The sequence below is a fragment of the Bifidobacterium hominis genome (assembly GCF_040095915.1).
GTDB classification, from domain to species: Bacteria; Actinomycetota; Actinomycetes; order Actinomycetales; family Bifidobacteriaceae; genus Bifidobacterium; species Bifidobacterium hominis.
The window spans coordinates 115,343-230,685 of sequence record NZ_JBBMFR010000003.1 but is presented as its reverse complement, the minus strand read 5'-3'; the positions used below and the strand labels follow the sequence as shown (position 1 = coordinate 230,685).

At 56.6% G+C, this 115,343-nt stretch carries 85 protein-coding genes and 1 tRNA gene (2 of these 86 running past the window's edge); 26 read left to right on the top strand and 60 right to left on the bottom strand.

Features of this window, described 5'->3' with window-relative positions; all coding sequences use genetic code 11:
- On the bottom strand, nucleotides 1-594 hold the 5' portion of the coding sequence (locus WMO36_RS03745) for a DUF5701 family protein (protein ID WP_039196760.1). The gene continues 27 nt to the left of window position 1, outside the view; the window shows 594 of its 621 coding nt (coding positions 1-594); its start codon is at nucleotides 592-594; its stop codon lies beyond the left edge, outside the window.
- Nucleotides 595-998: 404 nt separating this feature from the next.
- Here WMO36_RS03745 and asd point away from each other — a divergent pair, with 404 nt between their 5' ends.
- Entirely contained in the window at nucleotides 999-2,093 is a 1,095-nt protein-coding gene (gene asd / locus WMO36_RS03740; protein WP_349076849.1) for an aspartate-semialdehyde dehydrogenase, read from the top strand.
- Nucleotides 2,094-2,338: 245 nt separating this feature from the next.
- On the opposite strand, the gene WMO36_RS03735 is transcribed toward asd, so the two are convergent.
- The 4 genes from WMO36_RS03735 to dnaX all read right to left on the bottom strand — a co-directional run bounded on the left by WMO36_RS03735 (nucleotide 2,339) and on the right by dnaX (nucleotide 7,318).
- A complete protein-coding gene (locus WMO36_RS03735) occupies nucleotides 2,339-2,905 on the bottom strand; it encodes an ACT domain-containing protein (RefSeq protein WP_099571094.1) in 567 nt (188 codons plus the stop codon).
- 84 nt (nucleotides 2,906-2,989) lie between these two features.
- Nucleotides 2,990-3,751, bottom strand: a complete 762-nt coding sequence (locus tag WMO36_RS03730) for an aspartate kinase (RefSeq protein WP_099571095.1) — start codon at nucleotides 3,749-3,751, stop codon at nucleotides 2,990-2,992.
- Between the two features lie 302 nt (nucleotides 3,752-4,053).
- The gene (recR, locus tag WMO36_RS03725) at nucleotides 4,054-4,656 is read right to left on the bottom strand and encodes a recombination mediator RecR (protein ID WP_099571096.1); all 603 of its coding nucleotides are present in this window, start codon (nucleotides 4,654-4,656) and stop codon (nucleotides 4,054-4,056) included.
- A 64-nt stretch (nucleotides 4,657-4,720) separates the two neighbouring features.
- Nucleotides 4,721-7,318, bottom strand: coding sequence for a DNA polymerase III subunit gamma/tau (gene dnaX, locus WMO36_RS03720; RefSeq protein WP_349076846.1), 2,598 nt, complete (start codon nucleotides 7,316-7,318; stop codon nucleotides 4,721-4,723).
- 271 nt (nucleotides 7,319-7,589) lie between these two features.
- Here dnaX and WMO36_RS03715 point away from each other — a divergent pair, with 271 nt between their 5' ends.
- Together WMO36_RS03715 and WMO36_RS03710 are read left to right on the top strand one after the other, a co-directional pair.
- Complete coding sequence (locus WMO36_RS03715) at nucleotides 7,590-8,186, top strand: TetR/AcrR family transcriptional regulator (protein ID WP_099571098.1); 597 nt, start codon at nucleotides 7,590-7,592, stop codon at nucleotides 8,184-8,186.
- A gap of 49 nt (nucleotides 8,187-8,235) precedes the next feature.
- Nucleotides 8,236-9,219, top strand: a complete 984-nt coding sequence (locus tag WMO36_RS03710; protein WP_099571099.1) for a DUF5692 family protein — start codon at nucleotides 8,236-8,238, stop codon at nucleotides 9,217-9,219.
- A gap of 200 nt (nucleotides 9,220-9,419) precedes the next feature.
- Here the strand turns inward: WMO36_RS03710 and WMO36_RS03705 are convergent, their stop codons facing one another.
- The 8 genes from WMO36_RS03705 to WMO36_RS03670 form a co-directional block, all read right to left on the bottom strand.
- Nucleotides 9,420-10,550 (bottom strand): diacylglycerol/lipid kinase family protein, encoded by a 1,131-nt coding sequence (locus WMO36_RS03705; RefSeq protein WP_144165622.1) that lies wholly within the window; start codon nucleotides 10,548-10,550, stop codon nucleotides 9,420-9,422.
- A 115-nt stretch (nucleotides 10,551-10,665) separates the two neighbouring features.
- Nucleotides 10,666-11,055, bottom strand: a complete 390-nt coding sequence (locus tag WMO36_RS03700; RefSeq protein ID WP_349076884.1) for an Rv3654c family TadE-like protein — start codon at nucleotides 11,053-11,055, stop codon at nucleotides 10,666-10,668.
- Nucleotides 11,056-11,201: 146 nt separating this feature from the next.
- Nucleotides 11,202-11,570 carry a TadE family type IV pilus minor pilin gene (locus WMO36_RS03695; protein ID WP_316102929.1) on the bottom strand — a complete coding sequence of 123 codons (369 nt, stop codon included), beginning with the start codon at nucleotides 11,568-11,570 and terminating at the stop codon, nucleotides 11,202-11,204.
- A 3-nt stretch (nucleotides 11,571-11,573) separates the two neighbouring features.
- Complete coding sequence (locus WMO36_RS03690; protein WP_294685996.1) at nucleotides 11,574-11,861, bottom strand: DUF4244 domain-containing protein; 288 nt, start codon at nucleotides 11,859-11,861, stop codon at nucleotides 11,574-11,576.
- Between the two features lie 212 nt (nucleotides 11,862-12,073).
- Nucleotides 12,074-12,598, bottom strand: coding sequence for a type II secretion system F family protein (locus WMO36_RS03685; protein ID WP_144090861.1), 525 nt, complete (start codon nucleotides 12,596-12,598; stop codon nucleotides 12,074-12,076).
- A complete protein-coding gene (locus WMO36_RS03680; RefSeq protein WP_435374541.1) occupies nucleotides 12,598-13,347 on the bottom strand; it encodes a type II secretion system F family protein in 750 nt (249 codons plus the stop codon). The genes WMO36_RS03685 and WMO36_RS03680 overlap by 1 nt, the downstream gene beginning before the upstream one ends.
- A gap of 14 nt (nucleotides 13,348-13,361) precedes the next feature.
- On the bottom strand, nucleotides 13,362-14,351 hold the full coding sequence (locus tag WMO36_RS03675) for a TadA family conjugal transfer-associated ATPase (protein ID WP_300760664.1): 990 nt from the start codon (nucleotides 14,349-14,351) through the stop codon (nucleotides 13,362-13,364).
- Entirely contained in the window at nucleotides 14,332-15,162 is an 831-nt protein-coding gene (locus tag WMO36_RS03670) for a P-loop NTPase (RefSeq protein ID WP_349076882.1), read from the bottom strand. The genes WMO36_RS03675 and WMO36_RS03670 overlap by 20 nt, the downstream gene beginning before the upstream one ends.
- 825 nt (nucleotides 15,163-15,987) lie before the next feature.
- On the opposite strand from WMO36_RS03670, the gene WMO36_RS03665 reads away from it, so the two are divergent.
- The 4 genes from WMO36_RS03665 to upp all read left to right on the top strand — a co-directional run bounded on the left by WMO36_RS03665 (nucleotide 15,988) and on the right by upp (nucleotide 21,115).
- Entirely contained in the window at nucleotides 15,988-18,222 is a 2,235-nt protein-coding gene (locus WMO36_RS03665; RefSeq protein ID WP_250779504.1) for an RNA degradosome polyphosphate kinase, read from the top strand.
- Between the two features lie 87 nt (nucleotides 18,223-18,309).
- Complete coding sequence (locus WMO36_RS03660) at nucleotides 18,310-19,407, top strand: NUDIX hydrolase (RefSeq protein ID WP_349076838.1); 1,098 nt, start codon at nucleotides 18,310-18,312, stop codon at nucleotides 19,405-19,407.
- Nucleotide 19,408: 1 nt separating this feature from the next.
- The gene (locus WMO36_RS03655) at nucleotides 19,409-20,152 is read left to right on the top strand and encodes a hypothetical protein (RefSeq protein WP_291788799.1); all 744 of its coding nucleotides are present in this window, start codon (nucleotides 19,409-19,411) and stop codon (nucleotides 20,150-20,152) included.
- 321 nt (nucleotides 20,153-20,473) lie between these two features.
- Complete coding sequence (gene upp / locus WMO36_RS03650; protein ID WP_039196723.1) at nucleotides 20,474-21,115, top strand: uracil phosphoribosyltransferase; 642 nt, start codon at nucleotides 20,474-20,476, stop codon at nucleotides 21,113-21,115.
- A 114-nt stretch (nucleotides 21,116-21,229) separates the two neighbouring features.
- Here upp and WMO36_RS03645 read toward each other — a convergent pair whose 3' ends face one another.
- The 11 genes from WMO36_RS03645 to WMO36_RS03595 all read right to left on the bottom strand — a co-directional run bounded on the left by WMO36_RS03645 (nucleotide 21,230) and on the right by WMO36_RS03595 (nucleotide 35,224).
- Nucleotides 21,230-22,294: a glycerophosphodiester phosphodiesterase family protein gene (locus tag WMO36_RS03645; RefSeq protein WP_099595803.1), complete on the bottom strand. Its 1,065-nt coding sequence runs from the start codon at nucleotides 22,292-22,294 to the stop codon at nucleotides 21,230-21,232.
- Between the two features lie 331 nt (nucleotides 22,295-22,625).
- Nucleotides 22,626-24,479: an ABC1 kinase family protein gene (locus WMO36_RS03640; protein WP_260847209.1), complete on the bottom strand. Its 1,854-nt coding sequence runs from the start codon at nucleotides 24,477-24,479 to the stop codon at nucleotides 22,626-22,628.
- Between the two features lie 182 nt (nucleotides 24,480-24,661).
- On the bottom strand, nucleotides 24,662-24,910 hold the full coding sequence (locus WMO36_RS03635; protein WP_099571111.1) for a phasin family protein: 249 nt from the start codon (nucleotides 24,908-24,910) through the stop codon (nucleotides 24,662-24,664).
- A 197-nt stretch (nucleotides 24,911-25,107) separates the two neighbouring features.
- Nucleotides 25,108-25,866: a type 1 glutamine amidotransferase gene (locus tag WMO36_RS03630; protein ID WP_099595804.1), complete on the bottom strand. Its 759-nt coding sequence runs from the start codon at nucleotides 25,864-25,866 to the stop codon at nucleotides 25,108-25,110.
- A gap of 113 nt (nucleotides 25,867-25,979) precedes the next feature.
- Nucleotides 25,980-27,506, bottom strand: a complete 1,527-nt coding sequence (locus tag WMO36_RS03625) for a Mur ligase family protein (RefSeq protein WP_349076833.1) — start codon at nucleotides 27,504-27,506, stop codon at nucleotides 25,980-25,982.
- Nucleotides 27,507-27,508: 2 nt separating this feature from the next.
- A complete protein-coding gene (gene dnaB / locus WMO36_RS03620) occupies nucleotides 27,509-28,957 on the bottom strand; it encodes a replicative DNA helicase (RefSeq protein WP_250779498.1) in 1,449 nt (482 codons plus the stop codon).
- A gap of 419 nt (nucleotides 28,958-29,376) precedes the next feature.
- Entirely contained in the window at nucleotides 29,377-31,203 is a 1,827-nt protein-coding gene (locus WMO36_RS03615; RefSeq protein WP_349076830.1) for a nucleotidyltransferase domain-containing protein, read from the bottom strand.
- 193 nt (nucleotides 31,204-31,396) lie between these two features.
- Nucleotides 31,397-31,735 carry a P-II family nitrogen regulator gene (locus tag WMO36_RS03610; RefSeq protein WP_003807443.1) on the bottom strand — a complete coding sequence of 113 codons (339 nt, stop codon included), beginning with the start codon at nucleotides 31,733-31,735 and terminating at the stop codon, nucleotides 31,397-31,399.
- 1 nt (nucleotide 31,736) lies between these two features.
- A complete protein-coding gene (locus WMO36_RS03605) occupies nucleotides 31,737-33,032 on the bottom strand; it encodes an ammonium transporter (protein ID WP_033500658.1) in 1,296 nt (431 codons plus the stop codon).
- Between the two features lie 321 nt (nucleotides 33,033-33,353).
- Nucleotides 33,354-34,616, bottom strand: coding sequence for a signal recognition particle-docking protein FtsY (gene ftsY / locus WMO36_RS03600; RefSeq protein ID WP_349076828.1), 1,263 nt, complete (start codon nucleotides 34,614-34,616; stop codon nucleotides 33,354-33,356).
- Between the two features lie 314 nt (nucleotides 34,617-34,930).
- Complete coding sequence (locus WMO36_RS03595) at nucleotides 34,931-35,224, bottom strand: DUF2089 family protein (RefSeq protein WP_003833742.1); 294 nt, start codon at nucleotides 35,222-35,224, stop codon at nucleotides 34,931-34,933.
- 157 nt (nucleotides 35,225-35,381) lie between these two features.
- Between WMO36_RS03595 and WMO36_RS03590 the strand changes: the two genes are divergently transcribed.
- Both WMO36_RS03590 and WMO36_RS03585 read left to right on the top strand, forming a co-directional pair.
- Complete coding sequence (locus WMO36_RS03590) at nucleotides 35,382-36,191, top strand: TetR/AcrR family transcriptional regulator (RefSeq protein WP_349076825.1); 810 nt, start codon at nucleotides 35,382-35,384, stop codon at nucleotides 36,189-36,191.
- A 302-nt stretch (nucleotides 36,192-36,493) separates the two neighbouring features.
- Complete coding sequence (locus WMO36_RS03585; RefSeq protein ID WP_349076822.1) at nucleotides 36,494-37,525, top strand: glycosyltransferase family 2 protein; 1,032 nt, start codon at nucleotides 36,494-36,496, stop codon at nucleotides 37,523-37,525.
- A 357-nt stretch (nucleotides 37,526-37,882) separates the two neighbouring features.
- Here WMO36_RS03585 and WMO36_RS03580 read toward each other — a convergent pair whose 3' ends face one another.
- Nucleotides 37,883-39,538 carry a C69 family dipeptidase gene (locus WMO36_RS03580; RefSeq protein WP_349076820.1) on the bottom strand — a complete coding sequence of 552 codons (1,656 nt, stop codon included), beginning with the start codon at nucleotides 39,536-39,538 and terminating at the stop codon, nucleotides 37,883-37,885.
- 147 nt (nucleotides 39,539-39,685) lie between these two features.
- On the opposite strand from WMO36_RS03580, the gene WMO36_RS03575 reads away from it, so the two are divergent.
- Together WMO36_RS03575 and WMO36_RS03570 are read left to right on the top strand one after the other, a co-directional pair.
- A tRNA-Lys gene (locus tag WMO36_RS03575) sits at nucleotides 39,686-39,758 on the top strand.
- A 433-nt stretch (nucleotides 39,759-40,191) separates the two neighbouring features.
- The gene (locus tag WMO36_RS03570) at nucleotides 40,192-40,428 is read left to right on the top strand and encodes a glutaredoxin family protein (RefSeq protein WP_003833732.1); all 237 of its coding nucleotides are present in this window, start codon (nucleotides 40,192-40,194) and stop codon (nucleotides 40,426-40,428) included.
- Nucleotides 40,429-40,588: 160 nt separating this feature from the next.
- Here the strand turns inward: WMO36_RS03570 and WMO36_RS03565 are convergent, their stop codons facing one another.
- Nucleotides 40,589-41,860 carry a putative ABC transporter permease gene (locus tag WMO36_RS03565; RefSeq protein ID WP_144090846.1) on the bottom strand — a complete coding sequence of 424 codons (1,272 nt, stop codon included), beginning with the start codon at nucleotides 41,858-41,860 and terminating at the stop codon, nucleotides 40,589-40,591.
- Nucleotides 41,861-42,232: 372 nt separating this feature from the next.
- Here WMO36_RS03565 and WMO36_RS03560 point away from each other — a divergent pair, with 372 nt between their 5' ends.
- The 3 genes from WMO36_RS03560 to WMO36_RS03550 are packed head-to-tail and all read left to right on the top strand — an operon-like array spanning nucleotide 42,233 to nucleotide 47,819.
- On the top strand, nucleotides 42,233-44,980 hold the full coding sequence (locus WMO36_RS03560; protein ID WP_349076817.1) for a YhgE/Pip family protein: 2,748 nt from the start codon (nucleotides 42,233-42,235) through the stop codon (nucleotides 44,978-44,980).
- Nucleotides 44,977-47,169: a YhgE/Pip family protein gene (locus tag WMO36_RS03555; RefSeq protein ID WP_349076815.1), complete on the top strand. Its 2,193-nt coding sequence runs from the start codon at nucleotides 44,977-44,979 to the stop codon at nucleotides 47,167-47,169. The genes WMO36_RS03560 and WMO36_RS03555 overlap by 4 nt, the downstream gene beginning before the upstream one ends.
- Entirely contained in the window at nucleotides 47,166-47,819 is a 654-nt protein-coding gene (locus WMO36_RS03550; RefSeq protein ID WP_294448369.1) for a TetR/AcrR family transcriptional regulator, read from the top strand. Before WMO36_RS03555 ends, WMO36_RS03550 begins: the two co-directional genes overlap by 4 nt.
- Before the next feature lie 138 nt (nucleotides 47,820-47,957).
- On the opposite strand, the gene WMO36_RS03545 is transcribed toward WMO36_RS03550, so the two are convergent.
- The 8 genes from WMO36_RS03545 to WMO36_RS03510 form a co-directional block, all read right to left on the bottom strand.
- The gene (locus WMO36_RS03545; RefSeq protein ID WP_099571123.1) at nucleotides 47,958-48,515 is read right to left on the bottom strand and encodes an FMN-binding protein; all 558 of its coding nucleotides are present in this window, start codon (nucleotides 48,513-48,515) and stop codon (nucleotides 47,958-47,960) included.
- Between the two features lie 88 nt (nucleotides 48,516-48,603).
- The gene (locus WMO36_RS03540) at nucleotides 48,604-49,425 is read right to left on the bottom strand and encodes an ABC transporter ATP-binding protein (protein WP_099571124.1); all 822 of its coding nucleotides are present in this window, start codon (nucleotides 49,423-49,425) and stop codon (nucleotides 48,604-48,606) included.
- Between the two features lie 2 nt (nucleotides 49,426-49,427).
- The gene (locus WMO36_RS03535) at nucleotides 49,428-50,648 is read right to left on the bottom strand and encodes an ABC transporter permease (RefSeq protein WP_349076812.1); all 1,221 of its coding nucleotides are present in this window, start codon (nucleotides 50,646-50,648) and stop codon (nucleotides 49,428-49,430) included.
- A gap of 125 nt (nucleotides 50,649-50,773) precedes the next feature.
- The gene (locus WMO36_RS03530; protein ID WP_174767614.1) at nucleotides 50,774-52,129 is read right to left on the bottom strand and encodes an ABC transporter permease; all 1,356 of its coding nucleotides are present in this window, start codon (nucleotides 52,127-52,129) and stop codon (nucleotides 50,774-50,776) included.
- A gap of 16 nt (nucleotides 52,130-52,145) precedes the next feature.
- A complete protein-coding gene (locus WMO36_RS03525) occupies nucleotides 52,146-53,417 on the bottom strand; it encodes a Fe-S-containing protein (protein ID WP_349076810.1) in 1,272 nt (423 codons plus the stop codon).
- Nucleotides 53,418-53,761: 344 nt separating this feature from the next.
- Nucleotides 53,762-54,424 carry an iron transporter gene (locus WMO36_RS03520; protein WP_022244781.1) on the bottom strand — a complete coding sequence of 221 codons (663 nt, stop codon included), beginning with the start codon at nucleotides 54,422-54,424 and terminating at the stop codon, nucleotides 53,762-53,764.
- Between the two features lie 91 nt (nucleotides 54,425-54,515).
- Nucleotides 54,516-56,279 (bottom strand): FTR1 family iron permease, encoded by a 1,764-nt coding sequence (locus tag WMO36_RS03515; RefSeq protein ID WP_349076808.1) that lies wholly within the window; start codon nucleotides 56,277-56,279, stop codon nucleotides 54,516-54,518.
- Nucleotides 56,280-56,671: 392 nt separating this feature from the next.
- A complete protein-coding gene (locus WMO36_RS03510; protein WP_435374525.1) occupies nucleotides 56,672-58,096 on the bottom strand; it encodes an MFS transporter in 1,425 nt (474 codons plus the stop codon).
- 217 nt (nucleotides 58,097-58,313) lie between these two features.
- Between WMO36_RS03510 and WMO36_RS03505 the strand changes: the two genes are divergently transcribed.
- The gene (locus WMO36_RS03505) at nucleotides 58,314-59,282 is read left to right on the top strand and encodes an FAD:protein FMN transferase (RefSeq protein WP_349076805.1); all 969 of its coding nucleotides are present in this window, start codon (nucleotides 58,314-58,316) and stop codon (nucleotides 59,280-59,282) included.
- An 85-nt stretch (nucleotides 59,283-59,367) separates the two neighbouring features.
- Here the strand turns inward: WMO36_RS03505 and WMO36_RS03500 are convergent, their stop codons facing one another.
- The 4 genes from WMO36_RS03500 to WMO36_RS03485 form a co-directional block, all read right to left on the bottom strand.
- Nucleotides 59,368-61,200, bottom strand: a complete 1,833-nt coding sequence (locus WMO36_RS03500) for an ABC transporter ATP-binding protein (RefSeq protein WP_349076803.1) — start codon at nucleotides 61,198-61,200, stop codon at nucleotides 59,368-59,370.
- Between the two features lies 1 nt (nucleotide 61,201).
- Complete coding sequence (locus tag WMO36_RS03495; RefSeq protein WP_435374522.1) at nucleotides 61,202-63,151, bottom strand: ABC transporter ATP-binding protein; 1,950 nt, start codon at nucleotides 63,149-63,151, stop codon at nucleotides 61,202-61,204.
- Nucleotides 63,152-63,456: 305 nt separating this feature from the next.
- On the bottom strand, nucleotides 63,457-63,951 hold the full coding sequence (locus WMO36_RS03490) for a MarR family winged helix-turn-helix transcriptional regulator (RefSeq protein WP_118269203.1): 495 nt from the start codon (nucleotides 63,949-63,951) through the stop codon (nucleotides 63,457-63,459).
- A gap of 118 nt (nucleotides 63,952-64,069) precedes the next feature.
- Nucleotides 64,070-65,035 carry an aldo/keto reductase gene (locus WMO36_RS03485; RefSeq protein ID WP_349076802.1) on the bottom strand — a complete coding sequence of 322 codons (966 nt, stop codon included), beginning with the start codon at nucleotides 65,033-65,035 and terminating at the stop codon, nucleotides 64,070-64,072.
- A 555-nt stretch (nucleotides 65,036-65,590) separates the two neighbouring features.
- On the opposite strand from WMO36_RS03485, the gene thiS reads away from it, so the two are divergent.
- The 3 genes from thiS (at nucleotide 65,591) to WMO36_RS03470 (ending at nucleotide 67,644) form a co-directional block, all read left to right on the top strand.
- Nucleotides 65,591-65,785, top strand: coding sequence for a sulfur carrier protein ThiS (gene thiS, locus WMO36_RS03480; protein ID WP_003833700.1), 195 nt, complete (start codon nucleotides 65,591-65,593; stop codon nucleotides 65,783-65,785).
- Nucleotides 65,786-65,920: 135 nt separating this feature from the next.
- Nucleotides 65,921-66,634, top strand: a complete 714-nt coding sequence (gene thiF, locus WMO36_RS03475) for a sulfur carrier protein ThiS adenylyltransferase ThiF (protein WP_065439069.1) — start codon at nucleotides 65,921-65,923, stop codon at nucleotides 66,632-66,634.
- A 95-nt stretch (nucleotides 66,635-66,729) separates the two neighbouring features.
- A complete protein-coding gene (locus WMO36_RS03470; RefSeq protein WP_003833695.1) occupies nucleotides 66,730-67,644 on the top strand; it encodes a thiazole synthase in 915 nt (304 codons plus the stop codon).
- Between the two features lie 126 nt (nucleotides 67,645-67,770).
- Here WMO36_RS03470 and WMO36_RS03465 read toward each other — a convergent pair whose 3' ends face one another.
- The 6 genes from WMO36_RS03465 to WMO36_RS03440 form a co-directional block, all read right to left on the bottom strand.
- Nucleotides 67,771-69,285, bottom strand: coding sequence for an amino acid permease (locus tag WMO36_RS03465; RefSeq protein ID WP_051662131.1), 1,515 nt, complete (start codon nucleotides 69,283-69,285; stop codon nucleotides 67,771-67,773).
- Between the two features lie 586 nt (nucleotides 69,286-69,871).
- Nucleotides 69,872-70,378 (bottom strand): hypothetical protein, encoded by a 507-nt coding sequence (locus WMO36_RS03460; RefSeq protein WP_129901986.1) that lies wholly within the window; start codon nucleotides 70,376-70,378, stop codon nucleotides 69,872-69,874.
- A gap of 333 nt (nucleotides 70,379-70,711) precedes the next feature.
- Nucleotides 70,712-72,226, bottom strand: a complete 1,515-nt coding sequence (locus WMO36_RS03455) for an isopeptide-forming domain-containing fimbrial protein (protein WP_349076798.1) — start codon at nucleotides 72,224-72,226, stop codon at nucleotides 70,712-70,714.
- 154 nt (nucleotides 72,227-72,380) lie between these two features.
- Nucleotides 72,381-76,022: a DUF7604 domain-containing protein gene (locus tag WMO36_RS03450; RefSeq protein WP_349076795.1), complete on the bottom strand. Its 3,642-nt coding sequence runs from the start codon at nucleotides 76,020-76,022 to the stop codon at nucleotides 72,381-72,383.
- A gap of 389 nt (nucleotides 76,023-76,411) precedes the next feature.
- Nucleotides 76,412-77,458: a class C sortase gene (locus tag WMO36_RS03445; protein ID WP_349076876.1), complete on the bottom strand. Its 1,047-nt coding sequence runs from the start codon at nucleotides 77,456-77,458 to the stop codon at nucleotides 76,412-76,414.
- A gap of 143 nt (nucleotides 77,459-77,601) precedes the next feature.
- On the bottom strand, nucleotides 77,602-78,063 hold the full coding sequence (locus WMO36_RS03440) for a hypothetical protein (RefSeq protein ID WP_099571141.1): 462 nt from the start codon (nucleotides 78,061-78,063) through the stop codon (nucleotides 77,602-77,604).
- A gap of 298 nt (nucleotides 78,064-78,361) precedes the next feature.
- Here WMO36_RS03440 and WMO36_RS03435 point away from each other — a divergent pair, with 298 nt between their 5' ends.
- Nucleotides 78,362-79,855, top strand: a complete 1,494-nt coding sequence (locus WMO36_RS03435) for a cation:proton antiporter (protein ID WP_349076793.1) — start codon at nucleotides 78,362-78,364, stop codon at nucleotides 79,853-79,855.
- A 120-nt stretch (nucleotides 79,856-79,975) separates the two neighbouring features.
- On the opposite strand, the gene WMO36_RS03430 is transcribed toward WMO36_RS03435, so the two are convergent.
- Nucleotides 79,976-83,143, bottom strand: a complete 3,168-nt coding sequence (locus WMO36_RS03430) for an FtsX-like permease family protein (RefSeq protein ID WP_250779476.1) — start codon at nucleotides 83,141-83,143, stop codon at nucleotides 79,976-79,978.
- A 263-nt stretch (nucleotides 83,144-83,406) separates the two neighbouring features.
- Between WMO36_RS03430 and WMO36_RS03425 the strand changes: the two genes are divergently transcribed.
- On the top strand, nucleotides 83,407-84,876 hold the full coding sequence (locus WMO36_RS03425) for an amino acid permease (protein ID WP_349076790.1): 1,470 nt from the start codon (nucleotides 83,407-83,409) through the stop codon (nucleotides 84,874-84,876).
- Between the two features lie 273 nt (nucleotides 84,877-85,149).
- On the top strand, nucleotides 85,150-85,899 hold the full coding sequence (locus WMO36_RS03420; protein ID WP_250779474.1) for a hypothetical protein: 750 nt from the start codon (nucleotides 85,150-85,152) through the stop codon (nucleotides 85,897-85,899).
- Between the two features lie 196 nt (nucleotides 85,900-86,095).
- Here the strand turns inward: WMO36_RS03420 and WMO36_RS03415 are convergent, their stop codons facing one another.
- Nucleotides 86,096-88,297, bottom strand: coding sequence for an alpha-galactosidase (locus tag WMO36_RS03415; RefSeq protein WP_126015832.1), 2,202 nt, complete (start codon nucleotides 88,295-88,297; stop codon nucleotides 86,096-86,098).
- A 171-nt stretch (nucleotides 88,298-88,468) separates the two neighbouring features.
- Between WMO36_RS03415 and WMO36_RS03410 the strand changes: the two genes are divergently transcribed.
- Nucleotides 88,469-88,798 carry a DUF624 domain-containing protein gene (locus WMO36_RS03410; RefSeq protein ID WP_349076786.1) on the top strand — a complete coding sequence of 110 codons (330 nt, stop codon included), beginning with the start codon at nucleotides 88,469-88,471 and terminating at the stop codon, nucleotides 88,796-88,798.
- A complete protein-coding gene (locus WMO36_RS03405) occupies nucleotides 88,747-89,088 on the top strand; it encodes a hypothetical protein (RefSeq protein WP_349076784.1) in 342 nt (113 codons plus the stop codon). The genes WMO36_RS03410 and WMO36_RS03405 overlap by 52 nt, the downstream gene beginning before the upstream one ends.
- A gap of 48 nt (nucleotides 89,089-89,136) precedes the next feature.
- On the opposite strand, the gene WMO36_RS03400 is transcribed toward WMO36_RS03405, so the two are convergent.
- The 7 genes from WMO36_RS03400 to WMO36_RS03370 form a co-directional block, all read right to left on the bottom strand.
- Complete coding sequence (locus WMO36_RS03400) at nucleotides 89,137-90,180, bottom strand: LacI family DNA-binding transcriptional regulator (protein ID WP_144165889.1); 1,044 nt, start codon at nucleotides 90,178-90,180, stop codon at nucleotides 89,137-89,139.
- Between the two features lie 228 nt (nucleotides 90,181-90,408).
- On the bottom strand, nucleotides 90,409-93,141 hold the full coding sequence (locus WMO36_RS03395) for a glycoside hydrolase family 2 protein (RefSeq protein WP_126015826.1): 2,733 nt from the start codon (nucleotides 93,139-93,141) through the stop codon (nucleotides 90,409-90,411).
- A gap of 115 nt (nucleotides 93,142-93,256) precedes the next feature.
- Nucleotides 93,257-94,153, bottom strand: a complete 897-nt coding sequence (locus WMO36_RS03390; RefSeq protein ID WP_226670914.1) for a carbohydrate ABC transporter permease — start codon at nucleotides 94,151-94,153, stop codon at nucleotides 93,257-93,259.
- Nucleotides 94,150-95,199, bottom strand: a complete 1,050-nt coding sequence (locus tag WMO36_RS03385; protein ID WP_349076780.1) for a carbohydrate ABC transporter permease — start codon at nucleotides 95,197-95,199, stop codon at nucleotides 94,150-94,152. Before WMO36_RS03385 ends, WMO36_RS03390 begins: the two co-directional genes overlap by 4 nt.
- A 131-nt stretch (nucleotides 95,200-95,330) precedes the next feature.
- Nucleotides 95,331-96,704 carry an ABC transporter substrate-binding protein gene (locus WMO36_RS03380; RefSeq protein WP_144165895.1) on the bottom strand — a complete coding sequence of 458 codons (1,374 nt, stop codon included), beginning with the start codon at nucleotides 96,702-96,704 and terminating at the stop codon, nucleotides 95,331-95,333.
- A 486-nt stretch (nucleotides 96,705-97,190) separates the two neighbouring features.
- Entirely contained in the window at nucleotides 97,191-98,558 is a 1,368-nt protein-coding gene (locus tag WMO36_RS03375; protein ID WP_226852107.1) for a GH1 family beta-glucosidase, read from the bottom strand.
- Between the two features lie 115 nt (nucleotides 98,559-98,673).
- Nucleotides 98,674-100,041, bottom strand: coding sequence for an ATP-binding protein (locus WMO36_RS03370; RefSeq protein WP_144165899.1), 1,368 nt, complete (start codon nucleotides 100,039-100,041; stop codon nucleotides 98,674-98,676).
- 458 nt (nucleotides 100,042-100,499) lie between these two features.
- On the opposite strand from WMO36_RS03370, the gene WMO36_RS03365 reads away from it, so the two are divergent.
- Complete coding sequence (locus tag WMO36_RS03365) at nucleotides 100,500-101,684, top strand: SGNH/GDSL hydrolase family protein (RefSeq protein WP_250779469.1); 1,185 nt, start codon at nucleotides 100,500-100,502, stop codon at nucleotides 101,682-101,684.
- A gap of 233 nt (nucleotides 101,685-101,917) precedes the next feature.
- Here WMO36_RS03365 and WMO36_RS03360 read toward each other — a convergent pair whose 3' ends face one another.
- Nucleotides 101,918-103,735 (bottom strand): sialate O-acetylesterase, encoded by a 1,818-nt coding sequence (locus tag WMO36_RS03360; RefSeq protein ID WP_250779468.1) that lies wholly within the window; start codon nucleotides 103,733-103,735, stop codon nucleotides 101,918-101,920.
- 274 nt (nucleotides 103,736-104,009) lie between these two features.
- On the opposite strand from WMO36_RS03360, the gene ilvC (WMO36_RS03355) reads away from it, so the two are divergent.
- Complete coding sequence (ilvC, locus tag WMO36_RS03355; RefSeq protein WP_144165905.1) at nucleotides 104,010-105,050, top strand: ketol-acid reductoisomerase; 1,041 nt, start codon at nucleotides 104,010-104,012, stop codon at nucleotides 105,048-105,050.
- 458 nt (nucleotides 105,051-105,508) lie between these two features.
- On the opposite strand, the gene ilvC (WMO36_RS03350) is transcribed toward ilvC (WMO36_RS03355), so the two are convergent.
- The 6 genes from ilvC (WMO36_RS03350) to WMO36_RS03325 form a co-directional block, all read right to left on the bottom strand.
- The gene (ilvC, locus tag WMO36_RS03350; RefSeq protein WP_349076775.1) at nucleotides 105,509-106,561 is read right to left on the bottom strand and encodes a ketol-acid reductoisomerase; all 1,053 of its coding nucleotides are present in this window, start codon (nucleotides 106,559-106,561) and stop codon (nucleotides 105,509-105,511) included.
- Nucleotides 106,562-106,850: 289 nt separating this feature from the next.
- Nucleotides 106,851-108,200, bottom strand: coding sequence for an MFS transporter (locus tag WMO36_RS03345; protein ID WP_349076774.1), 1,350 nt, complete (start codon nucleotides 108,198-108,200; stop codon nucleotides 106,851-106,853).
- 449 nt (nucleotides 108,201-108,649) lie between these two features.
- Nucleotides 108,650-110,257 carry an MFS transporter gene (locus tag WMO36_RS03340; RefSeq protein ID WP_316103047.1) on the bottom strand — a complete coding sequence of 536 codons (1,608 nt, stop codon included), beginning with the start codon at nucleotides 110,255-110,257 and terminating at the stop codon, nucleotides 108,650-108,652.
- 331 nt (nucleotides 110,258-110,588) lie between these two features.
- Nucleotides 110,589-111,446: a carbohydrate ABC transporter permease gene (locus WMO36_RS03335; RefSeq protein WP_237919520.1), complete on the bottom strand. Its 858-nt coding sequence runs from the start codon at nucleotides 111,444-111,446 to the stop codon at nucleotides 110,589-110,591.
- Nucleotides 111,446-112,324, bottom strand: a complete 879-nt coding sequence (locus tag WMO36_RS03330) for a carbohydrate ABC transporter permease (protein ID WP_226559581.1) — start codon at nucleotides 112,322-112,324, stop codon at nucleotides 111,446-111,448. The genes WMO36_RS03335 and WMO36_RS03330 overlap by 1 nt, the downstream gene beginning before the upstream one ends.
- Nucleotides 112,325-112,409: 85 nt before the next feature.
- Entirely contained in the window at nucleotides 112,410-113,696 is a 1,287-nt protein-coding gene (locus WMO36_RS03325; protein WP_250779463.1) for an ABC transporter substrate-binding protein, read from the bottom strand.
- Between the two features lie 338 nt (nucleotides 113,697-114,034).
- Between WMO36_RS03325 and WMO36_RS03320 the strand changes: the two genes are divergently transcribed.
- A protein-coding gene (locus WMO36_RS03320) for an alpha-amylase family glycosyl hydrolase (RefSeq protein WP_237919522.1) crosses the window boundary here: on the top strand, nucleotides 114,035-115,343 show its 5' portion. Its footprint extends 593 nt past the window's final position; 1,309 of the gene's 1,902 nt are visible here — the first part of the coding sequence; it begins with the start codon at nucleotides 114,035-114,037; its stop codon lies beyond the right edge, outside the window.

Here is a 115,343-nt window from a genome sequence, read left to right as displayed (position 1 = left end):
AGACGCACAAAACGCGTTGCCAAGCCAAGTATGACGGGAATTCGGCCATACCGCACCCAATCGAGGCGCATTCTGACTCATCCAAATACTCGGCACACGACCATCCGCGGAACGCGATCCCAACAAATTAAACCCGTTCTCCTCCAACAACCATTCCGGATGCTGCGTGGCAATCGCAAGCCCCTCTTCCAACGTGAGAGGCAAACGCTCGTCGGAATCGATCAGCTTGCGCGCAACATCGGGCTCGCGATTGATGTAACAGGTTCCCGTATGCGGCTCGATCACCAAGTAAAACGGGCCTTCCGGCGGTTCGAAACCATCCTGCGGAAGAAAACTGGCAATATCGCGCGGAGGCATCGTGGTGAAACCAGCCATGCGATTGATCGACGTACGCGCGATCAACGATTCCGGGGAAACCAACTCGCGCGTAGGCACCAACAGAATCTGCGTGCCCAAATCGGAATCCTCCAACGCACGGATGAGCGGGCGCGCCAAAGCACGGAACGCGGCGGCCGACATATCGGCCACATCCGGGTAGCCCAACGCCACGATACGATCCAACTGCTTTTGCGCTTCTTCTGATGCCTTCGACATGGCTTCCAGTGTACGCGAGCGATACGTCCAAAGCACGAAAAGCCTCGCAGACCGCGCACCGAAATTTGTGCAGACAGACGCATCAGCACGGACAATCAGTCAACCGCATCACACCAATCTGACAAACATACTGCCCGAACCGGGAACGTCACGGAAGCAAAAATGCTGAATCACTGCAAGAGAGCTCTTCACGGCATCCTGGCTCGCCCCTATGTTCCGCGAGCTGAGCACAAGAACGTATAGAACGCGAAACAGACCAGCATACGGATAGGAGAACCTGCTTGTTCCGCGGATTTCGTAAGATTAAACAACGCGTGTGGCCGCCCACGGAGTCGTTTGGGCCGGCTGGTCGACCTCAAGCGTGAAATCATACGAAACCGTTCCAGCATAAGCGAGAGGTTGTTATGTCCGAAAAGATTAAGGTCGGCATTCTCGGAGCTACGGGCATGGTCGGACAGCGCTTCGTCACGCTGCTCGAAAACCATCCGTGGTTCGAATTGGTCACCCTTGCCGCGTCCGCGCACAGCGCCGGCAAGACCTACGAAGAGGCCATCGGCGGTCGCTGGAAGATGGAAACGCCGATGCCGGAATTCGTGAAGAACATGGTCGTCAAGAACGTGGCTGACGTGGAAGACGTGGTCAAGAACGTCGATTTCGTGTTCTCCGCAGTGAACATGCCGAAGGCCGAGATCCGCGCCATCGAAGAGGAATACGCGAAAACCGAAACGCCGGTCGTATCGAACAACAGCGCCCACCGCTGGACTCCGGACGTGCCGATGGTCGTGCCAGAAATCAACCCGGAGCATTATGAGGTGATCGAGCACCAGCGCAAGCGTCTCGGCACCACGCACGGCTTCATCGCCGTCAAGCCAAACTGCTCCATCCAGGCCTACACTCCGGCGCTCGCCGCTTGGAAGGAATTCGAGCCGCGCGAGGTTATCGTGAGCACCTATCAGGCCATCTCCGGCGCTGGCAAGACGTTCAACGACTGGCCTGAAATGCTGGGCAACATCATTCCGTTCATCTCTGGCGAAGAGGAGAAGTCCGAGAAGGAACCGCTGAAGGTGTTCGGTCACGTCGATGAGGAAAAGGGCGGAATCGTGCCGTTCGACGGTCCGTTGAAGATCACGTCGCAGTGCATTCGCGTGCCTGTGCTCAACGGTCACACCGCCACCGTGTTCATCAACTTCGGCAAGAACCCGACCAAGGAAGAGCTCATCGATCGCCTGGTCAACTACACGAGCAAGGCTTCCGAGCTTGGCTTGCCACATGCACCAAAGCAGTTCATCCAGTACCTGACCGACGATGATCGCCCGCAGGTCAAGAAGGACGTGGATTACGAAGGCGGCATGGGTGTTTCCATCGGCCGTCTGCGTGAGGATTCCATTTTCGATTGGAAGTTCGTTGGCTTGGCTCACAACACCCTGCGCGGTGCCGCCGGCGGTGCGCTGGAAAGCGCCGAAATGCTGAAGGCACTCGGCTACATCACCAAGAAGTGATGGCAATCTGCATATGTTCTGCAGTTACGCATGATCGTGCATGATTGCACATTGTGATATCTGATTTCTGCAGAACATAATATTGCGGAGGATTGTTGATTATTCAGCGATCCTCCGCTTTTTATTTGCAGATTATCTGCAAAAAATATCTGCAAAACAGATATGGGAATACAAAAAGACTTGACTGAGATGCCTAAGGCAATCCAGTCAAGTCTTTCTTGCGATTGATATTACGTGCTATTGCGTCAGCGACCGGTGCCGCCGTACACCACGGCTTCCACCTGATCGGCGTCCAAGCCGTAGGCGGTGTGCAGCGCGCGGACGGCGTCCTGCAACTGCTCGAGCGGAACCAGCGCAGCGATGCGGATTTCGGACGTGGAGATCATCAGCACATTCACGCCCTTGTCGCTCAGCGCATTGAAGAACTTGGCAGCCAAGCCGGAGTGGGTCTTCATACCCACGCCCACCACGGCCACCTTGCCCACGTTGGCGTCAATGTCGAAGGACTGGTAGCCCAGTTCGTCCTGCTTCTCCTGCAACACTTCCTGCACCTTGGCCGCGGCGGAACCGGGCACAGTGAAGGAAATGTCGGCGGTGCCGGTGGAAGCGGAGGCCTGCACGATCATGTCGACGTTCACGCCGGCCTCAGCCAGCATCGTGAACACCTTGGCGGCCATGCCCGGCTCGTTCGGCACACGGCGCACGGTGGCCAGCGATTCGGTGTTGTCGTGCGCAACGCCGGAAATGATCGGGACTTCCGGTCCAAGATCGGGGAACAGGTCACCCAAGGACTGGCTGTTGTTTTCGCTCATGTTCTTACCTTTGTTCGTAAAGTCTTGATTTTCTTGCGATTGCCTGCGATGTCTCGCGATTGCCGAATGCGAATCTCAGATATCTCAGATGTTCGGCAATGTGCGCGGATCGACACCTTCCGGCACGATCAGCGTGCCGCTACGGTGGGAGAAGGAGCTGCGCACATGCAACGGCATGTTGAATCGCTGCGCGTATTCCACGCAACGCAGGGCAAGCACCTTGGAACCGCAGGACGACATTTCCAGCATCGACTCATAGTCGATGACGGGAATACGGCGTGCGGTCGGTACAATGCGCGGATCGGCGGTGAACACGCCATCGACGTCGGTGTAGATCTCACATACGTCGGCGTCCAGCGCCACAGCCAAAGCCACTGCGGAGGTATCGGACCCACCTCGGCCGAGCGTGGTGGCGTCGCCGCCCTCGTTCACGCCTTGGAAGCCAGCCACAATGGCCACGGAGCCCTTGTTGAGAGCACGACGCACGCGGTCAGGCTTCACGGCCTTGATATGTGCGGTACCGAACTGGGCGTCGGTCATGAAACCAGCCTGGGAACCGGTGAAGGAGTAGGCGTGAGAGCCGGCCGCATGAATTGCCATTGCGAGCAAACTCATCGAAATACGCTCGCCTGCGGTCATCAGCATGTCCATCTCGCGTGCCGGCGGGTTGGAGTCGATACTGAGCGCCTGATCGATCAGGTCGTCGGTGGTGTCTCCCATTGCGGAGACCACCACGGCCACGTCATTGCCGGCGTTCTTCGTTTCGATGATGCGTCGGGCCACGCGCTTGATCGACTCTGGGTCGGCTACGGAAGAGCCGCCAAATTTCTGCACGATGAGAGCCACAACTTATCCAATCTTCTTCAATGTGTTGTCTGCCAACCATTCTAGGCAGGCTGGTCGATTATAGGAAAAATCCGATTTGTCAAGCCCCTGCACGCCCAACATGCGAAACAATACATGCTCAACATGCGGAACAATACATGAAATCCACGCAATATTCCGGCGTGAGTTTCGTACGATTCTTCAGCGTAAGTTTCGCACGAAATCTTTGGCGAATCGCCTGCGCAACGCCTACGCAATCGCCAGCAATCGCCAATAGCCGCCAGCATATGCCGGCATATGTAACGCATGTGGCGAATGTGATGTCAGACCGCACGACGCCCGGCCAACGCACGTCCGAGCGTGATTTCGTCGGCATATTCGAGGTCGCCGCCGACCGGCAGACCGCTCGCCAAGCGCGTGACCTTGATGTCGGTTTGCGACAGCAGCTGCGAAAGGAAACTGGTGGTCGCCTCGCCTTCCACGTTCGGATTGAGCGCGAGAATCACTTCGGTGACTTCGCTGTCTTTGAGCCGTTCGATGAGTTTGGCGATGTTGAGGTCGCTTGGCTGCACGTTGGCCATCGGATTGATGACGCCGCCGAGCACGTGGTATAGGCCGCGATATTCGCGTGTGCGTTCGATGCTCATCACGTCTTTCGGTTCTTCGACCACGCAAATCACGCTATGGTCGCGGCGCGGATCGACGCAGATCGGGCATGGACTGGTTTCGCACACGTTGCCGCAAACATCGCAGAATCGTATTTTTTCCTTGACTTCGGTGATGGCGTCGATCAGGGTCTGCGATTCCTCGTCGGATGCGTTGAGCAGGTAGAAGGCGATGCGTTGCGCGCCTTTCGGCCCGATGCCGGGCAGGTGCGCGAATGCGTCGATCAGTCGTTGGATGGCGCCGTCATAGGCCAGTGCCATGGTTCACCTTTCCTTGGTTGCCGTAAGATTCGCGGTCATTCCCGTAGGATTCGCGATTGTGCCGCTAATCGTCGAGATTCTTCTTCTGCTGCATGTTGCGCGGGTTTTTGGCGTCGTCGGGGCCGAAATCCTCGACTTTTTTCACTTCGAATAGTCGTGTCAAATCGTCAACGCTTAACGCGTTGGATGCTCCGATCGATTCGTCGCTCATGGAATATTCGTCATCTTCCGCGGCGACCTGCGGTGTTGGCTGCGCAGGCGTGGAGAACTGTTGGCTCCATGGGTCGGCGTTCGGCTGGTTTTGCTGAGACGCCGCTTCCTGCCGAGGTGCGCGATGCTGATGATTGGCATGCTTGGAGGCCGTTTCAGATTCCGTTGACACGGACATAGCGTCCGCCGGCCCTGCCTGAACTGGCATGGGGGCACCCCAAGGATCGTCGTCCACCGGCGGCTGCTGCGGTACCGGCGCTGGCACGGCCCACGGATCGACGTTATCACTGGTATCGGGAACGGCCACATGTTTCACGTGTTGCTCCGGCGCTTTCACGTCGTTGACGCCGCTTGCGATCACCGATTGCGGTTGCACCTGTTGCGCTGGCACGGCCCACGGATCGTCATCCAGTTGCGATGGGACTACTGCGGTCTGCTGTGAGACCGCCCATGGATCGTTTTCGGCGGTTGCGTCCGCAACGGCTCGGTGACCCTCCTCATCGTTAGAATCCTCTGCATTACCGCCATTCTCGGTTTTCTGCGCGCCCTCGTCTGCCGGTTCTTTGCCGGAGGATTCAAGACTTGCGGCGGTGCCAAGATTCGCCGTCAGCAGTGTTGCGGATTTGAGTCGCTCCTGCGCCAGCTGCACGTTGATCTTGCTTTGCTCTTCCGGACTAAGCTTGCTCCACGGCACCGATTCGGAACCGTCCGCCAGCTTTTTGGCGGGGGCAAGCGTGACATTCGGGCCAAACACCTTATGCACTTCGGCACGGACGATTTTCACCACTTCGGTGGTTCCTTCCACCGACTCCTTCGCCACGCCCTTGGCGAACGCGTATTTGCTGAGCGCCTTGTCGAATTTGATCCACAAGCTGTCACCACGCAACAGCACACGAGGCACTTTTTCTCGGTTCACATAACCGCGCACATCCTCAGGAAGTGCGGCCACCAAAGCATCCCACTTCTGGTCGGGGGTGCGGTCGTCATGTACTGGAGCAGGTATGGAAGTTGCCGCAGGCGCCGGAGCCGCGGCAGGCGCAGCGGCCGCGACGGAAGACGTCGCATTCATCGCCTGCTGAACATCCGCAAGCATGGAAGCCACACCGGAAGCGACGGCGTCGGCGGGATTCATCGGCGCCGCAGACGGCTGCACAGCCGGTTTCACAGGCGCGGAAGAAGCATCAATTGCCGATGCGGAATCCTGTGGCTGAACGCCGGCGGTACGTCTCGCCGCACGGCGACGCGAGCCGGTCATGGATCCACGCAGCGATTCTGCAGCGGCAGAAGCCTCGGAATCGCCAGCAAAATCAGGCATACCGGAAGATGACGCAACGGCAGCCACCCCTTCCTCACGCCCGGCCAGCAAGCGCGCGGCAAGCAATTCCAGTCGCATGCGCGGCGAAATCGCACCGGTCATATTGGCAAGCGTCGCATTGATCGTGTCAGCCATCTGCGTCAACGCGGATAATCCCAAAGCGGAAGCCTGACGACGCAAATCATCCACGTTCTCGGCGGCCGCATCGTCGGAAAGCACGCTTTCCGCGCGCGCTCCACCCAACGTGAGCACCAGCAAATCGCGCACCCGGGCAAGCAAATCCTCAACGAATCGACGGGGATCGAAACCGCCGACCACAACCTTCTGAATCACGCCATACAGTGCTTCGCCGTTTTTGTCGGCAACGGCGTCGACGGCCTCGCCAATCAGGGCGTCGGGCGTGAAACCGAGCAACGCAACCGCGGAATCGTATGCGATGCTGCCGTCAACCGCACCAACCATGAGCTGGTCAAGCACGGAAAGTGTGTCTCGCACGGAACCGCCGCCGGCACGCATGGCAAGACGTAGAACGCCCGGCTCGGCCTCGATATGCTCGTCTTCGCAGATCTGCTCGAGGTACGGTCCCATGACCTCCTTCGGCACCAGGCGGAACGGGTAATGGTGGGTGCGCGAGCGGATGGTGCCGATCACCTTGTCTGGTTCGGTGGTGGCGAAGATGAACATCACATGCTCCGGCGGCTCCTCCACGATTTTCAGCAGCGCGTTGAAACCTTGCGGCGTGACCATGTGGGCCTCGTCGAGAATGAAGATCTTGTAGCGGTCGCGGGCCGGAGCGAAACCAGCGCGCTCACGCAGTTCGCGGGCATCGTCCACGCCGTTATGCGAAGCCGCGTCGATTTCCACCACATCGATGGAACCGGGACCGCCCGTAGCGAGATCCTTACAGCTTTCACATTCACCGCACGGATGCGAGGTCGGACCTTTCGCACAGTTGACGCACCGTGCAAGAATGCGGGCGGAACTGGTTTTGCCGCAACCGCGCGGACCGGAGAACAGGTAGGCGTGCGTGAGCTTGTTCTCGTCGAGCGCGCGCATCAACGGAACCGTGACCTGGTCCTGACCGATCACGCCGTCGAACGTGTCGGGACGATACCTTCTATAGAGTGCCAGTGCCATCGCAATTCCTTCCGCAGTAGTGCCACTAGGCTACCGATTAATTACGACACGTGCGGGCGCCGAAAACCGTCGAACCGCATACTCGCGCAGGTGTGGGCGCGTGTCCCGAAAGAAAAGGCTCACGATGGAGTTTAAGCTGGATACAGCAACACCGACATTCCAAAATTGACAGAGTGTCAATTTCAGGTTTAGACTGGGGACAGTCAAGAAATTGACAGAGTGTCAACGTGTCGCGTAGGTGAGAGACGCCACTCAAGCGAAGGAGAGAGCCATGGACGGACAGCACAACGCTTCCGCGATGACAGTCGGAGACGCACGCCGTGCGCAAATCGTGCACGCAGCCCGCGAACTTTGCCTGGAAAAGGGCTTTTCTAAAGTCACTATCAGCGACATCGCAAGTCGCGTCGGCATGACCAGATCTCTCTTCTATCACTATTTCCAAGACAAGGACCAAGTCGCGGACGCCGTACTCGACGACGTTATCGACGAAGTCATCACACACTTGGAAGAGTGGAACGCGAATCGCGAAGTCGGCAATATTTCGAAAGCGCTCGACGACGTGGTGCGACTGACCCGGTCCCTCATCGCCGATGAGGGACCGTTCAGCCAGCGCATGATCGAAGACGGCAACGCGGGACTGTACATCAAATTCATCGACCTCGTGGCCGATCGCATTGCGGAATACATCTGCAGTTCAACCGTACGTGATTTCGAAAAACTGCATGGCATGCCCATCTCCAACGAACATGAGACGTTCTACACGCTCATCGTTGGACTGATTTCGCTGATCAGACTGCACCCAGACATTGAAGACACCGTCATCAGACAGGTCGCAGCGCAGACGCTGCACCTGAACGAATACATGTAAACGCGGAATCAACCCGCGCGCACATGCGTGTCGAGAGAAAGGAAAAGCGATGTTGTTCCAAGTCTATGGCGACACCGCCGTATACCAGTGGATCGGCTGGATCCTCGTATTCTGCTGCCTCATCGGTGCCAATGAGCTGGCCCGCCGCACCAAAACCGGTGGCGTGGTCGCGTTCCTGATCGTGCCGGCCATTCTGACCATCTACTTCATCACCATTTACGCGGCCGCCGCTATGGGCGCCGAGTGGGCGCTCAACAACCCGACCTACGTTCATATGACCAGCTGGTTCCACTATGCCAAACTGTATGCTGCCACCGCGGGCTGCATCGGCTTCATGGCGCTCAAATACAAGTGGGGCAAGATCGGCAAGTCCGAGTGGTTCAAATGCTTCCCGTTCGTGATCGTGGCCATCAACATTCTCATCGCCGTGGTCTCCGACTTCGAATCCGCCATTCGCGCCTGGGGTACCACGTGGGTTTCCACCGAAGGCGTGACGCTGTATGGCGGCTGGCACAACGTGTTCAACGGCGTTGCCGGCCTGATCAACATCGCCTGCATGACCGGCTGGTTCGGCATTTACGTGTCGAAGAAGAAGCAGGACATGCTTTGGCCCGACATGACCTGGGTGTTCATCGTCGCATACGATATTTGGAACTTCTGCTACACCTACAACTGCCTGCCAACCCACTCCTGGTACTGCGGCCTCGCGCTGCTGCTCGCCCCGACCGTGGCAAACTTCTTCTGGAACAAGGGCGGCTGGATTCAGAACCGCGCCAACACGCTCGCCATCTGGTGCATGTTCGCGCAAGTGTTCCCCATGTTCCAGGATGAGTCCAAGTTCGCCGTGCAGTCGGTGAACAATCCGAACGTGAATCTGACCGTGTCGATCATCGCACTCGTGGCCAACGTGCTCGCACTCGGCTACATCCTGTACCGTGCGAAGAAGCAGCACGTCAACCCGTGGCTGCAGGAAGTCTTCAAGGGCACCCGCGACTACGAGCAGGCCATCGCCCGCCAAAAAGTCGCCGCCTAATCCCAATCCGCGTTCGCTAGTTACAGCATTCGCTAATTACGCCATTCGCTAATTACAGAAAATCCGGTATTCGTAAGATGCAATTCTCACGAATATCGGATTTCTATTATCGACAAGAAATTACTTACGACATATTTGATGTCACGCAACAGCACACGCTGGCTGCTGTCACACTGCAGATCACCGCACGTCGCTGAAGATCACTGAAGAAATTCGCCGGTAATCGGGTCGCGATGGTCTCGTTTGATGATTTCCAGCACTTTTTCCTCGGTATTGGAAGCTTGGCTTTCCACCACGGCCGGCGGCACGAGCACACGCAACGCACGCCCCTGGGCCACGACCTTGACAGGCAGGCGACCAACATATTCGCCGTCCGCCATCAAGACCGGCGGCTCGTCACCCTCTTGCGCGCGGGTGATTTCGATATCGCGCACACGCTTCCAGCCAAACACTTTGCATCCGAGGATCTTGCCGCTGTAGGCGCGCGCCACCGCATCCGCGCATTCGGCGACATTGGGCACATGGTCGAGCCACACCAAATCAAGCAAGCCATCAGAGAACCGCGAATACGGCGAGACCTCAATGCCACCACCGATATGCCGCGAATTTGCCACCGTGAGCAGCGGCGAGATAATGTCTTTCTCTTCCACCGTGCCATCGGCCAACGTGGCTTTGACGTGGTACCCGTACTGCTTCATATGAGTCAATTCCACAAGCACGGCCGCGAAATAACGCAACGAACCGTTCGGCAAACGCGAGTGGTTCGCACGGTCGTTGATGCTCGCATCCAAACCGCACGAGAGCATGCCCGCATAGAAGCGATTGACCGCCGGATGCAATGGCACATCCGAATCTCCGACCAACTCATCACCGGTGCTGGAATCGACGGCATATCCACCCTGCAACGACGTGGCCAAGCCCATATCGACGTCAATATGCGTGCCGCGAACAATCGCGCCGACAATGCCATCGACAGCGGTTTCCACACGATTGACCGGCAGTTCAAGTCCACGCGCGAAATCGTTGCCAGAACCCGTCGCCACTATGCCAAGCGGCTTGCCGGAGCAGCCCACGGCATTGGCGCCGAGCGCAATCATGCCGTCACCGCCGACCACCACCAAGTAGTCATATTCGTCTCTACGGTTTCTGGCGTTCAGCAAAGAGCCTTCAAAACTCTCACCGGTTGCATCGATAACGTTGAAGCCATGCTTGCGCCCGGCTTCCCGCAGCAGACCGATCACCTGATTGCCGACTTCAGCGCCCTTGCCTTTGTTCGACGTCGGATTGCCGACAACGGCAACGGTCGCATTCACACAGGACGTTTCGCTCATACTTCAGTACGATAATCGCAATTCGCGTCACACGCCACATATGAACGGCTTTCCAGACAGATGACCACGTTTTGCGTGACGATTTTCCGCCATGAGACGCTTTTCCAGGCGATACTTATTCGCAGACGATCGGTCCCGCTCTCGACCGCTTGCTGACGTGGGATACGAATGGCACTTGCGTACCGATCTGCGCTTCGATCAACACATCCTCACCTTCTATCGTGCAGGATCCGATCGTCGCATTATTACCGTAAATGGTACGTTCCGCCACGTAACAGGGGTCGGCAGAGCCTCCATATAGCGCGTTGGCCGCCGCCACCGACGCTAGGTCGGCCGCATTCTGCGCGTGATGCAGGCAAAGCAACAGATTGCCTGCCGACGCGACCGCACTCAGCATTATGGCCGTCACCGCGATCAGCGCCACACCGGATATGGTTCCCGAACCTTCATCGGATCGGCGAATCCAAGCAAACCAATGTTTCACAAAGCGTTTCACATCATACATTCCTTTCTGATTCGCATCCATCGGATGCTCTCCAGCAGTGTTTCACGGCATGTTTCGCATGTCGTGCTTGCAAGTTTTCGACACCGAAGACCCACGTATAGCCCACACCCCAGCAGCCCCGCATCACGCAGACACAAGGCGAGGCGCTAGAAGTAGCGGGTCGCTTTGCCTGTGACCCGTGCGGGAAGCACACCGGTTGGGTCAGGTATTACAGGGCATTGCACCGTAACGGTGACGAAATCCGCACCACGGTCAAACCGTACTGTCGCCGAATCGCCGGCCGCAGCCACAGCAGCAGCCCTTGCTTTCGATTCGCCGCCGGCATCATCAACCGCGAAGGCCCGCGCACCGGCCGCGGCCGCATCCTGGCAGTTCATCGACACCACGGATGCGCGCCCCAGACACAACACCAAAATCGCCACCGCCGCCACGCAGGGGAGCACCACCGCGAATTCCGCGGTGGCCGCTCCCTCATCGGCATCATCGGTATGGCGTTTCCACCATTGCCTCAGCATGAATCACCCGACGCTCAGCGCTTTCTTGATGATGTTGGTCAGCAGCGTTTTGATGGCATCGGATTTCATAATGCCCACCAAAACGGCTGCGAATCCGGTGGCGGCAACCAGCACCACCGCATATTCGGCGGTGGCGGCGCCTTCTTCCGGTTCGGCGGTCAGCGTGCGCATACGCGCATCCAACAGGCATATCGCCTTGTCGGCCCGTTCCCGCATGGCATGCAGCCGTTGCCCTGCCCTGCCCATCAGGCCTAGCAAGCCATCGACTTTGATTGGCGTTACGTTGTTCATGGCGTTCCTTTCGTTCGAACAACCCCGGCCGGACGGCCGAGTGCACCCAGTGTTGCGCATCATCACGCTCGCAGGAACGTTTTTCCGGGGTTGTGGTCGGAGGACGTAAGTTATCCACACCCTCGGCGTGTCATCCACAGTTATCCACAAAACTTCGTGAATTATCGGATCTCGACATTCCCCGCTTTTCCGCTATCGTTACGCGCACATCGTCATTGCACAAACGACATGACGGACGGAATGATTCCAACCGCAACAAATGCGGGAAGAAAACACAATCCGGTCGGCAACAACAGACGAACCGACAATTTCGCCGCAGCCTGTTCGATCTGCGCGCGCTCATCCCAATCCAATTGTTCGACGGCTGTTTCCAAACGTTCCACTGGAGAGGCGCCACTGTGCCATGAGGAGGCGAACGCATCGCGTACTACCGCAAGATCGCCATGATCCGGCCACGCATCATCCCAGGAAACACCTTTGTTCAACTGTTCTCCGGCCGATCGTAGTCCCGCGCCGAATTCTCCTGCCGCAATATCTCCCACAGCAATCAGCGCACGTGGAATGGAAGATCCCTGCCGTATGGCGACGCTGAGCATCTCTAATATCAACGGCAGAGGAAGTTCCCGCATTCGCTCGGCGAGCGCAAGGTCAGAAGGCGCGCGAACCGGCCTCCACTGCTTCAGCCATATCGCCTCAGCCGCGCACACCACCGCCGTCAGCATCCATAAGCCAGTCATCACATGGCTCCTTTCATATCATCCTGCCGCATCAACGCACGTATCCAGATAAGTCCGAATGTGTAGCAACAGAGAGCAAATCCGAGACATGCCAAGCCTTTGACACCTGAAACAAGGAAAGCCAATGAATGCGCGCCCATACCTTCTCCCAAGAGCACAGTGAGCAGCGGCAACGCCATCAGGAGTTTCACCGTCGCCTTGGGCATGGCGAACGCGTTGGAACGCAAATCATCCAATAATCGTTGCCGTTTCAATGATTCAGCCACCGCCTGCAGGCAACGGCCAGTTTCGCATCCGAGCGTCAGGCTCAGCTGGCAGGCCGCATACAACTCGCCGCTCAGTCGTTCGACTTGGCCGGATTGCCCGAATCTCCCGGATTGCTCGTTGGGCGGGCATCGACTGCGGATCACCATGGTTATGCGCAGTCTGGTGAGTTCAGCCGTGGCGAACGGCGTTCCTCCAAGTTCTTCGAACGCCTGCACCAATGTGGCTCCGCTACGCACGGAGGCTCGCAGAGACGCCACACATGCCATACATCCGATGGCGGGCAATGCGCTCGCCGACTCATTCAAGTCGTCGATTCCTTCGGGGTTCAATCCCTGCTTCCCGCCATGTTCCTCACTCCATCGACCGACTGCGCACCCCGGACCATCTCCCGTTCGTTCACCTACATCGTATGTGTTTCGGCGTGGCCATAGCCATACGGCCAGTCCGAACAATATCGCGGCGATAACGCCAAGACTTCCCATCCATCCACCTCGATTCAACGACTCCATGCACGTACGAAATCGGGCCACTGCTGAGAGGCCCGCATTTGGCTGCCGTTCCATCCGGACAGCAGGTTTCCACGCAGTTTGCCTTCCGCAAATTCGAGCCGCCCGATTTGCGTGATGCGCCGACGCCCTCCCACCCGACCCACATGCAGCACCACGTCAAATGCGTCTTGAGCAAGCGCCGAAGTAGCCTGCGGATTCAACCCGGCAAGCAGTCCCAATGCCACCAGTCGCGAAGGGACCGCTGCTACTTGGTTGGCATGCAAGGTGGTCATACCTCCGCGATGCCCGGAATTCAGCGCGCGCAACAGGTCCACGATTTCTCCGCCTCGGCATTCGCCCACCACAATGCGATCAGGTCGCATTCGCAATGTCGCGCATATCAATTGCGACAGTCCTATGGCACCTTTGCCCTCCATGTTGGCGTCTCGCGTCACCAGCGACACGCGATTGTCGTGGTCGAGCATGCCAAGTTCGCGCACCTCTTCCACAGTGATGATGCGCTCCCCCGGCGCACATCGCATGAGCATTGCCTTGAGCAGAGTGGTTTTGCCAGCTCCGGTGCCACCGGTCACAAGCACGCTAGCCTTGCGTTCCACGAATCCTTCCAGCAAAGGCATCCATTTGCTTGGAAACATGCCGTTTTTCGCCAAGGATTCCAGACTGGGAGCAACCGCGTCCGGCAATCGTATGCTGATGGCCGCACCTTGTGGAACGAGCGGTGCGATAACCGCGTGCACGCGCACGCCTTCCACGGTGGAGGCGTCGGCTATCGGGCATGCGTCGTCGAGCCTTCTGCCGAGCTGCGAGCACAATCGTACGGCGAAATCGCGTATGGCTTGCGGATTGGCGAATGGCACACGCAACGCGTACGGCCGCATCCCTTGGCCGCAATCCACCCATACGGTGCCGTCGCAGGTCACCGCAATGTCGGTGACGCCCGGTTCGGATGCGATGTCGCTAAGCGGGCCGAGTTCCATGGTTGACGCTCTTTTCTCCCAATGCCTCCTGAATGAGATCAGCCAGCGTTGCGATGGCTTTTGCGTTCGCACGATTAGGTTTGCGAAGTCCGAGCCCTTCCAACAGTTCGCTACAAAGTTTGGCGTCCGTTGTGATGAACGCGGTGATATCGCAGTCGAGATATTCCGCCGCTTCCTCGACCGCCGTCACACCATGGTCGCGTATGGTTCCGCGCGGTTGCATGCCTACAAGAAACTCCCGTTCCTGCGTTGCGGCATCGTGTTCTCCGATTGGATCGCTTAGATTACGTTGCGACTGCATGTTCGCTTTGGCACGGGCAAGGCCAAGTACCGTCATTTCGACCACGGTGATGCGGATGGCCTGTCGTAGTTCTGTCAGATCTTGCAGTCCGTTCCATTGCCCCATGTCGACGATGACCGCGCTACGTACCTGCGATAGCGCACGAATGCATGCCTGCACTTCCCAGGATTGCGGATTTTCGGTTTTCCAGGGATCGCAGGACAGCAGTGGTACGCCATCCCAGACTGGCAGCTCCCGCAGCAACGCCTTGCCGTCGATGGTGCCAAGCGGTGCACTGATTTCCCCAAGTCGCGAGCCGTCCTCGTTTTCCACGCCGAGAAGCACGTCAAGGCCTCCGCCTTGCAGATCGGCATCGACAAGTACGCATTTGAGTCCACGCTCGTTCAGCTCACGAGCCAAGATGGCCGCCAGGGTGCTCGCTCCCACTCCCGCCACCACGGAGTCAACGATTACCACATTGCTCACATCGCAGCGTTGTTCTCGCACCGTACGGCCACGCTCGACAACCATGCCGTACGTTCCAGGCATCGCGCCGACCGGTGTCGCTCCGCCTTGGACTAATCCAGGTGACGTATAGAACCGTTGCGGAGAGACGGTTCTGCGCTGCGCCGGAGGTGCCGATCGCGATGTGGCCGAGCTCGCGACCGGCATCAGTCCGCCCGACGGCAGTGGTACCGGAGGCATATTAGGAAAAGACGTTGCGTTACTCATACCGTCGATTGAAAAGTCCCGATGCATACCATCGCAAGCCGAACCGGCCCTGTGGTCGGAGGACGCTAGTTATCCACAACCACGGCGTGTCATCCACAGCTATCCACAGGGCATCAAGTATCCACGTCTGTTGATTCCCTTCGGAAAACGGGACGGACACATGCCAGCACGCTTAAAAAAAAAACAAAAAGGAAGACCCGCCGAAGCGGGCCTTCCTTGCAAGAAACTTTAAAAGCAGAATCTCTGCACAACAACATCGTCGTAACGGTAAGTCTATCCAATGCCCGTCCAACGTAACGACCTATCTTGGCCATACACTCTTTGTGGGCTCTGCTCTTAAGTTGTTCTTGTACTTTGTAATTATGCTCAGCAATCCGGCAATCGCAAACCGAAATCGGCTGATGTTCCCTATTTATCGCAACTGTTGCTTTGCGATCGCAAGAATCACGAAAATGTTTCATCATGTGCGAAACGCGCGGCGTGTTTGTTTGATTGCGTGCGTTTGCTGCAAAAAGACGGCGTGTCGACACTTTATTTTGCATACGAACGAACGAATGTTAACTCCTGCTAAATTTTGACGCTTTTGACGGCATGTCCCGCTACTTAAGGATAAAGTAGGAAAGTATGGCACAGATTTTTGACGCACCCTCAAAGGCGATCTTGCGCAGCCAGATAGCTGAGCATATCGCCGAGACCGATAAAAACGATAAGCGTGAGCTTCAGGCCGGCGAAGAGCCGTTGCCGAACGACCGCTTCTTCGACCGCGAGTTGAGCTGGCTGAAGTTCAACAAGCGCGTCCTCGAACTCGCTCAGGACGAGGACCTGCCGATCATTGAACGCGCAAGCTTCGCCGCGATCTTCGCGAACAACCTCGACGAGTTCTTCATGGTTCGCGTCGCAGGCCTGAAGCGCCGCATCGACACCGGCATCGCCGTGACGGCAGCCTCCGGATTGAGCCCAAGGCAGCAGCTGCGCGCCATCAGCGAGCAGGCGCACCGCCTGCAGGACGAGCACGCGCACTACATGATCGATCACATTCTTCCCGACCTGGCGAAGGAACAGATCGTGCTTCTGAGCTGGGACAAGCTCACCGCAGCCGAGCAGGAGCGCCTGTCTCGCTACTACCGTCAGCAGGTATTCCCTGTTCTGACGCCGCTCGCCGTGGACCCGGCCCATCCGTTCCCGTACATTTCCGGCGGTTCCATCAACCTCGCTGTGCTCGTGGAGAATCCAGCTTCCGGCAAGTCCCACTTCGCACGAGTGAAGATTCCTGGAAACCTGAACCGTCTCGTGCCCGTCGACGACATGACCGACGACGATGCCACCGACGTGCGCTACGGCTTCATCACCATGGAGAATCTGATCATCGCGCACTTGGAATCCCTGTTCCCAGGCATGATCATCAAGGAAGCACGTTCCTTCCGCGTCACCCGTAACGAAGATATCGACGTGGAAGAGGATGATGCAGAGAACCTGCTCAACGCCATGGAGAAGGAGCTGCTGCGCCGTCGTTTCGGACCGCCGATCCGTCTTGAGATTTCCGACGAGACCAGCCCGTTCCTTTCCCAACTGCTCGCCGACCAGCTGCGTGTCAGCGCCGATGAGGTGTACCGTCTGCCGGCACCGCTCGATGCGACCGTGCTCTTCGAACTTGGCGGCATCGACCGTCCGGACTTGAAGTACCGTTCGTTCGTGCCGACCACCAATCGTCAGATTGCTGAGGTGGAGTCGTCCCGCGCGCAAGACATTTTTGCAGCGATTCGCGAACGCGATATCCTCCTGCATCACCCATACGATTCGTTCTCTACCTCCGTTCAGGCGTTCCTAGCGCAGGCTGCGGCGGATCCGAAGGTGCTCGCCATCAAGCAAACGTTGTACCGTACGTCCAGCAACTCCCCGATCATCGACGCGCTCATCGACGCGGCACATGCGGGCAAGCAGGTGCTGGCACTGGTCGAAATCAAGGCACGCTTCGACGAAGACGCCAACATCGCATGGGCACGCAAGCTGGAACGCGCAGGCGTGCACGTGGTGTACGGCATCGTGGGACTGAAGACCCACTGCAAGCTGAGCCTTGTGGTGCGTCAGGAAGCCGACGGCCTGCGCCGCTACTGCCATGTGGGCACCGGTAACTACAACCCGAAGACCGCCCGTATTTACACCGATCTCGGCTTGCTGACGTGCGATCCGGTGGTCGGTCAGGATATGACCCGCCTGTTCAACCAGCTGTCCGGCTATGCTCCGAAGTCGAGCTTCCACCGTCTGCTGGTGGCGCCGCGTACCGTACGTTCCGGCCTGATTCAGCGCATCCGCCGCGAAGAGGATGCCGCACGCGCAGGCAAGGAAGCATGGATCAAGATCAAGGTCAACTCCATCGTTGACGAGAAGACCATCGACGCACTGTACCGTGCAAGCCAAGCCGGCGTGAAGATCGACATCGTGGAACGCGGCATCTGCGCGCTCAAGCCGGGTGTTCCGGGACTTTCCGAGAACATTCGCGTGCGTTCCATTCTGGGTCGTTTCCTCGAACACAGCCGTATCTACGCATTCGCGAACTCCGATGGTCCACAGATCGGTGAAGGCCCGGCCGCAGGTCCGGAAGTGTGGATCGGTTCCGCCGATCTGATGCACCGCAATCTCGACCGTCGAGTCGAAGCGCTGGTGCGCATCACCGCTCCGGAGCAGGTCGATGAACTGATCAAGTACGTGGATCTGCAGATGGCCGATTCCACCACCTCGTGGCACATGGCAGCCGACGGCACTTACGTGCGTCATGCGAAGGATGAGGAGGGTCGCCCGCTGGTCGATTCCCAGGAATATCTCATCAAGAAGCATACGCGCCGACCGGCAAGGCACTAAGTTTCGCAAAAATGGCCGATTCTGCAATTGCGGGGTCGGCCATTTTCGTTGCGCAATCATGAACGGTAACCGCGCCTACCACTTACAATGAAAGATATGAGCGAGAACATGAGACGTGTCGTAGAAGCCGCCGGGGGTATTGTATGGCGGTGGAAAACCGGTAGCGAAATTGCTGAAAATCCAGCTATTGCAGCACAGAAATCTCCAAAAGAACAACTCAACAACATTGAAGTGTGCATCGTACATCGACCAAAATACGATGACTGGAGCTGGCCGAAAGGCAAACTTGAGCAGGGCGAATCGCATCGTCATGCCGCAGTGCGAGAAATCGGCGAGGAGACAGGCGTTCCCATCGCACTCGGCCCGTATCTGTGCGAAGTCGAATATCCACTGTCCGAAGAAGGCAAAAAAACCCGACATTCACACGATCGCACCGTCGACACCAAGCACACGTTGTATTGGATGGCGCAACCGATTTCCGGAGATGATGCGGAACATCTGCTTGACGCATTCGGCCCTGTGCATCGCGCAGATGTAGGCGAAATCAACGATATCGTGTGGGTTTCCGTGCGTGAAGCACGTAAAATCCTCACACATTCCACCGATAAAGACACCCTCGCCATCTTCGTGGACCGCGTACAGGAGGGTGCCGCGACCGCGCAGAATCTGCTGATCGTACGCCATGCCAAGGCTGAATCGCGCAAATCATGGAAAGGCACCGACGCGAACCGGCCGATCACTCCGAAAGGCGCGGCCGCGGCATTCGCACTCAAACGCGAACTTGCCTGCTACAACCCAACCCGCCTCGCAACCTCACCATGGCTACGCTGTCAGGAAACACTGCAGGTGCTTAGCTGGCAGACCGAACGCCCGATGGAACACATCGACGCGCTCACGGAAGACGCCTTCGCCGAACACCCGACCATCGCATGGCTGGCGTTCCTCAAGCAGATCCAGCTCACGCTCGAAACCCGCGAAACCACGGCAATCTGCATGCACCGACCGGTAATCGGGGGTATGTTTGACCATCTGCGCGGACTGTGCGCTCGCAAAGCGCTCTCAAAGCAGCTCATCACCAAAACGCCGTTCATGCCTACCGGCACCGCCGTAGCGCTGTTTATAATCGATACGCCGCAAGGTCCCAGCATTATCGATATTCAAAAGGTTTCACCCATTGTCTACTAACATGCATTACGGTTCCGGCTCGGTTATTCCAAGCCGTTCCGCCGGTTTCACCAACACTGGATCGCCGCGCCCGGCCCGCCCGGGGCAGCTCGACCAGATGATGGCCGACAATATTGCGGGAGGTGCCGATCCGGCACAAATCAACGAGATGAGCCACGCCTCGGCGGCCGCGCTGCTGGATCGCGTGCACCACACGCAGGACGCCGAACTTGTGGAACGCGTGCTCACGCTGGTGGACCGCGAAGGCGTTGACGTGATCGCCGAATTATGGAACAGATCCGAGCCGGATTCGCTGCCGGGCATTCTATGGCGACTGTATGTGCTGCGCACGTGGATGCGGAAGAATCGTGAGTCGATCGCACGATTGTGGCGCGTCGGAGAACCGGTCGCAACTACCGCTTCGGCAATTGCCGGAGTCGACCAGGCACCCACGGAAGATGACATTGCGCACACCGCCGATTCGATTCTGGCGGGCGCATTCACCGGCGATTTCGCGATTGCATTGGAACGTGCGGCGGCGTTCACCGACGTGGTCGCGTTGGGATTGCGCATTGAAGCACGAAATATGACCTCACGCTTGGATGCGGTGAATTTAGAGGCCGTACAAGCGGAAAGCTCGGACGCCACGAAAAAGCAAGCACGCACGAAAGCGGCCCGCTTGATGCACACGGCCGGCAATCTGTTTGTCACCGCCAAGGATTTTCGTCATGGGGCGAATCTGTGGAGGCGAGGAAAACTGGAGTAGCGCAATCTGGAGTAATGCAATCCACTTCTCTTATCCCCTAATAAAAGTGCCGCACAGCAATCGCAATATCAATTCGCGACACGGTGTACCGTGCGGTCTGCAGCATCTGTAGAATAGGAATTCGCGCCGGGCCATGCATAGCCCCGGGCTCCATTTTTTGCCGCTGCGAGCGGCCTTTGCGCCGACAGGCGCTTTCGTGGTTCGGCGCTTTCCCTCTTCTTAAATTTCGTTGCTTTTTTCATACGATTTTTCAGCGTCTTTCTTGACTCCTTTCCCGGCTCCCGCGCTTTTCTTCGCAATTATGGACTACGCTTAGCAATCATGGATATTCATGTTTTGAACCACCCGCTGGTGGACCATAAGCTCACCGTTCTTCGAGATAAGAACACCCCGTCCTCCACGTTCCGCGAGCTCGTTTCCGAGCTCGTGATGCTTGAGGCTTACGAAGCCACCCGCGACATCGAAGTCGTGGACAAGCCGATCGAAACCCCCGTCGCTCCGATGGTAGGCAAGCACATCGCTTCCCCGGCGCCGATCATTGTGCCTGTGCTGCGCGCGGGCCTGGGCATGCTTGACGGCATGACCAAGATGATTCCGTCCGCCGAAGTCGGCTTCCTCGGCATGAAGCGCGACGAGGAGAACCCGACCCAGCAGATCACGTATGCGAACCGTCTGCCCGACGATCTGAGCGGCCGTCAGTGCTTCCTGATCGACCCGATGCTCGCCACCGGCGGCACGCTGGTCGCAGCAACGCATTACCTGGCTGAACGTGGCGCGAAGGATGTTACCGCCGTGTGCATTCTGGGCGCTCCGGAAGGCCTGAAGTTCGTTGAGGAGAACCTCGATCCGTCCATCAAGTTCAAGCTGGTGCTGTGCGCCGTCGACGAGAAGCTCAACGACAAGTGCTACATCGTGCCAGGCTTGGGCGACGCCGGCGACCGTCTGTATGGCGTGATCGACTGACCGCATCAGAGCTCAACCGAATCAACCCAATCAGTCAATCAAGTAAATCGAATAAAAACGGCCTGCCACAACGCAAATCATGCGGTGGCAGGCCGAAATCATATGTAAAAACCTCTACTGCTCGTCAGGCACGAACGCCTCGAAAATATGATGGTCGAACCAGTCATCGCACTGGGCGAGCTCATCGCGGCTACGCACCGTCCACGACACGGGAACGGCACCCATGAAACGAGCCAGACGCACCTGCGGGCTGTTGCCGCCATGCCAGTCGTAGGCGACGAAATCAGGGCGAGAAATCCAGTCGAAAATCAACGCACCGGCCGCATATTCCTTGGCGAGCGCAGCAGGATCAGACGGCTTCTCCTCCCCCTGCGGCCACCAGGAAAGCTGACCACGGCATACTTCCGGACGGTTCTCCTTATACCAGTTGACGGCGGCCGGATTGAACGATTCGATCACGTACGCGCCGGAATAGGCCTGCAGCAGTGCGTCGCCCTTTTCCATGAGCTCGACGTCGCGCGGATTCCACTTGGAATTGTCGTCGAACTTGTATTCGACGATCAGCGGCACACGGCCCGCCACTACCTTGAGCACGTCGGCGAACAGTGGCACATGCTGGAAATACCCTTCCGGAGCGCTGTCAGGCGTGGTGACCAGCGGCGGCTTTTCAAGCGAACCCGGCAACGGTGCGGCGACGGCGGCACCAGGGGCGTCGGTTGGGAACAGCGGGATACGGGTCAGCTCATCGTAGGTAAGATCGGCCACACGACGCGGATCTCCGGCGACGCGCATCAGATCGCTGTCATGCACCACCACGATTTCGCCGTCGGCGGTCATCTGCAGGTCAAGTTCGATGCCGTAACCCGCCTCGCAGGCCGCGGCAAACGCCGCAAGCGAGTTCTCCGGAGCGATCGCACCAGTCACGCTGGGACTGCCATAGCCCGCCTTCATGGCCATACGTCGGGCGAGCGCCACGTATTCGCCGCTTTCATTGGCATACTGCGCAGTCAGGCCGGAACCTGCGTCGTGCAGGCCGCGGTGCGCGTACCACACGTCGGGAATGGACGGCACGTAATTACGGCGCTTGTCGGAGAAGGTACGCGGGGCAATCGCCCATACTGCGGCACCTGCGGCGAGCGCACCGCCCGCCAACACTTTATTGACGAATGATTTGGACATGGGCTTTCCTCCCTTACATGGCCGTTCGCGCATTCTCTCGCATTGGTTCGCACCGTTCGCGGCCATCGAATCTGTCTCTTCTGAGATTAGCCCATAAATCACAAAAAAGCCGTCATCTACGCAATACGCGATCGCCTGTTTGTTGAGCGTCCGTCATCTCCGATAACGTACAAACCCATTTGGTACTTTCGTGGTTCTGAAAACATATATCAGTAGAAAAGATAAAAATCTCAATAGGGCATAGATAAGGCCCGAAGACCGCGTAGCGGTACCTTGAGTGTGTCGAGCACACACATTCAGCCCAGAGACTGAGGCTAAGAACCACAAAAAACTACCGTTTTTTGTTGGAACGTCCTTTGAAGTAGATATCGAACACGATCCAGACGGACAAAATGAACGCGATCACATAGCCGAGGAAACCAACGATCGGAATACCGAAAATCACCGGTTTGATGCCCGCATAGTACACGATCGACGAACCGATGAACAATCCGACGACAATCAGCGCCATCGTAAGCCTGTTCACCATGTTGGCAAGCAGATGAATCGGTTCCTGCGAGCCGACCATCTCCATATTCACGCGCAATTGGCCGCGCGTGAGCATGCGGGACGCCACTTTCAGCTCATTGGCAGCAGCGAGCAGACTGTGTAGCGCCTGATGACCTTCGATAACCAGCGATTTCGCCTCATCCTTGGCGAAATCCTTCTTCGACGTGCTTGCCGCGATATGGTCGGAGATTATCTGAATCATATTCACGTCTGGAATGAACTCGTCGAGCAGGCCTTCCAAAGTGACCAGCGCACGCCCGACCGTGGTGACGGTGCTCGGCACTTCAATGCCGTGGCGTTGCGCCATTTGCGTCAATGCGGTGAGCATGGCGGCGATATCCAGCTCGGCCAAATCCACTGTACCGAATTCCTTGACGATCACGTCCAAGTCGGCCAATAACGCCGGATAATCCTCCGGATCGGCCTCGGCACCGGCGAAACGCAGCAGACCGTCGGCAAGCGCGGGCGAATCCTGTTTGGCGACGGCAAAGATCATGTCCTTCAGCACGGAACGGGTTTTGGCATTAAGCCGACCCGTCATGCCTAGGTCGAGCAGCACGATCTGCCCGCCACGCACCATGATGTTGCCCGGGTGCGGATCCGCATGGAAGAAGCCTTCGTCAAGCACTTGCGTGGCATAGTTGTCCACAAGTTTGGTGCCTATCTCCTTCAGATCGTAGCCCGCTTCAATAAGTTCGTTGGGGTGCGAAACGGAGATGCCCTCCACATAGTCCATGACCACCACATGCTCGGTACACAGTTCCGGGTAGGGCTTCGGGCAGTCCATGTATTTGTAGCGTTCGCAGAATCGTTTGAATTCCGCCAAATTGCGGGTTTCGATCAAAAAGTCGGTTTCCGATTCGAAGGTGTCCCACAATTCCTCGACCACGCCGGAGAGATCGACTACTTGCGCACTGTGCATGGTTTTGGCGGCTATTCGTGCGATGGTGCGCATAATGGACACATCCTGTGCCATGGTTTCGCGCACTCCCGGCCGCTGTACTTTTACGGCCACGTCCTCGCCGGTGGAAAGTTTCGCGCGATGTACCTGCGCAAGACTCGCTGAGCCAAGCGGCGTGGCGTTGATATGTTCGAAGATCTCGCCAACAGGACGACCATATTCGTCCTCAAGCACCTGCAGTACCGTACCGTACGGCATAGGATCGGCATCGGCGCGCAGTTTGGACAGCTCGTCGCAGAACGATTGGGGCAGGATTTCGGATCGCATGGATAGGATCTGTCCGACTTTCACGAAGGTCGGGCCGAGCGCTTCGAGCATGAGACGCATTTTGATGGGTGTCAGTCCGTGCACAATGTCGAACTGGTTGACGATTTGTGCGATTTGCGTAAGTCGTTTCAGTTTGCCACGTCGCGTTAGGTGGTAACGCTGCGAGAAGGAGTCTTTGCGAGAGCCAAACAGTCCGATGGTTTCGGGTTGCGTAAAAGTTGCGCTGTTCTGTTTGCGCGATTGCGGCATTCCCGTTTTTTCCGCGAATTTGGCTACCGTTGCCGCCGCAGCGTCAGGCGAGGGGTTCGCCGTCGGATGGATCACCGCGTTGACTCGGTCGGAGAGTGTGACCGGTTCCACGCTTTCGGGGCGGGCCGCGTCCGGCTCGATTGGGGAATTCAAAGACATATCGCTGCTCGCAAACGTTGGTCGGATTACGATGAGTGGGATTCATGGGGGCTTACGTACCGCGTATTTCATGCGATTCGCACGCGGTTTTTCGCACGTTTCGCATGCCGTGCAAGTTCCGCATAGCAAATCGCCGTCTGAACGTGATGCGACGCGCAGACGGCGATAGGAACGATTGAACGTTACTCGGCTTTGGCTTCAGACTCCGCTTCCTTGGCTTCCTCTGCAGTCTTGGCTTCGGAGGCTTCCTTGACCTCCGCGACCTTGTGCTTGAGTTCGGCATTGAGGGCCTTGCCCTGTTCGACGGTCAGCTCGCCCTTCTTGACGAGATCGTCAACGATTTCCTGGCTCTTCTCAACCGTGGTCGCCAAAGCACCAACGCCGGCGAGAAAGACCTTACGCAGGCCGTCACCAAAATCAAAATCAGCCATGATTACCTCCTTAGGTGATGGTAGTACCCACTCTATCGCATTATCTTCACAAATAAAGTCAACGAAACTGGTCAATCGTCGCAATTCTGCGGAAAGTTCGCTGCCGTATGCCCACAGCGTACGGAAAAACGAAAACGAAGCCGCAAAACGCAGGACAGTGAGATCGTGCGAAACTCACCCAAAAAACGAGCGGCCGATCAGCGCGGACGTGACATGGCCACGCGACGCGCGTTGTCGGCAATCGTATTGATGCGGTCAAGTTCCGAACGCTGCGCCTGCGTTTGCCCTGCAGCAACCGGATCGAACGAACCATATCGGCGTTCCACGGCGGTACGGATCAGAAAATCGGCGATCGCGGGATTCTTCGGCAGCAGCGAACCGTGCATGTATGTGCCAATCACATTGTTGACGCGTGCGCCTTCCGTATGATCCTCGCCATTGTTGCCGGTACCGTCCGCGTCGACGACGCCGAGCGGCTGCACGCCTTCGCGCAGGAAGGTTTGGCCGGAATGGTTTTCGTAGCCGATGATGTCGCCGAAATCGGCGGAATGCTCGGTCAGATTGCCGATCATGCGCACTTCCTGGCCGACCGTGTACGCGCCGATCACGCCGATGCCGTCAAGTCGGGAACCATCCACCGTTTCGAAATATTCGCCGAACAGCTGATACAGGCCGCAGATCATGAGCATGGGGGTGCCGTCTGCGGCCAGCGAGCGCAGCAGGTCGGCGCGTTTGAAGAAGTCGTCGACGATTTTCTTCTGGCCGGTGTCTTGCCCGCCGCCGCCCAGAATCATATCGACGTGTTCGGGCCACGCGTCGCCCTGATTGTAGGCGTGCACGTGCGGTTCGTAGCCGTACAGCGCGAGTCGGCGCTGGATGGTGAGTACGTTGCCGGAGTCGCCATAGATGTTCATGTCTTTCGGATATAGCGACACGATGTCGATTGCCTGGCTCATATCGTCTCCCTCATGCGTTTCATACGTTCTTCATACGTTCTTGCGTTTTCATGCGTTGCACCTATTTTCATGCGTTTTTCGCACGTCTTGCCGGATTGTGCGGATGCGCGCCGTCACTTGCCCACGCCAGCGTCGGCGACTTCGGCGATTTTGCCGAGCGCCGCTCGCGTTTTAAGCATCGCCGTGTACGTGCAGTAAATGTGCTTAGGGGTACCCGGATTTGCGTTCACGAACGTTGAGACGGCCTCTTCAAGTTCCGTGTTGACGCTGTTCACCGGCACTTGGTCGTATTCGAGGCGCAACGCCATATCCCATGCGCGTACACCTGAAACCATGGCTACACCGGTGCCTCGCAGCGAAGAGAAATCCACGTCCCACAACCAGCTCATGTCACGACCGTCGGCGTACTCGTCGTTGATAGCGATCATGGTGTCGCAGCCTTCGGGAGTGAAGGATGCGAGCGACAGACGGAATCCCATGGGGTTTTTGACGAGTAGCAGTTCTACCGGCGAACCGTTTACGTCGATGACTTCGCCGCGTCCGAACGCCGGAGTGACTTCGGCTGCCGCGTCGATCATGGCTTGCGTGGTGGCGTGCGCAAAATCGATCATGCGCTGTGAGATTCCCACTTGTCGCAATAGTTCGTCGGTTACGTTCTCTTCGAACGGCAGGAACATTGCCTGCGCGTCGGCTACGACCGCTCGCACGACGGCCAGTGCGGCCGCCGCGTTGTATAGGTTGTACACACCTTCCAGTTTCACGCCGGTTTCGTACGTTTCGCCGTCGATGCCGAAGCTAGCACGATGGTCGCCTACGGCAAGCAGGGTCACGTCAGCCGGAAACTGTTCCGCAGATTCTGCATTTTTCGAATTTTCTGCATTTCCCCCAGTTTTCGCAATTGCCGAGGAATCGTTAATCGCAGTATTCTCGTCCGATTCTGCAGATTCGGACAAGTCAATACCAACTGAAGCTTCAGTATCAGTTGCCGATTCCGTATCAACCGTCGTGCGCATATCATCGTCGGACGGGAAGAAGCTGCGCAACGACCCGTCAAGACCGAAATAGCGCACTTCCACACCATCTTCAGTATGGGCGACGTCAGCAAGTCGTGCGATGCGCGGATCCTCACGATTGAGTACCACGGTTCCGGTGGTCGCTTCGGCGGCTTTGCTCAACAGTTTCGCGGTATTGTCGATTTCGCCGAAACGGTCGAGCTGGTCGCGCATCACGTTGAGCAGCAGGCAGTAGTCGGGCTGTACTTGTTTGACGAAATGCACCGCGTACGCTTCGTCGAGTTCCAATACGGCGATGTCGGCGTCCAGTTTGCCGCCGAGCGAAACTTCCGCCAGCAGCGACGAGACCACGCCACGGGTGAAGTTCGATCCGGTCGGATTGGTGAACACCTTTAATCCCAACGATTCCAGCATGTTTGCCACCATACGAGTGGTGGTGGTTTTGCCGTTCGTTCCGGATACGAGCACCACGCCGAGCGGCAGTTGCTGTAGCGTGCGTGCGAGGAATTGCGGGTCGATCTGTTCCACGATTTTGCCGGGGAACGCGCTGCCGCCGCCATGCGCCAGGCGTGAGGCCGCACGCACGGCTTTGCCAATCAACGGCGTTGCGAATGAGTTCCACGTCATGCTTATACCTCCTGCTGGCTCTGATAGTCCTGCGGCATATCTTTGAACTTGGAGTATGCGCCAAGGAACGCGAGATTGAAGGTATCGGTCGGGCCGTTACGGTGCTTCGCCATGATGATGTCGGCCTCGCCTGGGCGGTCCTCCTTGTCGTAGGCGTCCGGCCTGTGCACAAGGAACACCACGTCGGCGTCCTGTTCGATAGAACCGGATTCACGCAGGTCGGAAAGCTGCGGCTTCTTATCCTGACGCATTTCGGGACCACGGTTCAGCTGGCTCAACGCCACCACCGGCACTTCCAATTCCTTGGCAAGCAGCTTCAATGCACGCGAGAAGTCGGACACTTCCTGCTGGCGGCTTTCCACGGCCTTGCCGGAAGTCATGAGCTGCAAGTAGTCGATCACCACTAATTTCAGATCGTTCGTCTGCTTCAATCGGCGGCATTTCGCACGAATCTCCATCAAACTCATGTTCGGACTATCGTCGATGAATAATGGTGCGTTCTGCAGTTTGTCTTGCAGATTATTGAGGATATTCCAACGTTCCTGCGTAATATCTTCCGCTCGGCGCATGGCTGCCAACGGAATATTCGTTTCCGCGGAGATAATTCGTTGCGCAAGTTCGTTTTTGCTCATTTCCAAGCTGAAGATCACGGATGTCATATTGTGGTGCAACGCGGCGGATCTTGCGAAATCGACGCCGAGCGTGGACTTGCCCATGGCGGGGCGTCCTGCCACAACGATCATCTGGCCTGGCTGCAGACCTTGCGTCACTTCGTCGATGTCGCGGAATCCGGTTGGTACGCCCTTGGAGACTTCGCCGTTCTGCAGTCGATCGATTTGGTCAAGGGTGTCGGTGATGACGGTGCCGATCGGCGCGTAATCCTGCCTCACTTTGCCGGTCGACATTTCGTAGACTTCGGCCTGTGCCAGGTTGACGACGTCTTCGGCTTGGGATCCTTCGGCCGTGTAGCCGAGCTGTGCGATTTTGGTGCCGGCTGCGATCACATTGCGCAGGATGGCACGCTGGTGGATGATGTCGGCATAGAAGGTTGCGTTGGCTGCGGTCGGCACGGATGCGACGAGGCTGTGCAGATAGTCGGATCCCCCCACTTTTTCGAGGTCGCCGTCTTTGAGCAGCTGGTTGGCCACCAGCACCGCGTCGACGGGCTGCGATGCGGAGAACAGGTTGATGATGGCTTCGTACACGGTTTGGTTGCGCGGCTGGTAGAAGTCGGTGATGTCGATCATCTGCGAGACTTCGCCGATGGCGTCTTTGCTCATGAGCATGCCGCCGAGCACCGCCATTTCGGCGGCGTCGTCATGTGGCGGCACACGGTCGAAGATGGCGTCGCGAATAGCCGCTCCGGATGTTCCGGAAGTGCTGCCATTGCCTGAAAAACCGCGGCTTTGCCCTTGATTCAGGCCGTTGTTCCAAGAATTGCTCTCCGCCATGCTTCTCCAGCTCTTCGATGTGTAGTGTACCGGGAAAAACCATAATACCTGTGCCGCTTCACGAATGATGTTGCGATGAGATTCTGGAGGAATCTCCGCATTGGCAGGATCGAAATCACCCAACACGCGCGAATCGGTTCGCTGTGGATAAGAAAGCCGAAAAAACCCGAGTTATCCACATACTGGGGATAACTATGTGGAAAACATATCGAGTTATCCACCAAATGGGGATAACCAAGTGGACAACTTGGGGACATCTTTCGTACGGGTGCCCATTCCCCTGGTTTTGACTTGCTTAAGTGAACTGAAGGTGATATGTTCCCCACTTTTTCTTAAACAATGGGTTTCCGACGACGCGGCGGGTACCGCATCGGCAATCATGTCGCTTTGCCGGGCATTCGCTCACAGCCTACGCGGCCTCACATGTGGTAGCGGGTGGCGTTGTACATGGTTCGGACAAGGGTTTCGCGCCATTTGCTCCAGCCGTACTGTTTGGAAATAGTCTCGCCGGACGTGGCACCCAACGACGAACCGTCAGCACGAGTCAGGTCAAAGAGCATGTCAAGCAGCAGCGGATCATGGTCAAGACGGGACGCCAATTCGTCGCCGACATTCGGATCATTAGGATTCTGACCAGTCGCAAACTCCGACAACGTAAGATGCTCGCGCACCAGCAACGTGACCCACCAAATAATGTCACGGTCAAAACCCATACGTTTCAACACCGTAGACGCATGGCGGGCACCCTCCGCAGCATGATCGGCAACCCCCGGACGCTTGCCGATATCATGCAAAATACCAGCCAACAGCAACGCCTGATAATGCCGATCATCATAACGGTTTCCACGAGGTGTTTCACGGCCAAGCCGCGTGACCACCTCAACCGAATGACGGTCAATCGTGTAACGATGCACGGCCGAAGCGCTCGGACGATTACGAATCGCCAACCATTCCGGAATCAAACGACCCGGAATATCAACAAAATCAATCTCCTCCCACACCTGCAACAATGCGGGACCGCTCGCAAGCAAACGCAAGAACAGACTACGCGACTCATCATTCCACGTGCGATCATCAATCGGACATGACTTCAGATTCTGCAACGTGCCGGGCGCAATCGGCAGACAAAACTCAGCCGCAGCAACAGCCGCACGCAACGCAAGGCACGGATCAGACTTCGGATCGGCACCCGGCGCAAGTACGATCTCCTCCTCATGCTTGGCAATACCGGGCGCGACCACATCAAACGTAGGCGCCTGACGCTTACCGCCGCCACGAGGCTGGAACACCTGGAAAAATGCAAAACGAGGCTTCTCATGAGTCAACGAATGCTCGGCACGGGAAGCCGTGGAATCAAGCGAAAACGCGATCTGACGGCCAACACGCGCAAGCAACGTCTGCAAATCATCAATCGACTTCACCTCACGCTCGCCGCTCGGCAACGTCGGATCAGCCAAACCCAACATCGCCGAAACCCTCGCCTGATAGGGAGCGAGCAACATATTCGTGTCTTTATTGGCAACCAAATGAGTGCAGTCACGCACATCCAGCAACCGTTCGACAGCATCGTCATACTGGCCGTGCGGGCGGTCGGCAAGCCAAGAAGCGGCAAGCGCGGAGACCAGCACGGAATCGCGCAAACCACCGCGAGACTCCTTAATATCAGGCTGATTGCCGTACGCCATACGGCCGAACTCGTCCAAACGAGACCTGGCGGAACCCAACAATTCGGGCAAACGCTTACGGGCGGCCCTACGCCAACGCTCTAAAATGGAGACGGCCGTGGATTCGATCAGCTGCGCGTCGCCCGCGATCGGCACCACGTCCAGCCAACCCATCGCGGCGGGCAAATCATGGTCGGTGACCGCCTCGCACTGCGCGCAGGTACGCACCGACTGGTCAAGATCAAGACCAGAATCCCAAATCGGATACCACAATTTGTTGGCAAGCTCATTGAGCTGCTGGTCAGTGAACGCGTGAGGCTCATAAATGACCACCAAGTCAAGATCGGAACTCGGGCCCACCTGGCCGCGAGCCAACGAGCCCACCGCACCAAGACCAATACCAACTTGCGGAACGTCAAAAGAAACCGTCCGGCAGGCCTCCTGCCACAACTTCGTCAGGCAATCCATGGCCAGATCCGTACGGGCCTTTCGCTTCGCCGCACCATCGCGGTACACGCCGTCGGCATCCGGCTGACTCATATCCATGAAACGTTGTTTAAGACCATCAACCGCTGAAGTCATAGCAAATCCTTATGAATCTTCGCAAAAGCAAGCTAATCTGAGCAGGTAAAAAGCGAAAGTGGGAAATCCGAGGCAGAAAATCTGACTCGAAAATCGTATGAAAATCCCCGCACGGCGCGAAGCACGTACGGGGATCTGTCTATTGATAAACCGAACCTGAGCCCGGAGCCTTAATATCTATCCGAATGAATTATCAGATAGCGGCAGAGCCGGTCTCGCCGGTGCGCACGCGGGTCACCGAGTCAAGCGGGGCAACCCAAACCTTGCCGTCGCCGATGGTGCCGGAGCCGGCGGACTTGACGATCACACCGACCAGAGTCTCGGCATCGGCGTCATCGGACAGCACCTCGATGCGAATCTTCGGAATGAGATCCACGGTATATTCGGCACCACGGTAAACCTCGGTGTGGCCACGCTGGCGGCCGTAACCGTTAGCCTCAGACACGGTCAGACCGTGAACACCTGCGGCAGCGAGGGCTTCCTTGACATCGTCAAGCTTATGCGGCTGAATGATAGCGGTAATGAGCTTCATCTCACTTCACCTCCTTGAGAACAGAGCTGGCGGTACCAGCAAAATCGTAAGCACGTTCGCCCTGATCGGCAAGATCGATACCGCCGACTTCCTGAGCTTCGGTGACACGCCAGCCAATCGTCTTCTCCAGAGCGAAGGCGATGATGCCGGTGACAACAGCAGACCAGATGATGGCAACGAGGGCAACGAGGAGCTGCACAACCAGCTGCTTCCAGTCGCCGCCTGCGAACAGGCCGGTACCTTCGCCGAAGAAGCCGATGAGCACAGTGCCGGTGAAGCCGCCGACGCCGTGGACGCCGACAACGTCGAGAGAATCATCGTAGCCGAGCTTGAACTTCAGGCCGCAAGCGAGGCAGGTGAGCACGCCGGCGATGGCACCGAGCACGATGGCCCACAGCGGGGAAACCACATCGGCGGCCGGGGTGATGGCGACCAGACCTGCGACGATACCGGAAGCGGCACCCATGGCGGTGTAGTGGCCGGTACGGATCTTCTCAGTGAAGCCCCAAGAGAGCATTGCGGCGGCGGTTGCAGCGGAAGTAGAAACCCAAGCGTAGCCTGCGGTGCCGTTGGCGGCGAACGCGGAACCAGCGTTGAAGCCGAACCATCCGAACCACAGCAGGAAAGCGCCAAGCATCACGAACGGAACATTGTGCGGACGGAACGGCTGGGTGCCGAAGCCCTTGCGCTTGCCGATGATCAGCACGATCACCAGAGCGGCGACTGCAGCGTTGATGTGCACGACCGTACCACCTGCGAAATCGTGGGCGGCAGCGCCAATGGCCTGGGAGATCGCGCCGTCAGCGCTCAGCAGACCGCCATTCCACACCATGTGGGCGAGCGGAGCGTAATCGAAGGTAATCCACAGCGCGACGAAAATCATCCAAGTGGAGTACTTGACACGTTCAGCGATAGCGCCGCAAATCAGAGCGACGGTAATCATGGCGAATGCGGACTGGAACGCCACATCGACGCTGACCGGGTAATTGTTGGAGTTCAGCGAAGCCGACGTGAAGACGCCACCGTCGGAAACCATGGAATCCTTCAGCAGGAAGCCCGTGGCCGGATCACCGAAGACACCGCCGACCGAAGTGCCTGCGTAGGCGATGGACCAGCCCCACAGCACCCAGATCACCATTGTGACGGACAGAGCGGCCGCCTCCATGATCATCATGTTCAGCACGGCCTTTGCACGGACCATGCCACCGTAGAAGAACGCCACACCCGGCGTCATGAGGAACACAAGGGACGCGGAAGTCAAAATCCACGCGGCATTTCCAGAATCAAGCTGACCCATGTCACCCTCCTCTTTCTTTCTTTTTGAGTTCACATTTCCGGCCCCATCGTATGGGGCTGACAAAACGGTATGGAACGCCGCCCGCGTTTTGAAAACGTTACGACGTGTTACAGCAAGGTAACGCCATCTCGCCATTACGCCAACCGAAAATGGCGGAATAAAGCGGCTGGCACGTTTTGTTTCAGATTGCGCACCACTCCCAGGACAAACCAATATCAGCCCTTTTTTCAGCGTATCTGCCATATATAGGCGAGATAGGACTGGTCGGAGGTAAAAAGAAAGCCTCCCACGCAGGGAGGCTTTCTCAGGAGCGCAATCATCTCAGGCGAGGATGCCGTCGACGAAGCCTTCCGGATCGAACGGAGCGAGATCGTCCGGGCCTTCGCCAAGGCCGACGAGCTTGACGGGCACGCCAAGCTCCTTCTGCACGGAAATCACGATGCCGCCCTTTGCGGAACCGTCAAGCTTGGAGAGCACCACACCGGTAATGCCGATGGCTTCAGCGAACACCTTGGCCTGCGTCATGCCATTCTGGCCGGTGGTGGCGTCGAGCACGAGCAGCACCTCGTCGACCGGAAGATTCTTTTCGGTAACGCGGCGGATCTTGCCGAGCTCGTCCATGAGGTTCGCCTTGTTCTGCAAGCGGCCGGCGGTGTCGATGATGAGCACGTCGGCGTTCTCTTCCTTGGCCTTGACGCTGGCCTCGAATGCGACGGACGCCGGATCGGCGCCGTCCTTGTCGGAACGCACGACCGGAACGCCCACCTTCGCACCCCAAGTTTCCAACTGGTCGGCGGCCGCCGCGCGGAAGGTATCGGCAGCGCCCAGCATGACCTGCTTGCCTTCGGAAACAAGCAGGCGGGAAAGCTTGCCCGCAGTGGTGGTTTTGCCCGTGCCGTTCACGCCGACCATGATGATGACGCTCGGTTTGTTCGCGCCTTCCTTATCGGCATTGAGACGGCGATCTGTGTCAGTGCCTACGAGCTTCAGCAGCTTGTCTTTCAGCGCGGCACGCACTTCGGCCGGGTCGGACTGGCCTGCGATTCGGGCGTCGTTTCGTAGTTCCTCGACAAGCTGTTCGCTGGCTTCCGCGCCAACATCGGCAAGCAGAAGGGTGTCTTCGACGTCCTCCCAGTCAGCTTCGGAGAGCTGATCCTTGGCGAGGATGTTGAACAGGGCCTTGCCGAACGGATTGCCGGATTTCGACAGGCGCGCCTTAAGACGCTGCATGCGCGTGCCAGCGGCTTCGGGGGTTTCATGAACCGGTTCGGGCTTGGCTTCGGTGGCTGGTGCAGGAGCCGCCGTTTCGGAAGAGGAAGCTTGAGCTGAGGACTTCTGCTGACTTTCAGCCGGAGCTTTTTCAGCTGCATCAACATTGGAATCAACGGACGGCTTCACCGTGGAAGAATCAGCCGCAGCCGACTTTGCTTCCGCAGCAATACGGGCATCAGCAGCCGCTTTCGCATCCTCAGTGGACTTGTTGACGGCGTTCTTGCGGGTCTTACCGAGCCACCAACCACCAATCACCAGAATTGCCGCAATAACGACAACAGCGACAATCGCAATAATCACATTCGTATCCATGACTCCAGCCTAAAAAGCGCAACGGACACACCGACTCCGCCCCGCGGACGCACCACGAATGTCCGATTCGCCAGGGGAATAAGATACTCTGCCATGCAAGGCATCGATAATGCGATTTTGACTTCGATATATCTGGTAACGTTTTTATAAATCATGAAGAGTGATTTTTTTGTCTTCTGCTGCCTGCTTTGAAGAACTGCCTCCTTTCTTTAGGGAATTTGCGTAGCGAATCAGGCTCCTCGCGATGAGGAAGACCAGAACGAATACGGCGATTACGCCTAGGATCTCAATCAATAATGCGATCCATGTCCAGCTCATGATTCATCCCTTCTCTTTCTGTACTCGTCTATGAGTATTCGAGCCGTGTCGACGTCGTATCTATCGTCGATGGCGAGACTCTTCACCAAGAGGATGAATGGATCCTCCGTCTCGTTGTCGTTCAACCGTATTTTTTCGATAAGCCTGTCAAGCCGGAGCCTCATGGTCGGGTAGGAGACTTGATACAGCTGGGACATTTGCTTCAGAGATCCTGACGATAGCACGAAGTTCTTGATGAAGGCCAAATCCTCCTCCGCAAGGTTGGCCAACCATTCTGGTAGACGGTCCACATCACCCCCTTTAATAAAATTTATTATTTATTAAATATATTAAAGCCGCAATGAAGCATTGTCAATATGACACACGTGTCCGATTCACCAGAATCGGACGATACGTGGGGGTCGGACGATCAAGGAGCTATCCACGGGACGTGAAAAACTGGACAGCATGGCTAACACATCCAGAATGACGTCGTATCAGCGGCGCGAGCAGCTCATCGAAATCGGTCGTTCGCTGTTCGCGTCGAAGGGTTTCGAAGCAGTGAGCGTGGAGGAGATCGCCGCCACCGCAAAAGTGTCAAAACCCATTGTGTACGAGCATTTCGGAGGTAAAGAGGGCCTGTACGCCGTGGTGGTGGACCGCGAAATGCGCGCGCTCACCGACACCCTCATCAACGCGCTATCCGATCCGCAGGCGCATCCGCGGCAGATCGTCGAACGCACCGCCCTCGCACTGCTCACCTATGTCGAGGAGAACGCCGAGGGATTCCGCGTGCTCACCCGCGATTCGCCGAAAACCGATCCCGCGGGATCATTCAACTCGCTGCTCGGCGACATCTCCATCCGCGTCGAAGACATACTCACCGAGGCGTTCAAGCGGCAGCATCTGCCCGCCAAGGGCGTGCCGTACTACGCGCAGATGCTCATCGGCATGACCGTCTACACCTGCCAATATTGGGCCGACCAGCGCAAGCTCAGCAAGGAGCAGCTCGCCGCACACATCGTGAATCTGGCCTGGCATGGCTTGAGCCGCATGGAAGCCAAGCCGGAACTGCGTTTCGAAAGCGACAAAGCCACAAAAGAGACGGAAAAACAGGAAAGGCGCGAAATCAAGGAAATCGCGAAACGTGAGCGCAAGGCCGCAAAAGAGGCACAATCACAAAACAATACGGAAAGCCCAGCCGGGCAGAACGCTGAACAGAACACCGAACAAGGCGCAGCCGGAAGCCAAGACACACAAGCCGAACAGCAGTTGTAAAACCCAGCCGCACCCTGTCACCGCAAGCATCGCAGCCCACGCCAACAGATGCCAGACGCAGGAATTAAACAGTGCCCGCAACAGAGGAATCGTAAGCAGCACAACAGCCAATAAACATCGACGAAAACTGACGAATCGTCAACAACGGTACCCTTAAGGGAAATTTCAGGTGCAGATTGAACCATTCAGGGTGCCTATTGCGCACAAACCGTTCCCCTGAAGCAAACAAGGTGCTACGTTAGTTTCGTTACGCAGTGACCCACGCGCGCGCGGAAGGTCACCTCGGCCGACCAAGGAAGACTATGCAGGAGAAGAAGACGCTCACCTTCGTGGTGCCCGCGTACAACATGACCGAATATTTGGAACGATGCGTCATATCATTAATCGCAGCGAAGCGCAACGACGACATCGAAGTACTGATCGTGGATGACGGATCGTCCGACGGCACGCTGGAAATGGCGCAGAAATTCGAGGCCCGCCATCCGGGCATCGTACGCGCCATCCACCAGGAGAACAAGGGGCACGGCGGGGCCGTCAACACCGGCATCGCGGCGGCACGCGGCATGTATGTGAAGGTTGTGGACGCCGACGATTGGGTTGGCCCCGAATCGCTCGAACAAGTCATGGCCGTGCTGCGCGAAGAGGCCGATTCCACCGAGCCGATCGACATGCTCGTCACCAATTATGTGTATGACAAGGTTGGCAAACGCAACAAGCATGTAGTGAACTTCCGACATGCCATGAAGGCCGGCGAGCGCCTGACTTGGAACGATCTTGGGCATTTCGGCTTGGCTGAATACATTCTCATGCACGCGCTGACGTACCGTACCGCCGTAGTGCGAGAGTCCGGCATGCAACTGCCGGAGCACACGTTCTACGTGGATTTCATTTACGCGTACCAACCATTCCCGTGGGTGAAGACCATGAAGTATTTGGATACGCCGTTCTACCACTATTTCATCGGGCGCGACGGGCAAAGCGTGCAGACCGATGTGATGATCCGCCGTGTCGACCAGCTGCGCCTCGTCAACCAGTGCATGGTGCACGCCACTCCGGAACGCGACACGGTACCGGACGGCCTGTACCGTTATATGATCCACTTCCTGGCGATTGAAAGTTCCGTGGCAAGTGTGTTCATGATTTTGTCTCGCGATCCGGAAAATTATGAGAAGAAAAAGGATATGTGGGACGACATTAAGGCGTACTCCCCCACTATTTACAAGGATGTGCGCAAGAAGGCCATGTCTCGTGCGTTGAATTTGCGCGGGTCAATCGGTCGTTTCGTGATTCGCAAGGGATATTTCGTGGCGGAACACGTCGTCGGGTTCAACTGATCGGCGCCATCTGCCTTATATATGGCAGATTCGCGGGTCCGTCGGATGATATCTTGCTTATATATGGCAGATATCCTTGGTAACAAGGTGACTTAGAGGGTATATTTTTACCCCCGAAGTCGCCTTGCCTACAAGCACGAGTGCCATATATAAGCGAAATGCCTCATGTCAACTCTTCAAATCTGCCATATATAAGCAAGATATGGGCAAAAACTGACGTACGAGGATGAGGATGCAGTCGTGAGGCTGTTGGAAGCAGCGCTGACGCTTCCAACAGCCTACGTTCATGCGGAACCGCCCCGAGCGCGGAAACCTGGCTCATTGGGACGGGTTTTGCCGGATTTCAGGGCTTTATGCTCAGTTCCAGCGGTCGGACATGGCGAAACTGTTGTGCATGAGATTGCTGGACGTGTAGAGCACGTCGTTAAGCAGTTTCGTAACGTGAGTGCGCAAGTATTCCGCCATTTCTTCGTTGGACTGCTGCAGTCTGGCGATGGTTGCAATACTTGCGTTTTCCGTAATCTCCGCGGCCCCTGCACGCTCTTGCGATTCAGACGCGCTCGTTTGCGCGGTCATCTCACGCAATTCGGCATCAGTACGTTCCACCAGACGATGGCCGTAAGCGCGGGCCGATTCCGCAAATTCTTCGATCGCATTGCTGGTTTCGTAGAAATGCGCGTCGGCGAGCGCGGCGATCAAACGGTTCGCCCAGTACAGGTTGCCGGTCGAGACTTCCGGCGTGGTGTCGCGCAGGTAGGCGGGCGTATCGTTGACGTTCGCATAGAACGGCGTGGCCGCGGTGAAGGGGCCGGAACCGTACGAAATCCACATGATCGAGCGGCCGGTTTCCGGCACGTACGGGCGGATCTGCATGGCCACCATATGCCCGGTGCGGTTGATGCCGATCGGACGGTAACGATGGCGGCTTTCCGACGTTCCGAGCGTACCGTACGGGTCGTAAGGGGTTCCCTCGAAGTGTGCGCTCATCAGGAAATCGACGTCTTCGAGCGTCACAGCGTTCTCAGGCACGCGACACCACGGAATATCGTCGGACGCGGGCGTGTAGCGGGCGGCCGGCGAATCCCAATCCTCGCTTGGATTGAGGTAGCGCTGCATGTACCAGGCACGCGGCGTGTTGTAGATATGGTCTTTGGTGGTGGCGGTACCGAAGGCTGTGCGCGGATTGAAATGGTTGTGGCCCAGCGCCGCGCCGCTACTGCTATTGCCGCCACCGTTCATGCCGCCGTTTCCGGAAGCGCTCGTCGGCTGGAATCCGAAGCCGCTACTTGCAGCCGCGCTCATAGTGCGGTCAAGGTGGTGCGCGTCCATGAATTCGCGCAAATCGGCACTGCACATGAATTCACGTTGGGTGTTGAAGGCGTCGTCGAAGTCGAAATCGTCGATGCCGAGCTGGTTGGGGATGGTCGCATAGCAGTCGTCCGGCACGCGGCGGGCGATCCAATGGTGCCCGCCGATCGTTTCGACATACCAGATTTCGTTTACGTCGGAAATGATGATGCCGTTCGATTCGTAGGTGCCGTATGTTTCAAGCAGTTCGGCGAGACGTGCGACGCCTTCGCGTGCCGTAGTTACGTAAGGCAGCACGAGGGTGATGATGTCTTCTTCTCCGATTCCGCCCGGGACTTCGGGGGTATTAGCGGCTTCGTTCGCCGGTTGCAGTTCAACGAGTGGATCAGCGGCTAGCACGCGCTCGTTGACTGCGATGGTTTCAGTGGCGCTCATCGCCACATTGTGCTCGTTGACGCCCGCTTCCGCGAGAATTCCGCGATTCGGCAGCACGTTCGGCACAATGCTGTATCGGCATGGATTGTCGGGAAGATCGATTTCGACATGACTGAGCACACTGCGGTAATGCCGCGGTTGGTCTTGCGGTGCGACCGCAATGAATTTCTTGGGGTCGTAACGGCCGGAACCGGAATCATCGTCGCGTGCGATGATGGTGGAGCCGTCGTAGCTGGCTTTCTTTCCTACAAGAATCGTGGTACATGACATGCGTTCCACTGTACGAGCAGATATGCAGAAATGATGCTGCGATTCGCGGGAATTTGATGATATTTCGACGATGATTCGCGTTTTTCGTCACTTCCGACTTATTCGTGTGGCGTTTTGCGTAAATATGCTGTATACTAGCTCTCTGTTGCCCCTCTAGCTCAACGGTTAGAGCAGCGTCCTTTTAAGTCGTGGGTTGTGGGTTCGAATCCCACGGGGGGCACATGCGAAAAGCCTCGGAAGCCAATGTTTTCAACAGTCTCCGAGGCTTTCTTGTTTTTGCGGTCTAATGGGTCAAAGGCCGCAACCCAGCATTTACCCAGTACATTCACCGCTACAGGCATCGCAGACTCGACGTCATTCCATGACCGTCCGCAACGCATCTTGCGCCCATCCGACAGCATTAGAAACAGTTTCGACATGCGCGCGGGCGCGAATTCCGTGGTTTGAGGTACACTGGAGTGCATTCGAACAAACGTTCGTATTTTGGGGAATTCTGGGGAATTCCCCACTATATACAGTGAGGAAACTCGCGACACACCACTACCGGTAGTGTGTATGCTAGATAGTGGCTTGCGTAAGCGAGCATAACCGAAGAACGTGGCCGACACGGCTTTCACAGACGACGAAAGCCATTTGCATAGGGAGGAAATCGAATGACCGTGACCGTCTTCACCAATCCGAGCAACCCGCAATGCGAAGCCACCGAACAGGAGCTTGCAAAGCTGGGCGTGCGTTACGATACCGTCGACCTGACGAAGAACCCATCCACGTTCGAACAGATTAAAAACGCCGGATTCAAGCAGATTCCGGTAGTCATCTCACCAAACTCCTCGTGGAGCGGACACAGGCCAGATCTGATTCGCCAGCTCGCACAAAGCTTCGCCGCATAAGCAAGTAGAAGTCGCAGTGCACCGAGTCCGCGAAGGCAGTGCGGGCACAGGTCACATGCAGCCGTGCACGGCGCAACCAATAGCGGACGCACCATACACGTTCTTCCACGAAGCTTCGCCATCTAGTCCATAAAGCAGTCATCCATAAAACAGTCAGACACTACATGCGGCTGGCCGTGGACGGGTCGAGCGTCATGGTCTGGAACCGATTGGCCATGAAGTCGTCGTCGAAATACGTGGCGAAGAATTGCGAAACAGGCGAATTCTGCGCAATACCCGCCATACGCGAATACCAGGAATCCAGCGCCATCAACGTCATCACACCGTCAACGAAAATTAGAGCGAAACACACCGCCGTCAACGTATAGCGAATCTTCCACGGAATACGCTGAATCATCGCAAGCAAATGCGGCAGAATCAGCTTCACCCACACCAAGCCGAGTATTCCCCAGAAAAACATGTATTTGCCGGATGTGCGCCCATCAATCGACAGCCATTGACCCGTGTAATCCCACGCGCGAATACCGAACGCAACCTCCATGAACCAGCTGGTGAAATATTCGAACGCGCCGCCAATCACCGCGCTCGCGCAGAAAATCAGCATCCAATTCGACCGCCACAAGTGGTTGAGCAACACCGTCAGAATCACCGCGCCAAAACCGTAGATAGGCGAGAACGGCCCCCACAAAAAACCGGCGCGATCCTGCCATTCGCCGAACAGCACATAGTGGTACAGCGTCTCCACTACCAGACCAAACACGCAACCGACCACAAACAGCCAGAACAAGTTGAAGAAATCCAACGAAATGTAGCCCTTGCCAGTCAGATCACGGCCTGCCATACCCTTCGAAACAGCCGTCTCATACTCGCTGCGCGCATCCAAACGACGAAGCGCGAACCGCAAACGTCGTTCCTCGCGCAGCGACGGATCAGCCGTGATATGCAACGCAACCAATACGAGCAGCTGCACGGTCGGACTGATCAGATTCACGCCCAAACCCTGCAACGCCAACGACAATAGGCCTTCCGCAAGCGTGAGCGGAATCATCAAATACGTCCATTGCGCGATATGCCGACGCTTGTTGAGAATCAGCAGCACGCCGAAAATCGCAAGGCATGCGGTGGAGACCAGCAGCACTGCAGCATGAATAATCGACAGAATAGTGGTGAGATTCAGCGCGCCAAACGCCAGTTTGCCGGAAAGCGCGGCGTGGACTGCGTACAGGCAGGAAATCACGATGATCGGCAACGTCACCACGCCTTCGACCAGCATGACGATGCCGTAGATGCGTGCAATCAGCGGCAGTCTGCGATCAGCCGGATTGTCATCATCTTCCGCTGATTGCGATTGCGTAATAATGCCCGCTTCTTCGATGGCTGCGATTTTGGTTTCGTCGGCGATGGCCTCGCTCACATCTTCAATCTTGCTCATGCTTGTTCGTCCTCCCTAGAACAACGCTACCAAAACCCAATCGCAGTGCGCTACACGAGATGATTGTTTGCGCGCAACGCGCACAACCTGCGATTTCTGTCTGCGCAAGTCACATGTCATCCCGCAATCACAAGATGTGCAGACAGCAGACTCGACTTGCGCAGACACAGAATGCAAGTTGTGCGGTCGCCAGCAGCAAGATTTACGATCCTGCCGCGGTTTGTCGTGTTTCTTTCAGCCATGGGTGGATCGTATTTACGCCTGTGCCCAAATTTGTCCGAGAGCGGGTATTACGATACGGGAGGCGTAGCGCTACGAATAACGTATCGCTACGTGCCAACACGGTCGAACATCCATTGGACTGGGGAGACAATGCGCAACGTACTGCAGATTCTGCGTCGCGACCTCAAACGACTCGTCACCGTACCTGCCGCTTGGGTCATCATGATCGGCATAACCATCATTCCGCCGCTGTACGCATGGTTCAACATCTACGGATTCTGGAATCCGTATGGCAATACCCAAGGCATCAAAGTTGCCGTGGCCAACGTCGACAAGGGCACCGACAACGCCCTGCTCGGCAAAATGAACCTCGGCGACCAGATCGAAGACACGCTGAAAGACAACGACCAGCTTGGCTGGGAATTCATGGGCAAGGCCGAAGCGATGGAGGCGGTACAGTCCGGCGACTGCTATGCGGCGATCATCATCCCCTCCGATTTCAGTGAGGATCTCGCCAACGTCGTGACCGACAGCAAGAACCGGCCGACGCTGGAATACTATGTCAACGAAAAATCGAGCCCGATCTCCCCGAAAATCACCGATCAAGGCGCGACCACCGTCGACCGTACCGTCAACAACACCTTCGTCTCCACCGTCAGCGAAGTACTCACTAAAGCCGTGAACTCCGCGAATGACACCATCAACGGCAAAACCAACTCCTTCGTCAACGAAACCACAGCAGAACTCGACAAAACCCAGAAGAACGTAGGCCTCATCCGCTCCACCATCGAAGATCTTGACGCGCAGCTCGCCAACGTGCCGCAACAAACACAATCCGCCCGTCAGGCAATGAACGACGTGCAGCTGGCCGCAGCAAGCGCAGGCAAGGGCCTGGCGAACACCGCCACCGCCATCAGCACCGCACAAAACGGCCTCAATACCTTCACTTCCAACGCCAACACCGCTTTGGAGAACGGTTCCGGTCTGATTTCGCAGGCCGCCAGCGACACCACCATCAGCATCAACAAGGTGACCACGGCCGTCTCTTCCGCAAGCGGCACCGCACAGCAGGCCGTTAGCAACATGCAAAGCGTGACCGACAGCAACGCCCAGCTCATCGAGAAGCTCAAGAACGTCAGCGACAACACGCAGTACCAAGACATCATCAAGAAGCTCGAAGACACTAACAACACGGCCGCTGGCACGCTCAACGACCTCAAAACGTTGAGCGAGAACACGCAATCCACGTCCGACAGCGTCGCCAAGCTCGCCACCGACTTCAATACCAGCACGCAAAATTCGCTGAAAAGTATGGGAGATGCCCGCAGCACGTTGAATTCCGGCGCGATTCCCCAGCTCAACTCCGGTCTGAGCTCGCTCGCCATGACCGCAGGCACGCTGTCTGGCACCGTGACCAGCCAGACCACCGTGGTCAACCAGACCTCCGCCGTGCTCGACCAACTCGACCAGGTGGCGAACGACACCCGTACCACGTTGCAGAACACCGACAAGCAGCTCGAGCAGGTGGAGAACAAACTCATCACCGTCAGCACCGATCTGAAAGCGCTCGGCAGCGTCGACATGCTGAAAAGCCTGACCGGCGGCAGCTCCCTCGACACGGAGAAAATCGCCTCGTTCATGCAGTCCCCCACCGTGATCGACACGAAGAACGTGTACCCGATAAACTCCTACGGTTCCGGCATGGCTCCGCTCATGACCAATCTGGCCCTATGGGTGGGCGCGTTCGCCTTCGTGGTGATCTTCAAGGTGGAAGTCGACGATGAAGGCCTCGAAGGCCTCGACCTGACCGCTTCCGAAAAATATTTCGCCCGCTACATGCTGCTCGGCATCATGGGCGCGGCCCAAGGCACGATCACCACCATCGGAGACCTGCTGCTTGGCGTGCAGACCGTGAACGCACCGCTGTTCGTACTTACCGGCGCCATCACATCGCTGGTATATCTGAGCATCACATTCGCACTATCGACCACGTTCATGCATATCGGCAAGGGATTGTGCGTCGCGTTGATTATCGTGCAGATTCCGGGCGCTTCCGGCCTGTATCCGATTGAGATGATGCCGAAATTCTTCCGCATGGTCTACCCGTTCGTGCCATTCAGTTATTCGATTGACGCGTTCCGCGAGACGATTGCCGGCTTCTACGATGGGCATTGGCTCAAGTCGATTGGCACGCTGCTGCTGTTCGCCGTGGCCGCGTTCTTCATTGGACTTGCGATTCGCCCGCTGCTGGTCAATCTCAACCGTCTGTTCGCCCGTCAGATCAAGGAAAGCGACATGATCATCGGCGAGGAAGTGCAGCTTCCGGAACGCGGATACAACGTATCCCAAGCCATTCAGGTGCTTGCCGACAAGGGCGGCTACCGTGAGGCGATCGAGGAACGCGCAAGCCGTTTCGCTGAACTGTATCCGAAGTTCAAGCGTGGCGCGCTCATCGCTGGTTTCATTGTGCCGGTGATTCTGGTGCTGATCTTCTCCTTCACCAACGGCGAGAAGAGCGTAGTGCTTGCCACCTGGATCATCTGGGTGCTGCTCATCATCGGATTCCTGATGATCATCGAATATATGCGTTTCAGCCTGCAACGCCAGGTGGAACTCGGCAGCCTCAGCGACGAAGCGATTCGCGAACAGCTGGTGGAACGCCAAGCTGCAAGGCTGCGCCGCAAGAAGCGCGCGCAACAAATCAGGCGAGACAAGCTGATGCGCAAGGCACAACGAAGAAAACACGAAACCAAACAGGCGATCGCCAACGTCGCAGACACCAGCCAAGCCGATGCCGACGGCATCGCAACACTGGTACAGGCCATGAACGTAGCCGGCAACACCGGCACGGCGAGCAACACCAGTCCCAACGGTAACAGCGAAAGGAGCAACGCATGAAAAACATCTGGAAACTGTTCGTCGGCGACGTTCGACGCCTGACCAGCAACATCGTCTCCATCATCATCGTTACCGGACTGGTGGTGATTCCGGGTCTGTTCTCTTGGTTCAACATCAGCGCAAGCTGGGATCCGTTCGCCAACACCGGCAATCTGAAATTCGCCGTCGCCAACGACGATGAAGGCTACAAGTCCGACCTCATTCCAGTGAAGATCAGCATCGGCGACCAGGTGGTCAACACCTTGCGCGCCAACGACCAGATGGACTGGACCTTCACCACCAAAAAAGAGGCCATCGACGGCACCAAATCCGGCAAATACTATGCGGCAGTGGTGATTCCGAGGGATTTCAGCACCCGCATGATGACGTTCTTCACCACGGACGGCGACCATGCCACGCTCACCTACTACAACAACGAGAAGAAGAACGCACTCGCTCCGAAGATCACCGGCCAGGGAGCCGACACCGTGGCAGCACAGATCAACGAAATGTTCTCCGAAACGTTGACGAGCACCGCGCTCAACATCGCCTCGCAGCTGGCCGATGAGCTTGACAAACCGGAATCGCAGGCCACGCTCACCAACTTCAGCAACAACATGGGCAATTTCGCGAACACGCTCACAGACACGTCGTCCGCATTGACCACGTTCAGCTCGCTGACGTTGAGCGCGCAGAACCTGCTCGACAGTTCCAACAGCCTGCTTTCCAACGTGAGCGGCAGCGCGAAGAACGCCGTCAACGAGCTCAAACAGTCGAAGAACGGCATCAACGATCTGACCGGAGCCGTCAAAACCAGCACGAATGCGTTGAGCACCGCATTGAGCAGCTCATCGAACAGCTTCGGCGCTGTCTCCACCGATATTGACAGCGTATTCAACAATGCGGGCACCCAAGCCGGCAATACGGCCACCGCCCTGCGCAATCAGGCTGCGAACGTATCCAAGCAGGCGCAAGGCTATCAGAACATCTACGATGCCCTCGACGAGCTCAGCAACAACAATCTGGTGCCGGAAATCGCAAAAATCGCCATCGACCGTCTCAAAACCAACGTGGGCGCGACCATTACGCAACTCAACGATCTAGCGAACTCACTCAACACCAGCGCCGACAATATTGACGCGAAAGTGAGCGACACCACAGCCGACCGCGAGCGCGTGAGCCAGCTTGCCCAGCAGGCGAAGGCCTCCATCGACGGCATCAAAACCGATTTCGACAGCCAGCTCAAGCCGCAGCTCAACGATATTTCCGATTCGATCAGCAGCACGGCCACCGCATTGAGCAGCACGGCCGCCGATCTGAAGGGCGCGTTGGGAGATCTCAACAGCACCACGAAGTCGGCAGGCAAGCAGCTGACCAATATTCGCACGGTGCTTGATTCCACCGCCGAAAGCCTCACTAAGGCGAGCACCGCGCTGTCTTCGTTCAATGGCACGCTTTCCGACGCGCTGAACAGCGGCAATATGGGCACCGTCAAGGAAGTGCTCGGCAACAACACCGATTCGTTGGCGGCGGCTCTTGCGGCCCCCGTCCAGGTGAAGCGCACGGCCGTGTTCCCTGTGGAGAATTTCGGCTCGCAATTGGCTCCGTTCTACACGATTCTGCCGTTGTTCGTGGGATCGCTGCTTATGGCCGTAACACTCAAGACCACGGTGTCACGCAAGAACCGTGAGGAGCTCGACAATCCGAAGCCGCATCAGCTGTTCCTCGGCCATTATGGCGTGTTCGCCGTGATCGCACTGTTGCAGAGCACGTTCTCGCTGGGCGGCGGCCTACTGTTCCTGCACATTCAGGCGGTGCACCCGTGGCTGTTCATGTTGACCGGCTGGGTGGCCTCCCTCGTGTTCTCGTTCTTCACCTACACGATGGTGGCGAGCTTCGGCAACGTGGGCAAGGCCATTGGCGTGCTGACGCTGGTGTTGCAGATTTCCGGCGCGAACGGCGCGTATCCGCTTGCCGTGCTGCCGAAGATCATCGGCGATATCAGCCCGTTCCTGCCGGCCACGCATGCGATTACGGCATTGCGTGCGGCCATTGCCGGTATTTACAACAACGATTATTGGCATGCGCTCGGCTCGCTGCTGCTGTTCCTGATTCCGCTGCTGCTGATTGGCTTGGTGCTGCGTATTCCGCTGGTCAAGTTCAATAAGTGGTATGTGGCGAAAGTGGAAAGCACCAAGGTGATCTCATGATTACCGGAGTGCATGAGGCGGTTTCCGGAGCCGTTTCCGATGTGGTTTCCGACGCGGTCAGTGACGTGCATGTGGCTGTTCGCAAGGTGCATAGCCGCCGCGAGCAGCTTCGTGAGCAAACCGATCATAAGATTATGAAGGCCACGCTTGCGATTGTGATTTCCGATGGCGTCGGCGCGGTGACCATCGAAGAGGTCGCTCGTCGTTCCGGCGTTGCGAAAACCACGATTTATCGCCGCTATAAGAATGCGGATGATCTGTTGCGCCGCGTGCAGCTGGAAGTTGCGGGATTGCCGGATTTCAGCGATGTCGAGTTGTCGAAAAACGGTCTGCTGACGATACTGCAACGCATTCAGGGCTGTTTTTTCGACAGTGAGCTTGGTTTGAAGGCCGTCGGTGTGGTGCTTTCTTCCGATAATCCTTCGTTGAATGCGATTGCCGATCAAGTGCTTGTTCCTGCGGAAAAGCGTTTTTCTGAGTTTGTTGAACGCGGCATGAAAGCCGGAATGTTCCGTAATGGATTGGACCCGCAATTCCTGTTCAGCACGATACTCGGCTCCATGCTCGCCTGTAAGGCGTTGCATGGCGACGCAAGTATTCCTTGGCCTGAGAACATGGCGGCTGTTCTGTGGCCCGTTATGGCCGTCTGAAGGGCATTGCAGAGCAGAGTTGCACGTAGTAGTATTGAAACTAATGAGCGCCCCCGCTACGGCCTTTAATCACTCTTTGGGTGAGGCTGTAGCCGGGGCGCTCATTGTACGTTTGCAGACTTTTCGCCGCTACTGGGCCTACTGGATCGACGCTTCCTGACGGGCCACGTCCAACGCCTTGTTGAACGCTTCCGACGTCCAGCTGGCACCGGCCACCTTGTCTACCTTGAGATCTTTGAGCGGCTTGCCGTCCACCACGCCGTTGATGGCTTCGGCGAACGCATTCTGGTGCTTTTTGGAGATGGACGTGAACGGATGCCCGATAACCTCCACATTGGTGACGGTCTGATCTTTGACCGTCACATGCACGTCGATGGTGTCTTCGCCCACAGGCCCGTACTGGCCGTTGATCGAATAGGTACCGTCGGCATAGTTGCCGGTGTCTTGCTTGTCGGATGTAGTGCTGTTCGGATCGTCGGCATGGTTTTTGACGTCCGTATCCGCAGAATCGCCGGAGTCGGTGGCGCTACCGCTGTTCTTCGAATTTTTTTCCTGCGATTGCACGCTTTCGCCGGAATTTCCGGCATATTCGTCGTCCATTGGCGTCGCCTTGGGTTCGCCGCATGCCGACAGCAATGCAAGGCTTGCCGCAGACAGTGCGATTACTTTGATCGCATTCGATGATTCGTTGCTCATGTTCGCTCCGTACGATTCGTCAGTGCTATGGCTTGGATTGTTCGGCTGATTTCAGTACGATTTCAACGCGATTTCGGCTGATTTCAGCTTATTCCTCACCACCGGTTTTCGCGGCTTTGGTCGGGTCGGCGAAGCTGATGGCCGTCTCGCCATTCTGTGCGCCTTCCGCAGCGGAACCGGTGTATGCCGGCTTGCCACCCGCCTGCTCATAGGCTTTCTTTGCGGCTTCATCATTCCACTTCTCACCGACGAGCACGCCATGGTTGAGCATGATCTCGCGCTGGGCGCAGGATGCGACAAGCGCATCATGGGTCACGACGATGATGGTAGTGCCCTGTTCGTGCAGTTGGCGGAACAGGTCAAGCACGATCTTCTCGTTCTTTTCGTCCAAATTGCCGGTCGGTTCGTCGGCAAGAATCAGTTTCGGACAGTTGATGAGCGCACGTGCGATGCACACGCGCTGCTGTTCGCCGCCGGAAAGCTGACCGGGCAAATGGTGAGCACGCTCCTTCAGACCGACGCGCTCCAACGCTTCCATCGCCTGCTGCTCGTTGACTACGGAATGGTAGTACTGCGCCACCATCACGTTTTCCACAGCCGTCAGATGCGGCACCAAATAGAACTTCTGGAACACCAAGCCAATCATGTTCTTGCGCACGTCGGCAAGCTGCTTGGCGTTCAAATCCTCCAACTTGCGGCCTTCCAGCATGACGGAACCCTTCGAAGGAGTATCCATGCAGCCAATCATGTTCATCAGCGTGGTTTTGCCGGAACCCGACGAACCGACAATCGCAAGCCATTCACCTTGCGGAACCGTCAAAGTCAAATCGTCGACGGCACGCAAATCGCCGTAAATCTTGGAAATATGATCCAATTCAAGCAACGTATTCAACGTATTTTCGGAACTCATGATTATTCCTCCCTCAAAACGATGGCGGGGTCGATACGGGTTGCGCGGCGAACCGGCGGGATGGATGCGATGACGGCGATGAGCACGCTCAACAGCAGCGAGGCGACGCCCAACAGCCAGTTGAAGCCGATGGCACGCTCGAATACGGACACGCACAGCACGCGGGCCAGCAGGTAGCCGATGGCAGTGCCGATCAAGCCGCCAATCAGTCCGTAGATGGCGGATTCCACATAGAATTCAATGCCGATGGCCTGCGAGGATGCACCCAAGGCCTTGCGCAGGCCGATTTCATTGCGTCGCTGCGAGACGATGGAGCTGATGGTGGTGCCCACGCCCACAAACGTCAGCACGAGCACGACCAGCGACACGATCCAGAACAGGGTTTGCAGCATGGCGATGATGCGAGTGTCGGATGAGGTGATTTTGGTGACGGTCTGCGCTTTCACGCCGGTTGACGGATTCGCGTTGATCGATTTGACGACGTCGTTGAGTTCGCTACCTACCGCATTGACGGAATATTCGATCACGTCCGCACCGCGTTTGGAACCGGACAGTTTGGCCACGTCAGCGTTGACTGCGTAGACGATTTCGTCTTCGCTGCCGCCCGTATCGACGATGCCTCCGACACGAAATTCAGTGCCGGTGTTCTCCATAATGTCGGACGAAACACGGCCGTTTTCCGTGACTTGCGCTTCGGTTTGGCCAAGAGCGCCGGAATCCTGCGCATCGTCGGATGCGCGGTAGCCGATGGTTACGGTCGAACCGATGGAGACACCGAGCGCGTCGGCCACGTCACGGCCGAGCATCACATTACCTTCGCTGGGCCAATCGCCGGTTACGTTCCAATGATGGTTGAGCGCTTTCACGTCTTTGGTTATGATGCCGGCCATCGTGTATGGCGCGGAATTGATGCGCACGCTTTCATACCGGTAGGCGGCGGAACGGGCACTGTACGAACCTTTCACCATCTGGTTCAACGCTTTGACGGTATCGGTGTCGATGCCATGGGACTTTTCGGCTGATTCGGACGGCGTGACGATAAGATTCGCGCCATACGCACGCATTTCCTCGTTCATTTGCTGTGGAACGGCAATACACGTTGCCGCAAGGCAGAACAGCGTGGCAGCGCCCACCATGGAGGCGATCACGGCCATAACGGCTCGAGAACGGCGGCGGAACACCGCACCCCACAGCATGGTGAAGAACATCTTGCGATTAGTCATCTCATGCCCCTTACGGACTGTCTTGAACTCACCTACCATGCAACACCTCCGCGGACGAACAGCACAGTGTGCCGTTCGTGACCGAAGCCGCAGCCGCGGCCGAGTTTACGGAACCCAAGTTGAAATCAACGGCCATGCAAGACCTCCGCAGGTTTGAGTCCCAGAATCGAACGGATCGACGAAAACGAGGCGATCAGCACGGTGAGCGTCAACAATACGAACACCAGCACAAAAACCATTGGACGCATCGTAATGCCGGAACCGAATACCACATGTCCCACAATCTGCGCGACACCGGAACCCAACAGCGCACCGACAATCGCACCAACCAACGAAATCACAGCCGTTTCAGCGAGCATCAGGCGAGAAACCGCACCATCCGTAGCGCCAATCGCCTTCAGCAACGCCAATTCGGAACCGCGTTCGCCAATCGAGGCGGCCATCAGATTCGCCACCGCGATAGCGGCCGCAACCAACGAAAGCACGGTCATCAGCACCATCACCGCCTGCGTTTTCTGCAGCACATCGCCCTGCAATGCGGCCACCTGACGCACCTGCTTGGCTACGGAACCGGGAATAACCTCTTCGATCTGGTAAGCGATGGACGAAGGGTATGCGGTGCAATACCATGTTTCCCACTCGTCTTGCGTAAGCGCATTCGGATTCTTCGACGCCTTACGCGCCAAATCATTGTCTGGCGTGGTCAGAGCCTTGACTTCGATCTTGTCAATGGAATCAGGCAGATTCGCAAGCACCTGCGCGGTGGATGACGGAATGTACATCGCATTGTTGTCGCTATCGCCGGAATCGTAAATGCCGGTGATGGTGATCTGCTGCTTGTTGCGGCTGCCATCGGCCGTGGTTTTGTAGAGGGTTACGGTATCTCCCTTGCCTACGCCGAGTTTGGATGCGAGCGTGGTGCCAATCAGGCCTTGCGCGCTATCGTCTTTCGGCCAGGAACCGTCAAGCTTCCACCACGAACGCATGCCGTTCATGCCCGCCACGGTGGATTCGCCGGAATCCATATGCAGGGTTTTGGCGAACCATGTGCCCACGATCGGCACGCTGGAAGCCTTGCAAGAGCTGGATTCCGCCGATTTGGACGCGCAGTTCACGTCAACATGGATATTAAGTTCAGGGGCAAAATTCGTGATGTTGAACGCCCAGAAGATGGTTTTGATCTTCGGTGTATCCGATTCCTTCAAAAATGTGGTCGGATCGGATTGGGAAGTGCCGGAAGCGCTGCTGTCAGCGTCACCATCCGTGTTGTACAGGTCGTTGACGACGGCATCAGCCTTGGGCTGCACGGTGATGTTGGAACCGTACGTCGACAGTTCGGCGTTCAGCTTGTCTCCAACGTCGAACACCACGCCCAGCATGGCCACGCTGACCGTGGCCGACAGGCACACGGTGACCGCGATCAGCAGTCTGCGTTTGAACTGCCTGCTGAACGAGCGGAAAATCATTCGAAGAAAGAACATGGCTACCTCTTTCCGCTCACTGGAAATGCGTCGACAATGCGTCGAGCGTTGAAGTTTGGATTACGATTTTGCCGGATTCAACCTGATAATCGAACGGTACCGGATTGCATCCGCCCTTGAATCCGATAGTGGCGAGGTTGATGGCGACATCGCACTTCTTGCAGATGATCTTGCCATCCTTCTCGTAGTAGCCGGCATCACCGCAGTTATCGCATGCGTCAAGACCGACACCGTACGCTCCACCATTCTTTTTGATGATGATGAAACGCATCACCGTGCCATCTTTCGCCTTATATTGGAAGCGATGCAGGTGACCGTCGTTGATCTGACTGAATTTGATGGTGGCCACGCCGTCGCTCAGCGAATAATCCTCAGGCGGAGACAGCGTAATGACCTTCTTCGTTTGCGCCACACCATACGTGAGCGCGAACGTGATGCCGATCATCGCAACAAGGCTCCATGCGCCGGCCGCCTTCGCACGGCGACGGAACGCGATATGCGATCGCACAATGGCCTCGTTTGCGCCTTCCGGCTTGATTTTGAAGCCCATCACAATGCTGGCGACCACCGGAATGATGAACACCAGCACCATGGCAATGACCATATGGCGCTGATGATTAATGCACCACACCAACGCCAGGAACGCTTCCAGAGGGAAATGAACGATGCGCTTGGACTGCAGAATCTGCGCAAGATCAGTGAAATGCGAAACAAACAGCAGCGCAATCAACAGCAGCACAGCCGTAGTGAACGACCAACGAATCGCAGTGGAACGCATCGTACGGAAAATCAACGCCGCAACAATCGCAGTGACCACACCCAACGCGAAACCAAGCGCACGAAGGAGCATATCCGAAGTGAAAATCGGATCTCCCGGCTCCACGAAAATCGTCAAACGCAAAATAACATCAGGCAATGCACGGAAGGTGGTGGCGGCGATTGCAAGAGCTCCAATCGTATTCGCAATATCAAGCAACGCGCGATGATCATGCCAATTCGTAGTAATGCGACGTGCGAACAGCACAATAACGAACACCGCGATATCGAAAATCACACAACACCACAACGTAGGGTAATTGACGAACGTACGCTGATTGATCACCGCGGACGCACGCAACGCGGCGAACACAATGGCACCCGCGAATCCGATAATGAAGCCCGCAAGACGCCAGTACGCGCTCAACGGCTTGTCACGCCCCTCACCGACCGTGAGCATCACGTTCAGCGCCATAATCAGCAAAGCCGGTGCCAGCGTTCCCTGCAACACCGTGACGTACTGCGTCAGCATCTCACACCTTTCGTTATATATCCCTGTCAAAGCCTAGTGAATTCGGCACACAAAAGGAACCCCCTTACCAAGATTCCCCCAAAAGCGCGTTATCTCCCAAAAGCGTATCCCCTAAAACGCAAGAGAGCGGTTGCTTGGATGGTTGTTCGACCGTAGGCTCGGCCAAACGGCCTTGAGCGCGTCGAACGACTATCCAGGCAACCGCGAACGCCGTACCCATATTCGCGCTACTTGCATACGTTTCGCGATACGTGAACGGCGTTAACCACGAGTTGAATCTCAACATGAATTCAGGCTACATCCAAACCATTTCGCTTGGCATGTGCAGGAACTCACGTTTCAGATCACCACTCCTGCGGGGTGTAGTTCCACTCCGGGAAAGTGACCTCGAGCGGCTCGGTCCAGAAGCGGCCCTTAACGCCGGTTTCCGGATCAACATGCAGCATCCAACCCTTCTTCTCCGGAGATTCGATCTTCAGCACGAGCTTGTAGGAGCCAGCCTCGTCAAGCTTGACGTTGGCGCCGTAGTGCGGGCCGTCGGAAGCGTTCATCTGCATGAAGGTACCGGAACCAACGGTCTCGTTGTTCGCGTTGTTGATGATCTCGTAGTTCACGGTCAGATCCGGCACGAAGTCACCCTTGCCGTAGCCGAGCTCGGTGCCCTTCTCGTTGGCATGGATGTCGGCTTCCAGGTGGAAGGAAGCGTCGGCAGCCTTCAGGCCCATGCCGGACGGTTCCATATCGATCGGCTGGAAGTACACGGCGTTGACGGTCAGAGCGTCAACATCCTGATCGGAGTGCTTCTCGTCGACCTGAATCTCTTCGAAGCCGGCGCCGTTGCTGTCATCAGCGCTGGAATCGCTGGATTTGTCGGTGGTGTCCGAAGTGGAGGTGTCGGACTTGGCATCGGATGCGGAATCGTTGGAGTTGCCGCATGCGGACAGGGAGAAGGCCATGGAGCCGGCCAGCAGGATGCCGAGCAGGGCGGCGATCTTCTTATTCTTCATTGTTTTTTCTCTTCCTTTTCTTTGGTCCCTTGAGGAACGTTGGAAACTTATGGAAATCTCTAAATCTTTACTTGTGATTATTGATTGGCGCTTACTTAGCCTGTTCCGCCTGCGCGGCCAACTTCATCCTGTGTTTCTTGATGAAACCGACCACGAACAGCACAACCACCGCGATCGCGGCAATCACCTGTGCCGTAATCGTTTCGACGTACGGATACAAGCCGATCCAATCGTTAGTTGGCACGCTGCTCAAGTAGGTGCCTTCAATAAGATCACCCTCGATGAGCGCATGGATGCCGCCACCCGCGAAAATCACAACCAGCACGGCCATCAAAATCGAAGTGACGAGGAAGAACGGGCCGATCGGAATCTTCACCGAAGTGAATCGCAGAATCAGGAAGATGACGAGCAGCACCGCGGCGGCGGCCAGACCACCAACCCACATGCCGTGCGCATCCTGGCTCATGGAGTAGATGGACTCGTAGAAGATCACCGTTTCGGCGCCCTCACGGAACACGGCGAGGAAGCTCAGCATGGCAAGCGAGGTGATCATGCCCAAGCCCAGTCTCTGACCGGATTCGACCTTGCTTTGCGCGCCGGCCACAGCCGCTTCGGTCTTATTCCTGATGTAGTTGTTCCACGCTTCCACGGAGCTCTTGTTGAGCATCCAGTTGCTGGTCCACAGCAGCATGAGGGTGGCGATAAGCGCGCACACGCCTTCGGAAATCTCCTGGATCGGGCCGGAACCGCCGAACAGGAACGTGAAGAGCACGGCGACCAGACCGGAGCCGGCCAGACCTGCGACCACACCAAGGTAGATCCACTTGGTGAAACGCTTGTTGCCGGACTTCACCAGGTAGGCGATCACTGCGGCCACCACCAGCAGCGCTTCGAGGCCCTCACGGATTAGAATGAGGAACGCCTGGCCGGCGGAGCTGGTGACGAGCTTGGTGAAGCCGTTGACATTGCCGGACGCGCCACCGTCAAGGGTGGCCGCGTCTTCCACGATCCAGCTCTTCAAATCGTCGACATGCTGCTTGATTTCCTTGTCGGAACCGCCGTCGCGCATGATCTTACGAGTCATCTTGAACTGGTATTCGACCTGCGAAACACGATCGCCGGAAATCACGTTCATCACGTTCTTTTCGAAGCCGAGTTTCTCGTAGTACTGGTAGTAGGCGTTGTTGACCAGCGTGGAGCCTTCGTCGCCCTTGCCGGAAGCGGCGGCTTCGTACGCCTGATCGAGAATGACGGTCATTTCGCCGGCAACGTCACTCCACGTGCGGTCGCCTTTGCCTTTGGAAGAATTCTTCTTGGCCGCGTCGAGCTTCTTGCGCTCTTCCGCGGTTTGCGCGGCACGCTGCTTCGCGTATTCCTTAGGATTGGCGAGGTCTGCGTTCATGTCGAGCGTTTGCGCGGTTGCGTTGATTTCGGCGGTCAGCGCGTCGATTTTGGCTGCAATGGCGTCGCCTTGGTCCTGCTGGTAGGCAAGACCTTCAAGATCGGTGAATTGCTGCAGCAGTTCCTTCTGCTTGTCAGCGCTGATTGTGTCATTGACGACCTTCGAAAAATTGGACGCGTCGTAGCCAATCCAATGCGCGGTCTGAAAATCAGTGCCAGCCTGACCGTAATTGCCGTCATTGTAGTCTTTTTCGGCGGTCGCAAGCTGGTCTTCGATGTTCTTCGCAGCGGCAGCCCAGGAATCAAAATTCGTTTGACTGTCATCGGCGGCGATTGCCGACTGCGGGACCACGGTAGTCGCGAAAAGCGTGGTCAATGCGATCAGCAATGCCGCGATGAACGCGACAAGGCGACCGAACGCACCTGTAGCCCGCTGCGTATCGCAGGATGACATAAGACCGCTTCCTCTCTCAGCCGTTCATAATCCGATTCGCATGTGCGCCATCTTTGCCGTACGCACAGTGCGCACCGACTTCACAAGATAGAACGAAAAAAATTGAAATAACAGTCTTGATTTTTTGGCAGTTTTGTTGTAAACACCCATAAAACGTTGGAATTCCGCCATTCTTATTTTCTGCGATCCGCGCGCGTCGTCTCACATAGTGATTTTTTGAGGCGCTTTCGCCGTTCCTCTCCATGCATATTCGTGCGATTGGAAGATTCGGGAATTGGGAGATTTGGGATGGAGCTGGACTTTCTGACCTCACGATTCCGCCCTGGTGACCTCACGATTCCGAAAAAGCAACGAAAAACAAAATCGTGAGGTCAGCGGGCGCATGGACGGAATCAGGATTCGAGCACGTCAAGCACCTTGCGTTCGTTGTAGAACGCGAACACCACACCGCCGATGCCGCACAATACCGCGGCGCAAACAGCCGCAATACGATAGCCGGCGCCCGACGCCATGCCAATCGTGCTCACGCCGGTAAACAGCAGCATCGCCACCGACTGACCCATCTTCATCGCAAACGTGCGAGCCGCATAGAACATGCCCTGACGATCCTGACCGGTCGTTTTCGAACTCGCGTCGGCAATATTCGCAACAATCGCCTGCGGAAGAATACCGAACGCGGCCATCGGAATCGCACCGACAATCGAAAGAATCAAGCCCTGCGCCATCGGCGGAATCGCAGCGAGCAGACCGGAGCCAAGCGCGCCCGCAAACGCGAACGCACATGTGAAAATCACGAAAGCGACCAGCAGAATCCGCTTCTTGCCAACACGATTCGCCAATACATTCACCGGCAGATAGAACAGCACCGACACTGCGGTCATGAGCACGAAATAGATGGTGGTCGTGGTCTCGGGAAGTTTGAGCAGGCTTGTCACGAAGAACGGCAAACCAGTCTGGAATGTAGTGATCGCAACCCAATAGACCACGTCGGAGCAGACGAACTTGCGGAATTCGCCGTCGCCGAACGTCTGCTTCAACGATTCAATGGTCGATTCGGACGTGGGCTGCGAGTTGACGTAATCGCGTTCCTTGATGGTGAGCGGCGGAACCAGCATGCACACGAATGCGATGGCCGCCATGATGGTGAACGTCAGACGAATGGCGTTCACACGCCCCAAGCCCGGCACGAAACCAGCCCAAATCACCGGTGCCACGTACGCAATGGCGGTGCCGGCCACCCACGTGAACGAAATGGCGGTGGAGATGGTGAGCTGCTGTTTGGAATCGTGACCAAGCTCGGCGATCAGCGCGTTGTAGGGCGTGCAGTAGAACGTAAGCGCAATGTAGTAGCCGATCACCGTGACGAACAGGAACGCGCCGTTGATCCAGCTCGTATCGTTGATTGGACTCCAAAACACCAGCACGGTGACGAGGGCGAGCGGAAGGGCCGCAAATTTGAGGAACGGCATACGACGACCGGATTTTGATGTGCAACGGTCGGAAAGACTTGCCACGGCCGGATCCACGAATGCGTCGAAGAAGCGGGCGAACGCGGTGATGCCGCCGACTACGGTCACCACGCCGAGTACGGCAAGACCCTGCGGTACGAACACGGTTTGCCCTTGCGAGATGGTTTCGTTGTCAGGCTGATAGAAGTAGACGAGCCAATTCGAAATAATGCCGGAAAGTAGCGCCCAGCCGAATTGGCCGACGGCGAAAGCCCAGACTTTGGGCATCGGCAGGTTCTTCACTGCTTTTGTTATGCGCGTGGTTGTGTTTGCGTTCGTGACCGTACCTGCGTTATCGACGTGCCCCATACCAACCTCCCTGTTGACACCTTGTCAACCACTGTACCACCTGACTTACAGCTTCGTCTCTTTCTCGACACTGCCGACCTCGCGATTTTGTTTTTCGCCGCTTTTTTAAAATCGTGCGGTCAAATAATCGAAATCATGCGATCAGAAAGAGCGAAACCCTGAATCGTGCGATCAGAATCAGCTGATTTCTCATTGCACACACGCTAGCATCGGAAGCATGGATTTTTTGGGGCAGCGCATGCCGTATGTTACGGCGTTTTCCAAGGCACTCGGCACCGGCATGATGATTTCCGCAGATTCGCCGATCGACGACAAGGTGCGTTCCGCAATGGAATCGCTCATTGAGGATTACGAACACGTGCTGTCTCGATTCCGCAATGATTCGCTGATTGCGGCGATCGGCAAGGCCGAGCATGGCGGAAGTTTCGATTTTCCGGATTGGTGCGCGCCGCTGTTCGATCTGTATGATGCGCTATTTTCCGCCATTTCCGGCGCAATCGATCCGTGCGTCGGCGAGGATTTGATCCGACTTGGATACGATGCGTCGCTGAGTTTCACGGTTACACAAGATGCGCCCGAACATTTGGGCGCATTGCGCGGACGCGCCGTTTGGGGACGCGATGTGACCCGCCACGGAACCACATTGGTAACGCATGAGCCGGTGCAGTTGGATTTCGGCGCCTGCGGCAAAGGCTATCTCGTCGATCTGCTCGGGCGCATGCTGCAGTCGTCACAATTCGTGATTGATGCGGGAGGTGATTTGCTGATTCATGCGGAACAGCCTATTTCCGTCGCACTTGAGGATCCGGAAGATCAGTCCCATGCAATCGGAATCGCACATATTGCGAACGGAGCGTTGTGCGCAAGCGCACCCAGCCGACGCCATTGGAACGTGGCAGTCAACGAGCGCACCCAAATCGCCATTCATCATCTGCTCAATGCCATCGACGGACTGCCCGCGCAACAAACCGAAGCCAGCTGGGCATACGTTCCAGCAAACGCAACGCTCAATCTTGCACGCGACTACCCCACCGCCGTTGCGGACGGCCTGGCCACGGCCCTGTTCGTTTCCGACGTAGCACAACTGCAACGCACGTTCGATTTCACATACGCAACATTGGACGAATCCCGCCAAATCGCAGTCAGCCGCGACTTCCCGGCCGAACTCTTCCTGCGATCCGCATAACAGCCGAATAACAGCCGAAATAAACAAAGACCGCACGCCTTTGGGGACGTGCGGCTCCTGTGAATCAGCCAGCCAAAACGGCGAATCAGTCGGTGAGGGCGAACTGGCTGTTGTAAATGTCGGCGTAGAAACCGCCTTTGGCGAGCAGCTCCTCATGCGTACCGCTTTCCACAATGTCGCCATGGTTCATGACCAAAATCATGTCCGCATCGCGGATGGTGGACAGACGGTGCGCGATCACGAACGACGTGCGATCCACGGTCAGCGCGTCCATGGCCTTCTGAATCAGCTCTTCCGTACGCGTATCGACCGAAGAAGTAGCTTCGTCGAGAATCAGAATCGGCGCATCCTCAACCATGGCTCGCGCAATGGTGAGCAACTGCTTCTGACCCTGCGAAAGCGTGGCCTTGTCGTCAAGCACCGTGTCATAGCCGTTCGGCAGCGACATGATGTAGTGATGCAGACCCACGGCCTTGCATGCGTCCTCGATCTGCTTGCCGGTGACGCCCGGCTTCGAATACGCAATGTTTTCACGCACCGTTCCACGGAACACCCACGTATCCTGCAACACCATGGAGAACTGGTCATGCACGTTCCAGCGTGGCACGGACTTCGTATCCACACCATCAATCGCAATCGAACCGCCCGAAATCTCATAGAAACGCATCAGCAGATTCACCATCGTGGTCTTGCCGGCACCGGTCGGACCAACAATCGCAACCTTCTGACCGGACTTCACCGAAGCGGAGAAATCGTTGATGATCGTCTTGCTCGGATCGTAACCGAACTTCACATGACTGAACTCAACGTCACCGCGCACCGGTTTGCCGTTCACGCCGAGCAGCGCCTGCTTGTCGGATTCGTCGGCCATCTCCGGCTCCTCAAGGAAGCCAAACACGCGCTCGGAAGCGGCCGCGCAACGCTGCAGGTTCTGGAATGCCTGCGCGAACTGGGAAAGCGGCTGGGTGAACAGTCGAATGTACATCATGAACGCAACGATCACACCAAACTCGATCTTGCCATCCATCGCAAGCACAGCGCCAACCACGCACACAACCACGTAGCCGAAATTGCCGACGAAATTCATCAACGGCATCATCAGGCCGGAAAGGAACTGGCTCTTCCATCCCGAATCGTACAAATCGCCGTTGTACTTTTCGAACGCACGAATCGAATCAGCCTCGCCGCAATACGCCTTGACCACGGTGTGTCCGGCATACATCTCTTCGACGTGACCGTTGACATCACCCAACGCGATCTGCTGGCGCGAGAAGTACTTCTGCGAAACCTTCATGATCACACCCATGATGAGCAGGCCAACCAGGCTGGAAAGGATGGCGCACACCGTCATAATCACATTGTTGTAGAACATCATGATGAGCGCGCCCACGAACAGCGTGACCGACGTGATCAGCGAGCCGACCGACTGGCCGAGTGTCTGGCCGATGGCGTCCACATCGTTGGTGATGCGGCTGAGCACATCGCCGTAGCTGACCTTGTCGAAATACTTGAGCGGCAGCTTGTTGATCTTCACGCTGATGGCTTCGCGCAGCTCCTGTGCGGTGCGCTGCGTAACGTTCGCCATCATCCAGCTTTGCACGTAGCACAGCACCGCGTACCCCACGTACAGCGCCACCAGCAGCCATGCGATGTGCGTGACCGCGTCCATATCGATCGCACCGAGCACCGGCTTGCCGTTGACTAGCGCAGGCAGGCCTTTGGCGATCTCGTTGGTCATGTCCTTGAGCTTGTCCGGACCGACGATCTGGCATACCGTGCCGATCGCGCCCAATACGAGCGCCACAATGATGGCGGGAATATAGTGGCGGCAGAAATGCACCAGTTTCTTCATCACACCACCGAAATCCTGCGGTTCTTCAACAGCTCCGCGGCCGCGTCCCATAGGTCCTCCTGGCATATCAGCGACCCTCGCTTTCGTTCAATTCGCTTTCGACGGACGGCTTGCCGGTTTCGCCCGGCAGCTTGCTTTCGCCCGACTTGCCGCCGTTCAATTCGTCTTCGCTCAGCTGAGACTGCGCGATCTGACGGTACACATCGCAGTTTTCCAGCAGTTCGCTGTGCGTGCCCTGGCCGACCACCTTGCCGTCGTCGAGCACCACGATGCGGTCGGCATCCATGATGGTGCCGATGCGCTGCGCGACGATTAGTTTGGTGGAATCCTTCGCTTCCTTGGCGAGCGCGTCGCGTACGGCACGGTCGGTTTTGAAATCAAGTGCGGAGAAGGAATCGTCGAAAATCAGGATTTCCGGATGACGATAGACGGCTCGTGCAATCGACAGACGCTGTTTCTGCCCGCCCGACACGTTCGATCCACCCTGCGAAATCGCGGAATCGTACTGCTTTTCCTTGGTTGCGATGAATTCGGTCGCCTGCGCGACTTCACATGCGTTGCGCACGTCGGCGCGCTGTTCCGAAGTGAGTGTGCGATGCTCGTTTTGCGTTGCGATCAGCTCTTTTTCGCGCTTTCTGCCGGCCGCGGTCGAGGTATCGGCCATGTCGACGATGCCGGCATCGGTGGTGTCGAGCGGATTGTCGCCATAGCTGACATTGGATGCGATCGTTCCTTTGAACAGGAAGGATTGTTGCGGCACATATCCGATTCTGTCTCGTAATGCCTTGAGCGTGTAGTCGCGCACGTTAACGCCGTCGACGAGCACCTCGCCTTGCGTCGCGTCATAGAAACGCGGCACGAGGTTGATGAGCGAGGATTTGCCGGAGCCGGTGGAACCGATGAACGCCACGGTTTCGCCCTTCTTGGCGGTAAAGTTGATGCCTTCGAGCATGGCTTCGCGCGAATCCGGGTAAGTGAAGCACACGTTGCGGAATTCGATTTCGCCCTGCTTGCCCGCTTCGCCGGCGTCGCTGCGGGTGCCGTCGGTGATCAGCGGTTCGGTGTCGAGCACTTCGAGCACGCGCTGTGCGGACACGTCCGCTCGCGGCCACAGCACGAACACCATGCTCATCAGCAGGAAGCTCATGATCACCTGCACGGAGTAGCTGGAGAACACCACCATGTTGGAGAAGGTGGTGAGCTTGTCGGCCGCGTCGGCGGCGTCGATCAGGTAGGCGCCGATCCAGTACACGGCAAGCATAAGACCGTTCATGATGGTGTTCATCAACGGCATCATGAAGGCCATGGCACGGTTGGTGAACAGCTGGGTGTCGGTGAGTTCCTTGTTGGCCTTGGTGAACTTGGCTTCCTGGTAATCCTCGGCATTGTAGGCGCGCACCACGCGCAGGCCGGTGAGGTTCTCGCGCGCCACAAGGTTGATGTTATCGGTCAGTCGCTGCATGGACTTGAACTTCGGCATGACGAGAACCATGAGGATCGTAATGGAGACCAGCAGCACCACTACCGCGATGCCGGTGGCGAGCGTCCATTCGAGACCGTCTCCCGCAATCTTGCAGACGGCCCAAACCGCCATAATCGGCGATTTGACAATCATCATCAATCCCATGGTGATGAACATCTGAATCTGCGTAATATCGTTCGTGGAACGCGTAATCAGCGAGGCTGTGGAGAATCGGCTCATTTCAGCCGGTCCGAACGATTCTACCTTGCGGAATTCCATGGAACGCAGACGCTGGCTGAACGATGCGCCGATGCGTGCCGCGAAATAGCCGGTGATGATGGCGCATGCTGCCGATCCAAGCGAAATAAGCAGCATTTTGCCGCCGGCGATCCAAATATCGTGCATTTCGCTGCCGGGGGTTTCCACGAGGGTGGTGATGTCGGACATGTAGTCCGGCAGGGTCAGGTCAAGCCAGATCTGCCCGACGATGCTGACCAGTGCAATGAGCATCTGGCCTATCTCCGCTTTGGAGAGGTATCGCATAATGCGGAACATGCTTGGATTCCTTCTCTTGTGTTGCGTTTGAAGTTTTTGCGATTGATGGATTGGTTGGATCAACTACATGAGTTGATCGAATTGCGATTAATGATTTACATAAGTCCTATTGAATTGTCTTACGATATTTAATTACTTACAGTGTAAGACAATCTCATATTTCTGTGTATTTGCTGAGAGCGATTCTTCTCAGCTCGGTCGCGCGCGGCCAACATATACCATTCGCGACACACTCAAGGCCGTTTGGCCAAGCTTACAGTCGCGAGCGGCGCATGTGAGGCGCACGCTTACGTGGTAGGCAGTCCCTACGCAGGATCTTCAGATTCGGCTTTTGCGAAGGCTTGCTTTACTTCTTCGGCGGTGGGGCGGGGCTGGCCAGGGATGCAGATGGTCATGTATGTGGCAAATTCCTCGGTAAGATCCACGAATTCGCGCGTGCGACGCTCCCCCATCTGCGAAAAGACCCAGCAGACGGCGTCGCGCATATCCTCGCGCTGCTGCTTGGCCTTCGCCCGCCCCTGCTCGGTAAGATTCACATGCACAATGCGTCGGTCGTTGGGATCGACCTCACGCTCGATCAGACCCTTTTTTTCCAACGCAGCCAGCAGTGTGGAGATCCTGCCCGACGTGACCTTCAACGCGGTAGCCAACTGCGAAGGCGTTTGCGCGCCCTTGAACTCAAGCTCGCGAATAATGAATGGCTCGCCCTTGGAATCACGCGACATCGCCTGCTGCATCTGAGACTTCTTACCCCAGACCACTTTCATCAGCTTGTCAAACGACTCCCGCTCGAAGCCCACGCTTCACCTCGCCTTATTCGATGCCCATCAGTTATGTCTCGATAATATCTTTTACTGTAAACATTTTTTCGATCGCAACGTGCAAGTACAGGAAAACGCCCAAAAAAGGAAACGATAATCAGCAAGGAAGCATCGCAAGCTCTTCTTGAGTGAGCTGAAGTTGCGTTGCAGCGAAGGAATCGTTGATTTCCTGCGGATTGCGAGCGCTGGGAATGGTGAACAGACGTTCGTAACGGGTCAATTCCCACGCCAGCACCACACGCTGGTAGGAGCAACCACGTTGCGCGGCAACCGTGCGGAACGGATCGTACGCGCTCTGATCGAACGTATCGAGGAATCCGCCGAGCGGCGACCAACAGACGAATGCGAGCCCCAATTCGGCGCAATGCTCCATCGTATGTTCCGGATCGGGATGCGACGGCGAGAACTGGTTTTGCACGGCGACCAAGCCGCTGCCAATAATGCTGCGTGCAAGGTCGATCTGCTCGTTATTCACACGGGAGATGCCCGCATATTTGATCACGCCTTCGTCGAGCAGCTGCTTCAACGCGCCGCATTGGTCTTCGTAAGGCACCGCGGGATCGGGGCCATGCGAATACAACAGGTCGAGCGTATCGACGCCCAAGTGCAACGCGGACTCCTTGGCGTCACGAATCATGGTTTCGGTGCGGGAGTCGGCAATCCAACCGTAGCGGCTGCCTTCGGCCTGCAAACGCTGGCTTTGCGGGCGGCTCTCATCAGCGCCCACCGAATGCGTACCGTCAGTGGCCGCGACCGCTTCGCAAGTACGGCGATACCCGGTTTTGGTGGCGACGAGCACTTCATCTCGGGGGCCATTCCACGAAGTGAGCGCATCACGCACCAACTTTTCGCCGTAGCCAAGGTCTTCCGCAGTGCCGGTGCCAGGCTCGCTCGGCAGATAATATGACCAAGCCGTGTCCAAATAGCGAACACCCGCGTCCAAACCGGCATGAATCGTACGAATCGCGGTATCGCGATCCGGGCGCCCCTCAATCGCCAAAGCCATCGTTCCCATACCAAGCCGAGGAATCGTAAATCCTGCCAACTCGCCGTCCATCATCATCTTCCCCTTCCTTGCAAGCACTCAGCCGATTCGCACATGTTCACATCAAGACTAACCCAACGTGAACCGGCGCAAGCTTGTCGGGCGCGTGCGCGAAGATGAAGGCACAACCGAACGGGAGCCGAAAGGCTGAGAGGGAGCTCATAGAGCTTCGACCGAGGACTTGATGCGGGTAATGCCGCCGTAAGGAGACGGGTTGTTCACGCCGCAAGACGTATCTCATCTTCCGTTCGCGATAACCGAATATCGCGTGATTAGGGTCACGGAGGGGCGCACCACCTCATAGGGTACGGTTCCTTCGGCGACCCTTTTTTCGTACCAACCTTGAGTGCCCGATTCTGCAGAAACGGACGCACAAGCGGCTCGAACAAGCGCCTACGTGTCCGATTCACCAGAAACGGACATCCGTGGACTGAAATAGATGCCGTGCGTGTCCGATTCTGCAGAATCGGACATTTAAAGACCGACAATGAACCTCCGGATGTCCGATTCACCAGAAACGGACATTTGGAGTGCAGGAAGCATGTGTCACGACAGACACAGAAGGGAACCGCAATGATCATCAACGGTAAGGAAGAGAACATCGCCACGCCGATCACCGTGGCCGAACTGATCGAAAGCAAGGGTCTGCGCGCCGACCGCGTGGCTGTCGAGCTCAATGGTGAGATCGTGCCTCGCACCCAGCGTGCGCAGACGCAGCTCAAGGGCACCGATACGTTGGAAATCGTCACGTTCGTGCAGGGCGGCTGAACCACTTTCAAAATTTCTTGCGATTACGACCGGCACAATGCACGCGTAACAATCGCAAGAACATACAAAACACAACCAACCCGGCAAAAACAACGCACGAACGGAAAACGAGAATACGAGAATACGAGAACAACCATGACTTTTGAACCATCCGCATCGCAGGCGCAGATCGACGCCCGCCAGCACGCTTTCGACAACCAGCCCGACCCGACCACGCTCGTCAGCCGCGAAGAAATCCGTGCGGCCCTGCTCGACCGTCATACCGCAGCCACGCAAGACAAGCTCGACGCGGCGCACGTGGCCATTTGCGGCTGCGGCGGCCTCGGATCGACCATTGCGGTGGCGTTGACCCGCATTGGCGTCGGTCACCTGCATCTGATTGATTTTGATCGCGTGGATATGACAAATCTGAATCGTCAGCAGTATTTTTTGAAGGATCTTGGGCAGTACAAGACGGAAGCATTGCGCAGTAACTTGCGTCAGATCAATCCTTTTATCGATATCACCATTGATACCGTGAAAGTGACCGACGAGAACGTGCCGACGCTGTTCGACAATGAGGATATTATTTGCGAAGCGTTCGACGTGCCGGAAAACAAGACGATGCTGGTGAATGCCGTGCTTGAGAATCTGCCGGACAAGAAGTTGGTGAGCGCTTCGGGAATGGCAGGATTCCGCAGTTCCAATTTGGTGAATACTCGTCGCGTTTCGAAGAATTTCTACTTCTGCGGCGACGGCGAAACCGCTCCGGTGCCGGGCGCTGGTCTGATGGCACCGCGCGTGGGTGTGGTCGCCTGCCACGAAGCCAATATGATCACTCGCTTGATTCTCGGCGAAGAAGACGCCTGACAGCGAAACGCAAACACAAACGCAATTGCAATTGCAATCGCAAATTGCAAATTGCAACGAATGACACAACACTAATCGCATAGTAAGGATTAACCATGAGCACCGAAAACACGATCACCACCGCGGAAAAAGACTTCGCGGCGGCACCGAACGCCACGCTCGACGAGCTGGTCGGCACCACCACGAACACCGCACTGCTGCCGGAACCGGATGCGCACGCATATGACGAAATCGCCACCGGCGACGCCGATCCGTTGATCCTCGGCGGACACAAGTTCACGAGCCGCTTCATCCTCGGTTCCGGCCGCTACGATCTGAACCTCATCAAGGCGACCATTGAGAACGCGGGCACGCAGATCGTCACCATGGCGTTGCGTCGCTGCCGTACCACCGAAAACAATCTGCTCGACTACATTCCGAAAGGCATCACCATGCTGCCGAACACGTCCGGCGCACGCAATGCCGAGGAAGCGGTGCGTATTGCACGTCTCGCCCGCGAAGTGTGCCAGACGGACTTCGTGAAGGTGGAGATCGAACATGAGGCGAAGTATCTGCTGCCCGACAATGAGGAAACCATCAAAGCCACGAAACAGCTGGCAAAAGAAGGCTTCGTGGTCATGCCGTACATGTTCCCCGATCCGATTGCGGCGAAGCGTCTTGAAGACGCGGGTGCGGCTTGCGTAATGCCGCTGGGCGCGATGATCGGCTCGAATAAGGGTCTGCGTGCACGCGATTTCATTGAAGTGATCATCAAGAACTCCAATGTTCCGGTGATCATCGACGCTGGTATTGGCCGTCCGAGCCAGGCTGCGGAAGCCATGGAAATGGGCGCGGACGCGGTGATGGCATACACGGCCATCGCTTCCGCCGGCAATATTCCGCTGATGGCACGCGCTTTCAAGAAGGCGATCGAAGCGGGTCGTGAAGCGTATTTGTCTGGCTTGGGCAAGGTTACGGAAGATCATGCCGTGCCGTCCAGCCCGACGAACGAGGCCGACTACATCGGCTGATTTGCACTGGATCCCGTAATGGGGATTCGCGCAAAGACCATGCTGAAAGGGGCGTTTGCCGAACGTACGTGATGCACTCACGTTCGGCAAACGCCCCTTACTTGTATCCTGCGTTACCTGCAAACGTTACTGCTGCAAGGCTTCCTTAAGATCGCGATTCTGGAATCGTTCGTGTAGCAGGCAATATCCGCCAAACGCAACCAGCCAAATCAGACCGGCAATCGCAGAACCAATCGTGTCCGTCGACAGGAACAACGTGACATACACGAGCACAAAGAACGTGATCGCAATCCAATCAAACACCTGCCAAGCGGGCATGACGAAACCGTCCGGTAGAAAATCGCTGCTCTGACGATACCTGTGGTGGGCGAGCATCGTCAGCACGTAAATGAAAATCACCACAGCGCTGGCGGCCGAAGCGAATAGCACGAACGCGCCGGAAATACCCGGAATCGCGTTGATGATCGGGGAGAACAGAATCATGCAACCCGAAGCGACGATCGCCTTCGCAGGCACCTTGTGGTCGGAAACCTCAGCCAAACGCGCCATCGCAGGCGACTCGGAATCCGAAGCAAGCTGATACAAGTGACGACCGGCCGAATAAATCAGCGAATTCAACGCCGACGCGGCAGCCGTAATCACCACGAAGAACACCAGGGCGGCGGCCCAATCAAGACCCGCATATTTGAACACCATGATGAACGGCGAACCGAACGAGCCATCGGAATTCTCGTGAAAGTTACGCCAGGGCACAATAGCCATGATCGCGATCAGCGCGCCCACGTAGAAGATCAGAATACGCATGATCAGCTCGTTCACCGCCTTCGGCAGCACCTCGCGCGGATTCTGCGTTTCCGACACCGTGACACCCACGAATTCGATGAGCTGGTAGGCGAAGAACACCATTTGGAAGCTCATGAAGAAGTTCATCCAACCGTTCGGCGCGAGCTGGAAGCCGTCGGTGATATTCGTAAGGCTCACCGTGGCACCCGACACCGTGCCGTCCACGCCTTCGATGTGCGTGGCGGGGTAGCTGAAGCCGATGATCAGCATCACGATGGCGGTGACGATCAGACCGACGATCAGCGTGATCTTGATCATGGAGAACCAGAATTCCGCCTCGCCGAACACTTTCACCGCAATCAGATTGATGCCGGTGAGCGCTACGAGGAAGCACAGTTCGATCAACCACTTCCACGAGTTCAGGTCTATGCCGAATGTGCCGAAGAACGTTACGAAATATGTGCTTACGGCGGTGATTTCGGTCATGCCGGTCAGAATGAGCACGATCCAATACGTCCAGCCGGCGAACTTGCCCCACCCGCGGCCGAGATAGCGCGTGATGAAGTTGATGAACGTGTGCTGGCTAGGATCGCTGTACATCATTTCGCCGATGGCACGCATCAGCAGGAACATAATCAGGCCAACGCCGATGTACACGAAAATGATGCTCGGGCCGGTCAGTGCGATCGACTTGCCGGAGCCTAGGAACAGGCCGGTGCCTATGGTGCCTCCGATGGCGATGAACTGGACGTGGCGGTTTTTCAGGCCTCGCTCCATTTCGTTGCTTTGGTCGAGGCTTTCGACGGATTTGATGTGCGCGGCGCTTGAGCCCGCGGAATTGGTGTTCTCGGAAGTCATAATGTTCACTACCCTACCCCGCGAACCGCACATTGCGCCCGCCGAAGCTTTGTTTTTGGGCACGTACGCAGATTTTGCGGCACTGGCGCATCCCGTTTGTGGTCAACCGTGCCCATCCGACCACCTTATTCCCGTATTTTCGCCTCGCCATACCCCCCTGCCGCCCTATCTCGTCTATATATGGCAGATTCACGAGGTTGACCGCTACTTTCTCGCTTGCGTATGGCACTTGCTCACGGCAAAACACCACTTAGGGGGTACGTTTTGGGCGTATTTCCGCAGGCTGGCTGCCATATATAAGCGAAATGGCTCATGACGCATGAGCAAATCTGCCATATATAAGTGAGATACGCCCAACCGTCCGACACAAATCGCGCCTTGCTTGTCCGATTCTGCAGAAACGGACACCCACAGCACACTTTCAGTACTCCAGTTGTCCGATTCTGGAGAAACGGACATCCGCAACGCACTTTCGCCGCATTACTTGTCCGATTCACCAGAAACGGACAACTGAGACCCGTTTTTGCCTGTGTACCTGTCCGATTCTGCAGAATCGGACACTTATGAGGCATAACGATGGTCTGGGTCAGGCGGTGGCGGCGATTTGCCCGCGCAGTTCGGCGTTCGCGCGTTCCAGTTCGTCGATACGGCGTGCCTGCTGTTTGATGATGATGCTCGCAGTTCCCACGTCGATGCCGTCGTCGCCTTGCGCTTTGACGGGAATATGTTCCATCGTCCTGTTGGTGATGCTATCGAGGTTGCGCCTCATCACGAACGCATGCTCATACCGGTTGACGAGTTGCGCGATGATCTCGCTGTCGCTCATGTTGCCGCTGCCGGTCACGGATTTGATGGCCAACGTTTTCCAACGGTCCACACACCGTTCGATGCGCTTGTATCCGATGAGATCCGGCGGAAGTCCCGCTTCCCGGAAGATTTTGGTTGGCGATTCGCCCGTCAAGTAGCGGATGGTGCACACTTGCTTGAACGAATCGGCGTAGGTGATGCGATTGCGCGTTACGTTGGCGACCGCTGGCAGTCCGCGCAATAGTTGGATTTCCTCGTCGCTGAATGCTCCCCCACCTCGTGCCATGGCACCCGCCTTTCCACTGTTTTCATGGATGTGCTTGCGATTGTAGGGTGCCATTGTCGTGAGATGCCCCCACCTGCAACCCCTGCATGATTGCTTTGTTTGACGCATGTTTTGATGCCTGTTTTGCCACTTGCGGATGTTTTTCATGCCAGATTTCGCCGTTTGGTACCGGATTTCACCCGCTTCGATCCCGTATTGCCCCGTACAAAACCTTCACCCCTAAAAAGTATGGAAAGGCACGAAAAGACACGAAAAGCGGGCATCCACGGATGGTTTCCGCGAATGCCCGCTTATTTCGTTTTTTCGCTTATTGTTTCAGCGATTGAGCGCGTATCAGCGCACGCGCTGGCGCGACTTGAGTGCGACGGTAACGCCGGCACCTGCCACGAGCAGCGCCACCACGGTGAAGAGGGTCGTGCCCGCAGCACCGGTAAGCGGCAGCTGGGTGACGTTCTTCACGTTCTTGACCTGGTATTTATCGGAAGACTCCTTCGGAGCCAGGCCCCACACATCCGTACCCTTGAACTTGACCTCACCATTCTCAATGATGACATTGAACTTGGCCTTGAGGCTCTGCTGGAAGCCATTCGGAACCGTGGTTTCGTTGACTTCGTAGGTGCCATCTGCAAGACCCTTGAAGGTCACTGTGCCGGTCTTGTCAGAGGTGGCGGTGAACGAACCATCCACACCCGGAACGCGGATCGTGAACGTAGCACCGGCCAGCGGATTGCCTTGAGCGTCGGTCTTGGTAAAGGAGAACCCGCTATTGGTGATGGTAGTGCTGTCAGTAGCTTCAGCACCATTGTCGGAGAGCACGACCGCGTTAGTCACGGCCTTGCTGCCGGAGGCTCCCGCTTCAGTAACCTTGGCAGCATAGGTCACAGTAATGAGTGCACCTGCGGTCTGCTTCTGGATGGAACTGATGGTGACGGTGAAGGTGCCATTCTTGTTTTGGGCCACGGTGTAATCCGTACCCTTGTTCAGGCTCTTATCGCCGACCGTCACCTTAAGGGAATCGAAATCCACAGTCTGGCCAGCAGACGGGGTATCCGTGTAGGTGTAGCCGTAATCGCTGTAGTACTGCGTGTTCTGCGGCACCTTGCTCGTAATGGTGTATGTCACTTTCTGGCCAACGGAAGCGGTGATGACGTCCTCTCCATTCACCTTCTTGGTCACGGCAGTGGTCTGGTTCTTAATGGCCACAGTTGCCTCAGTGAGCGGATTCAGCACGCCATCCTTAACGTTACCGGAGCCAACGAGGATTGCGATAGACGGAGTGGCAGCTCCATTGGTGCCAACCGAGTAATCCGCGTCCACAAACAGGTACAGGCCTGCAGGGAGCGTCACAGTAGCGGAAGTGCCATTAGCGGCAGCACCCAAATCAACCTCTTCTGCGGTACCAAGCTTGTCAGTCGTGGTCTTCAGCGATTCCACAAACTTACGGGAAGCGCTATTATTCCATGCACCATCTGCAGAATTGTCCACAGACAGCACGCCTTCGGCGAGCGCCCAAGCCATCAGATCGCCGCCATCGGTCGGAACCGTCTTATTAGTGCCTGCAACAGCAGCTTCGAGCGCAGCCTTGATGCCGGAGTTATCCGTCACCGTGCCGGCAGTCTGCACACCGTACGTTGCATTGCTACCAGTGCCGTACTGCACGTAGTCAGCGATCTTGTAGGCGTCCAGCTTACGATTGGTCAGCTGCTTGGCGTCCTGAGCAGTGAATGTGAAATTCACCTTACTAGTGACGACAGTGCCGCTGCCGTCAGCCTGTGCGCTTGCCGCGCTCAGGGCCATGCCGCCCAGCAACGTCGCAGCGGCGGCGATACCGGCGAAAAGTTTCCTCATCTTCATGAGAATCCCCTCTCATTGTGTTGTTGATGCTGTGTTTGTTTTTGCTAACGGGATCTGAAGCCCAACATGCTCCGGATCCACAAATTTGTGATGTGCGGCTGGACCGCCCCGTGAAGGTTGGTAGGGCAGTCCAGCCCGAGGAACCGTCTCAGACGAGACGCTTCCTGCTGTTCCAGACGCCAGCCGCGCCAACCAGCAGTACTGCGAGTCCGCCGATCGAGCCGCCAACCAGCAGCCATTGACGATCCGTGGTTCCGCCCGTCAACGGCAACGCCGACACCGCCACATACGTATTGGTGAATTTGGCGACATTCGCAGACTGATTACCAACGGTCTTGCCGTTGTCATCCTTGACTTGCTTGATGCTCACTGTTGGCGCGCCCATATTGGCAAGAACAGTCACGGTTACCTCGTATTCCGCCTGGGAATAGTGCAGGCCGGCAATGGCGTCGGTAGGCTTGGTTTCCTTCACCGTGTAGGTGTAGGTGCCGGCGGTCTTGTATACGATTTTGCCGAAGCTCGCCTCGTGATTTGCGGTATCCGTGCCGATCGTGACGGAAGCTGAATCGGGCAGTGGAGCGTTCGGAATTGAACCCGTGCCAGCAATGGTGAAGTTAAAGGAGTCACCATTCTTCCAGTCACGACCACTGATGCTCTTGGACACCTTGATCGAACCTTCAGCCAACGTCGACTTCTTGTGAGTGTTGGTGACGATAACGTCCCATGTCTTCACATTGTCAGCCGTATTCGCGTTGGGATCGGCTCTCCACAGCTCGTCGGCAGTGATTCTCACCTTTTGACTCGTGTAAGAAGTTTCGTAGCCTTCAACAGCCTTTTCGACCACCTTATAAGTGTGACCGGGAGCTAGGTTTTTGAAAGTTGCAGTCCAATTCGTATCAGCCGTCGCCGTAGCTTCGCGTCCCGAATCTTCTCCGTCGATCTGCAGTGTAAACGTCACCGATGCAGGATTCCCTTCTGAGCTCGAATTGCCATCAGCATCAGCCCACTTCTTCTGCACTGTGATGGCACCGGTCTTGACCTGATCGACCGGCTGCTCTGCATAAGGCGCATCACCGCAGGCATGTGTTTTACCGTCACCCGAGTAGGCCAGGCATGCGCTGTCGTTGGTGTAGAAACCGGGCTTGTCCACAGACGTGGCATTACCGGCAGCGTCGGAATCTGCACTACCAGTCACACCGTTGTAACCATCTTTTCCAGCGTTCTTGTTCGCCGCATAATCGTCATACGCCTTCTGCGTAGGCTTAATGTCGAACTGCAGCGTGTAAGTCACGCCATCAGGAAGCGGATCCGTGCTCTTCGGCGATGCGGTAATCGTCTTGCCACTCACCTTGATATTCCATTGCGCAGTTACATCAGTGCCATCGTTGGTAACCACTTTTGCTGTTTTTGCAGGATCGACATCAGCAAATTCAGCATATTCCGACAGCGTATCCTGAATGGTCACGCCGGTATATCCGTTGGTGCTCGTAATGGTTTGCTGAATATTGTCAAAAACCTTCGACAGTCCTTCTGAGTTCGACGCAATCATGTAGTAGTTGCCACCGTCAACCCTTGTGCCAAGGTTCCTGTACGTCGTGGCCTTCGGATAGTTGCTGGAAACAGCGTTCATATACGCATTGAAGTTTCCAGAAGTATCCGAAGGATCAGCCTTTGAGAATACGCCGACACTGTAGATGGTAGTTCCCGAATCCTTCAGCGTTTTCGCATTCTTCACTGCCGTATCAGCGACACCATCGTCAAATCCACTATGAGAGTTCGGTTCTCCATCGGTGAAGAATACCACCACTTTTTTAGCATTTGCACGAGCACCAGCCAGCACAGCATTAGCCTTTTCCAAACCGTAATCGGCCCGTGTAGCACCTCCCGCTTGTAACGCATCGACACTTGCGCTCAGAGCATTCATATCGTCAGTTAAATTGCTGACAATCTGTGTATAGTTCCCATTCCACCAATGCATATCGTTACCGACACGATTGCTTTTATCAGAAGCAAACTTAACCAGCGAGACTCTAATCTTGTTGCCATTATCGGCAATAGCTGCGTTCTTATTAGTGGTATTCGTCAAGAATTCCTTCGCAGCCTTCTTCAATGCAGCAAGTTTTGTCGTCTCGCCCATTGTTTCACTCATCGAACCAGACACGTCGAGCACTAGTGCGATGTCGACTGGCTGGGAGACGGTTTGCGAAGTGCTGGACCGCTTGCCCGTCACGTTGAGGTTCAGCGTGTACGTATCGTTGACACCATTCTTCTTGGCGATGGTCTTGTGATGTTCCGGAGTTCCCAAAGGATCCGGATGCGCGGTCACCGTGAAGTGACCTTGCACCGTGTGATCAGCCTCAACAGTCATGTCAACGTAACGATATCCATTTGCATCTGTCGCAATATTGAGACCGGAAACAACCTGGCCGTTGTCAGCGCCTTCGAATGTCACGTCATACTTAGACCAGTCACTTGGATTACCTTCCAAGTAGAAGCGAACCGTCTTCCTTTCACCTGCACTAGCGAGGATCGGCAAAGTACCACTCTCTGCCGTATTCGATGAAATCGGATCCGATTCAAGACTTCCGGCTTCGCTATTTGAAACACCAGCCTTAAATGTTGCGTTCTTATCGCCACTTGCCAAACCATTGACGGTGACCTTCGCAACAGCCTGCGAAAAAATAACGCCGAACGCAGCACCCTGCTTAGAGCCGGGGCCGCTATTCTTCATTTCAATAGAAACGTTAGACGGAGTAGACGTCGTATACAGACGAATGCCCTGCGGTACATTATCCACGTCCGTACCCTTGCAAGTTACGGTTTTATTGTTATTCGAAAACTGTGGATTGCAGAACCCGTAGCTGCTGTTATTTGTAGGGTAAGACCCCAGTTGCGTAATCTCGGAACTGGAGGTGTACACCATTTTCTCGTCTGTGTTGGTGCTTTCCGCATCCGCCATAACGAACGAATACTGCAGATTAGCTACATTCTGACCGTTTTTAGTAATGGTGATATCTGAAAGCTGTATCTTCGAATCATTCCGCTTTCCATCGTTTTGATATAGCGCAGGTTTACTCCCGCTCGGGAAATCGGCGTATCCTTCGACACCGAAGATTGCATGATGCCCAGCTTCATTCGGATACGACGCCCGTTCATCCCACGTTGGCACAGTGCTGGCGACAACCGTACGATTGCCGGAATAATGCGCGGTGAATGACATGGTCAGGCCACCGCCGAGATTCACGGTCATTTTTTGGCCGTCGCTTTTTTTGGCGGTTTCTGAGTTGAACTTGGACATATCAAGCCAGCACACGCGCTGCAAAGCATTCGTTCCAGCGTAAATACAGTTGGAATCAGTGACATCCGCCACTACGGAAGGACTATTTTGCTCGGCGTTGACAGTTTGCGGATCGGACTGCGAAGCGGTATCAGTCTGCGAGTTCGTATCCGAAGATGTAGCATCTCCGGCATCTGCCGCATTCCCCGTGTTTACGCCGGCATCCGCACCAGTGTTGGTATCGGATTCAGTGCCCGTAAGGTCGGCGGAAGTATCGCCCGCATTGTCGGTGCCCGCGTTATTCGTGACGTTACCGTCACCGGTCGTTTCGTTAGCAGTGGTCACGCTCTGGTCCGTGGTGGTTTCCACAGTGGCCGGCGTATCTTCCGCAAGCGCGGCGGAGGTGGTGGCATAACCCATGCCGCCCAGCATGGCGACCGATGCGAGCACAGCCACTATACGTTTGGCAAGTCCTCCCCTGGGCTTCGCCTCATATTCATGCGTATGCCTCATGTGCATCCCCTTAAATCCTATGCAATCACGCGTCTCGCAACGCGTAGCCTCTCTTCCCGCCAGAATCCGCGGCATCTCCTATGCGCCCAGAAAATCCTGACAGTGCTTCAACTCTGGAAACTAGAGGAAAAGGGGTTGGCATGCGTACACCCTAAGTGCGGGAAAGTCGGGTAGCGCACAATCGATGGAAATTGCTGAATTGCAACACCAGTCACCCACGAAGGGCACCCGACGTTACCTCGAAGAAACGATGAGATAATCGCTACAATGACGTCTCTTCACACTTTCGCAATCATTAGTTAATAGTGGCAATCGCGCATTTTTTGTGCGCCAACTACATTTTCTATATTCAAATTGCATGTCAGACACGCCTTCATGCAGCAGTCGAGTCAGCCGCGCTTCGGCCACCAAGCAGCATGCCTGCGAATATGCCACGGCCTGCGCCGCAACCAAACCAACAGCATACCTAATACAAGAGTCGCAACACCTGCGATCACACCGATCGTGCGGGCGTCCTTCACCGCGCCACTCTCGGCGGGAATCTCATCCGGAATGGAGGAACGCGTGGCCGAAACTAGCAGACGGTGCGTGTTGACGCCATACGGTGTGCAGGTCATCAGGGTCACACGGTCCTCGCCGGGCACGATTTTCAGCTGCGACGTGTCGTTCGGCTCGATCACCGTGATACGGTCCACCTGGTAGCCGAGCGTGCGGCCCATCACCTCTATATAGAAGTAGTCGCCGACGCGCATTTCATCGAGCCGCGTGAACATGGCCGCTTCGACCAGTCCGCGATGCCCCGTGAGCACCGCATGAGTGTTCTTGCCTCCGACCGGCAGACTGCTGCCATACAGGTGGCCCGCGCCCGAAGCGAGCGCCGATTCGGAGGTGCCATGGTAGATCGGCAGTTTCACGGAAATTTTCGGAATACGGATCGTACCCATCACGCCACCGCCGGAATCCAACAGACTCTGGTACTCCGCGTCCGCCGAACTGGCGCTTGCGGAACTGGCGTCCGTGGAACCGGCGTCCGCGCCTGTGTCCGCACCACTCTGGTTGTCCGATTCACCAGAATCGGACATCTGTGATCCACTTTCACCCACCTGATTGTCCGATTCCGCAGAATCGGACACGCTGGCACGCGATCCGCCGCGCACATCAGCGAACGGATCCTTCGCCTCACCCAAAATCGGCTGCCCGGATTCCGCAAGCCACTTGTTATAGTCCTGGGCCGCGGCGAACGCGTCATCTGCCTGCGGATACGGCCAGCCCGCAACCGTCTGCGCGGATCTTACCGACGTTTCCGACAGATCACGCGCCGACCAATACTGCAACATTGCCGGGAATCCGCCAATACAAACCGCAGCAACAATCAGCAACGCCGCAACCGCACGCATCGCCAGCATTGTACCGCGTGCGCGACGTCGTTGACGCATTTCGTCGTCAACATCAATCGCCTCTGCAAATGACAGAAAACAGCCAGCCGTCAAAAGTCGACCGTCCACCGAAACTTCCTCGGACGACGGCTGGCGACCGTCATGCCATTCCACCGCTTTCTCCATCTCACGCAAGCGTGCCGTCACCCGACAAGCTTTCGCAGCACACGTTCCAGTTCGTCGATGCGCAATGCTTGCTTCGCAATCAATTCGTCGCACTGGTTGATGATGAGCTGCGCCTGGGTGAGTTTTGAAAGCATATCCTGCGATTCCATTTCCGATGATTGCGCGTCATCGCCCATAAGATCATGATGACGGATGATGCGCAGATCGTCGCGATTGGCACGCTCACCGCCGCGACGGTCGCGTTCCCCCTGCTTTTTCCAGCGTGCAATGCACCGCTCAATGCGTTTGTATCCGATGAGTTTCGGGTCGAGACCCGCCTCGCGGAAGATGGCGGCCGGCGATTCGCCCGCATTGTATCTGCACATGACTTCGATGCGGAAACTGTCAGCATACCGGATATGCGACGCGCTCACGCTTTCCACTGCGGGAAGGCTGGCCAAATATGCGCGCTCCTTTGCGGTGAATTTTCCATCAACCATTCTTCCCTCCCCCTGTATTGCCTAAACAGCTTGGTTCAGAATCATATCGGAGCTTTCCCCATTGGTACCCTCGTTAAAACCCTCGAATAAAGCCCGCCCTTCCCCCAATGAAAAGAAGGAGTTCCATCTTCAAAACAAAAAAGTTCCGCCATTTTTCACAGGTAGCAACGCTCATAGAATTGCCCCCCCCCCCCCATAAAATTTACAAAAACTTAACCTTGCCCTAGCGCACCCTTTTGGTACATCATGGGGTATCACATCTCTGAATACCGTCATGCAGACTCACTAGGCTAGAAACATGACGCAAGAGCTCGTTTCATTGACTATCATCATGGCGGTGGCAGCCGTCAGCCCGATTGTGGCGCAGTTGATTCCGGGAAGGTTCATTCCACAAACCGTGCTGCTGCTCGTCACCGGAGCCGCACTCGGTCCGTACGGACTGGGCGTGATCGAGGTGAACGACGCCGTGAAACTCTTGAGCGAACTCGGCATGGCGTTCCTATTCCTGCTCGCCGGCTACGAAATCGACCCGAAACGACTCGCCGGACATCAAGGCAAAGTCGGCCTTGTCACATGGATCATCACCTTGGGGCTCGCCGGACTCGTCGTGACCCTGCTTCCATTCTTCGCAAGGCAAGGCATCGACGGCATCGCCACGGTAATAGCACTTACCACCACCGCTCTCGGCACACTCATGCCGATTCTCAAGGAACGCAACCTCGAAGGCACCCCTATCGGCGACGCCATCATCTCGTACGGAACGTGGGGCGAACTCGGCCCAATCCTTGCCATGGCCATCCTGCTATCCACCCGAACCGGCTGGCAGACCATGCTCGTGCTCGGCGCGTTCCTTGCCATCTGCCTACTGTGCGCAATGCTACCCACGAAAGCACTGAAAACCGGCCATCGCCTGTACCGTTTCCTTACGGACAATGCGAACACGTCATCGCAAACGCTCATGCGACTGACCACATTCCTGCTCATCTTCCTTGTCACCATTTCTGCACTGTTCGAACTTGACGCGGTACTCGGCGCGTTCGCCGCAGGCTTCATCCTGCGCTACATCATTCCCGACGGCAGCAAGTCGCTGGAAATGAAACTGGAAGGCGTCGGCTATGGCTTCCTTATTCCTGTGTTCTTCGTGGTGTCAGGCGCCGCGATCAACGTGCGCGCCGTGGCAGGCCGACCCGCGCTGCTCGTCGCGTTCATCGTAATGCTCATGCTGATTCGCGCGGCGCCCGTATACGTTGCACTATCGCTCGACAAACGCGAGAATCCGCTGTCATCGCATCACCGCGTCACCGTAGCGCTGTATTGCACGACCGCGCTGCCGATCATCGTCGCTGTCACGTCACTGGCGGTGAAGGTCGGCACCATGCAAAGCGACACCGCATCAACACTGGTCGCAGCCGGTGCGATTACAGTGTTCCTGATGCCGCTGCTTGGCTCGATCACATATCAGGTGGCCGACGTACATCCGGTCACCGCGGTTCGGGAGATTGCGCACACGCCATCCGATTGGCGGACGATCGTACACGAACATGCGCAGGTGCGTGCGCTGCTGCACCATCAGGACCGGCTCAAGCGTATGGCGGAAACGTTGGACGCACTGGAGACGATGGGAACGATGGGACATGGCGATGCGGCACATGGCAACGCCGAATGCGATGAACATCGAGCCGAACTTGTGAAACGTGCGCGCCGCGAAATCGACCGGCAGTTGAAGGAACTCGGCCTAGACCCGCAGCTCACCACGCAACTGCCACACAACTACCGTTATCCGAAGAACTGAGACGTAAATCCGAGTCTTTCCGGTACTCTAAGTGTCCGATTCTGGTGAATCGGACAACCACAGGGCACTTTCGACGCATTACTTGTCCGATTCTGCAGAAACGGACAACCATGCATGCGACTATTCGACGGACTTGAGAGAACTGATCGGGTCGATGCGGTCAAGTACAGGGTTGACGAGCAGCTGCACGAGTAGCGCGAACGCCATGGTCGCGACAGCCGCGATCACATAGCTCAACGGCTTGCATTCCACTTCGAAATACAGTGCGGGCATGTTCAACGCGGCCGTCAGCAATCCGCCGACGAAACGTCCGAGCGGCAAGCCCAACACCACGCCCATCATGGTGAGCACCATCATTTCGCGATTCACGTAATGATGCACTTCCTTGTCGAAGAAGCCAAGCACCTTAAGTGTGGCCATCTCGCGTTCACGTTCTGACACGTTGGTATTGGCGAGCGTGAACAGCACCACCAGCGCAAGCCCGCCCGCGAGCGCCACTATCAGCGCGACCACCGCGCCCATCAGGTCGAATTTGAAGCTTTCCGCCATGTGCGCGCAGCTCACGGCTTTCATGACCGCGTCATCGTCTTCCAGCTTTCCCGCGTAGGCGGCCTGGGATTCGCCCGACCCTTTGAGCTTCGCGTACATGGCGTTCCACACCAGTTGCCGGTCGTTTGACGATGCGCCATTCGAGGTACCGGATTTGCCGTTTTTGTTGTCTGATTCTCCAGAATCGGACGCGGAAGATGCGGAAGACGTGCCGGATGCAGCAGTGTCGAACAGCTGGTGATAGTAGGTTTCGCTGACGTACACGTCCGATCCGATCACACTGCGGATTACCGCGCTGACATGCGCTTCGGCCTGCGTATCGTCACCGTTGGTCAGCGTTACCGTGTCGCCCGCGTTGACGCCCATCGCGCTTGCCGCGGACTGCGATACGATCACGCCGTCATCGCCCAGGCTTATCGCGTCCTTCGTACCGGAAGTACCATTCGCGTCCGATTCTCCAGAATCGGACATCTGGGACCCGTTTTCACCCGTCTGGTTGTCCGATTCTCCAGAATCGGACAACGAAGACGCAGAGGAAGACGTTCTGGACTTCCCGCTGAACAACGACTTCGCACCATCCACCCAACTGGAACGCACCGGCTGCAACGTGACCATCTTGCCGAACTCGCTGCGTTCACTGTCGGGCACGGCAACCAGCTGAATGCTTTCGCTCCCCGAATCGCCGGTCAAATCACCCGATTCAACGCGCACGTCCATGCTCGACGTGACGCGACCATCCGAAGCGACTTTCTGCCGCATCGCATCAGCGTCATCATCGTTCGCGACCACCATCAAATCGTACTGATACACGTCCTGATACTGTTTCGCGCCCAATGCGGCAACGGTGTCGTTGATCGCAAGTCCGCACACAATCAGCGCGGTGCAGCCGGCCACGCCGCCGACCGTCATGATCAGACGCGATTTGAAGCGGAAAATGTTGCGCGCCGTGACTTTGCCGAGGAAGCTCATGCGATTCCACAACGGCTTGATACGCTCCAGCAGAATGCGCGATCCTGCACGCGGCGCTTTCGGACGCATGAGACTGGACGGCTTCTGCCGCATTTCCTGCGCGCACGCATACACGGTTGCAGCAAGCACGCCGACCACGAACAGCGCGACTCCGGCCGTTCCGTACAGCCAGTCGTATTCCAAGCGTACGTCCGGCATCACATACAGGCCTCGCAATACGACAAGCAGGAACGCTGGAATGCCAAGGAAGCCTACAATCAGGCCGAATCCACCGCCGATCAGGCAGGCGAGCAGCGCGAACAGCAGGTATCGTGAGGCGACCGCAAGACGCCCGTAGCCGAGCCCTGTGTACGTGCCGATCAGCCCGCGATCCTCTTCAACCATGCGCGCCATGGCGGTCAGGCTCATCATCACGGCCACGAGCAGGAACACAATCGGGAATGCGTTGCCCAGCGATTGGATGGATTCCAGATCGGATTTCAGCGAGCTGAATCCGCCGATTTGCGACCGGTCCTGCACATACCAGCGCACTTGCGGAATGCTGTCTTCCATCTCTTTCCGCTTGGATTGCAGCGTCTGTTCGGTTTCGTTTTTCTGCTGGTCCAATTGCGATTGCGCCTGGTCGAGTTGCGCTTTGGCTTCCGCTAATTGCGGGCTTGCGGTAATTGCCGTTTCACGTAGTGTTTCACGGGTTGTTTCGTCGAGGGATCCTGCAGCCGCGCCCGCCTGCATATTGACGATTTGGTCGATTTGCTGGTTGAGCTGACTGCGATTGCTGTCGATCTGCTGTTGCGCTGCGGCGAACTGTTTGTCGGCTTGCGCTTTCGCCTCGTCGATTTGTTTGGTTCCAGCGTCGAGTAGTTCCTGATGGCGTGCTTGCTGGCGATTCTTGCGCACCGTGCCGTCGATACGGTCAGCCACTTCGCTGACGGTATCGTCATAGGCGTCACTGAACGAGTCCTTGTCGGCGGCGCCTTTCACGAGAATGGTGACGGCCGTGTACATGCTGCCGGTCTCACCGTCGGACGGCGCAAAGAACGTGTAGTCGCTGGTGGCGGAGGAACGGAACGCGTTCGTACCCGAATAGCCGTCTGGATTGGTGAGATCCTGCGGGTCAAGCACCACGCCCACAATGGTCAGTTCGGTAGGGAAGCTCGGTGTCTGGTTGTCCGATTCTCCAGAATCGGTCACCCGTGCGGCACTTTTGCCATCCTGCGTGTCCGATTCTCCAGAATCGGACATCTGGGACCCGTTTTCGCCCGTTTGGTTGTCCGATTCTGCAGAATCGGATACAGAAGAAGCAGAAGACGCCGAATCCTGGGGCGTCACCGTAATATGGTCGCCCTTTTTATATCCGGAATCCTTGATGAATTTGCGCGTCACCGCAATCTCGCCGGACTTTTCAGGCATACGGCCACTTTGCAGATACGGCTGGCCAATGCCATTCGTGCCGATCTCCTGCATGGTCACGGTTTTTTTGCCGTTCAGATCGACCGTCACGGTTTGCGAACGTTCGCCCTGCACTTTCGCAACACCGGAAACCTTACGGAGCGCGGCAATATCGTCGTCAGTCAATCCGGCCGTCGACAACACCTGAATATCGTGCAATCCTTGGGTGTCGAAAAAACGATCCGTCGCGAGAAAAGCGTCTCGGCATCCCGCGTAAATGCCGGTAAGCACGGCAACGCCCAGCAATGTGATCATGGCGATGGAGACGAATCGCTTCCACGCATGCAACCACATACGCACCATGTCTTTGACGAATGCCATGACGACCTCCAGCCCCGCAGCGTTCAAGCAGCATCAACCATTGCTCTCAAAACCCTCATTTTATTGGACTATCGAACTATTGAACACTACGAAGCCGAATCCACGCGCTACAGCTACAATCGGGGAAGACGTGCCATGCCAAAAACCATAGGCGCGTCACCTACCACTACTGCCGAACGCAATATCACAAGATCGCCAAACTTTTGCTGAATTTGCCGAATATTGCCGAATATTGCCGAGGCACCCAAGAAGAGGAAGCATTCATGAGCGACGCAACCGTTGCGAAGAAACCGCGCGAAACCGACGATGTGCCGGTTCCGCCGACGCTGCGCAAGTCTTTGAAGAATCGTCATATTCAATTGATCGCATTGGGCGGCGCGATCGGCACCGGCCTGTTCTATGGTTCCAGCGAGTCGATTCAGCTTGCGGGCCCGGCCATTCTGCTCGCCTATCTGATCGGCGGCCTGGCGATTTTCCTGATCGTGCGCGCACTGTCCGAAATGGCGGTCGAGGATCCGAAGGCGGGTGCATTCAGCTATTACGCTACACAGTACTGGTCGAAGCGCGCCGGCTTTATTTCCGGATGGAATTACTGGTTCAACTACGTGCTCGTGGCCATGGTGGAGTTGGCAGTGGTTGGCTCGTTCGTAAATTACTGGTTCCCGAACATTCCGAAGTGGGTGTCGGCGGCGGTGTTCCTGGTGGCCATCGCGGCGCTGAATCTTATGGGCGTGAACAAGTTCGGCGAATTTGAATTCTGGTTCGCCATCATCAAGATCGTGGCCGTGCTTGCCATGATTTTCGGCGGTTTGTATGTGATCATCACGAACGTGCCGACAGCTTCGGGTATTCGCGCGTCGTTCGCCAACTGGTTCACCGTTGACGGCGGATTCCTGCCCCACGGCCTGATGTCTCGCAATGCGGACGGCACGTGGACCGGCCTGCTGATGGCGCTGGTCGTGGTGATGTTCAGCTTCGGTGGCACTGAGCTCATCGGCATCACCGCGGGCGAAACCGAAAATCCGCGCACCACCATCCCGAAGGCCACGAACGGCATTATCTGGCGTATTCTCGTGTTCTACATCTGCGCGCTCGGCGTGATCATGGCCGTGGTCCCGTGGAGCACGATCGACGGCAATTCCAGCCCGTTCGTGCAGATTTTCGACTCGGTGGGCGTGCACGCGGCCGCCGGCATTCTGAATTTCGTGTGTCTGACCGCCGTGATGAGCGTGTACAACTCCGGCCTGTACGCGAACTCGCGCATGCTGTATTCGTTGGCGAAGCAGGGCAATGCGCCCGCGTATCTGGGCCGTCTGAACAAGCGCGGCGTTCCGGTCGGGGGTGTGATCACGTCGGCCATCATTATTGCGATCGCCGTGGTCGTGGTGTTCGTGTGGCCTGATTTCGCATTCAATTATTTGATGTCGATCGCCACGATCGCCGCTGCGATCAATTGGATCATGATCATGATTACGGAAATTAAGTTCCGTCGCGTTGTCGCCGCCGGCGACGGTCCGAATGATTTGAAGGGATTGAAGGGCCAGGAAGCACTTGACAAGCTCACTTTCAAGCTGCCGTTCGCCAAGGTGACGCCATATGTGGTGATCGCGTTCATGCTGCTGGTCGTGGTGCTGATGTGCTTCTCCGCAAGCTATCGCATCGCCGTGGTCGCCGGCGTGATTTGGCTGGCCGTGCTGTTCGCCGCCTATCGGATCACACAGAAGCGCGCCTGAAGTCATAGGGCAGCAATGCGCCCGTGCCTCAAGCGAGGGGCACGGGCGCTTTTTGATTTCAGATTACGATTTCAGATTTCAGTTTTTGATTTCCAATCTACGATTCCCGCTTTTCATTGCGTATTCCGCGATCGGCACGTTTCAAATTCCAAATTTCACTTCCGTATCGTAGTTGACTTGCCAAACTTAATCGCTTAAGCTTTTCTTAAGCTTGACACTATACGATGTTGGGCGGGTATCGGCAAGCGGGATTACTGCAGCAAGGAGGCGGCAATGAGCGCGGAATCATACAAGGGCGGCGAAATCAACAGCCAGCAGGCCGAAGCCATCAGCACGCTCGCCTCAGCCAACGAATACAAAGGCAAATCGCGCATCATCACACTGCTCGAACTGCCCTGGGGCCGCAAGTGGAAGTATTTCCGTGACCAACTGCTCGCACGCTCCGCGGCCGCCGTCGCCATCGTGTGCGTCGTCATCTATATCGCAATACAGGTCCTCACGCCGACCGCAACACCGAAACTCTACGTTGCCGTGTTCAACGACGCTGTCAGCCAGCAGGAGGCCGCAACCCTGCAATCGCAGGTCGCCAGCAAACTCGATCTACCAGAGGGGCGCAAGGGCGGCGTGCTCATCGACACCTACTTCTCCAGCGACGAAAACGGCATCAGCAAGCTGCAAACCATGATCGCCAACCATGAAATCGACGTGATCGTGGCCACCCCGAAAACCTATAAGGAGCTGTCCGGATACGGCTATCTGACGAACCTTGATTCGTCGCTGACCAAATCGCAGCGCACGACGCTTTCCAGCGATTTCGTAACGTTGAAGGGGTTCAAGGATTCCGACGACCCCGATTACAACGGCAGCGGCAAAGGCAGGGTGGAACCGTTCGGCGTTTCCATGACGGATTTCAAACGCTGGAGCACGCTGAAATCCGCAAAATCCGATGCAATCATCGGCATTGTGCAGGAATCGCAGAATCGCGGCATCGCACAGCAATTCATTGACTATCTGAACGAATGATAATGAGGATTGCCGGATCTATTTCGTCATTTTCCAACAAATTATCACAAAATAATTCGCATATTATGCGACATACATTGCAGATTCGTACCTTCAATTGAAAAACGGTACCGTCGATTGAGAACGGTACCGTTTTTCGGTTTCGGCGAAACTTCAGCAACACCTCGGCAAAGCCGATTTCAGCGCGGCAATCGCATTACAGCGCCTCGACCTCAAGCACAATGGCTTCAAGCGGCCACAGCGGCGGCACCTGCAGGCCGATTTCGTTCAGCAGGCGGCCGGAGACCTTGAAGCTGTCCATCTGCGCCGCGGAAATCCATTGCGGGGTGTTCCAGCCCCAACGCACCTCGCCGACCTCGTCGCGCAAACGCACACGGTACATGCAATCGGGGTCCAATCCCGGCATGCGCAGGCGCTCAGTAAGCACGTCACGCAGGTTGGTGACGGTCGCCACCACCCACACGGCCCGCTTGCCGTCGTCGGACACCACACCGCGGCCGCGCAGCGCCGGATCCTTGAAGTCCGCGTGCATCACCGTGCCGTGGTGCAGCACGCCACGCAACTCCTTATACAGCGACACGAATGCGCGCAGCTGCTCAACCTCGTCATCGGAGCATTCAAGAATGTTCCATTCGAAGCCGGAACAGCCTTCCAGCGAAATGGCCGCACGGTAGCTCAATTCGGTGGCACGCCAGGTGGAGTGTGCCGGCGACGGGCCGACATGCGCGCCGATCATTTCCGGCGGCACCACGAGTTCGGTGTAACGCTGAATGTCCACGCGATCGCGCGGATCGTTGGAATCGGATCCCCAAATGCGATCGGCATGCTGCAGAATGCCGGCATCGGTGCGAGCGCCGCCAGACGAGCAGCTTTCGATTTCCAGCTTCGGGAATTGCGATTTCAGATCGTCGAACAGCTTATAGCAGGCTTCCGTCTGCTCGTGCAGACCATAACGGCCGTTGTGCACCGGCTCGGTGACGTCACGATTGTGATCCCACTTGATGTAGTCGATGCCGAGTTGCTCGACCAGTGCCGCCATCTGCCCGCGCACATGCTCGTAGGCGGCCGGATTGGCCAGATCAAGCACATACTGGGTGCGGTAGGAGACGTCTTCACGGTACGGCACCGCTTCAGGCGCGGCGAGGATCCAATCCGGATGCTCGCGGGCGCAGTCGGAGTCGAGGTTCACCATTTCCGGCTCGAACCACAGGCCGAACTGCATGCCAAGGTCGTGCACATGCTTAGCGAGATTGTCGAGGCCGTTCGGCCAGACTTCCGGATCGACCACCCAATCGCCGAGGCCCCTGGTGTCGTCACGACGTTCGTGAAACCAGCCATCGTCAAGCACGAAACGTTCGACGCCGATGCTTGCGGCACGGTCGGCCAGCTTGATGAGCGTGGCTTCGTCATGGTTGAAATACACCGCTTCCCACGTGTTGATGGTGAACGGACGAGGGCTTGACACATGCTTCGGCAGCGAGCGCAGCCACGTATGGAAGCGTGCGGCCATGCCGTCAAGACCAGTTGCGGAGTATGAGAAGCAGACCTGCGGAGCCTCATACGATTCGCCGGCCGCAAGCTGAATTTCACCGGGGCCGAGCAGTTCGCCGGCGCCGATCAGCGTTTCATGGGGCGGCAGATTGTCGATGCGGTACGTCTGATTGCCGCTCCACGCCAGATGGCAGGCCCACACTTCGCCGCTCGCCCACTTCGGTTCGCCGTCGGATGCGATGAACATCCACGGGCTTTCATGGCTGGTTTTGCCGTGGCGACATTCGCGTGTCACGGAACCGGACGGCATAGCAGCGGTACGCGGCTGCTTTTCGAGCGGCCAACGACCGGTGAATTGCGTGAGCGTGTCTGCACGACGGGGCATCGGCATAGTAGATTCCAGCCAATTGACGGTCAATGGCCCGTTTTCGCTGTTTTCGCCGCCATTCGCACCGTCGATATTACTGACGGTCTGTTCGACCATCGCAAGTCCGCCCTTTTTCAGCGAAAGCTTGAGATTGAGACGTACTTTGTTCACGCTATCTTCCGCAGCGACGGTGATTGCCGTCGCCTCGGTTTCGCGATCTTCCGCGGCAAGGAATGTGGTCACGGAAGTCCAGCGCACGAACACCGGGCGTCCGCCACGGTAGGCTTCAAGTCCCGGACGGCCGGCGAACGCTTCGGCGCCTTGTGGCAGCAGCGATGGACGCAGGGCCGCGTCGGGCTTTTCGTTCGGAGGGGTGATTCTCAGCGTCATGGCGTCAAGCTGGGTCAGTGCGGCTTCGTCGGGCGAAAGGCCGAAGTCAGCACCCCAGTATTCGACTTGCGGCATTTCGTCGGTAGGGGTCTTCAGCACGATGCACACGCCATCTCGGCGCAGCACGGCATGGGGTCCCTGATCAAACATCGTTGTCTCCTTCGGGTATGGAAAATGCAAGCCAGGCACACCTGCCCAGCTTTTCAGGCTTTTGACTTTTAACTGGATTCAGTATATATTAAGCGCTTAAGTATTGCAAAACGGCGTGACGCCAACGCAGCCGCTCCGCCGAATTACGAACATGCATTAAAGTGAGGAACCATGGCGAACATCTTCAGTCAAGACAATCCCTTCAACGATCTGATGAGCACCATCGGCGACATGGCCATGATCAGCGTCGCATGGACGGTCTGCTCCATCCCCGTCGTAACGATCGGAGCGTCCACATCCGCCGCCTGTGAAGTCGCACGCGAACTGCAGACAGGCTCGTCCAAGGGCATTTTCCGCAGTTTCTGGGCCGCGTTCAAGCGCCGCTTCCCCACCAATCTCGCACTGACCGCCATTCTTGCGCTGTTCTGGGGACTCGCGCTGTTCGACCTGTGGTATCTGTCGAAGCAATCCGGCAACACCGTCGCGATCCTGTATGGCTGACCCTCGCGGTGATCGCGGTGATCGGCTCGCTGTTCGCCTTCATCCTGCCCTTGTCGGGCCGCAGCAAACTCAGCGTGGGCGAGCAAATCAAGCAATCCGTCAGACTCGCGTTGATGCGCCCTCATATCGCATTTGCGGTGCTTTTGCTGGACATCTGGCCGATTATCGTGGTATTGATAGCACCGCAGCAGACGTTGATGCTCATCCCCCTATTGTGGATTCTCGTCGCGGCCGGAGCGAGCTTCTATCTGCAGATGATGCTCGTACGCAAAACATTCGCCCTCGAATAAAAAATTACGATTGCCGCAGCAAATGCGCAATCGCAATTTTTAAACTCATCATCGCATCTTTTCCTCTGCCGGAGCGGGACCGGTCGAAGCGCGGGCACGCAATTCGTACGGCCCTTCCATCAGATGCCCCACGCGCTCACCGTCGATCAGCTTGAGCAGCAATCCGGCGGCTTGCTTACCGGTATCGACCACATCACGGCCCATGGCGGTCAGATTCGGATAGGCCGCGGTGCACATGAAGGAATCATCCCACGACATGATGGAGATTTCCTCCGGCACTTTGATGCCTTGCGAAGCTGCCACGCCAAGGCCTGCCAACGCCATCACATCATTGTCGTAGATGATCGCCGTCGGATGCTCTGGGAACGACAGCAAACGCTTCGTGGCCTCGCTACCAGTCTCCGGCGTGTAGTCGGTGTGCAGGCAGCGGTAACGCATGCCCAGCTCAGAAGCGACATCTGCAAAGGCGGAATCACGAATATACGAGTGCGCAAGCGATTCGGGACCGCCGACGCGGGCGATCTGACGATGCCCGAGATCATACAGGTATCGCACCGCTTGGCGCACGGCATCGGCATCGGCACTTGACAGGCTCGGCAGATTGCCGGCCACGGAAGCGTCGGCGATGGCAAGCACCGGCATTTCCTCATGCTCCTCAAGCAGGGCGACGCAAGGATCGCCAAGTTCCACATTGACGAGCAGCATGGCATCGACGTTGCCGGTGGCGATCCAATCGTCGATGATCGCAAGCTTCGCATTCTCGTCAACGGCCATGCGTACCAGCAAGGAATAATCGTATTTTTCCAACTCGGCGCCAAGACCGGAAATAAGCTCCATCATGTAGGGTTCGACGGAAAGCAGCTTCGGGTCGTAACCCAACACCAGACCCACGCGCTGCGTCTTCGACTTGGCCAGCGCCTGTGCCGCGCCATTTGGCTTCCATCCCAGTTCGTGTGCGACCTTCAACACCTTGTCTCGGGTCACATCGGAAACACCAGACTTGCCGTTGAGCGCATATGAAACAGCGCTACTGGAGACCCCTGAAGCTCGGGCAACGTCAAAAATCGTCACCTTGCTTTTTTGAATAGGCATGTCCGCGTCCTTCTTCTTAACTTAAATCGCAACTTAAACGATTCATCTACATCATACAGTAAAAGCGCCGACCAACCTCTTGAAAAGTCAGTGCTCACAACACTTTCGTCTCTTAAGGTCGGTGGCGCTTCAACTTATGTTTTTACTCAACCGAACACGTCAACTGAAATTTCAGTAGTCCTCTATCCACTCTTCTACCGCTTCAGTAGACGGCGTATTCGCGGAATCTCACCATTCGCGCTTCAGATCGTTGGCGGAACGCAGCACGTTGGCAGCTGCGAATACGTTCGGATCGGCAAGCGCCCCAGCATCGGTGGTGGTGATGTGCAGCACGACGCTTTCGCCCGGAAGCAGCGAGACCATGCCCTCGGCCACCGAAGCCTTCGCGTCGACCTTGTCTGCCATGCAGAACAGGTCACGCACGTAGCTCTTGGCTGTGACGGTAAGTTCCACGCCATCTTCCACGGCTACGGCCGCAGTGCTGAACGCTTCAGCCGGGGCGGCAAGCTTCTGGTCGATGATTTCGGTCGGATTGAAGATCACTCGGGCGAAGGCGTTGTCGGACGGGGTCGCCACAACCAGCTCGTTGCCGGCATCCCCGTAGGAGACGATGTCCTCGGCGAGCGGCAGACCGATATGGCAAACGGCGCCAAGCTCAACATCGTCGAAGCTCTGGGTAGCGAGCACTTCGCCGGCCAGCGTGACGCGCTCGACCTTCCACGTGCCCTTCCATGCCTCACGGGTGTCGTTGAGCACGATGAGTTCGAAGTGGTCGTTGGCGGTCTTCGTGCCTTCCCAGCTGTGGGTTTCACGGTATTCGTCGGACACACGCGGCTGGATGGTGGCCAGGCGTGGCGCGAAGAAGTCGCGGGAAGCGTACCATACCGGCTTGCGATGTCCATCGAAGTCGACGGCCGCCCAGGAAACGACAGGCCAATCGTCGTTGAGCTGCCAAATCAGCGCGCCCGCGTTGACCGGCTCGAGGGAGCGCATATGCTCCACGCCGAAACGCATGGCCTGCGCCTGCTGCAGCTGGCATGCCCAATGCCAATCCTCTATATCGGCCCAATTGTCGGTCGGAATCAGCCAGCTGTGCTCGCCGTCAGACGGCTTGCCGTTGACCACGCCGCCGAAGCTCACGTCGTCAAGATGGCCAGGGGTGATGTGCGAGCGCATGCCACGGGCCAGCTTGTAATTGCCGCCCATGGCCTTCTGATGCACCAGCATCTGCTTGCCGAACGGTTCGAGAACCTCGTCGTGCACTGCGTTAGTGAGCGTGCTCCATGCCGGCGGGGCCTGATAGCCGAATTCGTCGGCGAAGCGCGGGGTGTACTGCGCATATACGGTGTAATCGGCGCGGTTCCAAGCATCCCAGATGTGCATGGTGCCGTCGGTGTCGAAGTTGGCGCCCACGAACTTGGTGAAGCTCATCGGAGAGCTTGGTAGATAGACGGAACGTGCCGGATCGAGCTCTGCGAGCAGGGCCGGGAACAGTTCGGAATAGTAGTAGTCGCCCCACGGCTTCTCTCCGTAGCCGAACTCGTTGGCCTTGCGGTCGTCGTCGCGCAGGGCCTGCTTGTAGCCGCCCCATTCCGCATAGGCCACATAGTTTTCGTTGGATCCGTTCCACACAATCAGGCTGGCATGTTCGCTCAAACGGGTGATGTGCTCGCGGGCTTCGGCTTCGACTTCGGCCTTGGTTTCGGTGTCTTCCGGGTAGGCCGCGCAGGCCAGCATGAAGTCCTGCCACACCATGATGCCGTACTTGTCGCACAAATCGTAGAATTCGTCGGCTTCGTAGATGCCACCACCCCATGCACGCACCATGTTGGAGTTGGATTCCACCAGGTCGCGGATGCCGCGCTCGTAATCGCGGTTGGAAACGCGTGCGATGAACGCATCATCCGGAATCCAGTTGTAGCCGTGCGCGTGCACCGGCACATCGTTGACATAAATCTGGAATGGACGGCCGACTTCATCGGCGCGGGTGTCAACATGCACGGTACGGAAACCGACATGGCCGTTCCAGGCGGCGGCTTCTGCGGTAGCGGCCTCACCGGCGGTGACGGCAACGTCGTATAGCGGCTGATCGCCGTAGCCAATCGGCCACCACAACTTCGCTTCTGGCACTGCAATCGTAATCACCGCGCTATCGCGGCCTTCCCCAACAATGCCGTCGGCAGCCAAAGCAACACCGAAACCGGAAATCTCCGCATGCACCGGCACCGCCTGACGCACGGGATGGGAATCATACGGGGACATGATGCGACCCTTGCCCACACGTTCGATCTCGACGTGCACATTCAGCAGGCCGGTACCATCAGCGGCAACATCAACCAACGGACGCACGGAAACCAAACGCACGTCGGACCAGGAATCGATGCCAATCTCACGCCAGATGCCGGCGTTTGCCACATCGATGCCCCAATCCCAGCCGAAGGAGTAGCTCGGCTTGCGAATCTGGTTGAACGCGTGATGCTCGGTGTGCGGGTAGTAGCCGCGGGCCTGCTCCATACGGTCGGATTCACGCACCGGAGAGGTGAAGGTGACGGTCAGTTCGTTGGCGCCCTCTCGCAGCAGTTCGCCCACGTCCCAACGGTAGGAGCGGTGGAAGTTCTTGGTGGAGGCCACCGGGCGTCCGTTCAGCACAATGTCGGCGATGGTGTCGAGGCCGTAGGCCACCAAGTCGTGGCGGTCGGCACCGTTGTCGTGCCAGTCGAAACGGCAAGTGAAACGCCAGTCGATGTCGCCGATCCACTGCTGATCATTCTCGTTGGCGCCGTCGAACGGATCGGCGATCAGTCCTGCATTCAGCAGGTCCAGGGTCGCCTCTCCCGGCACGGTTGCCGGAATGCCGACGGTAAGCGTTTCACGCAGCGATTCTGGGGCGGCTTCTGGGTTGACGGCCGTCAGCGTCCATCCTTCTGCAAGTGGGGCAAACGTGCTGGGAATGTGAGACATGGTTGTGAATCCTTTTTGCGAAAAAGTTAACGAGGAAAGATGAAGGAAGGACCGCGCCGCGATCTCAATCTCGGTGCGGTCCCGGTTATGGAAAAGGAGGTTCAGTTATACGTTTTTATTCCTTGACGGCGCCTGCTGCGATGCCGCTGTAGATCTGCTTCTGGAAGATCAGGAACAGGATCAGCATTGGCAGCAGCGTGATGATCACGCCGGCGCAGATCAGGTTGTACTTGCTGCCCATAGGACCGGTGAAGGAGTACAACGCGATTGCGATGGTCTTCAGATCGGCATTCTGCAGGTATAGGTTGGCCGCGTAGTATTCGTTGTACACGCCGACGCCCTTCAGGATTGCGCAGGTCACGATTGCCGGCTTCAGCAGCGGCAGCAGGATCTTGTAGTAGACGGTGAAGTACGAGGCGCCATCCATGATTGCGGCTTCATCCATAGACACCGGGATATTCTCAAAGAATTGGATGAATACGTAGATGGAGATGACGTCGGTGCCGCACTGCATGAGGATGTATCCCCACATCGTGTTGACTGCGTGGAAGTTGACCATCATTTTGTACAGCGCGACCTGCATTGCGATGCCCGGAAGCAGGGCCGCGATGGTGAACATGCCACGGATGAAGGTGTTACCGGGGAAGCGGAAACGGCTCAACGCGTAGGCAAGCATGGTGCCGATGATCGTGGTGACGATCAGGACTACAACCACCACGATGATGGAGTTGCGGAATGCGACTGCCATGTTCGACGTGGTGAACGCCTGCACATAGTTGTCGAAATTGAGCCAATTCTTCGGCATATCCATAACAGATGTGCTGTGGTATTCCTTGTCCGTCTTGGCGGCGGTCACAAAGCAGCTGACCAGAGGCAACAGCATCATGAATGCCACGAAAACCAGGGAAAGATACTTGACGAAAACGAAGAAACCAATCTTGAACTTGTACCAGAAGCCAGAAGTCTTGGCTGCGGAGCGTTCCTTCGCGAGTGCCACTGCGTCAGTCATCATGCCACCGCCTTTTCAGTCTTGCTCGGACCGTTCTTGAAGATCGGAGCGTTCTTCTTGGCCATGCGGGCGCGCTGGCGCTCGATCTTCGCGGCCTTCTTCTTTGCCTTCTCCACACCGTCGTCAGCGTCCTTAAACGCGTAGTTGAAGAACAGTTGCTGCAACAGCGCGCAAATGAGAATGATGATCAGCAGGACGATTGCCATGGCGGATGCCAGGCCGACCTTCTGGCTGGTGTGGGCGATGCGGTCCATGCGCACGAAGTAGGTGGCGGTGCCGTTCGCGCCGGTGGTGATGACGTACGGGCCTTCGAAGGCGGACAACGAGCCGGTGATCGAAAGGATGACGTTCAGCACGAGGATGGTCTTGATGCCCGGCAGAATGATATGGCGGAACTGCTGGAACTTGTTGGCGCCATCGATTTCCGCGGCCTCGTACAGCGATCCGTCGATCGACATCATTGCGCCGATGAACAGGATCACGTTCTGCCCGAGGTAGCGCCAGATCGACGCGCCCACCAGCGACCAGTTGTTCACGCTTTGGTCTTTCAGCCAGTAGGGCAGACTGTCAAGCTGGAATCCGCACCATTGAAGCACAGTATCGAACACGTAACCACGTGTGTAGAAGAACTTGAAGATGAAGCCGACTGCAATGCCGTTGATCAGGTACGGGAAGAAGTAGATGGCCTTGAAAGCGCTGCCGCCGCGGACCTTGAACGCCAGCATGCTGGACAGGTACAGGGCCAGGCCAACCTGGATCAGCGCGCCGGCCATGTAGTAAAGGCTCAACTTCAGGGAGGAGAGCGTGTCGGGACGGGTGAAGACATCAATGTAGTTCTTGAGGCCGATGAATTCACGCGGGCCGATGTACTTCATCTTGTAGAACGAGTAGCCGATCATGGATCCGAACGGCCAATACGTGAAGATTACGAGCAGTGCGACCGGAACTGCGCAGAAGGCGACGATAATACCGGCCTTGCGCCAATCTCGGGGCTGCTTATTGAATGGGATCTCGACCTTCTCGGCCGGTTCCACTGCTGCTGCAGTCATGATATCCCCCTCAGGTGAGTTTTCTTCTCTGCCTTGTTGTTAGTGAAAGAAAAGGACTTCGACCGTTCCTGCTGAGAACGAGCCGAAGTCCTCAGTGATGATTGAAAGCAATCACAGATTGAGCATCAAGCTCACTTGGCGTCAACACCCTCGGAGTCGAGAGCGTCGTTCCACTTCTGGTTCCATTCCTGGACGAGTTCGTCATAGGTCTGGTCCTTGTTGGCAGCGTGCTCGACGATGCCCTGAACGCGGGCGTCGCCGCCGTTCTTGAGGTTGAGCTCGGAATCAGAGTTGAGGTCGTTGAACAGATCTTCCTCGCCGGACTTGGCGGGTTCGTCGGCGATGAGCTCGACATCCTTGAAGTTGGCGTAGAGGTCAGGAAGCTTGTCGTCGTTGGCGGAGATCGGGATGCCACCCTCGTTGTAGGCGAAGTTGGACTTTTCGGTCATCCACTTGACGAAGATCATGGACGCTTCCTGATTGTCAGCGGAAGCCTTCTTGTTGATGCCGAATGCGTAATCCGGACCGGAAGACGCATACTGCTTGCCGTCGACGGTGATCGGGAACGGCATGTAGCCGACGTCTTCAGCGTTGTCGCCAGCGGCCTGCATCTGGGAGACTGCCCAGGAGCCGAGCACCATGGTAGCGATCTCGCCGTTGTTCATCTTGCCCTTGGAAGATTCCCAATCGGTGGTGGAGTAATCGTCCTCAGTCAGACCATCGGCAACAGCGTCGTACAGAATCTTGTAGACGTTGTAGGCGTGGGTGCCGTCGCCCGGATCCTTGAACGGATTCTTGGTGTGCTCAAGCACCTGGTTCAGGTACTTGGCATCGCCGGTAGCGGTACCGCCAATGTAGTCATCCCATGCGCCCATGGTCCAACCAGCGGCATAGTTGGTGTACAACGGGATGGCCTTGGTCTTCTCCTTGATGGCCTTCAGGTCGGAGATGAACTCATCCGGGGTGGTCGGCAGCTTGTCGATGCCGGCGTCCTTGAAGACCTTCTTGTTGTAGACGATGCCGGAGGCGTTGCCGGTGGAAGCGATGCCGTAGACCTTGTTGTCGTAGGCCTTGTCGGTAGCATACTTGACTTCCTTCTTCACGTCGTCGAGGGAGCCGTAAGACAGGAAGTAGTTGCCCAGCTCGGACTTATCAACGGCCGGGATCATCATGATGTCGCCCCAGTCGCCACCCTGCAGACGGGTCAGCGCGCTGTTGGCGTAATCAGTGCCGCCTTCGATGGAGATCTTGATGTTCGGATACATCTTGTTGAACTCAGCGAGGTACTGCTTCCAGGTCGTGCCGCTGTAGTCGTCCTTGAGCATATCGGTACGGTTGCTGTACAGCTTCAGATTGGCCTTGATGTCCTTACCGGTCTCGCCAAGGGTGATGTCCTTGTACTGGAGATCCGTGGACTGCGAGGAGCTGTCGCTGCCGCCGCAAGCAGCCATGCCCATCATGCAGGCGGCTGCGACACCGGCTGCGACAATCTTCTTGAGATTCATCTTCTGATCCTTCCTTATGAATCACTGTTCATCACTTCGGGAGACTCGGCACCGATTCTCCGTTGGTGATGCCTTTCATCTCAGGCCTCTCTGCCTGCCCTTGATGAAGTGGTAATACTTACGATAACTGAACCCCTTAAGCTTGTCAAGCGCTTAAGTAGTGCGTCAATACCCCCGAAATGAGTTTTACGATGCTTTCTCAACATTACGCGATTTTGTTTAGTCTGCAAAAAAGTTGATATTACTGGGCTTTCGATTACTTATCTGCAATCTAACAAGTATTCAGTAGGTTAACATTAATGCGATTAATGTAATTTTATTTACTGGAGTGTCATTAAGCGATTAAGTCATGCTGCAGTATCCGCAAAACCGTTGGAGAATCAACAAAAATTGGCATGTCACGTCTTCAAAATGACGCGACATGCCAATGTCGTTCAGTGCGATTTTCAGAAGCGCATCCGCAACTCCAACCTCACATGAGCAAAGCTATGCACGGGACGCAATGAAATTGCGATACCACAGGAAGCTATCCTTCGGAATGCGCTCCTGCGTAGCGTAATCGACGTACGTGATACCGAATCGCTTGGCATAGCCGAAATACCATTCGAAATTGTCAAGCAACGACCACACGAAATAGCCGGTCAACGGCACACCCTCGCTCATCGCGCGACGAGCCGCGACAAGATGACGCTGCAGGTAGTCGATGCGGTCAGCGTCGTGCACCGACTTGCTGCCATCGTCGTTAACCACCAACTGATCCTTGCAGGCCATGCCGTTTTCCGTGACCATCAGCGGCACTTCAGGGTAATTGTCATGCACACGCACCAACAGATCATGCAGGCCATCAGGATCGATATTCCAACCCATATCGGTATGCGGCCCCTCCGTCGGCAACCAGTCGACGTCGGACGCGCCAGGAGCCGTGGAAGCCTCCGTGGACTGCGGGAACTGCGGTCGGTCACTCATGGCCAGCAGATTCGTGGAGTAATAGTTGATGCCGAGCACGTCGATCGGCTGATGAATCTGCTCAAGATCGCCCGGCTGCACGAAACTCCAATCGCAGATGCCCTTGGTGATGGCGAACAGCTCGTCGGGGTAACGGCCACGCAGCATCGGGTCAAGGAACGCACGGTTGGAAATCAGATCGAGACGATGGCAGGCATCGGCGTCACCGCGGTTCAACGCAAGATTCAGTGTGACCGAACACTTGGCACTCTCCCCCAGCTCGGCACGCACGGCCTGAACCATCAAACCATGCGCGAGATTCAAGTGATGCACCGCGGGAAATGCACCTGGGCCGAGACCCAAGCCCGGCGCATGCTCCTTTGCACCATAGCTCAAATATGAGGAGCACCACGGTTCGTTCAACGTGGTCCACGTGTCGATACGGTCGCCGAGGCGCTTGGCCACCACAGAGGTGTAGTCGGCCAGCGCGTATGCGGTTTTGCGATTCAGCCAACCGCCTTCATCACCCAAATACTGCGGCAAATCCCAATGATAAAGCGTCACGACCGGCTTGATGCCACTCTCCAGCAATGCGTCGACAATGCGCTCGTAAAAGTCGAGGCCCTTGTCGTTGACGACGCCGTTGGGCGTTGGCATGATGCGCGGCATGGCAATCGAAAAACGGTAAGCATCAACGCCGAGATCCTTGAGCAGCGCCAGATCCTCGCGCCAACGATGGTACGAGTCCGTTGCCACATCGCCGGTATCGCCGGCTAGCGTGGCACCCGGGGTATGGCTGAACGTGTCCCAAATCGAGGGGCAGCGACCATCCTCGTTCACCGCACCTTCAATCTGGTACGACGCCGTAGCCGTACCAAATACAAAATCCTGAGGAAAAGTGTTCTCCATTGCACGTCCTTTCCATGAAGCGGTTAAGGTACCGTGTTTCATATAATAAGCCAGCACTCCAGACACAGCGCAAACCAGCCGCTCTGCACCAATCATGCACAGCCAGCAACACTCATCACAAACAATGCGCCATATACAACGGCAACGTGATGCACTCCGCAGCCTTATCCACAACCATCGGTTTAGGCGCCAACACAAACCTCATACCTACACGCTTGCCAAATTTCTCTTTGAATTTATTCAGCGAAACAGTGCCGTACCGAATACCAGATTTCGCTTCAATAGGACTGATTCGCGCCTTCATAGCCGAATTCTCAAACTCTCGAGTAATCAGAAAATCAATCTCCATCGCACCATACTTGTCTTCATGGTTACCGCAGGAATAGAAAAACAGCCGATGCCCTGAAGCACGGAGTTGCTGAGCAACGAGATTCTCCACAAACATGCCCTCATTAAATGCAAGCTTGCCGAACAGAACGTCCTTATACAGCGAGGCCGGAGTCGTCTTTCGATCGGCAAACGTCAACGCCGACAAAAGCCCAGTATCCGCCATATAACACTTCACTTTGGCTTCGTCCTCGTTAAGCCCCAGCCCCACATTCGGGTCGGTGGAGTTATAACAGTTGTTGGTCACTCTGGCGTCGGACAGCCAGAAAAAGGAATCACGATAATCCCTCATGCGCGCGTTTTTTCCGATTGAAGTGATGCGGAATCGCTTCTCCTTACGTGAGAGTTGTGCAGGGATCGCGTCAAACACCGCCATCACCTTAGCTTCATAACCTTGCGCATATTTGGCGACATCCTGACGGTATAAGTTGAGGATGCGCCGTTTAATACGGTCAGCCGAGCCAAAATCACGTTGCTTGATGTAGTCCTCCACCACCTGAGGCATACCCCCAACAAGCATGTACTCACGCAGGAGGCGCATGGCCTTGTTATGCAGCGCGGAAGGCAAAGGCCTCATATGCTCGAATGAGTCGCGAATGGCATACGCCAGCTGTTCGTTCCCGTACGCCCACAAGAATTCTTCGAAATCCAAGGGATTCAACTCCCCTGACTGCTCCTCGGAAGGAATAACAATATCTTTGACATTCTGATGGATGGACAGCAACGACCCAGTTTCAATGTAATCGAAACGGCCATCAGCCACCAATCGTTTAATGAATTCGCGCGCAGGAGGAAAACTCTGCACCTCATCGAAAATAATCACCGAATGCCGCGGCACCAGATTCACTTCATAGTAGGCAGACAGGTAAGTGAAAAAGGTTTCAAGATCCTGCCGATACTGACGAAAGAGATCAAGCACTTCCTGAGGCGCTTCGGAAAAGTCGATTGCCAAATACGAGTCATACTCACGTTTGGCGAACGCTTCCGCAATCGTGCTTTTACCAACACGTCGAGCACCTTCAATAAGCAGGGCGCTTGCACCTTGATCACGATTCTTCCATTCGAGCATCTCGTCATAGAACTTACGCTTAAACATCGCCAAACTCCTTATATTGCAACGATTTTCATACTGGTTTACACGGAATCGGCAGTGTCAAATCAAGGATTTCGCACGAAAACGGCAGTATCAAAATCATTATTTCGCACGAAAACGGCAGTGTCAAATTGCAGATTTCACACGAAAACGGCAGTATCAGCCAGCATTTCGATATCTTGTAATCAGTTGCGCAAACAAACGTACACACAACAACACGCGGAACAGGCAGTCAAGTATTCGCACACACCCGTTATGAAGCAACCGACTGCGTGTCTTTTCGTAAAGTCGGTTAAGATATTGCGCGCAGGCAATCGTATCGTTCACATCAGCCAGGCGACGACCGCCAGCTGGAACGATATCAAGAACTGACCGAAATCTCTGCCGTTCAGCCAGTCCTCCATGTATTGCGGCAACAGGCACTGCCGCAATCAGCATTGAAGCAATAGGGGAACTCTCACATGCAGCATATTTCTTTCAACAATCCGAATCTTCGTCATATGGGACGCGTCAGCGATGCCGTGGATCCAGTCACGCACGCGCCATTCCAAACATGGGCATTCCCGTACACGCAAGTGTCATTCCGTTGCACTGGAACATACATCGGCGTACGCCTCGTCAACCATTGGGGGTATGGGCGAGCCACTCTGGGAGCCGTCGTTGATGGCATGCAACTGCGCATTCCCGTCCCCATCGACACCGAACATGACGCCGTCACGCTGGAAAACGGCTATCCCAGCCGCGTGGAACCAACGGAACCAGCAGAACCAGCAGACATGCAGCACAGTCAATCCGACGTTCGCAAACCCGTATACGTCACCATTGCCGAACAATTGCCGAACATCATGCATGAAGTCACGATTTTCAAACGTCAGGATGAAGGCAACAATCGCTACGACATGATCAGCATCGAGCTTGACGACAATGCGCAACTACTGCCACCCAGCGCCACTAAGCCAAGCCGTCGCATGGAATTCTACGGCGATTCCGTAACCTGCGGCGAACGTTGCGAGGCACTGTGCTACGAGGGGCAGGCAGATCCCGACGAGGATTTGAGCGGCTACAGCAACTCTTGGTATTCGTACGCCTCAATCACCTCACGCAACCTCAACGCTCAAGCTCATCTAGTAGCGCAGGGCGGAGCCAGCCTCATCGACGGTATTGGCTGGTTTCACGCACCGCACTATCTCGGCATGGAAAGCATTTGGGATCGCAGCACCTACAATCCGGAATTCAGCGAGCCACAGCCGTGGGATTTTACGCGATACACGCCACATGTGGTGGTGGTTGCCTTGGGTCAGAACGATGCGCATCCACGCGATTTCATGGCGCTGGATTACGACAGTGCTGAGGCGCAGCATTGGCGTGCGCGCTATGTCGATTTCGTGCATGCGTTACGCGAGAAGTACCCGAAAGCGCTGATCGTGCTTACCACAACAATTGTGCGGCACGACGCCGCTTGGGACCGAGCGATCGGCGAAGTCTGCGATAAGCTTCGCACTGAGGGCGAGTTTCACGTGAAACATTTTTTGTATTCACGCAACGGTTGCGGCACGGATGGCCATCCGCGAGTTCCGGAAGACGAACAGATGGCCGCCGAACTCACCGCATACCTGGAATCATTCGGCCCGGATCTGTGGCAATAGCCTATGCATTCGTGACATATTTTTATTTGATTCGTTTCTGCGATTTTGGTGCCGCAAATCGCAGAAACGTTGATTTTTCAACGATTTTTTATTTGACTGGTATTTGATTCGTATTTGACTGACGTGCGATCAGCAAGACTTCAATCGCAATACAAAGCGTGCGATTGCCGCACACTATAAGCACAGCAATCGCACGCTATTCATTGTCGACTAGCGACAATCATGCAACGTGATTATTCAGCGTGATCAGAGTCGGTGTGATCGGTCAGGTCTAGCTTGAATGGGTGAGCGGGCAGATCATTGTCATTAGCCAACGGTGCAGGCCCCCAACTGCGCCACGCGTAGCGCATCATCACCGGCGCTGGCACTTCCGGCGTGGCCAACGTAATCGTGCCGATACTGCGACTGTTAATCGGAATACCGAACTCCGTAGCGTTATAGTCAACCACATTGACCTTCGCGTTGATCAAATCGTCAATATCGCAATCCACGAAAATCGCAGCAGTGGCCGGATGGAACACACCATCAGCGCCGGCAAGCTCGAAACCGGAACGTTCCGGCAGTCGTACCAACGAAGGCAGGCTCTTGTCGAACTTATCACCATAACTGTCGGGCGTGGTACCGCTGAAATGCAGGCCGTGCGCATACCGGAAGAACAGACGCACGCGACCGCCTTCGTCGCAGCGGAAGCCCAGCACAGTCGGACCATACACCGGAATACGGCTCATACCATACACTTGGTGAAGCGCACAATTGCCGAGACGCTCGCCGGGCGTGCGCTTATCAACCGGGTGAATGTTGTTGTATTCGCCGCAATCCATGGTGCAAATGGCGAACACGTTGTCGATGGACTGTGCGGCATCCCACTGGGCCTCACGCAGCACCGGCCACAGCATCGGATCGCCTTCGCCCTCGTCGACCTTCTTGTCGATCCACTGCGGCAGCTGCACGATCAGGAACGGCAGATTCTCGCTCCACAGCGCACGCCATTCGCCGATCATCATGCCCAACAGCTCACGGTAGGTTCCGCAATACTGTTCGTCTTCCTCACCCTGATACCACAGGAATCCAGCCAAGGAGTATGGCACAATGCGTTCCAGCATGGCATGGAACGGACCAGTCGGACGCCACTGCGAGGTCGGCGTCATCGGCGGCGGCCACGGGCATTCGCCGTACTGTTGGGTCAGCGTATCCCACGTCACATCAGGATCGGCTTCACGAGCTGCAGCAATCGACGCATTCCACGTATCAGAACGCGACTGCCATTCGCTATACTCCAAATCGAATTGTTCCTGCGTTTTACCGGCGACCGCCTGCTCGTAACGAGCAAGATAGCCACGCCCGGATTCGCTGGAATTCAGTGCATCTTCGCTCATCCAACAACTAATCGACGTACCCCCGATATAACAGTCGATAATGCCGATCGGAAGATCGGAATCGAGTTCGTTACGCAGTTTTCGAGCGAAATAGTACGCTACGGCACTCATCACGCCACTATTTTCGGGCGATGATTCCTGCCAGCTTGCCGCATGTTCGGCATTACGATTAATCACGCCGGTTTTCGGCACATTGTAAAAACGCAGGAGCGGATCAGCGCAGTTTTCGAGGGCTTCCTCAGCGTTTTCGCTATTGCGCAACTCAAGTTCCATATTGCTTTGACCGCCGGCAAGCCACACTTCACCAATCAGCACGTCGTAATATTCGATGAAATCGTTGCCTGCGGTGACGCGCAACGTGTAGGGTCCGCCTTCAGGCTGCGCGGGCAGCATAACGCGCCACGGAGACAGGCTGTTCTTGATCTCTTTGGAGGCGTACGCGTGCGCCTGCACAATCACGGAACCATCGAAATCGCGTATTTCCGCCGAAACCTCAAGTCCGGCACAATCAGCATCCAACGCGCCGAACACGGCGATGGGTTTGTTGCGCTGCAATACCATGTGCGAAGCGAAAATCGCGGCGACGTGCAGAACTCCTGCCGTGCTACGGTCCTCAATATCGCCGATTGCCGCCGTCATTTCAGATCCGGGCGCAGGACCAGTCGCAGTGACCATGACATCTCTTCCTAATCAAAAATCCCTACGCGTTGTATCCTATGCCGCCTTCCCGTCAAAATACATGAAACTTGCCGTTGCCGCGACGGATTTTTACGGTTTCGCGGCTCACTTTGTGGACCAGACACGCTGCAAGATGGAGGCTCCGGTAGGATAGACCCCAGTTTGCAGGACAAAATCCATGCACAAAAACACGCGAATTCATCTGCGAATGGTAGAAACCCGAGCGCCGGAAGGCGTTCACCCCACTACATAAAAAGGAGTGCCAATCACAATGGCTGCACAAATCTGGTACGAGAACGACGGCGATCTCTCGGTCCTCGAAGGTAAGAAGGTTGCCATCATCGGTTACGGTTCTCAGGGTCACGCTCATGCGCTGAACCTGCGCGATTCCGGTGTCGACGTCGTCGTCGGCCTGCGTCCGACCTCCAAGTCCGTCGAGCACGCCAAGGAACAGGGTCTGGAAGTCAAGTCCGTTCCGGAAGCCGCAGCTGAGGCCGACATCATCATGATCCTGGCTCCGGATCAGTACCAGCGCACCATCTGGGCCAATGACATCGAGCCGAACATCAAGCCGGGCGCAGCTGTTGCTTTCGCTCACGGCTTCAACATCCACTACGGCTACATCAAGCCGTCCGAGGATCATCCGGTCTTCATGGTCGCTCCGAAGGGCCCGGGCCACATCGTTCGTCGCGAGTACGCCAACGGCCGTGGCGTCCCGGTCGTCGTGGCCGTGGAGCAGGATCCGCGTGGCGACGCTTGGAACATCACCTTGGCTTATGCCAAGGCTCTGGGCGCTCTGCGCGCAGGCGCCATCAAGACCACCTTCACCGAGGAGACCGAAACCGATCTGTTCGGCGAGCAGAATGTGCTCATGGGCGGCGTGAACAAGCTCGTTGAAATGGGCTTCGAAGTCCTCACCGACGCCGGTTACCAGCCTGAAATCGCCTACTTCGAGGTCTGCCACGAGTTGAAGATGCTCGTCGACCTCATGAACGAGGGCGGTCTGAACAAGGCCCGCTGGTCCTGCTCCGACACCGCTCAGTACGGCGACTACACCAACACCTGCATCGACGAGCACGTGCGTGAGCGCATGCAGTACCACCTGCAGCGCATCCAGGACGGCTCCTTCGCCAAGGAATTCATCGATGATCAGGACGCTGGCGCTCCGAAGTTCAAGGAGCTGCAGGAAGAGTACGGCAACGTCCGCATCGAAACCGTTGGCCCGAAGCTGCGCGCTATGTTCTCCTGGAACAACGGCAAGGATGACGACGCCGATATGGCCACCTTCACCGGCAAGATCGCCCGTGGCTGAGTGACTTAGGGCTTCGCTTGATCGGGATTCCGATCAAGCGGCCTCGGTCCATCGGAATCCGGTCAATTGGTCCCGATGGACCGGATCGCAAGCCTCAATTACCAATGGAAGGCCGTCGCCCGTTTGTGGGTGCCGGTCTTCCTCTATTTTCAGAGGATTTCACGGTTTTGAGGTTTCAAGGTTCCGAGATTCCAGAACCACGGTTCCAACGAATAACCCCGTACTCGAAAAAATGCGATCCTCGCCACCAATCACCAGCCAACACAGGAAAGGGGGCCCCAAATCGACAGAAACCAGAAGAAACCATACCCCCATACACGAAAAACCCGATTCATCGCGCCGAACACCTGTCAGCGCGGCAAAAGGAGCCAACACAACGCAAAAGACCGCCGTCCGAACGAATCGGGCGACGGTCTTAATGCTTCAGATTCCGGCTCTCAGCTCGAAATCAGGCGAAATCACTGAACCTGGGTACGAGCGATCTTGCCGTTGAAGGACTCGGCCATATCGGCGTCAGCGTCCGTCTGGTTGTTCCAAGAGAACATGGCGCGCAGCTTCGGACCAACGGTCTCCAGGTGCGGGTGGCTGTACTCTTCCTGCAGCTTCTTGAACTTCGGAGCGCCAGCGGCCTGATCATCCATGAACTCCTTGGCGAAGGAGCCATCCTGAATGCGCTTGAGCTGGTACTGCATGCGCTTCTTGGTCTCTTCGGTGATGACGGTGGAGGTGTAATCGCCGTACTGGGCGGTGTCAGAGCAGGACCAGCGGGCCTTGTTCAGGCCGCCTTCGTTGGCCAGATCAACCAGCATCTTCAGCTCGTGGAACACTTCGAAGTAGGCGATCTCCGGCTGGTAGCCAGCCTCGGTCAGCACGTCGAAGCCCAAGTCGCACAAGTGGTTGATGCCACCCATGAGCACGTCCTGCTCGCCGAACAGATCGGTTTCGGTCTCCTCGGTGAATGTGGTCTTGATGGCGCCTGCGCGCAGAGCGCCCAGAGCCTTGGCGTAAGCCAGGCACAGCGGCCAGGTCTTGCCATCCGGATCCTGCTCCACGGCCACGACGACCGGGACGCCACGGCCGGCTGCATACTCACGACGAACGATGTGGCCCGGGCCCTTCGGAGCGACCATGAAGATCGGGTGGTCCTCGGACGGCTTGATGTAGCCGTAGTGGATGTTGAAACCGTGGGCGAAAGCCAGAGCAGCACCCGGCTTCAGGTTCGGCTCAACCTCTTCCTTGTACACCTTGGCCTGGTACTGGTCAGGCAGCAGGACCATGACCACGTCGGCTTCGGCAACGGCCTCACCGACCGGCTTGACTTCCAGGCCCTGCTCCTTGGCGTAATCCACGGACTTGGAGGTCGGACGCAGACCAACGACGACGTCCACACCGGAATCGCGCAGGTTCAGCGCATGAGCGTGACCCTGGGAACCGTAACCGAGGATGGCCACCTTCTTGCCTTCGAACACAGACAGATCGGCGTCCTTTTCGTACCAGATAGTTGCTGCCATGATTGGCGCTCCTTTTATTTTTTCTATCGCTTCGGGATCGTACTTTTCCCGAAAAATCTTTCGATTTCTGTTACTTGTTCGGTTGTTGCAACGGCTTGTGATTCCTAGGATGTTACTCCCCCCGGATTGTGTCCGAGGAATCACACCGCCTCTCCTGCGGAACTGTTCTAGTCCCGTTTTCTTTATATTGGTTGCTGACGTTCACATAGTGGTTATGTTTTGCGTCAAACGCTTTTTGTGAGGGCTTCGGGCGATTCCACCCGAGCACCGCCCGAAGCCCTCACGGACATCACTTGGCGAAATCGACGTCCTTGGTTTCCTTGCAGCTCAGCACCGCAACAAGGCAGCACACGGCCATCACGCCGAGGTACAGACCGACGGAGTGCACACCCCAGTGGTGGGACAGCCAAGTGGCGATGGTCGGCACGAATGCCGCGCCGACGATGGCGGCCAGGTTGTAGCCGATGCCGGAGCCGGAATAACGCACGTTGGCGTCGAACAGCTCCGGCAGGAACGCGCCGATCGGACCGAATGCGGTGCCCATCAACGCGAAGCCGATGCACAGAAACAGCAGGTTGGCGGCGAAGTTACGCTGGCCGACGACCGACGGATCAAGCAGGAACGGGAAGAGCAGCGCGAATGCCACGAGGCAGCAGGACGAGATGACGATCACGCGCTTGCGGCCAAATTTATCGGCGTTCACGCAGGAAATGACAATGAACGCGGCGAACACGCAGATGGCGAGCATCAGCATGAGCAGGTATTCACGATTGGTGAAACCAAGATTACCGCCGCCCTGTTCGATAGTCTTGGTGCCCCAAGCGAGGGACCAGGTTGCCAGCGTGTAGAACAGCGTGTAGGTGACGGCCACCAAGAACGTGGCTTGGATGACTTCCTTCCAGCTCTTCTTGAACACTTCGGTCAGCGGGGACTTGACGACCTTCTTCTGTTCCTGGGCCATGCGGAAGATCGGAGTCTCCTCCATCTGCACGCGCACCACAAGACCGACGATCACCAGCACTGCGGACAGCAGGAACGGCACACGCCAACCCCATGCCAGCATCGCATCGTTATCGTTGAACGTTTCCAACAGGAAGTAGGTGCCGTTCGACAGGAAGAAACCGATCGGGGCGCCCAATTCCGGGAAGGAGCCATACAGCGCACGCTTGTCTTCCGGAGCGTTCTCGGTGGCTACCAAAGCGGCACCCGACCATTCGCCGCCCAAACCGATGCCCTGCACGAAACGGCACAGGCACAGCGCGGCGACAGCCACAATGCCCCACTGGCTGTAAGTCGGCAGACAGCCGATCAGGAACGTGGCGACACCCATGGTCAACAGCGAAACCACCAGTGTGGTCTTGCGGCCCATGCGGTCGCCGAAATGGCCGAACACCAAGGATCCGAGCGGACGTGCAATGAACGCGATGGCGAAGGTCAGCAGGCTGGCTAGCAGCGCGACGGTCGGATTGGTGGTGTCTCCGAAGAACACCTTCGGGAAATAGTTCGCAGCGGCGGTGCCGTATGCGTAGAAGTCGTAGAACTCGATGGCGGTGCCGACCATGGAAGCGGCGATCACGGTTTTCACCGAATCGCGCATCATTGCCTGCGCTTTACCAGCGGCTGCTTCGACTGCACTCATTGGATTACTCCTGTTACGTCTGTCATGTGCTACCGGCTCCCAGCATGCGCCGATAACGTCTTTCTTCTATTCTCTTGTTGCAGTCTTCATTTCGTTGCCTTACGCCTTGTGGGCGGCAACAAAAAGGCCCCGCAGTATGCAGGGCCATCAACGTGTGTTTTGCGCGCTTCAAACCCTGCCTCCGTTGGCGAGGGATTGAAGCTGCATTGCTCGAATCAGTCCGCCAACGAAAGCGGAATAATAATTCGTGCGGACAGCAGTACGCGTGCAACCATTCCGTTCATCGTGGCGAACCTCCTTTCGCAAAGTCTTGTATTCGGCGGGCGATCCGCTCGAACTAAGCCGTAAAGATAAGCGCGTCCACATACCCTTTCTACTAAAGGTTCACTATGTGGACGCGCAATTTTGAATTTGATATTCGTTTTTCGGATTATCTCAGATCATCCAAATCATTTCAGCAGCAACGTCAGCACGCCCGCAACAGCCATGCAACCGGCGGCAACAGCGAAAATCAGCAGATACTCGCCAGTCACCGCAATCGCAATCGCGCAAACGACAGCGCCAATCAACGAACCGAACGTATTCGCCAAACTGAACGCGGCCAACGAACGACCAACGGAACGCACATCCGGCAACGTCGCAAGATTCAACCCTTGGCTCACGCCGTCGTACACCACATACGCGAAACCTGCAAACAGCGCATACAACGCGACTGCCATCGCATTATCGATCGGCGTCAACGGAAGTACTACAGCAACCACAAACAACAGGCAGGCAGCAATCGCGGGAATACGGGAATCCTTGAAAGCGCGGGCGATACGACCAAGCAGAAGCGCAGCCAACAGCGAGCCGACGAATGCGGCAACGGCCATCACCGACATAACCGCAGCCGCTCCGGACAAACCAAACATGGCGACCTGCGAAACATCACCCAAACCATCCTGCGCAAGATACCACTGGTAAATCGCAATGCCGGAAGTGGCTGCGATGGCAAACATGCGCGCGGCAAACGCAATGAAGAACTTCGGAGCGCCCTTCGGCGGTCGATACTGCGAAAAATAATCGCCCTTCTTCACACTCTCACGAGGCAAATAGCTGCTGGAACCCTCAAACGGCAACACCAGCAACGTAGCCACACCAGCCACCACCAGGCACAACGCAAACACCATCATGGCGAAACGCGTGGTGCCATCCCAACCGGAATCGTCGGCGGCCCACGTAAGCGAAACGGCCGCGATAATGCCCAACACCTGGCCGAACGCCTGGCCAACGCCACGCCACGCGTCCGCACGATCACGGAACTTGTCGGGCACGCGCTCACCGAAAGCGGCCGCCAGCGGCATCGACACCATCGCATGTCCGATCAGCGTGAACAGCCAGAACACGATGACCAACGGCATGAAATCGCATGCGGAAAGAATCGCCACCGACGTGGCAGTCAGCACCGTGCCGGCGATGATCCACGGGGTGCGGCGGCCCAGCGGGCAGTACGAATGGTCGGATCCGACGGAAATCCACGCGTTCATCAGGAACGTCAGCAGCGTGCCAACGACGCTGAGCAGCGCCAGATCGGTGACGCGGTCGGTGCCGGAAAGACGGCTGATGGTCTGTGGAATGAGCACGGAGTTGAGCGCGGCCATCGGCGCGGTGAACAGCAGCGCACCGAGCGCGAAGCCGGCGGTGAGGCGATGTACCTGCGGCTTGGTGGGCGTGGTGCCGTCGGGCGCGGTCATCGGATCGCGCAGGTCGAGGAACGACGATTCGAGGTTCGGCACGGCGGCGTCAAGATGGGCGAACGCGGTCAGCGGGGAGCCACTTTCCGTGTTGATGAGGGTCTGCTGCACTTCCGGGCGCTCGTTGGAAGCCTCGGGCACGCGCGGATTCTGCTGTACGGCCAGGCGCTTCAGGGCCGCTTTGGCCTCTTCGGTCAGCGTTTTTTCATAATCGGGACGGTCATCGATGCCGGGGCGCACAAATACCTGGCCCGGCAGCGGCTGCGGCTGCGGCTGCATTGGAGTCTGCTGCTCATCTGCATTATGTTGATTGTCTTCAGTCATCTCTTGTTTCTATTCCTGTTTTTCTTGTTTTATATTGTCGCTTCTCGTTCTTGCTTCTATTTCGTTGCTCGTTTCGAAATGTCACACGAATATTCAGTACATATGAAAATCGCCCGGACGCACTGCAACAGTGCATTCGAGCGATTCTTTCGGCGAAATCAACCATATCAATACGTCCTGTCAGACAGCAGAAACATGCGACGGCAATCTCAATATCGATATCGCATAAGAATCGGTATCGCATGAAAAGCCCGGATGCGATTATCGCTTCGCATCCGGGCCGGTTGTGTGAGTCTGTTCAGTTATGATTGCGGTTTGCCATACCGTTCGATCAGCCCTTGACTGCGCCGGAGGTCACGCCTTCGACGATGTAGCGCTGTAGGAACAGGTACAGGATGAGGATCGGCAGCATGGCCAGCAGCAGGGCCGCCATGATCAGGCCGATGTCATTGGAGTAGGTGCCGTAGAAGATCTGGGTTGCGATCGGAATGGTGTACAGTTCGCGACGGCCCAGCACCAGGGACGGCAGCAGGTAATCGTTCCAGAACGCCATGGCGTCGATGATGGCGACGGTGGCGACGGTCGGCTTAAGCAACGGGAACACGATCGTCCAGAAGGTGCGCCACTTGGAGCAGCCGTCGATGCTGGCCGCTTCCTCAAGCTCGTTCGGAATGTTCGTCTTGATCGCGCCGTGGAACATGAACACCGCTAGGGAAACCGAGAAGCCGGTGTGCATGAGGATCAGCGTGATACGGCTATTCAACACGTCGAGCAAGCCGCCGTAGACGGAGACGAGCGGAACCATGAGCACTTGGAACGGAATGACCATGGAGGCCACCATGAGTGCAAACACCATGCCGCCGAACTTCCACGAGGGGTTGCGCACGATTACGTACGCGCACATCGCGGAGAACAGGATGGTCAGTATGGTTGCGCTGATGGTGATGATCGCGGAGTTGCCGAACACGGTGACGAAGTTCATCTTGTCCATTGCCCTGGGGAAGTTCTCCAGGGTGAACCCGTGCTTGCCGACCAGTGCCAGCGGAGCGGTGTTGATGTCTGCCTTGGTCTTGAAGACGTTAATCACGACCAGGATGAACGGTGCGATGAACAGCAGCAGCAGAATCGTCAGAACGACGATCATCAGTGCATGCAGAACCTTAGTGCGAGTGCTGACTTGACCCTTCATTATGCTGCCACCTCACCCTTCTTGCCGAAGTACACCTGCAGCATGCCGATCACTGCGCAGACGATGAAGAGGACCAACGCCTCGGCCTGACCGGTGCCATAGTTCTTGTAAACGAATGCCTGGTTGTAGACGTGCATTGCCGCGAGCACCGACTGGTTGAACGGTTCGCCCTTGGTAAGCGAAAGGTTCAGGTCGTACACCATGAAGCAACGGGTGGTGCTCAGGAAGATGCACTGAACGAAGGAGGAGCGCATCAGCGGGATGACCACGTGCCACATGGCCTTGCCCTTGTTGCAGCCATCGATCATGGCTGCTTCCTTCAGGCTCTGGTCAACGCTCATGAAGCCTGCCACGTAGATCAGCATCATGTAGCCTGCGTACTGCCAGACCGAAACGAGGATCAAGCAGAACATTGCGCCGTTTGGAGTGGAAAGCAGCGATGCGTGGTCTGTTTGCGTCGCTGCTTCGGCGATAGCCACGAATGCACGGTTGAAGACGAACTTCCACACGTAGCCCAGAACGATGCCGCCGATGAGGTTCGGAATGAAGAAGCCCGCACGGAAGAAGTTCTGCCCCTTGATGCCGCTGGTCACGAGGTAGGCCAGCAGAAAGGCGACGATGTTGGTGAGGATAACGGCGATGACGGAGTAGATGAAGGTGCGTCCAAGCGACTGCCAATATGCGGTGTCGGCAAGAGCCGCCTTGTAGTTTTCGAGACCGACGAACGGCTTCGTTGTCGAAACGCCGTCCCAGCTGGTGAATGTCAGATAGAGGCCATAGAAGAACGGCAGGATCACCACGGCGAAGAAAAGAATCGTCGCCGGACCACCGAACATCAGAAACTGGCCGATTTTATAGGAAAGCTTATTCTGTTTCATGATGGATCCCATACGTGCCGGGGATGTAAGGTCCGCCGCAGGAAGGAAGCGGCGGACCCTGCATCATGGTGCATTATTTGGAAGTTCAGGCGGTTGCGCCGGTGAACTTAGCGGTCTTCCAGTAGTCCTGGATGTCCTGGGCGAGGCCTGCACGGTCCTCTTCACCTGCGAGCCACTTCTGGAAAGACGCGCCGAGCACGGAGAAGTGGTCGTCAGGCAGGTAGTTGTAGTTGTCGATCAGCTTGCCGGCGTCAGCGTAGGACTTCACGGACTTACCCAGCGGATCGGCCGCTTCGATACTGTTGTTCTTGAACGGGGAGATCAGAGCGGCATCCTTGGAGATGAACTCCTGACCTTCCTTGTCTTCGGCAAGCCAGTTCAGGAAGTCCTTGGCGGCCTTACGCTGCTCGTCGGAGGTGTTGTCGGAGGAGTCGATGAAGAAGTACTTGGAGCCGCCGCCGACAAGCTTCTCATTGGAGCCGTCATCGGTGTTCTGCGGAACCGGCATGAGACCCATGTTCTCGGTGTAGTCGTACTGGTTCAGCACGGACCAATCCCAGTTGCCGCCGAACATGAAGGCGATTTCACCTTCAGCCAGCTTCTGCTCGGTCACTTCGCGCTCTGCGGAGACGGCGGAGGACTTGGCGTAGTTGTTGTCCTTCATCACGTCGAAGAAGTCCATCAGGGAGTTCCACTTGGCGTTGGAGCTGAGGTCAACCTTGCCGTCCTTGAGCTCATGGCAGAAGGCGTCCGGATCTTCCTGCTCCTCGTAGACTTCTGGCAGGAAGTGCGCGGCGAGGGACCAGTCTTCCTTCATGACGCCGGTCGGGGACTTCATGCCACCAGCCTTGAGCTCGTCGATCAGCTTCTTGAAGTCATCGAGGGTCTTGTAGTCTTCCGGCTTGAATTCCTTGCCAGTGACCTTCTTGATGGCGTCGGCATTGTAGATCAGACCACGAGCTTCGATGGAGACCGGGAAGCCGTAGGTCTTGCCGTTAATGCTGATGGCGTAGTCAGTGTCTTTGACCCAATCCTGGTCGGACAAATCGACGGCGTGCTCTTCAGCCAAGGAGTAGATGTCCTTGGCGTCGACCATGGAGATGGTGTACGGATCCTTGGATGCGTACTTGGTGGCGAGATGCGCTGCGACGGTGTCGTTGGAGTAGTAGACCTCAACGTCCACACCCTTTTCCTTGGAGTACTTCGCAGCCATGTCTTCCATTTGGCTTTCGATTTCAACCTTGGAGTTGAAGATGGTGATCTTGGTGCCGCTGGAACTGGACGACGATCCGCATGCTCCCAGCATGCCAACGGTCATCAGCGTTGCGACGATAGCGGTACCCGCCTTCTTCCAAGAAGAGAACTTGCTCATTTTCCAATCCCTTTCTATCCACTATTCACCGAGCAGCCCTGCCCAATGAGGTGTTAAAGGAGGTGAACGTCCGACTCGCGTTGTCGGAATTTCTCCGTCCTTGGTGTACAGGATATCAAACCGGTTCGAGAGTTGTCAAACCGGTTCGAGAAACCTTGTGTACAGTGCCGCCCGTCGGCGTGTCGCGTCAATCGATTGGCGTATTGCAAACATTGGCATTCCATACACCCCTAAAAAGTGTCTTCACGGGCTATAATGACGGAAAAGCGATTACCGACGTTTCCAATGTTGCGATACATCGGTAGACCAACGGCAAAGACGCGAAAACCGGAGGATTTATGGCAAGCTGGCTCAACAACGCAATCTTTTATGAAATCTATCCGCAATCATTCAACGACTCGAACGGCGACGGCATCGGTGACTTCCAAGGCATCATCGATAAACTGCAATACGTGCGTGATCTGGGGTGCAATGCGATCTGGATCAACCCATGCTTCGACTCGTCGTTCTACGATGCCGGCTACGACGTGCGTGACTACTACATAACCGCTGAACGCTACGGCAGCAACGCGGACCTGCAGCGGCTCTTCGAGCGCGCGCACGAACTGGGCATGCACGTGCTGCTCGACCTCGTGCCGGGGCATTCCGCAGTCGACAATCCGTGGTTCCTCGAATCCGGCAAGGACGAACGCAACGCATGGACCGACCGCTACATCTGGCGACCGATGACGCAATCGCCGAATCTGAACTCGCCCTACGAATCGATCCGCGGATTCCTCGGAGGCATTGCGGAACGTCCCGACGCGGCGGCCGTGAACTGCTTCTCCACGCAGGCATGCCTCAACTACGGATTCGGCACCGTCACCGAAGACTGGCAGTTCGCCGCCGACTCCCCCGAAGCGGTGCAGGGCCGGCTGCTCATCCAAGACATCATGGACTTCTGGCTCGGGCTGGGGGCGGACGGCTTCCGCGTGGACATGGCAGGCAGCCTCGTCAAGGAAGACCCCGACCACTATTGGACGAAACTCTTGTGGCAGCAAGTGCGGGCGCATCTGGACGAAACCTACCCGGAAGCGGTGCTCGTATCGGAATGGGGTGACCCCGAAGAGGCGTTGCACGCCGGATTCGACATGGACTTCCTGCTGCATTTCGGACCGTCTCATTATCTTGACCTGTTCCGCGAGAATCCGTATTTTTCGGCCGGATCTTCCGAAACTACGAGCAGCGCCGAAACTGCCGAAACGGAACACGACTGCGAACGCAGCGAATGCGATGGCACGGGCAGCAGCGGGTGCGACAGCAACGGCAATTCAGTCGTCGACGGAGACAATCCAAATTGCAATAACGACAATGTCGGCAATGCGAGCGGCGACATCAAGGCGTTTGTGGACACATATACGGCCATGCTTGCCAGCACCGCCGGAACGCCTGGATACATCTGCATTCCGTCGGGCAATCACGACATGATCCGCATGCGCGACACCTTGACCACCGATGAAATGAAGCTCGCGTTCGCATTCCTGCTGACCATGCCCGGCTGCCCGTTCATCTACTACGGCGACGAAATCGGCATGCGCTACATGCACGGGCTCAAATCCAAGGAAGGCGGATACGAGCGCACCGGATCGCGGACACCAATGCAATGGA

Bases quoted from the DNA above. Each gene is read 5' to 3' on its own strand.
- WMO36_RS03550 (WP_294448369.1), top strand. From the start codon at position 47,166: ATGATTACCGGAGTGCATGAGGCGGTTTCCGGAGCCGTTTCCGATGTG.
- WMO36_RS03435 (WP_349076793.1), top strand. From the start codon at position 78,362: ATGACGCAAGAGCTCGTTTCATTGACTATCATCATGGCGGTGGCAGCC.
- ilvC (WP_349076775.1), bottom strand. From the start codon at position 106,561: ATGGCAGCAACTATCTGGTACGAAAAGGACGCCGATCTGTCTGTGTTC.
- WMO36_RS03540 (WP_099571124.1), bottom strand. From the start codon at position 49,425: ATGAGTTCCGAAAATACGTTGAATACGTTGCTTGAATTGGATCATATT.
- WMO36_RS03345 (WP_349076774.1), bottom strand. From the start codon at position 108,200: ATGAGTGCAGTCGAAGCAGCCGCTGGTAAAGCGCAGGCAATGATGCGC.
- WMO36_RS03580 (WP_349076820.1), bottom strand. From the start codon at position 39,538: ATGTCATGTACCACGATTCTTGTAGGAAAGAAAGCCAGCTACGACGGC.
- WMO36_RS03710 (WP_099571099.1), top strand. From the start codon at position 8,236: ATGTTGTTCCAAGTCTATGGCGACACCGCCGTATACCAGTGGATCGGC.
- WMO36_RS03330 (WP_226559581.1), bottom strand. From the start codon at position 112,324: ATGAAACAGAATAAGCTTTCCTATAAAATCGGCCAGTTTCTGATGTTC.
- WMO36_RS03465 (WP_051662131.1), bottom strand. From the start codon at position 69,285: ATGACTTCCGAGAACACCAATTCCGCGGGCTCAAGCGCCGCGCACATC.
- WMO36_RS03495 (WP_435374522.1), bottom strand. From the start codon at position 63,151: ATGTTCCGCATTATGCGATACCTCTCCAAAGCGGAGATAGGCCAGATG.
- WMO36_RS03470 (WP_003833695.1), top strand. From the start codon at position 66,730: ATGAGCACCGAAAACACGATCACCACCGCGGAAAAAGACTTCGCGGCG.
- WMO36_RS03655 (WP_291788799.1), top strand. From the start codon at position 19,409: ATGCATTACGGTTCCGGCTCGGTTATTCCAAGCCGTTCCGCCGGTTTC.
- WMO36_RS03675 (WP_300760664.1), bottom strand. From the start codon at position 14,351: ATGGAACTCGGCCCGCTTAGCGACATCGCATCCGAACCGGGCGTCACC.
- WMO36_RS03630 (WP_099595804.1), bottom strand. From the start codon at position 25,866: ATGAGCCAGGCAATCGACATCGTGTCGCTATATCCGAAAGACATGAAC.
- WMO36_RS03615 (WP_349076830.1), bottom strand. From the start codon at position 31,203: ATGACTTCAGCGGTTGATGGTCTTAAACAACGTTTCATGGATATGAGT.
- WMO36_RS03450 (WP_349076795.1), bottom strand. From the start codon at position 76,022: ATGAGGCATACGCATGAATATGAGGCGAAGCCCAGGGGAGGACTTGCC.
- WMO36_RS03365 (WP_250779469.1), top strand. From the start codon at position 100,500: ATGCAGCATATTTCTTTCAACAATCCGAATCTTCGTCATATGGGACGC.
- ilvC (WP_144165905.1), top strand. From the start codon at position 104,010: ATGGCTGCACAAATCTGGTACGAGAACGACGGCGATCTCTCGGTCCTC.
- WMO36_RS03380 (WP_144165895.1), bottom strand. From the start codon at position 96,704: ATGAATCTCAAGAAGATTGTCGCAGCCGGTGTCGCAGCCGCCTGCATG.
- WMO36_RS03515 (WP_349076808.1), bottom strand. From the start codon at position 56,279: ATGTCATCCTGCGATACGCAGCGGGCTACAGGTGCGTTCGGTCGCCTT.
- WMO36_RS03510 (WP_435374525.1), bottom strand. From the start codon at position 58,096: ATGGGGCACGTCGATAACGCAGGTACGGTCACGAACGCAAACACAACC.
- WMO36_RS03445 (WP_349076876.1), bottom strand. From the start codon at position 77,458: ATGCGTCAACGACGTCGCGCACGCGGTACAATGCTGGCGATGCGTGCG.
- WMO36_RS03505 (WP_349076805.1), top strand. From the start codon at position 58,314: ATGGATTTTTTGGGGCAGCGCATGCCGTATGTTACGGCGTTTTCCAAG.
- thiS (WP_003833700.1), top strand. From the start codon at position 65,591: ATGATCATCAACGGTAAGGAAGAGAACATCGCCACGCCGATCACCGTG.
- WMO36_RS03690 (WP_294685996.1), bottom strand. From the start codon at position 11,861: ATGAACAACGTAACGCCAATCAAAGTCGATGGCTTGCTAGGCCTGATG.
- WMO36_RS03410 (WP_349076786.1), top strand. From the start codon at position 88,469: ATGGCGAACATCTTCAGTCAAGACAATCCCTTCAACGATCTGATGAGC.
- WMO36_RS03645 (WP_099595803.1), bottom strand. From the start codon at position 22,294: ATGTCCAAATCATTCGTCAATAAAGTGTTGGCGGGCGGTGCGCTCGCC.
- WMO36_RS03395 (WP_126015826.1), bottom strand. From the start codon at position 93,141: ATGTCTCACATTCCCAGCACGTTTGCCCCACTTGCAGAAGGATGGACG.
- ftsY (WP_349076828.1), bottom strand. From the start codon at position 34,616: ATGGATACGAATGTGATTATTGCGATTGTCGCTGTTGTCGTTATTGCG.
- WMO36_RS03665 (WP_250779504.1), top strand. From the start codon at position 15,988: ATGGCACAGATTTTTGACGCACCCTCAAAGGCGATCTTGCGCAGCCAG.
- WMO36_RS03325 (WP_250779463.1), bottom strand. From the start codon at position 113,696: ATGAGCAAGTTCTCTTCTTGGAAGAAGGCGGGTACCGCTATCGTCGCA.
- WMO36_RS03440 (WP_099571141.1), bottom strand. From the start codon at position 78,063: ATGGTTGATGGAAAATTCACCGCAAAGGAGCGCGCATATTTGGCCAGC.
- WMO36_RS03585 (WP_349076822.1), top strand. From the start codon at position 36,494: ATGCAGGAGAAGAAGACGCTCACCTTCGTGGTGCCCGCGTACAACATG.
- WMO36_RS03535 (WP_349076812.1), bottom strand. From the start codon at position 50,648: ATGACTAATCGCAAGATGTTCTTCACCATGCTGTGGGGTGCGGTGTTC.
- dnaB (WP_250779498.1), bottom strand. From the start codon at position 28,957: ATGGCGGAGAGCAATTCTTGGAACAACGGCCTGAATCAAGGGCAAAGC.
- WMO36_RS03400 (WP_144165889.1), bottom strand. From the start codon at position 90,180: ATGCCTATTCAAAAAAGCAAGGTGACGATTTTTGACGTTGCCCGAGCT.
- WMO36_RS03660 (WP_349076838.1), top strand. From the start codon at position 18,310: ATGAAAGATATGAGCGAGAACATGAGACGTGTCGTAGAAGCCGCCGGG.
- WMO36_RS03485 (WP_349076802.1), bottom strand. From the start codon at position 65,035: ATGATGATGGACGGCGAGTTGGCAGGATTTACGATTCCTCGGCTTGGT.
- WMO36_RS03385 (WP_349076780.1), bottom strand. From the start codon at position 95,199: ATGACTGCAGCAGCAGTGGAACCGGCCGAGAAGGTCGAGATCCCATTC.
- WMO36_RS03420 (WP_250779474.1), top strand. From the start codon at position 85,150: ATGAGCGCGGAATCATACAAGGGCGGCGAAATCAACAGCCAGCAGGCC.
- WMO36_RS03670 (WP_349076882.1), bottom strand. From the start codon at position 15,162: ATGGTTGTCGAGCGTGGCCGTACGGTGCGAGAACAACGCTGCGATGTG.
- WMO36_RS03460 (WP_129901986.1), bottom strand. From the start codon at position 70,378: ATGGCACGAGGTGGGGGAGCATTCAGCGACGAGGAAATCCAACTATTG.
- WMO36_RS03455 (WP_349076798.1), bottom strand. From the start codon at position 72,226: ATGAGGAAACTTTTCGCCGGTATCGCCGCCGCTGCGACGTTGCTGGGC.
- WMO36_RS03705 (WP_144165622.1), bottom strand. From the start codon at position 10,550: ATGAGCGAAACGTCCTGTGTGAATGCGACCGTTGCCGTTGTCGGCAAT.
- WMO36_RS03360 (WP_250779468.1), bottom strand. From the start codon at position 103,735: ATGGTCACTGCGACTGGTCCTGCGCCCGGATCTGAAATGACGGCGGCA.
- WMO36_RS03415 (WP_126015832.1), bottom strand. From the start codon at position 88,297: ATGTTTGATCAGGGACCCCATGCCGTGCTGCGCCGAGATGGCGTGTGC.
- WMO36_RS03635 (WP_099571111.1), bottom strand. From the start codon at position 24,910: ATGGCTGATTTTGATTTTGGTGACGGCCTGCGTAAGGTCTTTCTCGCC.
- WMO36_RS03390 (WP_226670914.1), bottom strand. From the start codon at position 94,153: ATGATGACTGACGCAGTGGCACTCGCGAAGGAACGCTCCGCAGCCAAG.
- WMO36_RS03590 (WP_349076825.1), top strand. From the start codon at position 35,382: ATGGCTAACACATCCAGAATGACGTCGTATCAGCGGCGCGAGCAGCTC.
- WMO36_RS03570 (WP_003833732.1), top strand. From the start codon at position 40,192: ATGACCGTGACCGTCTTCACCAATCCGAGCAACCCGCAATGCGAAGCC.
- WMO36_RS03700 (WP_349076884.1), bottom strand. From the start codon at position 11,055: ATGTATGATGTGAAACGCTTTGTGAAACATTGGTTTGCTTGGATTCGC.
- WMO36_RS03555 (WP_349076815.1), top strand. From the start codon at position 44,977: ATGAAAAACATCTGGAAACTGTTCGTCGGCGACGTTCGACGCCTGACC.
- WMO36_RS03500 (WP_349076803.1), bottom strand. From the start codon at position 61,200: ATGCCAGGAGGACCTATGGGACGCGGCCGCGGAGCTGTTGAAGAACCG.
- WMO36_RS03375 (WP_226852107.1), bottom strand. From the start codon at position 98,558: ATGGAGAACACTTTTCCTCAGGATTTTGTATTTGGTACGGCTACGGCG.
- upp (WP_039196723.1), top strand. From the start codon at position 20,474: ATGGATATTCATGTTTTGAACCACCCGCTGGTGGACCATAAGCTCACC.
- WMO36_RS03735 (WP_099571094.1), bottom strand. From the start codon at position 2,905: ATGAGCGAAAACAACAGCCAGTCCTTGGGTGACCTGTTCCCCGATCTT.
- WMO36_RS03335 (WP_237919520.1), bottom strand. From the start codon at position 111,446: ATGAAGGGTCAAGTCAGCACTCGCACTAAGGTTCTGCATGCACTGATG.
- WMO36_RS03625 (WP_349076833.1), bottom strand. From the start codon at position 27,506: ATGACGTGGAACTCATTCGCAACGCCGTTGATTGGCAAAGCCGTGCGT.
- WMO36_RS03610 (WP_003807443.1), bottom strand. From the start codon at position 31,735: ATGAAGCTCATTACCGCTATCATTCAGCCGCATAAGCTTGACGATGTC.
- WMO36_RS03560 (WP_349076817.1), top strand. From the start codon at position 42,233: ATGCGCAACGTACTGCAGATTCTGCGTCGCGACCTCAAACGACTCGTC.
- WMO36_RS03545 (WP_099571123.1), bottom strand. From the start codon at position 48,515: ATGAGCAACGAATCATCGAATGCGATCAAAGTAATCGCACTGTCTGCG.
- dnaX (WP_349076846.1), bottom strand. From the start codon at position 7,318: ATGGCACTGGCACTCTATAGAAGGTATCGTCCCGACACGTTCGACGGC.
- thiF (WP_065439069.1), top strand. From the start codon at position 65,921: ATGACTTTTGAACCATCCGCATCGCAGGCGCAGATCGACGCCCGCCAG.
- WMO36_RS03640 (WP_260847209.1), bottom strand. From the start codon at position 24,479: ATGTCTTTGAATTCCCCAATCGAGCCGGACGCGGCCCGCCCCGAAAGC.
- WMO36_RS03695 (WP_316102929.1), bottom strand. From the start codon at position 11,570: ATGCTGAGGCAATGGTGGAAACGCCATACCGATGATGCCGATGAGGGA.
- WMO36_RS03605 (WP_033500658.1), bottom strand. From the start codon at position 33,032: ATGGGTCAGCTTGATTCTGGAAATGCCGCGTGGATTTTGACTTCCGCG.
- WMO36_RS03565 (WP_144090846.1), bottom strand. From the start codon at position 41,860: ATGAGCAAGATTGAAGATGTGAGCGAGGCCATCGCCGACGAAACCAAA.
- WMO36_RS03425 (WP_349076790.1), top strand. From the start codon at position 83,407: ATGAGCGACGCAACCGTTGCGAAGAAACCGCGCGAAACCGACGATGTG.
- WMO36_RS03370 (WP_144165899.1), bottom strand. From the start codon at position 100,041: ATGTTTAAGCGTAAGTTCTATGACGAGATGCTCGAATGGAAGAATCGT.
- asd (WP_349076849.1), top strand. From the start codon at position 999: ATGTCCGAAAAGATTAAGGTCGGCATTCTCGGAGCTACGGGCATGGTC.
- WMO36_RS03525 (WP_349076810.1), bottom strand. From the start codon at position 53,417: ATGCTGACGCAGTACGTCACGGTGTTGCAGGGAACGCTGGCACCGGCT.
- WMO36_RS03685 (WP_144090861.1), bottom strand. From the start codon at position 12,598: ATGACTGGCTTATGGATGCTGACGGCGGTGGTGTGCGCGGCTGAGGCG.
- WMO36_RS03680 (WP_435374541.1), bottom strand. From the start codon at position 13,347: ATGGGAAGTCTTGGCGTTATCGCCGCGATATTGTTCGGACTGGCCGTA.
- recR (WP_099571096.1), bottom strand. From the start codon at position 4,656: ATGGCACTGGCCTATGACGGCGCCATCCAACGACTGATCGACGCATTC.
- WMO36_RS03715 (WP_099571098.1), top strand. From the start codon at position 7,590: ATGGACGGACAGCACAACGCTTCCGCGATGACAGTCGGAGACGCACGC.
- WMO36_RS03340 (WP_316103047.1), bottom strand. From the start codon at position 110,257: ATGACTGAAGACAATCAACATAATGCAGATGAGCAGCAGACTCCAATG.
- WMO36_RS03530 (WP_174767614.1), bottom strand. From the start codon at position 52,129: ATGTTCTTTCTTCGAATGATTTTCCGCTCGTTCAGCAGGCAGTTCAAA.
- WMO36_RS03520 (WP_022244781.1), bottom strand. From the start codon at position 54,424: ATGAAGAATAAGAAGATCGCCGCCCTGCTCGGCATCCTGCTGGCCGGC.
- WMO36_RS03430 (WP_250779476.1), bottom strand. From the start codon at position 83,143: ATGGCATTCGTCAAAGACATGGTGCGTATGTGGTTGCATGCGTGGAAG.